The sequence below is a fragment of the Allobosea sp. genome, assembly GCF_035999205.1.
Taxonomy (GTDB): domain Bacteria; phylum Pseudomonadota; class Alphaproteobacteria; order Rhizobiales; family Beijerinckiaceae; genus Allobosea.
The window spans coordinates 1,297,172-1,389,165 of the sequence record NZ_DASYHA010000025.1; the positions used below are offsets into that span (position 1 = coordinate 1,297,172).

The 91,994-nt window shown below is 65.8% G+C and carries 80 protein-coding genes, 1 tRNA gene and 3 pseudogenes (1 of these 84 cut by a window edge); 47 read left to right on the forward strand and 37 right to left on the reverse strand.

Annotated features, from left to right (window positions below; genetic code table 11):
• The 3 genes in view from VGN82_RS21480 to VGN82_RS21490 are tightly spaced (each overlapping or abutting the next) and all read left to right on the forward strand, a layout consistent with a single transcriptional unit that may run on beyond the window.
• A protein-coding gene (locus VGN82_RS21480; RefSeq protein WP_327529078.1) for an iron ABC transporter substrate-binding protein crosses the window boundary here: on the forward strand, positions 1-409 show its 3' portion. 623 nt of this gene lie to the left of the window's left edge; the window shows 409 of its 1,032 coding nt (coding positions 624-1,032); the start codon falls outside the window, past its left edge; its stop codon occupies positions 407-409.
• The gene (locus tag VGN82_RS21485; RefSeq protein ID WP_414644359.1) at positions 406-1,428 is read left to right on the forward strand and encodes a FecCD family ABC transporter permease; all 1,023 of its coding nucleotides are present in this window, start codon (positions 406-408) and stop codon (positions 1,426-1,428) included. The genes VGN82_RS21480 and VGN82_RS21485 overlap by 4 nt, the downstream gene beginning before the upstream one ends.
• Complete coding sequence (locus tag VGN82_RS21490; protein ID WP_327529080.1) at positions 1,425-2,189, forward strand: ABC transporter ATP-binding protein; 765 nt, start codon at positions 1,425-1,427, stop codon at positions 2,187-2,189. Before VGN82_RS21485 ends, VGN82_RS21490 begins: the two co-directional genes overlap by 4 nt.
• A gap of 6 nt (positions 2,190-2,195) precedes the next feature.
• On the opposite strand, the gene VGN82_RS21495 is transcribed toward VGN82_RS21490, so the two are convergent.
• The 10 genes from VGN82_RS21495 to VGN82_RS21540 form a co-directional block, all read right to left on the reverse strand.
• The gene (locus tag VGN82_RS21495; protein ID WP_327529081.1) at positions 2,196-2,717 is read right to left on the reverse strand and encodes a hypothetical protein; all 522 of its coding nucleotides are present in this window, start codon (positions 2,715-2,717) and stop codon (positions 2,196-2,198) included.
• A gap of 11 nt (positions 2,718-2,728) precedes the next feature.
• The gene (locus VGN82_RS21500; protein ID WP_327529082.1) at positions 2,729-3,658 is read right to left on the reverse strand and encodes a nucleoside hydrolase; all 930 of its coding nucleotides are present in this window, start codon (positions 3,656-3,658) and stop codon (positions 2,729-2,731) included.
• Between the two features lie 2 nt (positions 3,659-3,660).
• On the reverse strand, positions 3,661-4,425 hold the full coding sequence (locus VGN82_RS21505) for an ATP-binding cassette domain-containing protein (RefSeq protein ID WP_327529083.1): 765 nt from the start codon (positions 4,423-4,425) through the stop codon (positions 3,661-3,663).
• Positions 4,426-4,588: 163 nt separating this feature from the next.
• Positions 4,589-5,533, reverse strand: coding sequence for a sugar ABC transporter substrate-binding protein (locus VGN82_RS21510; protein ID WP_327529084.1), 945 nt, complete (start codon positions 5,531-5,533; stop codon positions 4,589-4,591).
• A 37-nt stretch (positions 5,534-5,570) separates the two neighbouring features.
• Positions 5,571-6,527: an ABC transporter permease gene (locus tag VGN82_RS21515; protein ID WP_327529085.1), complete on the reverse strand. Its 957-nt coding sequence runs from the start codon at positions 6,525-6,527 to the stop codon at positions 5,571-5,573.
• A 218-nt stretch (positions 6,528-6,745) separates the two neighbouring features.
• Entirely contained in the window at positions 6,746-8,278 is a 1,533-nt protein-coding gene (locus VGN82_RS21520) for a xylulokinase (protein WP_327529086.1), read from the reverse strand.
• 142 nt (positions 8,279-8,420) lie between these two features.
• A complete protein-coding gene (locus VGN82_RS21525; RefSeq protein ID WP_327529087.1) occupies positions 8,421-9,431 on the reverse strand; it encodes a Gfo/Idh/MocA family protein in 1,011 nt (336 codons plus the stop codon).
• A gap of 12 nt (positions 9,432-9,443) precedes the next feature.
• Positions 9,444-10,469, reverse strand: coding sequence for a Gfo/Idh/MocA family protein (locus tag VGN82_RS21530; RefSeq protein WP_327529088.1), 1,026 nt, complete (start codon positions 10,467-10,469; stop codon positions 9,444-9,446).
• Between the two features lie 10 nt (positions 10,470-10,479).
• Complete coding sequence (locus VGN82_RS21535) at positions 10,480-11,661, reverse strand: extracellular solute-binding protein (RefSeq protein WP_327529089.1); 1,182 nt, start codon at positions 11,659-11,661, stop codon at positions 10,480-10,482.
• Positions 11,662-11,810: 149 nt separating this feature from the next.
• Entirely contained in the window at positions 11,811-12,995 is a 1,185-nt protein-coding gene (locus tag VGN82_RS21540) for an ROK family protein (RefSeq protein WP_327529090.1), read from the reverse strand.
• Positions 12,996-13,117: 122 nt separating this feature from the next.
• Here VGN82_RS21540 and VGN82_RS21545 point away from each other — a divergent pair, with 122 nt between their 5' ends.
• Genes VGN82_RS21545 through VGN82_RS21555 form a run of 3 tightly spaced genes read left to right on the forward strand, consistent with a single transcriptional unit; the run spans position 13,118 to position 16,179 of the window.
• On the forward strand, positions 13,118-13,861 hold the full coding sequence (locus VGN82_RS21545) for a glucosamine-6-phosphate deaminase (RefSeq protein WP_327529091.1): 744 nt from the start codon (positions 13,118-13,120) through the stop codon (positions 13,859-13,861).
• A 14-nt stretch (positions 13,862-13,875) separates the two neighbouring features.
• Positions 13,876-14,928 carry an N-acetylglucosamine-6-phosphate deacetylase gene (locus VGN82_RS21550; RefSeq protein ID WP_327529092.1) on the forward strand — a complete coding sequence of 351 codons (1,053 nt, stop codon included), beginning with the start codon at positions 13,876-13,878 and terminating at the stop codon, positions 14,926-14,928.
• Between the two features lie 39 nt (positions 14,929-14,967).
• Complete coding sequence (locus VGN82_RS21555; protein ID WP_327529093.1) at positions 14,968-16,179, forward strand: ABC transporter substrate-binding protein; 1,212 nt, start codon at positions 14,968-14,970, stop codon at positions 16,177-16,179.
• Between the two features lie 72 nt (positions 16,180-16,251).
• On the opposite strand, the gene VGN82_RS21560 is transcribed toward VGN82_RS21555, so the two are convergent.
• Positions 16,252-16,482 (reverse strand): DUF1674 domain-containing protein, encoded by a 231-nt coding sequence (locus VGN82_RS21560; protein ID WP_327529094.1) that lies wholly within the window; start codon positions 16,480-16,482, stop codon positions 16,252-16,254.
• Positions 16,483-16,598: 116 nt separating this feature from the next.
• Here VGN82_RS21560 and htpX point away from each other — a divergent pair, with 116 nt between their 5' ends.
• From htpX to VGN82_RS21590, 6 genes are all read left to right on the forward strand, one after another.
• Complete coding sequence (gene htpX / locus VGN82_RS21565; RefSeq protein WP_327529199.1) at positions 16,599-17,528, forward strand: zinc metalloprotease HtpX; 930 nt, start codon at positions 16,599-16,601, stop codon at positions 17,526-17,528.
• A gap of 4 nt (positions 17,529-17,532) precedes the next feature.
• On the forward strand, positions 17,533-18,906 hold the full coding sequence (locus VGN82_RS21570) for an RsmB/NOP family class I SAM-dependent RNA methyltransferase (RefSeq protein WP_327529095.1): 1,374 nt from the start codon (positions 17,533-17,535) through the stop codon (positions 18,904-18,906).
• A 90-nt stretch (positions 18,907-18,996) separates the two neighbouring features.
• The gene (locus tag VGN82_RS21575; RefSeq protein ID WP_327529096.1) at positions 18,997-20,712 is read left to right on the forward strand and encodes a heparinase II/III family protein; all 1,716 of its coding nucleotides are present in this window, start codon (positions 18,997-18,999) and stop codon (positions 20,710-20,712) included.
• A 103-nt stretch (positions 20,713-20,815) separates the two neighbouring features.
• A complete protein-coding gene (purH, locus tag VGN82_RS21580) occupies positions 20,816-22,408 on the forward strand; it encodes a bifunctional phosphoribosylaminoimidazolecarboxamide formyltransferase/IMP cyclohydrolase (RefSeq protein WP_327529097.1) in 1,593 nt (530 codons plus the stop codon).
• Between the two features lie 29 nt (positions 22,409-22,437).
• On the forward strand, positions 22,438-22,704 hold the full coding sequence (locus VGN82_RS21585) for a hypothetical protein (RefSeq protein WP_327529098.1): 267 nt from the start codon (positions 22,438-22,440) through the stop codon (positions 22,702-22,704).
• A gap of 4 nt (positions 22,705-22,708) precedes the next feature.
• Positions 22,709-23,176, forward strand: a complete 468-nt coding sequence (locus VGN82_RS21590; RefSeq protein ID WP_327529099.1) for a YbaK/EbsC family protein — start codon at positions 22,709-22,711, stop codon at positions 23,174-23,176.
• Positions 23,177-23,201: 25 nt separating this feature from the next.
• Here VGN82_RS21590 and VGN82_RS21595 read toward each other — a convergent pair whose 3' ends face one another.
• The 6 genes from VGN82_RS21595 to VGN82_RS21620 all read right to left on the reverse strand — a co-directional run bounded on the left by VGN82_RS21595 (position 23,202) and on the right by VGN82_RS21620 (position 29,074).
• A complete protein-coding gene (locus VGN82_RS21595) occupies positions 23,202-24,014 on the reverse strand; it encodes a DUF72 domain-containing protein (protein ID WP_327529100.1) in 813 nt (270 codons plus the stop codon).
• 127 nt (positions 24,015-24,141) lie between these two features.
• On the reverse strand, positions 24,142-24,816 hold the full coding sequence (locus tag VGN82_RS21600; RefSeq protein WP_327529101.1) for an RraA family protein: 675 nt from the start codon (positions 24,814-24,816) through the stop codon (positions 24,142-24,144).
• 72 nt (positions 24,817-24,888) lie between these two features.
• Positions 24,889-26,403 carry a tripartite tricarboxylate transporter permease gene (locus tag VGN82_RS21605; protein ID WP_327529102.1) on the reverse strand — a complete coding sequence of 505 codons (1,515 nt, stop codon included), beginning with the start codon at positions 26,401-26,403 and terminating at the stop codon, positions 24,889-24,891.
• A gap of 3 nt (positions 26,404-26,406) precedes the next feature.
• Positions 26,407-26,862: a tripartite tricarboxylate transporter TctB family protein gene (locus VGN82_RS21610; protein WP_327529103.1), complete on the reverse strand. Its 456-nt coding sequence runs from the start codon at positions 26,860-26,862 to the stop codon at positions 26,407-26,409.
• Between the two features lie 162 nt (positions 26,863-27,024).
• A complete protein-coding gene (locus VGN82_RS21615; RefSeq protein ID WP_327529104.1) occupies positions 27,025-27,993 on the reverse strand; it encodes a Bug family tripartite tricarboxylate transporter substrate binding protein in 969 nt (322 codons plus the stop codon).
• 79 nt (positions 27,994-28,072) lie between these two features.
• The gene (locus tag VGN82_RS21620; RefSeq protein ID WP_327529105.1) at positions 28,073-29,074 is read right to left on the reverse strand and encodes a hydroxyacid dehydrogenase; all 1,002 of its coding nucleotides are present in this window, start codon (positions 29,072-29,074) and stop codon (positions 28,073-28,075) included.
• 128 nt (positions 29,075-29,202) lie between these two features.
• Here VGN82_RS21620 and VGN82_RS21625 point away from each other — a divergent pair, with 128 nt between their 5' ends.
• The 7 genes from VGN82_RS21625 to VGN82_RS21655 all read left to right on the forward strand — a co-directional run bounded on the left by VGN82_RS21625 (position 29,203) and on the right by VGN82_RS21655 (position 37,972).
• Positions 29,203-30,093, forward strand: coding sequence for a LysR family transcriptional regulator (locus VGN82_RS21625; RefSeq protein ID WP_327529106.1), 891 nt, complete (start codon positions 29,203-29,205; stop codon positions 30,091-30,093).
• A 212-nt stretch (positions 30,094-30,305) separates the two neighbouring features.
• Positions 30,306-31,151, forward strand: a complete 846-nt coding sequence (locus VGN82_RS21630) for an arylamine N-acetyltransferase family protein (RefSeq protein WP_327529107.1) — start codon at positions 30,306-30,308, stop codon at positions 31,149-31,151.
• 173 nt (positions 31,152-31,324) lie between these two features.
• Positions 31,325-32,128 carry an LssY C-terminal domain-containing protein gene (locus tag VGN82_RS21635; protein WP_327529200.1) on the forward strand — a complete coding sequence of 268 codons (804 nt, stop codon included), beginning with the start codon at positions 31,325-31,327 and terminating at the stop codon, positions 32,126-32,128.
• A gap of 462 nt (positions 32,129-32,590) precedes the next feature.
• Complete coding sequence (locus tag VGN82_RS21640; protein ID WP_327529108.1) at positions 32,591-33,556, forward strand: NAD-dependent epimerase/dehydratase family protein; 966 nt, start codon at positions 32,591-32,593, stop codon at positions 33,554-33,556.
• On the forward strand, positions 33,556-35,658 hold the full coding sequence (locus tag VGN82_RS21645) for a glycosyltransferase family 2 protein (RefSeq protein ID WP_327529201.1): 2,103 nt from the start codon (positions 33,556-33,558) through the stop codon (positions 35,656-35,658). Before VGN82_RS21640 ends, VGN82_RS21645 begins: the two co-directional genes overlap by 1 nt.
• Before the next feature lie 113 nt (positions 35,659-35,771).
• Positions 35,772-37,262 (forward strand): DUF6212 domain-containing protein, encoded by a 1,491-nt coding sequence (locus VGN82_RS21650; RefSeq protein ID WP_327529109.1) that lies wholly within the window; start codon positions 35,772-35,774, stop codon positions 37,260-37,262.
• 113 nt (positions 37,263-37,375) lie between these two features.
• On the forward strand, positions 37,376-37,972 hold the full coding sequence (locus tag VGN82_RS21655; RefSeq protein ID WP_327529110.1) for an IMPACT family protein: 597 nt from the start codon (positions 37,376-37,378) through the stop codon (positions 37,970-37,972).
• Positions 37,973-38,017: 45 nt separating this feature from the next.
• On the opposite strand, the gene kce is transcribed toward VGN82_RS21655, so the two are convergent.
• The 5 genes from kce to VGN82_RS21680 form a co-directional block, all read right to left on the reverse strand.
• A complete protein-coding gene (gene kce, locus VGN82_RS21660) occupies positions 38,018-38,950 on the reverse strand; it encodes a 3,5-dioxohexanoate:acetyl-CoA acetone transferase (protein WP_327529111.1) in 933 nt (310 codons plus the stop codon).
• Positions 38,951-38,995: 45 nt separating this feature from the next.
• The gene (locus VGN82_RS21665) at positions 38,996-39,934 is read right to left on the reverse strand and encodes a 3-hydroxyacyl-CoA dehydrogenase (protein ID WP_327529112.1); all 939 of its coding nucleotides are present in this window, start codon (positions 39,932-39,934) and stop codon (positions 38,996-38,998) included.
• 34 nt (positions 39,935-39,968) lie between these two features.
• Complete coding sequence (locus VGN82_RS21670; RefSeq protein ID WP_327529113.1) at positions 39,969-42,494, reverse strand: branched-chain amino acid ABC transporter ATP-binding protein/permease; 2,526 nt, start codon at positions 42,492-42,494, stop codon at positions 39,969-39,971.
• Between the two features lie 7 nt (positions 42,495-42,501).
• Positions 42,502-43,377 (reverse strand): branched-chain amino acid ABC transporter permease, encoded by an 876-nt coding sequence (locus VGN82_RS21675; RefSeq protein WP_327529114.1) that lies wholly within the window; start codon positions 43,375-43,377, stop codon positions 42,502-42,504.
• Positions 43,378-43,546: 169 nt separating this feature from the next.
• The gene (locus tag VGN82_RS21680; RefSeq protein WP_327529115.1) at positions 43,547-44,809 is read right to left on the reverse strand and encodes an ABC transporter substrate-binding protein; all 1,263 of its coding nucleotides are present in this window, start codon (positions 44,807-44,809) and stop codon (positions 43,547-43,549) included.
• A 103-nt stretch (positions 44,810-44,912) separates the two neighbouring features.
• Here VGN82_RS21680 and VGN82_RS21685 point away from each other — a divergent pair, with 103 nt between their 5' ends.
• The 6 genes and pseudogenes from VGN82_RS21685 to VGN82_RS21710 form a co-directional block, all read left to right on the forward strand.
• Entirely contained in the window at positions 44,913-45,668 is a 756-nt protein-coding gene (locus VGN82_RS21685; RefSeq protein ID WP_327529116.1) for a GntR family transcriptional regulator, read from the forward strand.
• A 26-nt stretch (positions 45,669-45,694) separates the two neighbouring features.
• Positions 45,695-46,471 carry an SDR family oxidoreductase gene (locus VGN82_RS21690; RefSeq protein WP_327529117.1) on the forward strand — a complete coding sequence of 259 codons (777 nt, stop codon included), beginning with the start codon at positions 45,695-45,697 and terminating at the stop codon, positions 46,469-46,471.
• 558 nt (positions 46,472-47,029) lie between these two features.
• Positions 47,030-48,973, forward strand: coding sequence for a PrkA family serine protein kinase (locus VGN82_RS21695; protein ID WP_327529118.1), 1,944 nt, complete (start codon positions 47,030-47,032; stop codon positions 48,971-48,973).
• A 19-nt stretch (positions 48,974-48,992) separates the two neighbouring features.
• Positions 48,993-50,267 carry a YeaH/YhbH family protein gene (locus tag VGN82_RS21700; protein WP_327529119.1) on the forward strand — a complete coding sequence of 425 codons (1,275 nt, stop codon included), beginning with the start codon at positions 48,993-48,995 and terminating at the stop codon, positions 50,265-50,267.
• Positions 50,264-51,811 carry a SpoVR family protein gene (locus VGN82_RS21705; protein ID WP_327529120.1) on the forward strand — a complete coding sequence of 516 codons (1,548 nt, stop codon included), beginning with the start codon at positions 50,264-50,266 and terminating at the stop codon, positions 51,809-51,811. The genes VGN82_RS21700 and VGN82_RS21705 overlap by 4 nt, the downstream gene beginning before the upstream one ends.
• Positions 51,812-51,957: 146 nt before the next feature.
• Positions 51,958-52,215: pseudogene (locus VGN82_RS21710) on the forward strand (integrase core domain-containing protein); the annotation flags it as partial.
• A gap of 496 nt (positions 52,216-52,711) precedes the next feature.
• Here the strand turns inward: VGN82_RS21710 and VGN82_RS21715 are convergent.
• On the reverse strand, positions 52,712-53,173 hold the full coding sequence (locus VGN82_RS21715; RefSeq protein ID WP_327529121.1) for an Lrp/AsnC family transcriptional regulator: 462 nt from the start codon (positions 53,171-53,173) through the stop codon (positions 52,712-52,714).
• A 135-nt stretch (positions 53,174-53,308) separates the two neighbouring features.
• Here VGN82_RS21715 and putA point away from each other — a divergent pair, with 135 nt between their 5' ends.
• Complete coding sequence (putA, locus tag VGN82_RS21720) at positions 53,309-57,004, forward strand: trifunctional transcriptional regulator/proline dehydrogenase/L-glutamate gamma-semialdehyde dehydrogenase (protein ID WP_327529122.1); 3,696 nt, start codon at positions 53,309-53,311, stop codon at positions 57,002-57,004.
• Positions 57,005-57,055: 51 nt separating this feature from the next.
• Positions 57,056-57,877 carry a pyrroline-5-carboxylate reductase gene (proC, locus tag VGN82_RS21725; protein ID WP_327529123.1) on the forward strand — a complete coding sequence of 274 codons (822 nt, stop codon included), beginning with the start codon at positions 57,056-57,058 and terminating at the stop codon, positions 57,875-57,877.
• 155 nt (positions 57,878-58,032) lie between these two features.
• Here proC and VGN82_RS21730 read toward each other — a convergent pair whose 3' ends face one another.
• The 6 genes from VGN82_RS21730 to VGN82_RS21755 all read right to left on the reverse strand — a co-directional run bounded on the left by VGN82_RS21730 (position 58,033) and on the right by VGN82_RS21755 (position 64,348).
• The gene (locus tag VGN82_RS21730) at positions 58,033-58,758 is read right to left on the reverse strand and encodes an ABC transporter ATP-binding protein (protein ID WP_327529124.1); all 726 of its coding nucleotides are present in this window, start codon (positions 58,756-58,758) and stop codon (positions 58,033-58,035) included.
• Positions 58,755-59,522, reverse strand: a complete 768-nt coding sequence (locus tag VGN82_RS21735) for an ABC transporter ATP-binding protein (protein ID WP_327529125.1) — start codon at positions 59,520-59,522, stop codon at positions 58,755-58,757. Before VGN82_RS21735 ends, VGN82_RS21730 begins: the two co-directional genes overlap by 4 nt.
• Entirely contained in the window at positions 59,519-60,400 is an 882-nt protein-coding gene (locus tag VGN82_RS21740; protein WP_327529126.1) for a branched-chain amino acid ABC transporter permease, read from the reverse strand. The genes VGN82_RS21735 and VGN82_RS21740 overlap by 4 nt, the downstream gene beginning before the upstream one ends.
• Positions 60,393-61,286: a branched-chain amino acid ABC transporter permease gene (locus VGN82_RS21745; RefSeq protein ID WP_327529127.1), complete on the reverse strand. Its 894-nt coding sequence runs from the start codon at positions 61,284-61,286 to the stop codon at positions 60,393-60,395. The genes VGN82_RS21740 and VGN82_RS21745 overlap by 8 nt, the downstream gene beginning before the upstream one ends.
• Positions 61,287-61,354: 68 nt before the next feature.
• Positions 61,355-62,473, reverse strand: coding sequence for an ABC transporter substrate-binding protein (locus VGN82_RS21750; protein ID WP_327529128.1), 1,119 nt, complete (start codon positions 62,471-62,473; stop codon positions 61,355-61,357).
• A gap of 954 nt (positions 62,474-63,427) precedes the next feature.
• Positions 63,428-64,348 (reverse strand): IclR family transcriptional regulator, encoded by a 921-nt coding sequence (locus VGN82_RS21755; protein WP_327529129.1) that lies wholly within the window; start codon positions 64,346-64,348, stop codon positions 63,428-63,430.
• A 130-nt stretch (positions 64,349-64,478) separates the two neighbouring features.
• Between VGN82_RS21755 and VGN82_RS21760 the strand changes: the two genes are divergently transcribed.
• Genes VGN82_RS21760 through VGN82_RS21785 form a run of 6 tightly spaced genes read left to right on the forward strand, consistent with a single transcriptional unit; the run spans position 64,479 to position 70,777 of the window.
• Complete coding sequence (locus VGN82_RS21760) at positions 64,479-66,047, forward strand: ABC transporter substrate-binding protein (RefSeq protein ID WP_327529130.1); 1,569 nt, start codon at positions 64,479-64,481, stop codon at positions 66,045-66,047.
• An 11-nt stretch (positions 66,048-66,058) separates the two neighbouring features.
• Positions 66,059-67,006, forward strand: a complete 948-nt coding sequence (locus VGN82_RS21765) for an ABC transporter permease (protein WP_327529131.1) — start codon at positions 66,059-66,061, stop codon at positions 67,004-67,006.
• Complete coding sequence (locus tag VGN82_RS21770) at positions 66,993-67,850, forward strand: ABC transporter permease (RefSeq protein ID WP_327529132.1); 858 nt, start codon at positions 66,993-66,995, stop codon at positions 67,848-67,850. Before VGN82_RS21765 ends, VGN82_RS21770 begins: the two co-directional genes overlap by 14 nt.
• Positions 67,850-68,818, forward strand: coding sequence for an ABC transporter ATP-binding protein (locus VGN82_RS21775; protein ID WP_327529133.1), 969 nt, complete (start codon positions 67,850-67,852; stop codon positions 68,816-68,818). Before VGN82_RS21770 ends, VGN82_RS21775 begins: the two co-directional genes overlap by 1 nt.
• A 1-nt stretch (position 68,819) precedes the next feature.
• Positions 68,820-69,626, forward strand: coding sequence for an ATP-binding cassette domain-containing protein (locus VGN82_RS21780; protein WP_327529134.1), 807 nt, complete (start codon positions 68,820-68,822; stop codon positions 69,624-69,626).
• Positions 69,627-69,640: 14 nt separating this feature from the next.
• Positions 69,641-70,777, forward strand: coding sequence for an FAD-dependent monooxygenase (locus VGN82_RS21785; protein ID WP_327529135.1), 1,137 nt, complete (start codon positions 69,641-69,643; stop codon positions 70,775-70,777).
• Positions 70,778-70,961: 184 nt separating this feature from the next.
• Here the strand turns inward: VGN82_RS21785 and VGN82_RS21790 are convergent, their stop codons facing one another.
• Positions 70,962-71,579: a TetR/AcrR family transcriptional regulator gene (locus VGN82_RS21790; protein WP_327529136.1), complete on the reverse strand. Its 618-nt coding sequence runs from the start codon at positions 71,577-71,579 to the stop codon at positions 70,962-70,964.
• 103 nt (positions 71,580-71,682) lie between these two features.
• On the opposite strand from VGN82_RS21790, the gene VGN82_RS21795 reads away from it, so the two are divergent.
• From VGN82_RS21795 to VGN82_RS21830, 8 genes are all read left to right on the forward strand, one after another.
• Complete coding sequence (locus VGN82_RS21795) at positions 71,683-72,375, forward strand: PspA/IM30 family protein (RefSeq protein ID WP_327529137.1); 693 nt, start codon at positions 71,683-71,685, stop codon at positions 72,373-72,375.
• A 34-nt stretch (positions 72,376-72,409) separates the two neighbouring features.
• A complete protein-coding gene (locus VGN82_RS21800) occupies positions 72,410-72,688 on the forward strand; it encodes a YiaA/YiaB family inner membrane protein (protein ID WP_327529138.1) in 279 nt (92 codons plus the stop codon).
• A 132-nt stretch (positions 72,689-72,820) separates the two neighbouring features.
• On the forward strand, positions 72,821-76,219 hold the full coding sequence (locus VGN82_RS21805; RefSeq protein ID WP_327529139.1) for an acyl-[ACP]--phospholipid O-acyltransferase: 3,399 nt from the start codon (positions 72,821-72,823) through the stop codon (positions 76,217-76,219).
• 4 nt (positions 76,220-76,223) lie between these two features.
• Positions 76,224-77,186, forward strand: a complete 963-nt coding sequence (locus VGN82_RS21810) for a hypothetical protein (protein ID WP_327529140.1) — start codon at positions 76,224-76,226, stop codon at positions 77,184-77,186.
• Entirely contained in the window at positions 77,183-78,064 is an 882-nt protein-coding gene (locus VGN82_RS21815; protein WP_327529141.1) for a ThiF family adenylyltransferase, read from the forward strand. The genes VGN82_RS21810 and VGN82_RS21815 overlap by 4 nt, the downstream gene beginning before the upstream one ends.
• Positions 78,061-79,263: a hypothetical protein gene (locus tag VGN82_RS21820; RefSeq protein WP_327529142.1), complete on the forward strand. Its 1,203-nt coding sequence runs from the start codon at positions 78,061-78,063 to the stop codon at positions 79,261-79,263. Before VGN82_RS21815 ends, VGN82_RS21820 begins: the two co-directional genes overlap by 4 nt.
• Entirely contained in the window at positions 79,260-80,375 is a 1,116-nt protein-coding gene (locus VGN82_RS21825) for a GNAT family N-acetyltransferase (RefSeq protein WP_327529143.1), read from the forward strand. The genes VGN82_RS21820 and VGN82_RS21825 overlap by 4 nt, the downstream gene beginning before the upstream one ends.
• A gap of 2 nt (positions 80,376-80,377) precedes the next feature.
• Positions 80,378-81,361 (forward strand): hypothetical protein, encoded by a 984-nt coding sequence (locus VGN82_RS21830; RefSeq protein ID WP_327529144.1) that lies wholly within the window; start codon positions 80,378-80,380, stop codon positions 81,359-81,361.
• A gap of 216 nt (positions 81,362-81,577) precedes the next feature.
• Here VGN82_RS21830 and VGN82_RS21835 read toward each other — a convergent pair whose 3' ends face one another.
• Genes VGN82_RS21835 through VGN82_RS21850 form a run of 4 tightly spaced genes read right to left on the reverse strand, consistent with a single transcriptional unit; the run spans position 81,578 to position 85,131 of the window.
• Positions 81,578-82,267: a GntR family transcriptional regulator gene (locus VGN82_RS21835; protein ID WP_327529145.1), complete on the reverse strand. Its 690-nt coding sequence runs from the start codon at positions 82,265-82,267 to the stop codon at positions 81,578-81,580.
• A gap of 32 nt (positions 82,268-82,299) precedes the next feature.
• Complete coding sequence (locus VGN82_RS21840) at positions 82,300-83,130, reverse strand: ABC transporter permease (protein ID WP_327529146.1); 831 nt, start codon at positions 83,128-83,130, stop codon at positions 82,300-82,302.
• A 10-nt stretch (positions 83,131-83,140) separates the two neighbouring features.
• A complete protein-coding gene (locus VGN82_RS21845) occupies positions 83,141-84,010 on the reverse strand; it encodes an ABC transporter ATP-binding protein (RefSeq protein ID WP_327529147.1) in 870 nt (289 codons plus the stop codon).
• Between the two features lie 29 nt (positions 84,011-84,039).
• On the reverse strand, positions 84,040-85,131 hold the full coding sequence (locus VGN82_RS21850; RefSeq protein WP_327529148.1) for an ABC transporter substrate-binding protein: 1,092 nt from the start codon (positions 85,129-85,131) through the stop codon (positions 84,040-84,042).
• 213 nt (positions 85,132-85,344) lie between these two features.
• Here VGN82_RS21850 and VGN82_RS21855 point away from each other — a divergent pair, with 213 nt between their 5' ends.
• Genes VGN82_RS21855 through VGN82_RS21870 form a run of 4 tightly spaced genes read left to right on the forward strand, consistent with a single transcriptional unit; the run spans position 85,345 to position 89,491 of the window.
• Positions 85,345-86,502, forward strand: a complete 1,158-nt coding sequence (locus tag VGN82_RS21855; protein ID WP_327529202.1) for a pyridoxal phosphate-dependent aminotransferase — start codon at positions 85,345-85,347, stop codon at positions 86,500-86,502.
• Positions 86,503-86,548: 46 nt separating this feature from the next.
• Positions 86,549-87,331: an SDR family oxidoreductase gene (locus VGN82_RS21860; protein WP_327529149.1), complete on the forward strand. Its 783-nt coding sequence runs from the start codon at positions 86,549-86,551 to the stop codon at positions 87,329-87,331.
• A 10-nt stretch (positions 87,332-87,341) separates the two neighbouring features.
• Positions 87,342-88,223, forward strand: coding sequence for an alpha/beta fold hydrolase (locus VGN82_RS21865; protein ID WP_327529150.1), 882 nt, complete (start codon positions 87,342-87,344; stop codon positions 88,221-88,223).
• Between the two features lie 2 nt (positions 88,224-88,225).
• Positions 88,226-89,491, forward strand: coding sequence for a M20 family metallo-hydrolase (locus tag VGN82_RS21870; RefSeq protein ID WP_327529151.1), 1,266 nt, complete (start codon positions 88,226-88,228; stop codon positions 89,489-89,491).
• A gap of 408 nt (positions 89,492-89,899) precedes the next feature.
• Here VGN82_RS21870 and VGN82_RS21875 read toward each other — a convergent pair whose 3' ends face one another.
• On the reverse strand, positions 89,900-90,358 hold the full coding sequence (locus tag VGN82_RS21875; protein ID WP_327529203.1) for an ester cyclase: 459 nt from the start codon (positions 90,356-90,358) through the stop codon (positions 89,900-89,902).
• A gap of 4 nt (positions 90,359-90,362) precedes the next feature.
• Between VGN82_RS21875 and VGN82_RS21880 the strand changes: the two are divergent.
• A pseudogene (locus tag VGN82_RS21880) lies at positions 90,363-90,456 on the forward strand (ATP-binding protein); the annotation flags it as partial.
• A gap of 38 nt (positions 90,457-90,494) precedes the next feature.
• On the opposite strand, the pseudogene VGN82_RS21885 reads toward VGN82_RS21880, so the two are convergent.
• Positions 90,495-91,553 (reverse strand): annotated as a pseudogene (locus VGN82_RS21885) (IS3 family transposase).
• Between VGN82_RS21885 and VGN82_RS21890 the strand changes: the two are divergent.
• Positions 91,519-91,842 carry a hypothetical protein gene (locus tag VGN82_RS21890; RefSeq protein WP_327529152.1) on the forward strand — a complete coding sequence of 108 codons (324 nt, stop codon included), beginning with the start codon at positions 91,519-91,521 and terminating at the stop codon, positions 91,840-91,842. The pseudogene VGN82_RS21885 and the gene VGN82_RS21890 sit on opposite strands and share 35 nt — an antisense overlap.
• Positions 91,843-91,870: 28 nt before the next feature.
• Here VGN82_RS21890 and VGN82_RS21895 read toward each other — a convergent pair.
• Positions 91,871-91,947, reverse strand: a tRNA-Met gene (locus tag VGN82_RS21895).
• Between the last annotated feature and the right edge of the window lie 47 nt (positions 91,948-91,994).

The following is a 91,994-nucleotide window of genomic DNA, read 5'->3' on the forward strand; positions in this document are numbered from 1 at the left end:
CTCGATCAATGTCGAGACCCTCTCCTTCCTCGGCGCCCGCAACGTCGCCGACCAACCGGGCAGCGGACTGGCGCAGGTCTCGCTCGAACAGGTCCTCGCCTGGAATCCGGAGGTGATCGTCACGATCGACCTCGCTTTCTCCGACGCGGTGCGCAGCGACCCTGCCTGGGCCGATGTCAGGGCCGTAAAGGCCGGCCGCGTCCATCTCTCGCCGAAGCTGCCCTTCGGCTGGGTCGATTTTCCGCCCTCCGTCAACCGGATGATCGGTCTCTGGTGGCTGGCGAAGCTGCTCTATCCCGAGGCCTTCCCGGAGGATATCCGCCCGCTCGCTCGCGATTTCCACACGCTGTTCTATCAGGTGACACCGAGCGAGGCGCAGCTCGACCGCGTCCTCTCAGGGCGGAACTGACCGCGGTGCGCCGCTCTGCAATCGGCGGCAACGCCATAGCGCTCTCCCTGCTCGCCTGCGCGGTCCTGCTGGCCTTCGGGCTCGGACGCTTTCCGGTCGGGCCGGGCGATCTCGGGCGGCTACTCTGGTCCGGCCTGAGCGGCCAGCCTTCGGGCCTGCCGTCACAGATCGAGACGGTGATCTGGAACATCCGCGGTCCGCGCGTACTGGCCGCCCTGCTCTGCGGCGCGGCACTCGCCGTGGCCGGTACCGCGTTCCAGGGTCTGTTCCGCAATCCGCTCGTCTCTCCCGATATCCTGGGCGCCTCATCAGGTGCAGCGCTTGGCGCGGTGCTCGGCATCTATCTCTCGCTCGGGCTGTTCGCGATCCAGCTCTCCGCCTTCCTCGGCGGGCTCGTGGCGGTCGGCGCGGTCTATGCGGTGGGGTCGACGATCAGGCGCGGCGATCCCGTTCTGGTGCTGGTTCTCACCGGCGTCGTCGTCGGCTCGCTGCTCGGCGCTGGCATCGGCCTAGTGAAATACTGGGCCGACCCCTACAACCAGCTCCCCGCCATGACGTTCTGGCTGCTCGGCAGCCTCGCCGGCACATCTAAGGCCGATCTCCTGCCACTGCTCGGGCCGGTGCTGCTCGGTTCGGCTGCACTGGTTGCGCTCCGCTGGCGCATGAATGCGATGTCGCTGCCGGAGGAGGAAGCGCAAGCGCTCGGCCTGCGCACCGGCCCCTTGCGTCTTGCCATCGTCGTTGCTGCAACGTTGGTGACGGCGGCGAGCGTCGCGGCAGCCGGCATCATCGGCTGGGTCGGCCTGGTCGTGCCACATCTGGCCCGCTTCCTCGTCGGACCGGACTTCGGCAGGCTCGTGCCGACCGCCGCCGTCCTCGGCGGCGGCTATCTCCTCGTCATCGACACGCTGGCGCGCACGGCGGGGCCCGTCGAGACGCCGCTCGGCATCCTCACCGCCGTGATCGGGACGCCCTTTTTCATCTGGCTGCTGGCCTCGTCGCGCGGAGGCTGGTCGTGAGCCTGTCCGCCGCCGACCTTGCCTATGGCTATCGCGAGCGCCTCATCGGCCGCGATATCGCGTTGTCGCTCGCGCGCGGCGAGGTGCTGGCGCTGCTCGGCCCGAATGGCAGCGGCAAGACCACCTTGCTGAAGACCCTGCTCGGGCTCCTGCCGGCGCGCGGCGGGTCGCTCACCCTCGACGAGAGGCCGCTTTCCGCGCTGTCACCGCCCGAACGGGCCCGCGCGCTCGGCTATGTGCCGCAGGCCCATGCCGGCACCTTCGCCTTCACGGTGCTCTCGGTCGTGCTGATGGGCCGCAGCGCGCATGGCGGGCTGTTCGCCGCACCCTCCAGACGCGACCATGCGGTGGCGCATGCCATGCTGGAGCGGCTCGGCATCGACCGCCTGGCGCAGCGCCCCTACACGCTGATCTCCGGCGGCGAGCGCCAGCTCGCCCTGATCGCACGCGCGCTGGCGCAGGAGCCGGCCTATGTCATCCTCGACGAGCCGACCGCGAGCCTCGACTTCGGCAACCAAGGCCGCGTCATGAGCGAGATCCGGCGGCTGGCTGCGGAAGGGCTCGGCGTGCTCTTCACCACCCACGATCCCAATCAGGCCCTGCGCCATGCCGACCGTGTGATGATGATCCGCGACGGGCAGGCGCTGGCAAGCGGACCTGCGAGTACGTTGCTGACGCCGGAACGGCTCGAGCAGCTCTATCGCGTGCCGATCGAGACGGTGCGCGGCGATGATGGCCGGGTCGCGTTCTTGCCTGGCTAGGCCCGTTTACCGACAGAAATCGGCGCAGCCGGTTTCCCAGAACGGCGCATCGCTGCGCAGGGCCGGCATCGAAGGGCGCGGCTTGCGGCCCGGCAGATCGGCCGGCGTCGGCGCAACCAACTCCCACCAGCCATGGGCGCATTGCGAGCGGAAGGCCATCTGCTCGGCGATCGACGTGCCCTCGCGGGACAACGCGGCGTCGAGCGCCTCCGCACTCGCGGCGACGCGGGCATCATTCGCGTCGCTGGGCGCGTTCGCATAGTCGTGGAAGGCCTCGGTGAAGGCGTCCATCTCGCGCGCGATATGCGGCCAGTCGGAGCGGCCGAGATTCCAGGCATCCATCCATTCGCGGACGACAGTCTCGACCGCCTCTGCCTTCGGCTTGTCCTTCACCTTGCGCGCCGTGGTCAGCATGTGGCGCATCAGCTCGGCGCGGGCATGGAGGCGGCGGGCCTCGATCGCAGCCTCGCGCATGCGGGCGATGGCCTCTGCCGCCTCCTGCTGCAGCGCATCGACGAAATGGGACATGGCAGTCTCCGTCAGGGCAGGGTCGCGAGGCGCGCGATCATGTGCTCGAACAGCTCATGCGCCTCGACCGTCGCGACGACGTGGGCGTTGGGCTCGCGCTTGAGGCGACCATTCCAGTCGATGGTGGTGCGGCCGCGCAAAGGGCCGTCGCCGGTCTCGACCGCGACGAAGCAGTCGCGCCCGGAAAACAGCTCGGGCCAGAGCAGGAAAGCAATGACGCAGGGGTCGTGCATCGGATGGCCGGCGGTGCCGAGCCCGCCCGGGCGCGGCCGCGTCAGCATGCCGTGGATCGCCTTGCCGGCCGCATTGCCGAGCGCGCCGATGCGCTCGATCTGCTCATGGCTGGCGATCGCCTGCAATGTTACGCTAAGCCCGAACATCACGATCGGGCGGCCTGCGCCGAAGACGACGGCTGCGGCATGCGGATCGACGTGCATGTTGAACTCGGCGGCCGGCGTCATGTTGCCGAGCCCGATCGCCCCGCCCATCATCACGATGCGCCTGATCTTCGGCAGGATGTCCGGCGCCAGGCGAAAAGCCAGCGCGAGATTGGTCAGCGGCCCGAGCGGACAGAGCGTGATGCCATCCGCCCGCGCGGCGCGGCAGATCGCGATGATCGCCTCCACCGCATGGCCGGGCGCGGCCTCGCTCGCCGGCGGCGGCAGCCCGGCACCGGCAAGCCCGTCCGGCCCGCAAACGAATTCTGCCGTCTCCAGCGCGACGACCAGCGGTGCCTCCGCTCCTTGATAGACGGGGATGGAGGTCGCGCGGCCGAGATCGCGGATGCGCAGCGCATTCACCGTGGTCTGCGCCACCGGGACATTGCCGGGGACTGTGGTGACGGCGCGGAGATCCAGCTCATCCCTGCTGGCGAAGGCGAGCAGCAGCGCGACGGCGTCGTCTTGCCCGGGATCGGTATCGATGATGATCGGCTCAGCCATGCTCAGGCAGCCCTGGCGTTGCCGGCCATGATCATGTGCGCGATGTCGTCGGCCGTGAGATCGCCGAGCGGCCGGTCGACATATTTGCGGCCCGCTCCCATGATGACGACGCGATCGGCCAGCGCCACCACGTCGCGCATGTTATGGCTGATCAGGATCACCGTGCGCCCATCGGCCTTGAGCTTGCGGATCAGGTCGAGGACGAGCGCACTTTCCTTGACGCCGAGCGCCGCGGTCGGCTCGTCCATGATGATGATCTCGGCGTTCCAGCGCAGGGCCCGCGAGATCGCGACCGCTTGGCGCTGGCCGCCCGAAAGCCGTTCGACGGGGCGCGTCATGTCGGTGACGGCGGCCGAGAGCTGCGACAGATAGCGCTGCGATTCCTCGATCATCCGCTTCTTGTCGAGGATGCGCAGGAAGGGCAGCAGGCAGGGCTTCGTCAGCTCCGAGCCCATGAACACGTTCTGGGCGATCGAGAGTCGCGGCGCCAAAGCGAGGTCCTGGTAGATCGTCGCGACGCCGTGGTCGAGCGCATCATGCGGCGAGCCGAAGGAGACCGGCTTGCCGCGCATGCTGATCGCGCCGGCGCTCGGCTCCTCGGCGCCGGAGATCACCTTGATCAGACTCGATTTGCCGGCGCCGTTGTCACCGCAGATCGCCACGACCTCACCCGGGAAGATGTCGAGATCGACCTCGCGCACGGCAATGACGGGGCCGTAGCTCTTGCCGATGCCACGGAGAGAAAGCAGGGGTGTGAGTTCGGTCATGGACGGCTCGCCGGAGTGCTTGCGCTGCCATAGGGCTCCCCGTCATCCCGGCCGTAGCGCAGCGGAGCGCCGGGATCCATCGTAGAGTGCAACGCCCTTCGATGGATCCCGGATCGGCGCTGCTACGCAGCTTGTCCGGGATGACGGTGGAGCCGCACGAGGTTCACTTCTTCAGGAACTGCTGGACGTTGTTCTTGTCGACCAGCACGGCGTCCGTGAAGAGATAGGGGCCCGGCGTGATGCTCTCCTTCGGATTCTTCTCGACGACAATGGCCTGGACGGCATCCACCGCCTGCTTGCCCATCTCGTCGAAGGGGATCGCGACGGTGGCCATGAAGGTCGAGCTCGGGTCGGCGATGCGCTCGTAGCTCTCCTTACCGCCATCGACCGAGATCAGCGGAATCTGGCCCTTCTTCACGCCCTGCGCCTGCAGCAGGTCGTCGATGATATAGGCCTGGCCGTCGAACGAGGCCCAGATGCCGTTGATCTTGCCCTGGTTCTGCAGCAGCAGCGCCTGCATGCCGGCGCGGACATCGTCACGCCAGCTCTGGGTGCGCGCCATCGAGAACTTGCCGAGTTCCTTCACCGCCTGATTCTCGGCCAGCACCGCATCGAGGATGCGGCCGCGGATGCGCGAGGCGACGTTGAGGTCGAAACGGGCCGAAACGATATTGCCCTGATAGCCTAGCTGGCCGAGCAGATAGAGCGCTGCGTCCGCGCCGACCTTGTATTCGTTGGTCTGGATGTCGAACAGCGCGTGCGGGCTCGCGCCCGACTGCACGGTGATGACCGGGATCTTGGCATCCTTCGCCGCCTTGAACTGCGCGTCGGCCTCGACCGGCTTGCCCATGGCGATGATGATGGCGTCGACCTTCTTGGCGATCAGCGCATCGAACTGCTCGGCATGCTTGGGCAGTGCGCCTTCCGAATTCAGCAGCGTCACCCCCCAGCCCTTCGCCTTGGCGGCGGCGGCGGCGGCGTTGGCGACGCGGGCATGCGTCTCCGAGGAGAACTGGAAGCCGATGATCCCGACCTCGAAGGCCTGCGCCGACTGGCCAAGCGCGACCAGCGCAGCCGCCGCGACCAGGATTTTCCTGAACCCGAACATGGTGATGTCTCCCCTCGTCTTTGATCGTTGCGGAACGTCAGACCTTGAACGCCGCCTTCTTCATCGCGCTGGCCGAGAAGGCCACCGAGCCGATGATGATGACGCCGAGAACGATGTCCTGGATGTAATAGGGCGCGCCGAGCAGCACCAAGCCGTTGCCGAGCACCTTGAGCACCAGCGCGGCAAAGACCGTGCCGGGAACATTGGGCTTGCCGGGCTCGAACATCGTCATGCCCAGCAGCACGGCCGCGATGGCATAGAGCAGGTAATCTCCGGCCATGTTCGGCGCGGCCGAGGACAGGTTGGCGGCAAGCAGCGCGGCCATCACGCCGGCGAAGACCCCCGCCAGCAGCAGACCGATGCGCTTCATCCTGGCTGTGGCGATGCCGGCGAGCCTCGCCGCTTCGTCGGCCTCACCGGTCGCAACCATATGCGCGCCGGTGCGGGTCCATTTCACCAGGCCCCAGGCGAACAGCGTCGCGCCTGCCATCCAAAGCACGAGATTGGGAATGCCGAAGGTGTAGCCGCGCGCCAGCCCGGTGAAGCCGACCGGCCAGCGGCCGACGAAGGCGACGCCTTGCGTGATCATGAAGGCGAAGCCCTTGGCGATCGCCGCCGTGCCGAGCGTCATGATCAGCGATGGGATGCGCAGCACGGTGACGCCGTAGCCGTTGAGCGAGCCGAGCACCCCACCCACCGCCAGCGCCGCGCCTACCGCCAATGCCGGCGGATACTGCGCATGCACCAGCCAGCCGCAGACGACCGCCGCAAGGCTCGCGACCTCCGCAATGGAAAGGTCGAGCTCCGCAACGGTGAAGGCGAGCGCAAAGCCGAGCGCCAGGATCGCGAGGAAGCTGGTGTCCTTCAGCACGTTGATGATGTTCATCGAACTGGCGAAGTTTGGCGCGAAGATCAGGAAGAAGACGATCAGCGCCAGCCCGGCGATCGCCGTGCCGTAACGCCCGATCACCTCGCGCGCATCGAAGCGAGCCATGCGCGTCAGGCCCCCTTCGCGATCGTCGAGATGCCGCGGGGAGCGAAGACCGCTCCGGGCAGAAGCAGGCAGGCGATCACGGCAACGGCATCCTCAGCTTCTCCCAAACATCCGGCGGCAAAGCCGCAACGCAGCATTGGCGTATCGACGATGTCCGACGCAACCGCATTCGCGAGGATCGCATGCCGTCCAAGCCGCCGAGCCATGCCACAGGCGCATCAAGAATGCTCCCCGGGGCAAGACACCGAGGGGACAAGGCCGTGAAGCGGCACCGGGTTTCGCCCGAGCGCTGCCAGGTCGGCCGAGATCGGCGCGAGCGCGGCTTCGCTGCGGCGGAAGAACCCGTAGAGCATGTCATAGGCCGCGCGCCGGGCCGGATCGGGCTCACAGCGGCGGGCCACGCTGACGAGTGCGTCCTGGGCCGCCTCCAGCGAAGCGAAGCGGCCGAGCCCGGTCCAGGCGATCATCGCAGCGCCGAGCAGACCGGGTTCCTTCACACTGCCGACGACGACCGGCCGCCCGCAGAGATCGGCCTTGATCTGCGCCCAGGCTGGATTGGCCGCGGCGCCGCCTCCGAAGCGGATCTCGCCGACAGGCGATCCGAGCGCGGCCTCCGCCCGCTCCAGCACGACACGATTGAGGCAGGCGACGCCTTCCAGCACCGCATAGGCCAGATCGGTCGGGCCATGCTGGCGGCTCAGGCCCAGGAAGGCACCGCGCAGGTTCGGGTTCCAGTAGGGCACGCGTTCGCCCTGCAGATAGGGCAGGAAGATCAGCGGCTGCGTATGGCGGCGGCCCGCGAGCAGTGCGTCGATCGTCTCGCCGACGCCGGCCTCGGCCTGGCCGAGCAGGGAGACCAGCCAGTTCGCCGTATCCGCGCCGTTCTGGCTCGGGCCGCCAAGATGCCAAAGCCCGCCCCAGTCGACGGTGATCAGGCCCTCGGCCTCCGCTTCGTCGTGGCCAAGAACGCCCAGGACCTCAGTCGTGCCGGAGATGTTGTAGGCGTATCCGGGCCGCAGGGCGCCGAGCCCGGCGACGGCCGTCCAGGTATCGTTGCAGGCGCAGAACACCGGCACCCCTGCGAGCCGCTCGAAGGGAGCCGGAAGCCCGGGCGCAACCGGGCCGACCGTCTCGCAGGGTCGCAGGATCGATGGGAGGATGTCGGCGGAAAGACCAAGCGCAGCGAGGGCCGCGCCGTCCGCGCCGGGCGCCGCAGATGCGATGAGCCGTGCCATCGAGACCGGATCGCTCGCCTGCCGACCGGTGAGCCGGAAGTTCAGATAGTCCTTCGGCTCGAGCACGCAGGCGAGATTGAGCAGATGCTCGCCTTCCTCCTCGGCCAGCCAGGCGAGGCGGGCCAGCGGATGGAAAGCATTGATGCGCCCGGCCTCGGGATGGCCGTCCAGCTTCGCCCGCAGGCGTCCGGCCGCGCCTTCCGAGCGCGCATCCTTCCAGGTCAGGGCCGGCCGGATTTCGTGCCCATCGCGGCCAAGCAAGACCTGGGTGCGGGTGACCCCGCAGATCGCGATGCCCTCGATCCCGGCAAAGACCTCGGGCGCATCCAGTGCGAGGCGCCCAGCCGCGTCCAAAAGCAGCGCCCACCAGGCCTCGGCCCAAACCTCCGAGCGATCGAGATGGTCATCGAGGACTGGGCCGGCGATGGCGTGTTCGGCCAGGATCCTGCCCTGATCGTCGACCAGTGCCGCACGAAAGCTGCTGCCCCCGAGATCGCAGGCGAGGACGACGCTCATCGCAACCCCGCGGGCGGGAATGCGCTCGGTGAAGCCGGAACGTGACGGCGGAAGGCTGATCTGAGGCGATTCACGAAGCGACTTTCAGGCGATGCCCCTTGGAGCCGCAAAAACCGCCTCGGTGTCAAGGATGTAGCGCCGCTCAGCCGCGGTGGCGCGCCGCCATCAGGATCTCGTCGATGAGACGCTGCGAGGCGAGCGCCTCCTCGCCCGTCACAACCGGGTCACGCCCCTGTTCGATCGCATCGAGGAAATCCGTGATCACGGCGCGATGGGCATCGTGCGGGAAGTCCATGATGTTCGCGCCGCTGCCGGTCGAGCCTTCCGCCTCGACGACCTCCTCCCGGCCATCGAGGAAGGCGAGACGCAACCGCCCACCGATCAGCGAGGCGAAACCCGTCGTCCCGGTGATCTCGATCCGCTCCGGATAGCCGGGATAGGCGGCCGTCGTCGCCACCAGGGTCGCGGGGGCAGCGTTTCCGGTCTCCAGCAAGGCGGAGACATAGTCCTCCGTCTCCATCTGGTGCAATGCCGTGGTGCGGACCTGCGCCGCGACAACACGCGACACGCCGACAAGCGAACGGAACAGGTCTAGCGAATGGACCGCCTGCGTCAGCAGCACGCCGCCGCCATCGCGGGCCAGCGTGCCGCGCCCCGCTTCGTCATAGTAGCTCTGCGGCCGCCACCAGGGCACGCTCAGGAACGCTGCCTCGATGCTGCCGAGTTCGCCGGCATCGAGAGCCGCCTTCAGCCGCAGGCTCGCCGGGCGGAAGCGATGCTGCAGCACCACGCCGAAGACCCGCCCTGTGCGCCGGGCGACATCGACCAGACGCCGCCCGCGCGCGCTGGTCAGTTCCAGCGGCTTCTCCACGAGCACATGCTTGCCCGCCTCGAGACAGCGGGCGGAGACGTCGAGATGGCTCGATGGCGGCGTCAGCACGATCATCGCATCGACCAATGGATCGGCTAGCACGGCGTCCAGATCGGTGGTCGTAGGGAACGGAAACTGCGCCGCGTAACGTTCGGCGCGATCCGCCGACCGGCTCACCGCCCAGCGAACATCGGCGCGACCAGCGAGATCGAGCAGGCTTTTCGAATGGGGCAGCGAAGCGGGTCCGAGCCCGATCACGGCGATGCCGAGCTTGCGTGTCATGATCGATGATCCCTAGGAATGGCCAGCAGGCGGCTTCGCCGGCAACCAGACCGCCCTGGCCTGCGCCTCCAGCGCGAGCCGACAGACGGTGAAGGTGTGGCGTTGTGGCGCTGCCGTCTGGCCGCGTGCGCCGATATCGGCGATCAGGTTGCGGAAATAGGTCAGCGGCTCGCGGGAAGCGTCGATGTGGCGCATTCCCGACTTGTCGACGAGGAAGACGTGGTCGGTTCCCGGCCGGCCGGCGACGTCGACATATTTGCGCAGCTCGATCGTGCCCTCGGTCCCGAGGATCGTGAGCCTGCCATCGCCCCAGGTCGAAAGCCCATCGGCGGTGAACCAGTCGACGCGGACATAGCCGCCAGCCCGGTCGCTGCGCAGCAGGATCTCGCCGAAATCCTGGAAGTCCGGCAGGTCGGCCTCGCCGAAATGCCCGATGCCGGAGGCGACGATCTCCGCCGTGTCGGAGCCGGTGAAATGCAGGAACTGGTCGATCTGGTGCGAGGCGATGTCGGTCAGGATGCCGCCATAGAAGGCCACATCGAAGAACCAGGGAGGCCGGATCACCCGGTTCAGCCGGTGTGGGCCGAGACCGACCGTCTGCACGACGCGACCGATCGCGCCGTCCGCGATCAGCTTCTGCGCCACGATCGTCGCCGGCACGACGAAGCGCTCGGAGAAGCAGACCGAAAAGATGCGCCCGGTTTCAGCGACCGCCGCCTCGACCGCTGCGAGCTGATCGAAGCTCGTCACACCTGGCTTGTCGACCATCACGTCCTTGCCCGCCCGCATCGCCCGGACGGCGAGCGCCGCGCGCTCGCTGGGGATGCCGGCGTAGACGATCAGCTCGATCGAGGGATCGTCGAGCAGACGCTGCGCCGCGACCGGGCGCAACTCGGGAAAGCGCTCGCGGAAGCCCGCGAGCACGCGCTCGTCGCTCGTCGCGGGGTCGAAGCCGGCGCATTCCGCGCCGGCCTCCAGCAGGCCTGCGACCATATGGTAGATGTGGCGATGGTCGAGGCCGATGGCAGCAAACCGCATCGAAGGCGCCCTATTTCGGCGCGTGGCCGACGCCGATCTCCTGGTCCCAGCGCCGGAACGCGGCAACCAGACGCTCCGGTGTCAGCGGCGGCTTGGTCGGCAGGGAAGCGATCAGCTCGTCATATTTCGGGCGACCATATTCGGCGAGCACGTCGCGGCTCTCCTGTGGCGCCATGGCGAGCGTGACGCCCTTCACGGCCGGGCCCGGATAGAAATAGCCCTTGTCATAGGTCCCGGCCTGCGCCTCCGGCTTCAGCATGTACGACATCAGCGCCAGAACCGCCTTGACCTTGTCGGCCGGCACGCCCTTGGGGATGCACATGAATTGCGTGTCGGGAATCCAGTGTGTGTTGGCTAGGACGAAGACCTCCGCCTCCTTCGGCACGATGCCGAGCACGCGCGGATTGATGTCCCAGCCGAGCGTCGAGACGATCACGTCGCGGGTGCCCTCGCCCAGCTCCTTCATCGTCGCAGCGGTGCCCGCGGGATAGTAGTCGACGCCGGTGCCGAGTTCCTTGAGATAAGCCCAGGTCTTGTCCCAACCCTTCATCGGGTCGGATGGGTCGGCATCGCCGAGGATGTAGGGCAGGCCCTGAAGCCAGGTCCAGCCGGGGCCGGAATTGACCGGCCTCGCATAGGTGAAGCGGTTCTTGTTCTGCTTGACATAAGCCAGCAGTTCCTCGGCCGTCTTCGGCACGGTCTTCAGGCGCGCCGGCACATATTCGAACAGCGGCCCCGACGGAGAATAGGCGACTGCCACGCCTTCGTTCTGGCCGAAGTTGCGCTGCATCATCAGCGCCTGCTCGTGATAGACGTCCTCGGCCTTGGGCAGGCTGGCGGTGTGCGACTTCCAGACATCGACCCAGAGGCCCTGCTGGATGCCGTCCGACATCGCGCCGGGGCCGGTCAAGACGAGATCGATATCGACGCGGTTGGCCTCCTGCTGCGCCTTGAGCTTGGCCGGGAGCTCCGGCGAGGGGGCGCGCGAGAAGTTCAGCCGCGAGATGATCTTCGGGTTTTCCTTGGCGAAGCGTTCGATCGCCGCCTGCGTCAACTGCAGGTTGCCGGCGACGTCGATGATGTTGAGCGCGACCGGAGCGGCGGGTGCGCTCTGTCCATAGGCCCGGCTCGCGGCAAGGGCCGTCAGGCCTGCCGCGCCGGCAACCACGTTGCGGCGTGTCAGATTGTTCATGTCGTCTCCCTGGGTCGAGACCTCTTCAAGCCTACGAAATGCAGGCTGCGGGCTCTTAACTGGCATACTAGTGCACCACGAAAGCGCACGTCCAGTGCACCGGGCGCGGGTCGCGCTCGACAATCACGAGGATCGTGGCCGGCTTGAACTCACTCCTGCTGTCGCAGAAGAGCCTCCGTGGCACGGCCAAGCAGCGGCGCTGCGGCGCCGTGGATCTCATGGAGCCGGCTGGCACGCACGCTCGCGAGCCGCGGCATGGCGATGCCATCCATCATGCCTTCCGCGCGCAGAAGTGCGCAGAAACGCTCCCATAGGCCGGCATTGGCGGTGAAGGGGCCGCTGACGGCGATACGGGTCGGAAAGAAGACGCGGCAGGCATTGGCCAGCGCGCGTGCCAGGAGCCGTGCGGCGTGTTCGATCTCAGGCAGATCGGCGAGATCCAGGCTGGCCAACTGCCGCGCCAGACGCGCCTCGTCCTCGGCCAGGTCCGGCCAGTGCGTCCGAAGTGCCGGCAGCAGCGACCAGAGCGCGGCTCCGGTCTCCAGGCATCCCGTATTGCCGCAGCCGCACCGCCTGTCAGCTAGAGCGGACAGGCGCCAATGTCCGATCTCGCCGAAGGATCCCGCCGGCGCGAAGGGGCGACCGTCGACGGCGTAGGACAGGCCGATCCCCCAGCCCCAGTGCAACAGGAGCGTGCCGCCTGCGAACTGATCCGGCTCGCGCACCGCCCGCGCCCTCAGCTCGGCGTCGAGGTTGCGGCAGATCTCCACTGGCCCGGCGATCGGCGCCAGCACGGACGCGACGTCGAGCGCGCGCATCCGCGGCCAGCGCGAGGCCAGCAACCATTGCCCGCGCGGCAGGTCGAGGAGCCCCGACAGCGAAACGGCCGTGCCGGCATGGCTCATGCCCTGCGGCATCGCCGCGAGCAGCTGTCGGGCGAGATCGGCCATAACCGCGGCGATCGCGTCATTGTCGGCCTCGCCGTCGATCGTCACCGCATGCTCGGCGACGAGATGACCGGAGAGATCGACCAGCGCACCCGAGAGCGACTGGCTCGAGACATGGATGACCGACGCCCCGACACGCCGGGTATTGGCGAAGAGCACTGCCGCCGGCCGACCGCGCCCGGCGGTCTCGCCCATGGTCTCCAGCAGCAGCCGGCGAGAAACGAGATCCGCGACGACGCGGGAGGTCGTCGTCGAACGCAGGCCGAGCTGGCGGCCGATATCGGCGCGGGAATGAGCGAGACCGCCGAGCACCAGCCGGTAGACCCGGGCACAATCGCGGTCATGGGCCGCAGCGAAGCCGTTGTCGTCGAAGCTTGCGAGGATCAAGAGCGGCGGCCTCTTATTCGGAACGCAAAGGTTCAAAAATAGCTGTTGCCTTTCCGAACAAGGCCCATAAGCTCTCAAGACGATATAAAAAACAACCACATAGGCAAAGGTTCAAAAATAGCATGGTCGATATCCGCATCGTGCCCGACAAGGTGACCCTCGGCGCCCAGGCGGCCGCGCTGGGCGCCCACGCGATCCGCGAGGCACAAGCCCGCTTCGGCCATGCCAACATCATCGTCGCCACCGGCGCGAGCCAGTTCGAGCTGCTCCAGAGCCTCGTCGCCGCCGAGGGCATCGACTGGACGCGGGTCACGGCGTTCCATCTCGACGAGTATGTCGGGCTCTCGGAGGAGCACCCAGCGAGCTTCCGGCGCTATTTGCGCCTGCGCTTCATGACACCGCTCGGCAACGCGCCGGAATTCGTGCCCGTCGACGGCGAGGGTGATCCGCAGGCCGAGACGCAGCGCCTGAACGCGCTGATCGCCGGCAAGCGCATCGATGTCTGCTTCGCCGGGATCGGCGAGAACTGCCACATCGCCTTCAACGACCCACCGGCCGATTTCGAGACCGAGCAGCCCTACATTGTGGTGACGCTCGACGAGGGGTGCCGTCGCCAGCAATTCGGCGAAGGCTGGTTCCCCTCCTTCGAGGCGGTGCCCGAGCAGGCGATCTCGATGAGCGTGCGCCAGATCCTGAAGAGCGAGCTGATCGTCCTCTCCGTTTCCGACACCCGCAAGGCGCAGGCGACGAAGGACGCGCTGGAAGGCCCGGTCAGCAACCTGCATCCCGCCTCGATCCTGCAGACGCACAAGAACACAGTGCTCTTCATCGATCCGCCGGCTGCTTCGCTCCTGAAGCGCGCCTGAGCAGGGAGCCCGTGATGCGCTCGGCAGGCCTCATCGATCTTCAGGTCAACGGCTTCGCCGGCATCGACTTCAATTCCGGGACGGTGACGCCGGACGAGATCGACCACGCGCTGGAGGCGATGCTCGCAACAGGCGTCACGCTCTGCCTGCCGACCATCATTACCGCCCATCAGCCCGAGCTCGATCAGCGTTTCCGGGCGCTCGACGCGGCGATCGCGGGAAGCCGGCTCGGCCCGCTGATGTGCCCGGGCTACCATCTCGAAGGGCCGTTCCTGAATCCGGCCGCGGGCTATGCCGGCTGCCATCCGCCGGAGGCCATGACTGCGGCCGATCCCGGCCTCGTCGAGCGCCTCGAAAGCCGGCTGACGCGGCCGATCCTGATGGTTACGCTAGCTCCCGAGGTGGCAGGCGCGCAGGCCCTCGCCAGGGTGCTGGCGAAGACCGGGCGCGTCGTCGCGATCGGCCATAGCGCGGCGGATTTCGACGAGGTGGCGGCTGCCGCCGACGCGGGCGCGACGCTCTCGACCCATCTCGGCAACGGCATGCCGCAGCAGCTCCACAAGCTCGTCAACCCGATCTTCGCCCAGCTCGCCGAGGACCGGCTCTGGGCGAGCTTCATCGCCGACGGCATCCACCTGCATCCGAAGGCCCTGCGCTCGCTGCTGCGGGCGAAAGGCTTCGAGCGATCCATTCTCGTCACTGACGCGGTTTCGGCGGCGGCCTCGAAGCCGGGCAGCTATCCCTTCGCCGGCATGAGCGTTGAGCTTCGCGACGATGGCTCCGTGCGCCAGCCCGGCGCGGCCAATCTCGCTGGCTCGGCGCTTTGCCTCGACCAGGCCGTCCGCAACCTCGTCGCCTGGGGCCTGGCCTCGCCGGCGGAGGCGGTTACCATGGCGTCCGATCATCCGCTCGCCGCGCTGCAACCCGCACTCAGCGCACGCGGCCTGAAGCTCGACCGGGGCGAGATCGACTGGTCCGACGACCTCGCCATCACCGGCGCCCGCCTCGACGCGATAGAGCGCCGCTTCGCCCACGCCGCCAGACAGGACGTCCCAACGACGACCTGAACCCTAGAACGCCTGAACCATAAACGGGGAGAACATCACATGAGCCGGAATCCGACAGAATTCGACCGCCGCACCGTCATTGATCGTCGCACCGTCCTGGGCGGCCTGACGGCCATGGCGACGGGAACGGGCGGCGCGCTCGCCGCCTCGCCGCCCCTGCCCTCCGCACCGGTCACGATCAGCGTCATCGATGTCGGCGGCGCGCTCGCGCTGATGCAGCGGGCCTTCGAGGATTATCGCGCCGCCAATCCCAAGCTGGTTTCGCGCATCGCCTTCGTGAAGGCCCCTGCCCCCGAGCTCGCCAGCAAGATCAAGGCGCAGCAGGAGGCCGGGCGTGCCGATCTCGACCTGGTCCTGACCGGAAGCGACGGGCTGGCGGCAGGCCTCGACCAGAAGCTCTGGCTCAAGATCCTGCCCGATTTCAACGACAAGTTCCCGAACATCGAGGCGAACTACGAGCCGGCCGCGCTCAACCTGCACAAGGTCCAGGGCGACGGCTTCGGCGTGGTGGTGAACTACTACCCGTCCGGACCGCTGCTCGAATACATGCCCGCCCGCGTCAAGCAAGTCCCGACCACGGCGGAGGAGCTGCTCGCCTGGGCCAAGGCCAATCCCAACAAGTTCATGTACGCCCGCCCGACCAATTCCGGCCCCGGCCGCACCTTCATGATGGGCCTGCCCTATATCCTCGGCGACAAGGATCCGCAGGACCCCGTCAATGGCTGGGACAAGACCTGGGCCTATCTCCAGGAGCTCGGCCAGTACATCGAGTACTATCCTGCCGGCACCGGCGCGACGATGAAGGAGTTCGGCGACGGCTCGCGCGACATCATCATCTCGACCACCGGCTGGGACATCAATCCGCGCGCGCTCGGCATCGTGCCGAAGGAAGCCAAGATCCAGACGCTGAAGGGCTTCCACTGGGTCTCGGACGCCTTCTTCATGTGCGTGCCGAAGGGCATCCCGAACGACCGTCTCGCCGTCGTCCTCGACATGATGGCCTATGTGCTGACCCCCAAGGCGCAGGCCTATGCCTATGACGAGGGCTATCTCTATCCCGGCCCGGCCGTGAAGAACGTACCTCTCTCGCTGGCACCCGAGGCAAGCCAAAAGGTCATCGCCGAATTCGGCCGGCCGGAATATGCCGATCTGATCGCGAACAATCCCATCGAGCTGCCGCTCAAGCCGGAGAAGATGGTCGTCGCCTTCCGCAAATGGGACGAGCTGGTTGGTTCGAAGCGGGCGAAGTAAGCGGGCAAGTCACACCCCTGTCATCCCGTGCGCGGGGTGACAGGGCGTTCGCGATGATCGACGGCACTGCCTCTAGAAGTCGCTGGCGATCCCCTTGACCTCCCAGTCGTCGTAGCGGACCGGATCGAGCCCGCCCCGGCCGTTGATCTCGCGCTCTCCGGTAAGGCCGGCAGCCTTCGCATCGAGCGCCGCACGCCGAGCCTCCGCTTCGGCCAAAGCCCGCTCTGCTGCAGGGGGGAGCTTGCGGACAGGAGCCGCGACAGGCTCCGGCGCCGCATTCTTCGCCTCGGACTGCTGGCTCATCGACTGTCTCTCTCTTGCAGGATCGGCATCGCCTTCACCACATAAGGCGCAAATCAGGGTTCGGGGAGAGGCATGTCGCCGCGATCCGGGCCAGCGCTCACCGAAGGGGGAAGATGATGAACTACGTCCGCACCGGCATGCTGATGGCCGGCCTCACCGCGCTGTTCGGCGCGGTCGGTTACCTCCTCGGCGGCGGCGGCGGCATGTTGATGGCGCTCGGCTTCGCCGCCGTCACCAATCTCTTCAGCTACTGGAACTCCGACAGGCTGGCGCTCGCCGCCCACAATGCCCACGAGGTCGACGAGCGCAGCGCGCCTGAACTCTACGGCATGGTGCGCGACCTCGCGGCGCGCGCGAACATGCCGATGCCGCGCGTCTACCTGATCGACGAGGACCAGCCCAACGCCTTCGCCACCGGCCGCAACCCGCAAAACGCGGCCGTCGCGGCGACCACCGGCATCCTGCGCACGCTGAGCTATGAGGAGCTTGCCGGCGTGATGGCGCACGAACTTGCCCACATCAAGAACCACGACACGCTGACGATGACGATCACGGCCACCATGGCGGGCGCGATCTCTTCGCTGGTGACCTTCGGCATGATGTTCGGCTCGCGCGACAACCGGCCGAACTTCATTGTCCAGATCCTGCTCTCGGTGCTCGCGCCAATGGCTGCGATGGTCATCCAGATGGCGATCTCGCGCTCACGCGAATACGAGGCCGACAAGCTCGGCGGCGAAATCTGCGGCAACCCGGTCTGGCTCGCCGATGCGCTCGCCAAGATCGCCGGCGGCGTCGCACATACGCCGAACGAGACGGCGGAGGCGAAGCCTGCTACGGCGCACATGTTCATCATCAATCCCCTGACTGGCGGCGGCATGGATTCCCTCTTCTCGACACACCCCGACACCGGCAATCGCATCGCGGCCCTGATGGAGCAGGCCCGGGCCATGGGCATCGGCCCCAATGCGGGTGGCTTCATGAGCCAGGCCTCGCAAAGCCCCTGGGGCGGTACAGGCTCGGGCCATCAGCCTGGGCCGTGGGGCTGATCCGGTGGCGAAGGGAAGCAGGCCGGACGCGCGCAGCCAAGCGCGACCAGACGACTCCGACGCGAGCGATGCCGCTTCGGCTCCGGGGCTGCCGGCGCGCAGGCTCGCGGCGGCCGTCATCGACGAGGTGCTGCGAGCGAAGCTCGCGCTCGACGACACGCATGATCGGCTGGCCCCGGCTTTCGGGCTCGACGCAGCCGACAATGCGCTCGCCCGTGCCATCACGATCACCGCCTTCCGGCGCCTCGGCACGATCCAGGACGCGATCAATGCAAGGCTCGAGCGCGGCAGCCCGCGCAACTCGGGCCCCTTCGAGCCGATCATGGTCGCCGCCGCAGCGCAGATCCTCTTCCTCGACGTGCCCGACCATGCCGCGGTCGACCTCGCCATTCGGCATCTGCACGAAGACGCCCGCTCCTCGCGCTATGTCGCGCTCGGCAATGCGCTGCTGCGGCGCCTCGCCCGCGAGCGCGAGGCCATTCTGGCGGAAGCCGTCGACCCCTTTCTCGACACGCCCGAATGGCTCGCCGAGAGCTGGATGGAGAGCTATGGCGAGGAGACGGCCGCCGCCATCGCTGAAAGCCATCGCGACGAGCCGCCACTCGACATTTCCGTGAAGGACGATGCCGCGGGCTGGGCGGCGAAGCTGGACGGCGTCCTGCTGCCGACCGGCTCGGTTCGCCTGCGCGAGCGGCAGGCCATCACCGGCCTGCCCGGCTTCGACGATGGCGCCTGGTGGGTCCAGGACGCCGCGGCAGCGCTGCCCGTGCGCCTGCTCGCACCGAAGCTCGGCGAGCGCATCGCCGATCTTTGCGCCGCGCCGGGCGGCAAGACGGCCCAGCTTGCCGCGCTCGGCGCTGAGGTCACGGCTGTCGATCGCTCGGGTCCGCGCCTGCGCCGCCTCAGGGCCAATCTCGAGAGGCTCGGCCTCTCCGCCGAGATCATCACGAAGGATGCAAGCCTCTGGGAGGCCGAGCCCTTCGACGCCGTGCTGCTCGACGCCCCCTGCAGCGCCACCGGCACGATCCGGCGCCACCCCGACGTGGCCTGGACCAAGAGTGCAGAGGATCGCGACAAGCTGGTCGCTCTCCAGGCGCGCCTGCTCGAGGCGGCGGCACGGCTGACGCGACCCGGCGGCAGGCTGGTCTATTGCACCTGCTCGCTCGAACCTCAGGAGGGCGAGGCGCAAATCGAGGCCTTTCTGGCAGGCCATCCCGACTTCGCCCGAAAGCCGATCGAGCCGGCCGAGATTGGGGGCCTTGCCGAAGCGATCGACGACAAAGGCGACCTGCGCACCCTGCCCCATCAGCTCCGCAACGAGACGCCCCGCCTCTCGGGATGGAGCGGATTTTACGCAAGCCGCCTGATCAGGCTATGACGATGTGGGGATTCGCATCGGCGGACGGCACCAGGCGTAATGGGTACGGGGCGTATCGGGGCATTGAACGGGTGGTCTGAGCGCAGGGGGTTGGCGCGGGCCGCGATCGGACGGGCGGCCCGGCGGACCCGTGGCCAGATCGTCGGAGTCGCGCGCAAGCTCTGGCCGTTCGGCCGCGCCACGGCGACGCGCCTGCTGTTCGCCCCGCACGATCTGCGCACCTCCGACCCGACGACCGCCGGCGATATCTATGCCGGCTACTACGCCTTCGCCGGGCGGACGCTGCGCACCCATGGCGAATCCCCTTTCGACTGCGAGCCGCCGAGCGAAGCCTGGGCCGAGGCGCTGTACGGCTTCGGCTGGCTGCGCCACATGCACGCCGCCGATACGGCGATCGCCCGCGCCAATGCCCGCGCCCTGGTCGATGACTTCATCACGAGAAAGCGCGACCGCACGGAGATCGCCCGCCGGCCGGCGGTCGCGGCCCGGCGGCTGATCTCCTTCCTGTCGAACTCGCCGCTGCTGCTGGAAGGCGCCGACCATGTCTTCTACGAGCGCTTCGTGCGCCATGTCTCGCGGCTCGCCGACCGGCTGAACCTCGCTCTCGCCGGCGCAGTCGAGGGAGCCGCGCGGCTTAACTGCCTGATCGCGGTCGCCTTCGCCGCGATCTGCCTCGATGGCCAGGATGGGCGAAGGCGGCGGCTGGAGTTCCTGCTTTCCGACGAACTCGACCATCAGATCCTGCCCGATGGCGGCCATCTCAGCCGCAATCCGCGTCTGCTGATCGAGTTCCTGCTCGACCTGCTGCCGCTGCGCGAGACCTTCATGGCGCGCGGCATCGAGCCGCCGCGCGGCGTGCTGATGGCGATCGAGCGGATGATGCCGCATCTGCGGCTGTTCCGGCATGGCGACGGCGCGCTCGCCCTCTTCAACGGCATGGGCACGACCCCGCCCGACCTGATGGCGACGCTGGCCGCCTATGACGATGCGCGCGCGCGGCCGATCGAGCAGGCCATCTATTCGGGCTACAGCCGGCTGTCAGGCGAGCGCAGCGTCGCCGTGATCGAAGCCGGACCGCCCCCGCACGGCGCCCAGTCGGTCGAGGCGCATGCGGGCTGCCTCTCCTTCGAGTTCTCCAGCGGCGCCCAGAGGATCGTCGTCAATTGCGGCACCAGCCGCTACGGCTCGGACGAATTGCGGCTCGCGGCCCGCAGCACGGCGGCGCATTCGACGGTGACGCTCGACGACCGCTCGAGCGCCACCTTCGGCCTCGTGCTCGGCGAGATTCGGATCGTCGCGGGCCCGGCTGATGTCCGTGTCGCCCGGCAGGATGGGGAGACCGGGCAGGAATGGGTCGGCAGCCATGACGGCTACCGCCGTGGCCTCGGCGCCGTGCATACGCGCCGACTGCTGCTCGCGCGCGACGGAGCCACGCTGTCGGGAGAAGACGAGATCACGCTGACGGACAAGCCCGCCGATCTGCCGGCCATCGCCCGCTTCCATCTGCATCCGTCCGTGAAGCCGAGCCTGATCCGGGAAGGGCAAGGCGTCATGCTGGCCATGCCCAATGGCGAGGTCTGGGCCTTCGAGGCTTCGGGCCTGACGGTCTCGATCGAGGAAAGCATTTTCCTCGCCGCAGCCGATGGTCGGCGGCGCAGCGAGCAGCTCAGCGTCGCTTTCGACGCCGCCGCCACCCCACGCATCACCTGGCGCTTCAACCGCGTCGGCGCGGCCGCTCCCGCAACAGGGCGCTTTAGGCCGCCGCCCGAGCCAGGGATTCCGCCGGAGCCGCCACAGGGCGCATGATCCGTCGGCGCATGAGACGCCTGCATCCTGGAACTTTGCTTTGCGTGGCGCAGCGTGATAGCTCGCCCCAACCGCCTGCCTCACAGATCCTGGAATTATCCCGATGCCGACAGAGCTTCGCCGCGTCGAACGCGCCCTCCTTTCCGTTTCCGACAAGACCGGACTGATTGACTTCGCGCGCGCGCTGAACCGGCTGGGCATCGCCCTTATCTCGACGGGCGGCACAGCCAAGGCGATCGCCGAGGCCGGCCTGCCGGTGACCGACGTTTCCGATCTCACCGGCTTCCCGGAGATGATGGACGGGCGCGTCAAGACGCTGCATCCGAAGGTCCATGGCGGGCTGCTCGCCATCCGCTCGCATCCCGAGCATCAGGCCTCGATGCTCGGCCACGGCATCGCCCCGATCGACCTGCTCGTGGTGAACCTCTACCCGTTCGAGGCCACGGTCGCCGCCGGCAAGCCCTATGACGACTGCATCGAGAACATCGACATCGGCGGACCGGCGATGATCCGCGCCGCCGCGAAGAACCATCAGGACGTCGCGGTGGTGGTCGATGCCGACGATTATGCGGCCGTGCTCAGCGATCTGACGGCACAGAAGGGCGCGACCACGCTGACGCTGCGCCGAAAGCTCGCCCAGAAGGCCTATGCCCGCACCGCGGCCTATGACGCGGCGATCTCGAACTGGTTCGCCAACGAGCTCGGCGACACCGCGCCGTCCTATCGCGCGCTCGGCGGCAGCCTTGCCGAGACGATGCGCTATGGCGAAAACCCGCATCAATGGGCCGCCTTCTACCGCACGCCCGGCAGCCGTCCCGGCGTCTCGACCGCGCGTCAGGTCCAGGGCAAGCAGCTCTCCTACAACAACATCAACGACACCGACGCCGCCTTCGAATGCGTCGCCGAGTTCGATCCGGCCGCATCGGCCGCCTGCGTGATCGTCAAGCACGCCAACCCCTGCGGCGTCGCCAGCGGAACCTCGCTGCTCGATGCCTATGAGCGCGCCTTGGCCTGCGATCCGGTCTCGGCCTTCGGCGGGATCGTCGCACTCAACCGCAAGCTGGATGGCGAGGCCGCGAAGAAGATCGTCGAGATCTTCACCGAGGTGATCATCGCGCCGGACGCAGACGAGGAAGCGATCGCCCTGATCGCCGCCAAGAAGAACCTGCGCCTGCTCCTCACCGGCGGCCTGCCGGATGTGCGCGCGCCCGGGCTGTCGCTGCGCACGGTCTCCGGCGGCTTCCTCGCCCAGGCCCGCGACAATGCCGTCGTCGACGACATGGAGCTCAAGGTCGTGACCAAGCGCCAGCCGAGCGAGCAGGAACTCGCCGATCTGCGTTTCGCCTTCCGCGTCGCCAAGCATGTCAAGTCGAACGCCATCGTCTACGTCAAGGACGGCGCCACCGTCGGCATCGGCGCCGGCCAGATGAGCCGCGTCGATTCCTCGCGCATCGCCGCCTGGAAGGCCGGCGAAGCGGCCAAGGCAGCCGGCCTGCCGGAGACCCTCGCGAAGGGTTCGGTCGTGGCCTCCGATGCCTTCTTCCCCTTCGCCGACGGGCTGCTCGCAGCCGCCGAGGCCGGTGCCACGGCCGTGATCCAGCCCGGCGGATCGATGCGCGATGACGAGGTCATCAAGGCCGCCGACGAAGCCGGCCTCGCCATGGTCTTCACCGGCCATCGCCATTTCCGGCACTAAAGGATCTTCGGACGGAGAACGGAGACGGCATGCATACGGTGAAGATCATTGCAGCCGGCTTCGCCTTGCTCGGAGCGCTGCATTTCCTGGCGCGGCGGCTGAAGCTCGGCGGAGGCGACCCGACGGGCTTTTCCGTCAAGCTCTTCCTGCCGCTCTGGCTGGTCGCCTCGCTCGTCAATCTCTGGGTCGGCGTCAGCCGGGCGGGCTATACGGTGCTGCAGGAGATGCCATTCTTCTCGCTCGTCTTCGGCCTGCCGGCGGCCTTCGCGATCCTGCTCTTCATCAAGTTCCGGTAGGACGATGAGCCTCGAATCCGTTCGCGCCTTCTTCGCAGAGCGCGCCCCTGAGATCGCGATCATCGAAACGCCCGAGAGCAGCGCGACAGTGGTCCTCGCCGCCGCCGCCCACGGCGTCGAACCGGCACGCATCGCCAAGACGCTGTCGCTGCGGATCGGGGAGCGCGTCGTGCTCGTGGTTGCGCGTGGCGATGCCAGGCTCGACAATCGCAAGGTCAAGACCGTGCTCGGCGGCAAGCCACGCATGCTCGATGCCGAGGAGGTCGTCGCCCTGACCGGCCATCCTGTCGGCGGTGTCTGCCCCTTCGGGCTCGCCACGCCCTTGCAGGTCTACTGCGACATCTCGCTCAAAGCCTTTGACGAGGTCGTTCCGGCCGCCGGCTCGACGCAGAGCGCAGTGCGCATAGCGCCCGACCGCATGGCTGCGCTGACATCCGCCGAATGGGTCGATGTCTGCCAGGATCCTGTCTGATCAGGACCCGCCCTGACGCGCGCGGTCAGGGCTCGTCCGCAAGCCGCTGCGTCAAAGCCATGGCCGCGTGCGGATTGCGGACCTTGTCGCCGCTGATAACATAGAGAAAGACGTCGCGCGGAACGCTGTCCTTGGCGGCAGGTCCGGCCGTCTCGAGCCCGGCTGGCACCTCGCCCTTCGCCCAGCTCCGCGCCCGCACCACCCATTGGTCGAGATCGGCGTCGGAATAGCCGTTCGGTTCGGCCTCGCGCGTGCCCATGATCCGGGCGTAGACGAAGGGTGCCGTCACGTCGGCGATCTGCGTGTATTCGGAATCGACGGCGGTGATCACGGCGACGCCATATTCCCGCAGCAGGGCAATGAATTCCGGCGTGCGAAAGCTGTCATGGCGGACCTCGACGGCGTGGCGCAGCGTGATCCCGTCCTGCGATTTCGGCAGCAGCTTCAGGAAGGCCTCGAAATCGGCGGGATCGAATTTCTTGGTGGCCATGAACTGCCAGTTGATCGGCCCTAGCTTGTCTTTGAGCTCCGTCAGGCCGCCGGTGATGAACTTCTCGATCGAGGGCGCGGCCTCGGCCAAGACGCGGCGATTGGTGATGTAGCGCGAGCCCTTCAGCGAGAAGACGAAATCGTCGGGCGTCTCGGCTCGCCACTTGGCGAAGCTCTCGGGCTTCTGGGAACCGTAATAGGTGCCGTTGATCTCGATCGAACCCATGCGTTCGGCGGCATATTCGAGCTCGCGCTTCTGCGACAGACCGTTCGGGTAGAAGGTCCCGCGCCAGGGCTCGAAGACCCAGCCGCCGATGCCGACCCTGACCGTGCCTCGTGTTGCCGCCATCTGGGCTCTCCTGCATTCCGCGCGGCGATGGCGAATTCACCAAACTCTGCGCCGCATGCTGCTGACCTTAGCAGTCCGCGCAGGCCGGCTGAACTCGCCAGCGACAAAGCGTGTCAGGAGCGTTCCATCAGGCCTCGATGGCGCAGCCCAGGCGCGCGAGCGCGGCGTCGACCCAGCTCCGGTCGTCCTTGCCCTGTTCAATGGCCAGCATCTTCTTCTCTTCCGCCGCGTGCTTCGCCTGGGCGGCCTTATAGATCGCCTCGGCCTGCTCGTAGGGAACGCAGAGGACGCCGTCATCGTCACCGATGACGAGATCGCCCGGCTCGACCACCATGCCGTCGATCGCGATGGGCACATTGATCTCGCCCGGCCCGTCCTTGTAGGGCCCGCGATGGCTGATGCCGGCCGCATAAATCGGCAGATCGTTCTCGCGGATCCAGGCGGAGTCGCGCACCGCGCCGTGGAGCACGATGCCGGCGATGCCGCGCTTGCGGGCATGGGAGATCATGAGCTCGCCGATCAGCGAGTTGGTGAGATCGCCGCCGCCATCGACCACGACCACGTCACCGGGGGCTGCGAGGTCGAGCGCCTTGTGGAGCATCAGATTGTCGCCCGGGCGTGTCTTCACGGTGAGCGCGGGCCCGGCCATGACGCCGCCGCGATGCAGCGGCCGGAGCGAAGCGCCACCGGCCGTCATGCGCGACATCGAATCGCTGATATTGGCGACCGGGAGCGTGCGGAAGCGTTCGACAAGGCTGGCCTCGACCTGGCGGCGGCGCTTGAGGATGCGAAATCCGATCATGGGATGTCCTTGGCTGTTCGAAGATCTGGGCTGTTCGATATTCGGGAGATTGTGAGCCGGCGGCACGGCCGTTCAGGTCGCGCTGGCCTCCTCCTGGTCGACGCGGGCCTTGCCGCGGCGGATGGCCGGCAGGGCCATGCTGACGAGGAGCAGCAGCGCGATGGTCAGGAAAGCCAGGCTGATCGGGCTCTTCACGAAGATCGAGAGATCGCCCTCCGACAGGAGCAGCGCCCGGCGAATGTTCTCCTCCATCATCGGGCCCAGCACATAGCCCAGCACCAGCGGCGCAGGCGGGCATTTCAGCTTGGCCAGCACATAGCCGAGCACGCCGATTGCCGCGCAGAGATAGACGTCGATCGCGCTGTTGTTGAGGCTGTAGTTGCCGAGGGCGCAGAACATCACGATCGCCGGGAACAGCCAGCGATAGGGGATGCTGAGCAGCCGCACCCAGAGGCCGACGAGCGGCAGATTCAGCGCGACGAGCAAGGCGTTGCCGATGAACATGCTGGCGATGACGCCCCAGAACAATTCGGGGTTGCGGGTCATCACCGAAGGGCCGGGCTGGACGCCGTTCATGATCAGCGCGCCGAGGATCAGCGCCATGGTCGCGCTGCCGGGAATGCCCAGCGTCAGGGTCGGGATGAAGGCGGTCTGCGCCGCGGCGTTGTTGGCGGCCTCGGGCGCGGCGACGCCCTCGATCGCGCCCTGGCCAAAGCGGGACGGGTCCTTCGCCAGCTTCTTCTCGAGCATGTAGGAGGAGAAGGAGGAGATCGACGGGCCAGTGCCGGGCAGGATGCCGAAGAAGGAGCCGATCGCGGTGCCACGCAGCGTCGGCAGGAACGAGGCCTTGAGATCGCTCCAGCTTGGCATCAGGCCGCCGACATTCCTGGTGAAGACCTCACGCGCCTCCTTCTGCTCGAGATTGGTGACGACCTCGGAGATCGCGAAGATGCCGACGGCGAGCACGGTGAAGCCGATACCGTCGGCCAGTTCTGGCAGGCCGAAGGTGTAGCGCTCCACGCCCGAGTTCACGTCGGTACCGACAAGCCCGATCAATAGGCCGACCACGACCATGGCGAGCGCCTTGATCATGTCGCCATGGCTCAGCACCGAAGCGGCGACGAGGCCGAGCACCATCAGGGCGAAGTAGTCCTCGGCGCCGAAGCGCAGCGCCCAGCCGGCGAGCGGGACGCCGAGCGCGACGATCAGCAGCGTGCCGATGCAGCCGGCAACGAAGGAGGAGAGCGCGGCGATTGCGAGCGCGGCGCCGGCCCGGCCGCGGCGCGCCATCTGGTAGCCGTCCAGGCAAGTCACGGCGGAGGAGGTCTCGCCGGGCAGGTTGACGAGGATCGCGGTGGTCGAGCCGCCGTATTGCGCGCCGTAATAGATGCCGGAAAGCATGATGACGGCGGAGACCGGCGGAAGCCCGAAGGTCACCGGCAGCAGCATCGAGATCGTCACCAGCGGGCCAACGCCCGGCAGCACGCCGATCAGCGTGCCGAGCAGCACGCCGAGGAAGCAGTAGGCGAGGTTCTGCAGCGACAGCGCGACGCCGAAACCCAGCATGAATTGGTCGAGGATCTCCATGGCTCAGAAGTTCCACGCGAAGAGGCTGTAGGGCAGCTTCAGCCCCCAGACGAAGACGGCGGCGGCGAAGACCGACATCACCGCGGTCAGGGCGAGCACCTCGAGCGCCTTGAATTCGTGGCCAGCGCGGGCCGAGACGAAGAACAGGGCGGCGAGCGCCGGCACGAGACCCAGCCGCTCGATCAGGAAGCCGAAGAGCACGAGCGAGGCGCTCAGCAGGACGAGCGGCAGCCAGGCCCATCCGCCCTCGACGGGCATGCAATCGCGCAGCCCCCTGACGAAGGTGATGATGCCGAAGCCGATCAGGACGAGACTGAGGATGCGCGGGAAATAGCCCGGTCCCATGTCGATCGTGGTGCCGAACTTGTAGCCGAGCGCGAAGACAAAGCCGAGCGCGCCCAGCCCCATGAACAGCAGGCCGGCAAGGGCGTCCTGGTTCTTGAAGATGCTGGTTCTCATGGTGGATGTCCAAAACGATGTCGCTCGACGCAGTATGGCTGCGCCCGGGAACGACGTCTCAGGATGGATGGGTTGCTCCGTGAGGGCACCGGCGGCGACAGGCCGAGGAGCCTCGGGATGCCGGAGCCATGCTGCCTCGGCATCCCGGCATCCGTCGCTGGCTCAGTCGGCGACCTTCACATCGGCCGTCTTGATGACCTGCGTCCATTTCGGCACGTCGGACTTGATCAGCGCGCCGAACTCCTCGCTGCTGCCGCCGAGCGCCTCGGCGCCGGCCGAGCGCAGCTTGGCCTGGGTATCGGGCTGCTTCAGCACCTTGTTGAGCTCGGTATTGATGCGCGCGACGATCGGCGCGGGCACGCCTGCCGGCGCTGCCAGACCCCACCAGGTCACGGCTTCGGAGTTCTTGAGACCCTTCTCCTCGAAGGTCGGGACATCCGGCAGGTCGGCATCGCGCTTGGTCGCGAAGACCGCGATCGGGCGCAGCACGCCTTCCTTGATCTGCACCATCGCGGAGGGGACCGAGGAGATGTAGATCTCGACGCGTCCGCCGAGCAGGTCCGGCAGAGCTTGGGCCGCGCCCTTGTAGGGGACGTGCCGGAACTTGACGCCCGCGATCTGCTGGATGAGTTCGCCGGCCAGATGCGAGCTCGTCCCGACGCCCGGCGAGGCGAAGGTTAGCTTGCCGTCCTTGGCCCTAGCGGCGGCGAGCAGGTCTTCGACCGTCTTGATCGGCGAATCCTTGGCGACGACGAGCACCTGCGGAGCCGAAGCGACAAGGCCGATCGGCGCGAAATCCTTGATCGGGTCGTAATTGGCCTTGCCGAGGATCGGGTTGATCACAAGGTTGGCGTTCTGGGCGAGGACGATGGTGTAGCCGTCCGGGGCTGCCTTGCCGGCGAGACTCAGGCCAACGCTGCCGCCGCTGCCCGGCTTGTTGTCGGCCACCAGGGTCCAGCCGGTGGCCTCGCCGAGCTTCTGAGCCACGACGCGCGCAACGACGTCGGTTCCACCGCCCGGCGGGAACGGCACGACGAGGCGGATCGGCTTCTCCGGATATTGCTGGGCCGACGCCATAGTTGCCAACCCAGTCAGGGCCAATGCCGCCAGCGCCTTGTAGACAAACCTCATGGTATTCCTCCCGTTTGCTTGTTGTCGTCCGGTATCGTCCGGATCTTCAGATTTCTGCCGAGCGTTTTGGTTCAGCGCTCTAGGCGGCGAGTTCCGCCAGCTTTGCAAGGCTGCCCGCATCCGGCTTCTCGCCGTCGAGCACCGCGATGACATGTCGGGCGGCGATCTCCGCCATCGACTTGGCCGATCCCGCGGTCACACCGGCGATATGCGGTGTCCCGATCAGGTTGGGCAGGGTCCAGAGCGGACTGTCCTTGGCCGGCGGCTCGACCGCGAAGCTGTCGAGCGCGGCCCCGGCGATCCGGCCGTCCTGCAAGGCGGCGCACAGGGCCGCCTCGTTGATGAGGGCTCCGCGCGCCGTGTTGACGACGAATGAGGTCGGCTTCATCAGGCCGAAGCGGCGCGCATCCAAGAGGTCGCGCGTGGCGTTGGTCAGCGGGCAATGCAGGCTGACGATGTCGGCCTCGGCGATTAGGTCGTCGAGTTCGCGTTCGCACTCCGCGCCGAACCGGGCGATCGCCTCGCGGGCATGGGGGTCATGCAGGACGACCGGCATGCCGAGCCCCTGCGCCATCCGGGCGACATGCTGGCCGATGGAGCCGAAGCCGATCAGGCCGATCACCGTGCCGGCGATGTCACGCCCGATGAAGCTCGGCTTCGGCCATCCGCCGGCCTTCACGGCGCCGTCGAGGCGCGGGATTTCCTTCAGCAGCGTCAGCGCCAGCGCGATGGTGTGCTCGGCGACGGCGCGCGAATTCGAACCCATGGCGCGGATCACTGGGATGTCTCGCGCGGCGGCGGCGCGCAGGTCGATATTGTCGACGCCGACGCCGTGCTTGGCGATGACGCGCAGGCGGGGCGAGGCCGCGATGATCGCCTCGTCCACCCTCCCCTGTCGGACGATCAGTGCATCGACCTGCAGTTCGGCGGCGCGCTGCGCCACCTGCTCGCTCGGCGCATAGGCCGGCGAGAAGAAGACATCGACGTCATGGGCGTTGAGGAGATGGATGGCGGTCTCAGCCAGCCGGTCATGCGTAACGAGCACGCGCCTGCCACGAGTGGCGGCCTTGGAATTGGTCATCGGTGCGTTTCCTTGCGGCTGCTTCGCATCCCGCTTCGCAGCGGGTCCGGCGCCTTTCGGGAACACTATTGACCAGTCGCTCGTCACCCGTATGCTGAAATAATGGCATATATCAATGATCTTTTGTCATGAAACATCCGATCGACGGCATCGAGGCGTTCATCCAGATCGCGGAGCTCGGGAGCTTCAACAAGGCGGCTGAAAAGCTGCACGTCACGCAGACCGGCCTGACGCGGCGCATCCAGCGGCTCGAGGCTCATGTCGGGCTGAAGCTGATCGACCGGACGACGCGCACCGTCGCGCTGACGAGCATCGGTCGCGAGTTCCTGCCGGAGGCTCGGCGGATGGTGGATGCCGTCGACCGCTCGTTCGAGCGGCTGAAGACGATGTCACGGTTCTCGACCGGTGACATCACGATCGCTTCTGTCCCGTCGCTGATGTATGGGCGCCTGCCGCGCATCCTGCGGAGTTATGCAACGCGGCACCCCAACAACCGCGTCGAGATCCTCGACCGGACCAGCACCCTCGTGATCGAGGCGGTTCGGCGGCGCCAGGCCGAGTTCGGCCTGCATGTCCAGCCTCCGAACCAGCAGGATCTGCACAACGAGGTCCTCGTCCGCGACCCCTTCGTCGTCTATTGCCGGAACGACCACCCGCTGGCGGGGCGCGAGACCATTGCCTGGGCCGATCTCGGCGGCCACGACCTGATCACGCTCGGCGGAAGCAGCGGCAACCGGCTTCTGATGGAGGCGCAGCTGTCGCGCTCCGGCATCGAGGTCAAGACCAAGTTCGTGGTCGAGTATTTCTCCAGCGCGATCGGGCTCGCTTCCGAAGGGCTGGGCATCGCCATCCTGGTGGCTTCGCTCGTCGAGAACCTCCGCCCCGACCTAGCCCAGATCCCGCTGGTCGACCCGATCGTCGATCGGCCGGTCTCGCTCATCCGGCGGCGCGGCGAAACGCTGACCCCGGCCGCCCAGGCGCTCTACAACCTGATCGTGCGCGAGTTCGGTCCGCTCTGACGAGCGCAGCGCGTCCTAGAGATCACGACGCGTTGGCGCCGCAGCTGCGGATGTCTATCAAGCGGCCCACCACTCGGCCTCCAGTGCGGTGCTACCGCACGCTACTTCGCTGTCGTCTGACCGAAAATTTGCACGGCTGAATGAACCGGTGCGCCGTCTCGAAGCACTACATCGAGAACCTCGACAGCGGTCCAGCGAACGGAAACCGAAATATGAATCGCGTGCCTCCGAATGCCTCCGGAATGACGCTCACAGCCGACCAATTGAAAGCCTATCTCGCAAGGATCGGGATCGACCGGCCCGCTTACCTCGACCTTTCCAGTCTGGCGCAGCTTCACCGCGCCCATCTCATGACCTTCACCTGGGAGGCGCTGGATGCCTTCATGGGGTGGCCATCCTCGATCACGCCGGCATCCGCCTTCGCGAAAATGGTCGAAGGCCGGCGCGGCGGCTGGTGCTACGAGATGAACGGCCTGTTCGGCGCGGCGCTCGATGCGCTCGGCTTCCGGGTGACCCGGCTGTGCGGCGGCGTCAATCGTGAAATGCTGGGCGACGTCGCCATCGGCAACCACCTGACCCTGCGTGTCGATCTCGACCGCCCCTACCTCGCCGAGGTCGGCGTGGCCGATGCGATCGTCGAACCCGTGCCGCTCGCCGTTGGGCCGGTCCACCAGCGCGGCTTCGACTTTTCGATCGTTCCGGCGGAGGGAGGCTGGCTGCGCTTCAACAATCACGCCCAGGGAATCGCTCGCAGTTTCGATTTCCGGGCCGACCACAGCGACGAGGTCGCGATGGGCGCCGCGCATGGGTGGCTCATGCGGGATCCGGGCTCGCCGTTCACCAACGCGCTGGCGGTCCTGCGCCATCATGCCGATGGCTATGTCGCCCTGCAGAACGACCGCCTGCGCCGTGTTGCGGCGGGCCATGTTCGCGAAGAGCTGATTACGAGCGCGGACCATCTCGCGGATACGTTCGAAACGGTTTTCGACCTGTCCGTTCCCCGCCCCGAACGCGTTTGGGAGAAGGTCCAGGCGATCAGCCGCGACAAAGCGGCTTGATGAGCCCGATCCAGGTTGTTCGAGAGGGCTCGCAGCGCGGGTGCCAAAGGCGCAGGGCGTGCACCGAAGGCCAGTAGACGGCGCGTTTTGCAGAGGAGTAGCCTGCTCGGGCAGCGGGTTCCGCCAATGCGGCCGTGCAGGATGCTGTGATTGCACTCGAACCGGTTTCAGGCATGGGACGGATCGCGATCAGGGGGCGGTGGTGGATCGCCTTGGCGGGCGTGCTCCTAGGCTATCTGCTGCTTGCCTATCTCATACTGCCCCTGCTGTGGCGTCACCATGAACGTGAGCCCGGCCTCGCCACCCTGCCGATGGTGACACGCACCTCGAGCGGCATCCCGGGCGACGCGCTCAACGTCGGCTTGGTCGGCAGCAAGGATGATGCCCTGCGCGCGATGCATGCGGCGGGCTGGTATCCTGCCGACCCGATTACATTGCGGACGAGCATCGAGATCGTCGGCAGCGTGGTGTTCGACCGGCCCTATCATGATGCCCCGGTCAGCCCCCTCTACTACGAGGGCAAGAAAGAACAGCTCGCCTTCGAGAAGCCAGCGGGCACCAGCGCGGACCGCCGACACCACGTCCGATTCTGGATGGTCCTCGAGAAGGGAAGCGATGCGCGGCCGGTCTGGCTCGGTTCGATCACGTTTGATCGGGGCGTCGGCCTCAGCCGGGATACCGGCCAGGTGACGCACCACATCGCGCCCGACATCGACGCAGAGCGTGACTTGCTGATGGCGGACCTGGGCAAGGCCGGCATGGTCCAGACCTTCTTCCAGATTTCCGGAGTGGGCCCAACCCTGTTCGGCCGGAATGGCGAAGGGGATCCCTACTACACCGATGGCGAGATCCATATCGCCACATTGGTGGTTGGTGGCATCCGACGTGCCGAGCCGCCCGTGAGCATGCCAGCGCCTCCGCTGATAGCCCTGAAGGATCAGGTCTGGCACGGCGTCAGCGGTGCCTTCGCAGACTGATCGCGGCCCTCAGTTGTGCATACGGCTGCCGGATCGAGGAATCCGGCTCCGATCCACCTGAGGCCGTGGCCCAACCTGATCGCTTAGGCTGCGCTGCACTACGCGCGGACATCGGGAGGCCGCGGCAGGACGACAGCCTTCCGACAGCCTCATTGAGCCAGAGGCCGGGTGCGCGAGACCGCCGCCGCCAAGGAGCGGTGGTTCGTTCTCAGGCGGCTGTACCGTGGCACTGCCAGCAGCGCATTGCGCCATTATAGCGCACCAATCAACCCGCAAACGACCAATCGCATAACGTATTACTCTATTCAGAGTCCGACAATTATGGATATAATTCACATCAAGGACGATATTTCGATGATTTTGATCCGTATATGTTTCTGTTTTCGAAATATAAAGATCAAATTTTCGAATTAAATCTATCGAATATTGCCGATCAAGAACTTGGCAGATCAGGAAGTGGACATGTCGACCGCCGACCCTCCGCGATTTGACGGCGTCCGCTGCCTGATCATGGGCGGCGGCGGCTTTCTCGGTGTCCATCTGGCCAACGCCCTGGCCGATCAAGGCGCCGTGGTCCGGGCGTTCGGGCGGACACCGGCCGATCCGCGGGAGTTGAGCGACCGGGTCCAGTGGAAAAACGGACGGTTCGAGGACCCTGTGGCCGTCGCCGAAGCCGTGCGCGGGCAAGAGATCGTCTTCCATCTCCTGAGCAGCTCGGTGCCGGGAAGCCCCGGCCAGCGCCCGGCCTTCGATCTCGAAACGAATGTGCTCGGCACGTTGCGCTTCCTCGACATCTGCAACGACGCGGCCGTCAGAAAGATCGTATTCGCCTCGTCCGGCGGCACGGTCTACGGTCAAGCCGACAGCCATCCGATCCCGGAAACCGCACCGACCTATCCGATATCGGCCTATGGCGTCGGCAAGCTGGCGATCGAGAAGTATCTCAGCCTGTATCACCACCTCTACGGGCTCGAATATCTCGCCTTGCGCATCGCCAACGCCTATGGCCCGGGGCAATCCATCCTGAAGCGCCAGGGCGTCGTTGCGGCAATGCTCGACCGCGCCCTTGCCGGCAAGCCGCTCGAAATCTGGGGCGACGGAGAGGTTGTGCGTGACTTCGTTCACATCGACGACGTGATCTCGGCCTTTCTCTGGGCCGTGACCTATGACGGCCCGCACCGCGTCATGAATGTGGGATCGGGCGTCGGGCTCAGCATCAACCAGGTTGCGAGCGATATCGAAGCCATCGCCGGTACGGCCGAGCTGGCGAGGACTTATCGTGCCGGCCGGGCCGCCGACGTGCCGATCAACATCCTCGATATCTCGCTGGTCACCCGGGAGACACCGTGGCGGCCCAGGCGCGGCTGGCTCGACGGCCTGCAAGGCACCGCCCGATGGATGACTGCTAGGAGGCACGCGTCGCTTTGATGCGCCCCATTCACGAACCGCAGGAACAGGGCGCCGACAGCTGGACGGGGACGGACATTCGCGCCGCCATCCTCATTCCCGCCTATGGCCAGCCCTGGCTGACCGCCGAGGCGCTTCGATCGGCGCTGGCTCAGGTCACCGACTTCGCCTACGCCATCATTGTCGTGAACGACGGTTGCCCTCATCCGGAAACGGCCGAGGTCTGCCAGACATTTGCTGCGTCCCACCCGGGTCAAATCTTCCATCTCCACAAGCGCAATGGCGGCTTGAGCGCCGCGCGGAACACCGGGATCGAGTTCGCGCTGGCGGCCTTCCCGGATCTGGAAGCCGTTTACTTCCTCGATTGCGACAACCGCATTGGCCCGCATCTCCTGCAGCGGCTTCTGACGGCTCTGCGCAATGCCGATGCGAATGTCGGCTGGGCCTATCCGGACGTCGACAAATTCGGGTTCGCCGAATTCGCCGACACCTCGGGACCGTACTCTCCGCTGGAGCATCTCTTCCGAAATTTCTGCGAGGCAGGCAGCATGGTGTCACGGCGCATGCTCGATGCGTCGATCCGCTTCGACACCGGGATGCGCCAGGGCGTCGAGGATTGGGAGTTCTGGCTGCATGGCCTGGAGCATGGCTTTCGCGGTGTCCACGTGGCCGATGCGGGCTTTGCCTATCGTCGCCGCGGCGAAAGCATGCTGGTCGCGGCCGAGCGGGATTTCGTCCCGATCCTGCGCTACATCCGCAGCCGTCATCCGCGCCTGTTCAATCTCCGCAACGTCCTGGCGTTCGAGGCGGAGGCGCGGTCGCGCTATGCCGTCTATCACCCGGACACTGGCCTGGTTCGGTGCTTCACCGAGCTCAACGACGTCGAGATCCTGACGCGCGACGCCTATATCCGCCGCCTGCTGCGGGCGCAGCTGCGCCCGGCATTCGGCCATTGCCCCGGCCAGCTTATCATCATGAGCAGCGCAGTGTTCGACGCGCTTGTCCCGCAATCGCTGCTGGCGGGCGTGTTGTGGACGCTGGAGTGCGGGCTCACGCGATCGACGTTCGTGGCGTGTTCGCTGCAGGAGCGGTCGCACGCTGACCACCTTCTCGCCTGGACTGCAGCCACGATCGCCCAGGAGCCGACGGACATAGTCCGCCTGCCAGCGGCCGCCATCCATCTTCTGGCAGTTGAGGCGTCGTTCGTCGCCGAGCAGGCAGCATTCCGCAAGCTGGACCTGCACGCCCTGCCCCGACAGCATGGCAAGTACCATCAGGCGATCGAACTCGATCTGGCGGTGGCCGGAGCGCCGATCGGGCCCGAGCCCATCGCCGAGGCCTTTGCGGGACTGTGCCGGGACATCGCCGCGACAGGAGACGAAGCCAACCTGGCCACTTGGAAGTCGGCGGCGCCGAACCGATACCGGCTCCAGACGGCGCTGCCGCGCGACGTCTATCCGGAACTCTTCGATCTGAACTCGGCGTTCGCCTGCGGATCCACCGAAGCACGCCCCCGTGCCGTCCTGGTCCTCGCATCGGCGACGCCCGAGAGCGTCGCAATCGCCGCAAGGCTGGCGCGGGTCTTCGCCGATGAGGGCTGGGAGGTCGATCTCGTGACGCTGAAGAAGGATCTCGCGCTGGCGCCCGAGCACGCGCGCTGCTTCTCGCAGATCGTCGTGTTGCCGCTACCGCAGCTGCTGAGCCGCGTCTGGGCGCGCTCCTATCAGGGGACGAAGATGCCCTGCTTCGACCCGCCGGACATGAACGATGCCGTCGCCACATTGGCCGGCTACCACCGAGCCGTTTCGGTGGATGGCGGGGTCTCGCACACGGTGATGGGCGCTTTGCGCCGCTTGAAAGTGGAGACATGGGCATTGCTTGGGTACTGCGAAAGTGATCAGGCGGCGAGCGAGGCGGTGAACGCATGCTCAGCCTTCGAGCAGGCCTATGCCAGCATCGTCGTCGGCAATGCCGAAACCCTGCGCCTGTGCCGAGCATTTGGCATGCCCGACGCAAAGATGCGCTGCTGGCCTGATCACGGCACCCACCAGGAATTCGAAGAACTGGGGATCAAGCCGATCATTGCAGGCCCATCGACATCGACCACCAGGCAGGCCGTCTGATGATCGTTCAAGCGACAGGCCATGCGTTGCCGCAGCTCTATTCCGCAGAGCCCAAGATCATAGCAGTGACGTCCCCGGGGAAACAGGATGCGATCGCACCTCCGGATGCGGCCATGCGCTGGTATGATTGCGAGCTGATTGGCCCCGACCACTTCGTCCTGAAAGAGGCGGGGGATGCTGCGGACGCGTTGCCGTCGACCTTTCGCCCTCTGGAGGTGCCACCGACGAACGTGTGGGTCCTTTGGGCTCCCGATCCAGTCCATGAGCGCTCCCTGCGCGTCTTGCAGGCGTGGTGGTCGAGCATGGGAGGATCGGAGACGCCGGTCCCGATCGTCGTGGGAAGCAGGGCGGACCTCGACGCAGCCATACTCGAGCGATCCTTGCGCGAGATGCGCAAATCGCAGCACAGCAACCAGCTGTTGATGCGGGATCTGGCGGCGCTGCGGGAAAGTTGGGCCCATCATGTCCGGATCCCACCTGAAGTCGAGGAGCTTCTCGCCACGTTGCGAATGGGGCTACCGCACCTGATCTTCGACAGTCCCACTCCCTGCGATGATGTCGAAATTCCCGGATGCCCCACAGGGCCAGAGGTCGCCGGCACGGAACCGTGCCTGACCCAGCGCTTGCCCGGCTCGGCGCGAGGATGGCTCGGGGTCGATCTTCACGTCGCCGATCCCGGCCGGGGTCCCGGCTCGTTGCATGCGCGGCTTGAGGCCTCCGATCTGGGGGCCGTTCTGGCGCAGTGGCGCGTCCCGTTCGACGCCCTCTGCAGTGGCTGGCTCCCCTTGCGCCTCCGCAGCGCGTCGTCACGGACCTCCCGCTCCCTGACGCTCAAGGTCTGGGTGACAGGCGGCGAGGTGGCACCTCGCCTTTCCAGCAGCCCGACCGGTCTCCTGCACGAGTACCGGTTCGAGCCCCAGCGGCCGGCTCAGCTGGATGGCCGGGCCACCGCCGGCATGCTTGCGATCAAGCTGTGGGGCGGCTTGCCGGGACTCCGCTATTTCGAAGCCGAGGATGCGGTCCAGCCGTCACAGGCCGCGGCGGCCACCGTCTCCGTTCCGGACCTGACCGTCGCCAAGGTCTATCTCACCCGAGAGCAGTCGGCTGCTTACCCGGTGTTCGGGTACATGGGGAGCGGCAACGTTCTCCTGCGACCTCTGAAGACCACGCCATCTGCGGCCGTCATCAGACTGCCAGCCACTCCCGGCCTGACCGAGATTTCCTGCGAAGCCCTGATCGACGACAGGCGCTGCCAGACGCCGAATCTCGGTGCCCGGCTGGTGGTCACGCCGTGCGGGATCGGTCCGGACGATGCCGAAAGCGGCAGCAATGTTCTCGCGGCAACCGAATGGACCGAGTTGAGCGAGCCGCTCGTGCCGTCTCGGTTGATTGCCCGATTGGCGTTGCCACGGAACCAGCCGGTCGACCTGCACCTGTTCACGCGCTTACCCGAGCCGGGTCCAATCCCGCCGCACGCCCGCGTGGTGTTCGGTCGCTTCGAAGTGGAGATCCATGCTGCCGCGGCATGGAGCATGGCAGCCGTACTGGCGGTCGCAGATGACGGGGCGGATCGGCAGTTGGTTATGGCAGCAGCTGAAAGCTGATCGCGATTGTCCAAGACGGGTGCGGCAGCATGACGGGCCAATCCCGGCCGCACCCAGGTGAAGATCTGTGATTAGCACTGGCCCAGGCCGCTCCTGAGTCGATAGATGGGCGCATGGAAACGCGCTTTACGCTCGCTGGGCCTTTTTCATTCCGCCAGGACATCAAGAAGAGCAGCTTCGTTGCGACGGCCGCTCCCGTCGCCGATGAGGCCGCCGCCAGAGAGTTCATCGCCGCGCAGTCCGACCGGGCGGCCAATCACAATTGCTGGGCTTGGCGTTGCGGGCCGAGCTACCGGTTCAACGATGACGGTGAACCGAGCGGCACCGCTGGAAAGCCGATCCTTGCGGCCATCGACGGACAGGCGCTCGACGGCGTCGCCGTCATCGTGACGCGCTGGTTCGGCGGAGTCCTGCTGGGCAGTGGCGGGTTGGTGCGTGCATATGGCGGCACGGCGGCCCAATGCCTGCGCGGGGCCGAGAAGATTGCCCTGATCGAGACGACCTTGGCGATGATCACTTGTGCATTCGGTGATCTGGCGCGCGTTCAGGCGCGGCTGGGCGATCAGCCAGGGGTGCAGCTGCGCGATCAAGCGTTCACGGACACCGGCGCAGTGCTGTCGGTGTCCGTTCCGAAGGCGGAGTTCGATCTGGTGACCCAGTTGGTGACGGACGTGACCAGCGGGCGCGCCGTGATCCGCTGGGACGAATAGTGGCCCGATTTTTCGCCGGCTGCGCCTGCCTTGCGTGGCAGACGCTCAGAACGCGACCTTGTCGGCGCCCTTGAGCTGCAGCACCTCGCGGGCATCGTCCGGCGTCGCCACTTCGAGGCCGAGCCCCTCGATGATCATGCGCGCGGCCCTGACCTGATCGGCATTGGACTTGGCGAACTGCCCCGGCCCCAGCCAAAGCGAGTCCTCCAGCCCGACGCGCAGATTGCCGCCCATCGAGACCGCCATGGCGGCGATCGGCAGCTGGTGCCGGCCGGCGCCCAGCACCGACCACTGGTACTGGTCGCCGAACAGGCGGTCGGCGGTGCGCTTCATATGGATGACGTCCTCCGGATGCGGGCCGATGCCGCCGAGGATGCCGAAGACCGACTGGACGAAGAAGGGCGGCTTTACCAGCCCGCGATCGACGAAGTGCGCCAGCGTGTAGAGATGGCCGCTGTCGTAGCACTCGATCTCGAAGCGCGTGTTGTTCTCGGCGCAAGTCGTCAGGATGTTCTCGATGTCCTGGAAGGTGTTCTTGAAGATCCGGTCCTTCGAGCCCTCGAGATAGGGCCGCTCCCAGTCGTGCTTGAAATCCTTGAACCGGGCCAGCATCGGGTAGAGCCCGAAATTCATCGAGCCCATGTTGAGCGAGGCGACCTCAGGCTTGAAATGCGCGCAGGGTTGAAGCCGCTCCTCCACGCCCATGGTGGGCGCGCCGCCAGTGGTGATGTTGATGACGCAGTTGGAGCGCTGCTTGATCACCTTCAGGAAGGGCTCGAAGGCTTCGGGCGACTGGTCGGGCTGGCCGGTCTTCGGGTTGCGGGCGTGGACATGGACCAGAGCCGCACCGGCTTCCGCCGCGCCGACCGCAGCGTCGATGATCTCGTCCGGCGTCACCGGCAGATGCGGCGACATCGACGGCGTGTGGATCGCGCCGGTGACCGCGCAGGTGATGATGACTTTGCGGTTTTTCGCCATGGCGTCTCGTCCTTTCAGCCTGATCTCAATTGGGGGTGACGGGCGTCACTCCGGCTTGCGTGCCGAACCGCGCTTATGTGCCTGCAGCGCGGCCAGCCTCGTGTCGCGCCACTCGCTCAGATGCTTGACGCGCTCGGCCGATTGCGTGCCCGGCCATTCGCTCATCACGGTCGCGACCGTCTCCGGGCCGAACGGGTCGATGCCATCGGACTCCGGCTGCATGCGCGCGAGCGAGGCGCCGTAGCGCGCACAGTAATCCGGGATGCCACCCGGAGCGTTGAGTTCGATCGTCTCGAACGGCCCCATGAAGGACCAGCGCAGGCCGAGCCCGTCGCGGATAGTCTTGTCGACATCCTCGGCGCTGGCAACGCCCTCGCCGACAAGCCGGAACGCCTCCGCCAGCAATACAGCCTGCAGGCGGTTCAGCACGAAGCCGGGCTTCTCCTTGCGCAGCGTGATCGGCACCTGGCCGGCCTGCTCGTAGATCACCTTGGCTCGTTCGACGATCGCCGGATCGGTCCAGGGCGCGGGCGCGAGTTCGACGATCGGCACGAGATGCGGCGGGTTGACCGGATGCGCGACGAGGCAGCGCGCCCGCCCTTTCAGGCCCTCGCTGAACACCGAGGCCATGATGAAGGAGGTCGAGGACGCCAGGATGGTGGAGGCGGGCGCGAACGCGTCCATCTCGGCGAACAGTTTCTGCTTGGCCTCGATCGTCTCCGGCCCATTTTCCTGGACGAGGTCGGCTCCCTGCAACGCATCGGCCAGCCCCGCGGCGACGCGGATACGAGCAAGCGAGCCCTTCGGGTCGGCGACCAGGCCGTGCCCGGCGAGCTCCTCGAGATTGGTGGCGATATGCGCCCGCGCCGCCTTGGCTGCTCCCGGTGCGACGTCATGCAGCGCAACCTCGAAGCCATGGCTGGCGAAGACGGTGGCCCAGGCGCGGCCGATCAGGCCCGAACCGACGATGGCGATCTTGGTCATGGGGTATCCTTGATGAGGCGCTTTACGTCGGGGATCACAGCCACAGCACCTGCCGCCGGAGCGCGAGGTCCTGGCTCAATGCACGCGACGGGCCGGTATGGACGACGCTGCCGCGTTCCAGCACGACGGTCCGGTCGGACAGGGCCAGCGCCAGGTCGAGATGGTGGTCGACGATCACGATCGCGATCTCCTGCCGCAGTTTGTCAAAGGCCTCGAACAACTCCTCGACGACGGCTGGGGCGAGACCCTCGAAGGGCTCGTCGAGCAGCAGCACCCGCGTGTCGCCGGACAACGCGCGCGCCACCGCCACCATCTGCTGCTCGCCGCCGGAGAGATAGTCCGCCGGGGAATGCCAGCGCTGCTTGATGCGCGGGAAGAACGAGAAGATCTTCTCGTCCTCCCAGCGCGTGCCGTTGCCGGTCAGGCGCTTGAGCCGGCCGAGCTCCATGTTGTCCTTGACGCTCATCCCGGCGAAGAGGCCGCGGCCCTGCGGCACATAGGCGATGCCCGCGCGCGCGATGGCGGCCGGCGCCCGGCCGGCGATGTCGGCTCCGGCCAAGGTGATGCTGCCCGAGGCCGGCGGCGCGATGCCGGTGATCGTCTTGAGCAGCGTCGACTTGCCGGCACCGTTGCGGCCGAGCAGCGCGACGATCTCGTTCTCATGCACGTCGAAGGAGACCTGCCGGAGGATGTGGCTCTTGCCGTAGAAGGTATCGACCTTGTCGAGACCGAGCAGCACGCCATGGCGCGCCGCACTCTGGCGCGGCTTCTCGGCCAGCGCATGCGCGCCGGAGCCGATATAGACCTCCTGCACGCGCGGCGAGGAGCGCGCATCCTCCACCGTGCCGTCCACCAGCACGGAGCCCTCATTCATCACCGTGACATGGTCGGCGATGGCGAAGACGCGGTCGATGTCGTGCTCGACGAGCAGTACCGGCAGGTCGGTGGAGATCGACTTGATCAGGTTGCCGACGCGCTCGCGCTCGGCCGCCGCCAAGCCGGCCAGGGGTTCGTCGAGCAGTAGCACGCGCGGCTTGGTCGCGAGCGCCAGCGACATGTCGAGCAGGCGCTGGCCGCCATAGCTGAGCGAACCGGCTTCGGCGGCCTCGATGCCGCGCAGGCCCATCGTCTCGATCACGGTCTTCGTTTGCGAGTTGACCTCTGACAGAGCGTCCGCCGAACGCCAGAATCCGAAGCGCTCATCGGCGCGCGCCTGCACCGCGAGGCGAACGTTCTCCTCGACCGAGAGCGTCGGGAACAGGTTGGTGATCTGGAAGGCGCGGCCGATGCCGGCCTGGGTGATCGCCTCCGGCGAGAGCCCGCCGATCTGGCGTTGGCGCAGGCGCACCTCGCCACGATCCGGCGCGAACATGCCCGAGATCAGGTTGAAGGCGGTGGTCTTGCCCGCGCCGTTGGGGCCGATCAGCGCATGCAGCCGGCGATCGGCCATGGCGAGGTCGACGCCCTCGACCGCCTTGATGCCGCCGAAGCTCTTGGCGAGCCCGGTCGCGGTCAAGATCGTCCCGTCGCCGGCATCGGCCGGCTTCATGAAGTCAGGCAAGGTCACCGTGCCGGCCTTGCGCTCGGACATCGCGGCATCGCCGACGGCCTTCTTGCGGAAGGGGCGGAGCAGCCTTTCGCCGACTCCCACGAGCCCATCCGGAGAGAACACGATGAATGAGACGAAGAGCAGCCCGAACCAGAACAGCCAGTTCGGCGTCACGCTGGAGAGGTAGTCGCGGAAGATGACGAAGAAGAGCGCGCCCAGCGCCGGCCCGAGGAAGGAGCGCATGCCGCCGATGACGACCATCGCCAGCAATTCGCCGGAGAAGGCGACCGAGATCGGCTCGGCCGAGGTCATCCTGTTGTTGAACAGCAGGAGCGTGCCGGCCAGCCCCGTCAGCGCCGCCGATAGTGTGAACGCGATCAGCTTGTAGCGATTGGTGGCGTAGCCGAGGAAGCGGGCGCGTTGCTCGTTCTCGCGGATCGCGACCAGGACAGTTCCGACCGGCGAGCGATGGAAACGCCAGAGCCCGTAGACCACGGCCATGCCGAGGATGGCGACGAGAACGTAGAAGCGCGAGGCCTGCTCGAAATCGATACCGAGGAAGAGCGGGCGCTTGATGCCGCCGAGCCCATCCTCGCCTCCGGTTACTGCCGTCCAGCGGAAGGCGACGGAATAGGTCATGGCGGCGAGCGCCAGCGTCAGCAGCGAGAAATAGACGCCGCGACGGCGTAGGATCAGCGCGCCGAAGGCGAAGGCGATCAGCCCCACGAAGGCGACGCCGAGCACGATCGGCAGGACGAACTGCCCGGGCATCAGATTGCGCTGGAGCAGGCCGGCGGCATAGGCGGCGAGCCCGAACCAGGCGCCATGGCCGAAGGAAACCAACCCCGTCGTGCCGACGAGGACGTTCAGGGCCATGCAGGCGATGGCGAAGACGACCACCTCCGTGGCAGAGGTCGTGCCGAGCCCGATCGCCTGCATCAGGAAGGGGAGCCCGACGAGGCCCGCGGCGGCGATGAGGAGAGGCGCGAGGTCGCGCTGGCTTTGCGTCATCGCGGCCTCACTCAAAGCGCTGGATGCGTTCGCCGAACAGGCCACGTGGCCGGAACAGCAGGACGAGGAGCATCATCAGGTAGATCACGGCGGTCGACCATTGCGTGTAGCCGAGCCCGATGGTGATGCCCTTGACGAGGCCGACCATCAGCGCCGCCACCACGACGCCCCAGAAGGAGCCGAGCCCGCCGATGACGACGACCACGAAAGCCGGCGTGATGATCTCCTGCCCCATGGCGGGATGGATCGAATAGATCGGCGCAAGCAGCACGCCGGCGAGCCCCGCGAGCCCGATGCCGATGCCCGCCACCGCGACCATGTAGGGCTGCAGGGAGATTCCGAGCGCGCCGACCATGTCGGGGTTCTGCACGCCTGCCCGCACGACGCGGCCGAAGGCCGTGCGCTGGAGCAGGAACCAGAGGCCTAGCACGCAGGCGGCGGCGATCAGCAGCAGCATCGCCCGGTAGCGCGAATAGATGAAGTCGCCGATGAAGATCTGGCCGCGGAGTTCCGGCGGGATCGAGAACGAAAGCGGCGGCGCGCCGAAGATCATGCGGAGAGTCTGCTCTGCGACCATGGCGAGGCCGAAGGTCAGGAGCAGCGAGAGGATCGGGTCGGAGCGGTAGAAGCGCTGGAACAGCCCACGCTCGACGACGATGCCGATGAGCGCGACAAGCACGGGCGAGGCGACCATTGCGCCGCCGAAGCCGATATGGGGCGCAAGCACGATCGTGAGGTAGGCACCGATCGCATAGAAGGCGCCGTGCGCCAGGTTGACGATGCCGCCCAGCGAAAAGATCAGCGACAGCCCGAGCGCGATCAGGAGGTAATAGACCCCGTCGAGCAGCCCGTTCAGCACCTGCTGGATGAAGAGAGTGAGCAAGGTTTGGCTTTCTCGGAATGCGAAGCGAGGAACCGCGCCGTCATCCTGGGCGCCCGAAGGGCGACCTGGGATCCATCACAGAGCGTCGGCGTCCTCCGATGGATCCCGGATCTACGCGGCTTCGCCGCTTGTCCAGGATGACGTCGCGGATGTGGGAAGAGACGTCCCGTCAGCTCATCTTGCAGACGGCTTCGTCGCCGCTGGTTGCGATGACCTCCATGTTCTCGTCCGGGCCGGGCACCGGCGGGGAGGAGGTGAACAGATCCCACTGGTTCTTCACCTGCGCGGCGGGCAGCGCGGTGATCGTGTACATCTCGCTGATCAGCTGGTGGTCGGAGGCGCGGAAATAGCCCTGGCGGGGCTTCATCACGTCGAACTTCGCGCCCTTTTCCCAGTGCTCGAGAATCTTGGGCGTGTCCGTGCTCTTCAGCTCGTTCATCGACTGCGCCATGATCTTCACGGCGATGTAGTCGCCCCAGGCCTGGTTCTCCGGCGGCTTGCCGTACTTCTTGGTGAAGGCCGCGACGAAGGCCTTGGTCGAGGGTGTGTCGATGAGATGATGCCAGACGGAAGGCCAGGTTCCGCCGAAATTGTCCTTGCCGGCGGCCCAGGCGAGCGCCGTGTCGAAGCCGAAGCCGGCGACGGGGAAAGTCAGGCCGAACTCCGAATACTGCTTCAGGAAGTTGGTGATCTGGTTGCCGGCGAGGTTCGAGATCACGAGGTCCGGCTTGGCGGCGCGGATCTCGAGCAGCAGCGCGGAGAAGTCTGTCGCGTCGGTGGGCACAAGCTTGTCGGCAGCGAACTGGCCTCCATTGCTCTCCATGAAGCGCTTCGCGACCCTGAGCAGGTCATGGCCGAAGGCGTAGTCGGCGGTCAGCGAGAACCACTTCTTGCCCTTCACAAGCCCCTGCGCCATCAGCGAGCGGCCGCAGCTCTTCACATACATCGAGTTCTGGTGCTCGACATGGAACATGTAGCGGTTGCAGCTCTCGCCGCGCAGCGCATCCGAATTGGCGCCGGTGTTGACGAAGAGCGTCTTGGTCCGGCCGGCGACCTGCGCGATGGTCAGCGCCGAGGCCGACGAGATCTCGCCGATGATGCAGGCGACCTTGTCGCGCTCGATCATGCGCTCGGCCTTGGTCGAGGCGGTCTGCGGATTGACCGAGTCCTCCTTCAGCGCCTCGAGCTTGCGGCCATTGACGCCGCCGGCCGCGTTGATCTCCTCGACAGCCAGGTCGACGGCCATCACGCCATACTCGCCGAGCGGGCCGAGGAAGCCGGTACGCGGCGTGAGATGGCCGAAGCGGATCGCGTCCGGCGTCTGCGCCAGGATGATCGAAGGGCTCGCGATGAGCCCGGTCGCCGCGCCGGCACCGAGCCCGGCCAGCGCCTGGCGGCGCGAAAGACGGCTCGTCTTCAACTGGTCTGACATTGGCGTTCCTCCCAGAACGATTGCCCCGATTTTCGGGTCGGCTCTTTGGTCAGCGGTCTGATGCCGCTTGTCGTGATCTGTGATCACAGTTAGGTTGGCAGACATGATTGCCCCTGTCCAGCCCTTGGGCGCCGACCTCGAGAATGCTTCCGCAGCGCCGGAACATGATGTCTCGGCGCTCGACGAGATCGGTGCCCTGCAGCGCGAAACGCTCGGTGAGCGCGTCACCGGAGAATTGCGCGCGCTGCTGGTGGCGGGCCGGCTCGCGCCGGGCGAGAAGCTGTCGTTGCGGCGCGTGGCCGAGGCGCTCGGGGTCTCCATGATGCCGGTGCGCGAGGCCGTCAGCCGGCTGGCGGCAGACCGGGCGCTGGAGGTGCTGCCGGGCCGGGCGGTGCGGGTCCCCGTACTCTCGTTGGCGCAGTTCCGCGAGCTCACGCGGCTGCGTCTCGTCGTCGAAGGTTTTGCCGCCGAGGAAGCAGCGCGCCGGGCGACGCCCGACGATGTCGCGCGGATCGAGGTCTTTGATGCGGCCTTCCGCAAGGCGGCCAGCGCCGATCCGCCGGACAGCGCCGGCGCCGTCTCGGCCAATCGGGACCTGCATTTCGCGCTCTACGAGGCGGCCGGGATGCCGAGCCTGATCGAGATGATCGAGCGGCTATGGCTCAAGGCGGGGCCGATCCTCAACATCGACATGCGCGACGAGCCACGTCGCCTCAAGGGTGGAAGCGCCATGCAGGCGCATGCGCGACTGCTGGAGGCGCTGCGAAGGCAGGACCCTGCCGCCGCGCGTGCGGCGCTGGAAGACGACATCGCGGCTGCTGCTGCGCATATTGAGGAAACGGGCCAGCTCAGCGCCTGAAAGCAATCTGGACGGGAGACGCAAGGATGGATTTGCAGATCAAGGGCCTGCGCGTGCTGGTGACGGCCGGCGCCAACGGCATCGGCCGCGCGACGGCGCGTGCCTTCGCGGCAGAAGGGGCGAAGGTCCATATCTGCGACGTCGACCATGCAGCGCTCGCGGAGATGGCAAAGAGCGACCCCGGGATGACGCAGTCGGTCTGCGACGTGTCGGACCGCGCAGCTGTCGGCCGGCTTTTTGAGGAGGCGCTGGCGGCACTCGGCGGCCTCGATTGCCTGGTCAACAATGCCGGCATCGCGGGCCCGACCGGCCGCGTCGACGAGATCGACCCCGCCGACTGGGATTCCTGCGTCGCGATCGACCTGACCGGACAGTTCAACTGCACCAGGCTCGCCGTGGAGCACCTGAAGCAGTCGCAGAATGCCTCGATCGTCAATCTCTCCAGCCAGGCCGGCAAGCACGGCTTTCCGCTGCGCTCGCCCTATGCGGCTGCGAAATGGGGCGTGATCGGCTTCACCAAGGCACTCTCGGCGGAGCTCGGCGAATTCGGCATCCGCGCCAATGCGATCTGCCCCGGCCTTGTCGAGGGGCCGCGGATCCAGAGCGTCATCGCCAACAAGGCGCGCAGCTTCAACGTCTCGCATGAGGAGATGACGCAGCGGCTCTTCGCCGGCGTCTCGATCAAGCAGTTCGTCGATCCGGCCGACATCGCCAAGCAGATCGTCTTCCTGGCCTCGCCCTTCGCCAAGACGATCTCGGGCCAGGAGATTTCGGTCTGCGGCGATACCCGGATGCTGGCCTGATCGGATCAGGCCAGCAATAGCCGTCACCGGGCATTCCGCAAGGAACGGCTGACGAAAGCTGCCGCTTCCCAAAGCACCTGCCGAGGCGCTTTGCTCAAGCTGCCGGCGATCGGAACCACGGATCTACGCCTCAATGATCCGCGCTGTCGGCCAGAGCGATGGGCCGGCGACGCCGGCCCACGGGCAACCGAGTTCCGCCCCAATCCAAGCAACCCATCAAAGCAAACCTGTCGCCGTGCCAGAAAGGCACCGGCCAAAGCAGCGGCGTTGGCTGCGCAGGGGTGGTTCGCTGCCCGTGACCGGGAGCCGTATTCACCGCGCATGGCGGCCTGGCGAAGTTGTCGATGCCGGATGGAGTTCGGCACAATTTATGTGCAGGTGCGTCGCACAAAGCAGGGGGCGCCCATTTTTCCATGTTGCGACTTCCGCGCTTGAGCGCATCCTATCAATTAATAGCAGATGCTGATTCGCCGTGATGTACGCCGTGCTTCGATGTCGGGCGTTGCGGATACTCTAATGCCTGCGTCGAGCCTCGGCATAACCAGATGCAGAGGGCTCATGTACAACGACTCTTTGTTCAACGCCTTCGTCCGCTCCTATGAGGCGCGACGCGAAACGGACATGCCGATTGCGGATTACTTGGAAGCCTGCCGAGGTAGTCCAATGCTATACGCTAACGCAGCGGAACGCCTGTTGGCGGCCATCGGCGAACCTCAGATGATCGACACGGCCAAGGATGCTCGCCTTGGCCGCATTTTTTTGAACCGGACGATCCGGACCTATCCCGCTTTCGCCGGCTTCTACGGCATGGAGGAGACGATCGAGCGCATCGTCTCGTTCTTCCGCCACGCCGCCCAGGGTTTGGAAGAGCGCAAGCAGATCCTCTATCTGCTCGGGCCGGTCGGCGGCGGCAAGTCGTCTCTCGCGGAACGACTGAAGTCGCTGATGGAAGCCCATCCGATCTATGTCCTGAAGGCGGGTGACGAGATCAGCCCGATCTTCGAAAGCCCCCTGAATCTGTTCGATCCCGTCACAATGGGTCCCATCCTCGAGCAGCGCTACGGCATCCCGCAGCGGCGGCTGACGGGCCTGATGAGCCCCTGGTGCCTGAAGCGGCTCGAAATGTTCGGCGGCGACATCTCACGCTTCCAGGTCGTGAAGATCCAGCCTTCGCGCCTGCGCCAGATCGCCATTGCCAAGACCGAACCGGGTGACGAGAACAACCAGGACATCTCCTCGCTCGTCGGCAAGGTCGATATCCGCAAGCTGGAGAATTTCTCCCAGAACGATCCTGACGCGTACAGCTACTCTGGCGGCCTCAATCGCGCCAACCAGGGCATCCTCGAATTCGTCGAGATGTTCAAGGCACCGATCAAGATGCTGCACCCGCTCCTGACGGCGACGCAGGAAGGCAACTACATCGGTACGGAGAACATTGGCGCGATACCGTTTTCGGGCATCGTCCTCGCTCATTCCAACGAAGCCGAGTGGCAAAGCTTCAAGAGTAATATGAACAACGAGGCCTTCATCGACCGCATTTGCGTGATCAAGGTGCCCTACTGCCTGAGGGCCACCGAAGAGCAGAAGATCTACGAAAAGCTGATCGAGGGCTCAGCGCTCAGCGAAGCCGCCTGCGCGCCTGCCACACTGACCATGCTCGCGCGCTTCTCAGTCCTTTCGCGGCTGCGCAACCACGAGAACTCGACGCTCTACGCGAAGATGCGCGCCTATGACGGGGAAAGCCTCAGGGAGACGGACCCCAAGGCCCGCAGCGTCCAAGAGTACCGCGACGCGGCAGGCATGGACGAGGGCATGGACGGCATCTCGACCCGCTTCGCGTTCAAGGTGCTGGCGGCGACCTTCAACCACGACACGATCGAGCTGGGCGCCGATCCGGTTCACCTCATGTACGTGCTGGAGCAGGCCATTCGCCGCGAGCAGCTCTCCGACGAGATCGAGAAGCGCTATCTCGAGTTCATCAAGGCCGAGCTCGCCCCGCGCTATGCCGAGTTCATCGGCCATGAGATCCAGAAGGCCTATCTCGAATCCTACTCCGACTACGGTCAGAACCTGTTCGACCGCTATGTCGATTATGCCGATGCCTGGATCGAGGACCAGGATTTCAAGGATCCGGACACCGGCCAGCTCCTCGACCGCGAACTGCTCAACCAGGAGCTGACCAAGATCGAGAAGCCGGCGGGGATCGCCAACCCGAAGGATTTCCGCAACGAGATCGTCAAGTTCAGCCTGCGCTCGCGGGCGGCCAATGGCGGCAGGAACCCGTCCTGGACAGGGTACGAGAAGATCCGCGAGGTCATCGAGAAGCGGATGTTCTCGCAGGTCGAGGATCTGCTGCCGGTCATCTCGTTCGGCTCGAAGAAGGATGGCGATAGCGAGAAGAAGCACGGTGAGTTCGTCTCGCGCATGGTCGAACGTGGCTATACCGAGCGCCAGGTCCGGCGCCTGATCGAGTGGTACATGCGTGTGAAGCAGGCAGGCTGAGTCAGGCTCGGGAGCAGTCATGAACATCGTCGACCGGCGCCTGAATCCACGTGGCAAGGCCCTCGAGAATCGTCAGAGGTTCCTGCGGCGAGCCAAAGGCGTCGTGCAGCAAGCGGTGAAGCAGTCCCTGGAAGGCCGCAATATCCGCGATGTTCTCGAGGGCGGGGAGGTCAGCCTCCCGGTCGACGGCATGGAGGAACCGAGCCTCCGAAGGGGCCCGGGAGGCGTGCGCGACCATGTGTTGCCGGGAAACAGGAGCTTCGTCGAAGGCGATGTGCTGCAACGTCCGAATGGCGGGGGCGGCGGCAGACCGGACAAGGCGGGCGAGGGTTACGGCGAGGACGCATTCCGCTTCGTCCTGACCCGCGACGAGTTCCTCAATGTCTTCCTCGACGACCTCGAGCTTCCCGACCTAGCGAAGCGGCGGCTCACCGAGACGGAGCAGGACAACCCCGCTCGCGCCGGCTACTCGGTTTCGGGATCGCCCGCCAATCTCGCGATCAACCGCACCACGCGGCTCGCGCTGATGCGAAGAATCGCTCTCGGCCGTCCGCGCACCGAGGTAATCGCGCAGTTGGATGCCGAAATCGCCGCGTGCGAAGACGATGCGCTCCGCCTGGCGCTCGAAGCGAAGAAGAAGGCGCTCGAGGCAAAGGTGCGGCGCATTCCCTACATCGATCCCGTCGATGTCCGCTATCGCCGCTTCGAGAACGAGCCGAAGCCGGTCGCTCAGGCGGTGATGTTCTGCCTGATGGACGTGTCCGGCTCGATGACGGAGCACATGAAGGACCTCGCCAAGCGGTTCTACATGCTGCTCTATATTTTCCTCTCGCAGCGCTATCGCCATGTCGAGCTCGTCTTCATCCGCCACACGGACCGGGCTGAGGAAGTGGATGAGGATACGTTCTTCCACAGCCCCGCGACCGGCGGGACGCTGGTGTCGAGCGCGCTGGAAGCGATGCGGGACATCGTCGCGAAGCGATACCCCCCGGAGGACTGGAACATCTACGCGGCCCAGGCTTCGGACGGCGACAATTCCTATTCAGACGAAGCCGCAACCGGGCGATTGCTGAAGGAGGCGATCCTGCCGGTCAGCCAGTATTTCGCTTATCTCGAGGTTGGCGAAGGCGACCGGGAGTCTTCGTTCCGCTCCGCCATGTGGACGCTCTACGAACGGCTGCGCTCGGAGGGCGCGCCGCTGTCGATCCGCAAGGTGAGTCATCGCAGCGAGATCTTCCCCGTCTTCCGCGAGCTGTTCCACCGCAGCCAGGGACATGAAAGGGCCGCATCATGACGGCTGTCTCGATGGAACGCCTCTTCGATGGGGCGGACTGGAACTTCACCACGCTCCAGCGGATCCACGACGCCTGCGAGGAGATCGCACTCTCCGAGCTCGGCCTCGACGTCTATCCGAACCAGATCGAGGTCATCACAGCCGAGCAGATGCTTGATGCCTATTCGTCCACCGGCATGCCGCTCTTCTACAAGCATTGGTCATTCGGCAAGCATTTCGCCCATCACGAGGCGTTCTACCGCAAGGGACTGAAGGATCTGGCCTATGAGATCGTCATCAACAGTTCGCCCTGCGTCTCCTACCTTATGGAGGAGAATACCGCGACGATGCAGACGCTGGTGATCGCCCATGCTGCCTTTGGCCATAACCATTTTTTCAAGAACAACTACCTCTTCAAGACATGGACCGACGCTGAGGGCATCCTCGACTACCTCGACTTCGCCAAGGGCTATATCGCGCGCTGCGAGGAGCGCTACGGCCAGGTCGCCGTGGAAAGGACGCTGGATGCAGCGCATGCGCTGATGTCCCATGGGGTTCATCGGCATCCCGGAAAGAGCAAACTCGACCTGCGCCAAGAGGAGAGGCGCGAGCGGGAGCGTCGCGCGCATGAGGAACAGATATTCAACGATCTGTGGCGCACCGTGCCGACGGGGCCCAGCAAGAGCGCCTCGGACGCGAGCGTCGAGCTGCGGCGCGCCGCTCTGGGACTGCCGCAGGATAATCTTCTGTATTTCCTCGAGAAATCAGCGCCCCGGCTGCATCCCTGGCAGCGCGAGATCCTGCGCATCGTCCGCCGGATCGCGCAGTATTTCCATCCACAGCGACAGACCAAGGTCATGAACGAGGGAACGGCCACATATGTCCACTACCGGATCATGACGCGCCTGCATGAGCTCGGGGCCATCAGCGACGGCAACTTCCTCGAGTTCCTCAAATCGCATTCGAACGTCGTGTTCCAGCCGGCCTTTGACGATCCGAGGTTCCCGGGCTTCAATCCCTATGCGCTCGGATTCGAGATGATGCAGGACCTCGAGCGGATCGTCACCGCCCCGGAAGATGAGGATCGGGAGTGGTTCCCCGGCATCGCCGGCCGCGGCGATGTGATGGGCGTCCTGCGCGACATCTGGGCCAATTACCGCGATGAGAGCTTCATCAGCCAGTTCCTCAGCCCGCACCTGATGCGGAAGATGCGGATGTTCCATCTCCACGACGACCCCGCGCAGACCGAGGGCATGATGGTCTCGGCGATCCACGACGAGCGCGGCTACCGTCGTATCCGCCGGCAGCTCAGCCGCGAATATGATGTCAGCTGGACCGATCCCAATATAGAGATCGTCGATGTCGACCTCGCCGGTGACCGGCGTCTGATCCTGCGCCACAGCGTCGCGAATGGTTGCCTGCTCCAGGACAAGCCCGTCGCGCAGGTGCTTCAGCATGTCGCCGAGCTGTGGAGCTATGATGTGCAGCTTCGGGAGGTGGACACGTCTGGCACGGTTCTCAAGGAGCATGTGGCCAGCCCCCGCGCAATAACTCGTGCAGCTTGAAGCACACTGCGCGCCGAGTTCTCGAGGGCATAGTCGTCTGATACCGAGGTTCGAGCGAGCTGCGGCCCGATCACAAGGCAACTGACCTGAGACCCTGCTCTTCCTCTAGATTTGAGTAGAGTCCGTCACTCAAGGAGACGGGCGATGCGCCCCTCGCGGTTTCGGGCCTGCGCGTTGCTCGCGAACTGGATCACGTCATCCGCATGCGCGGCCGACCGGACACGATCGTGTCCGACAAGGGTACCGAGTTCACCTCGATGGCGATCCTGCGCTGGTCCCAGCAGACCGGCGTCGCGTGGCACTACATCGCCCCCGGCAAGCCGACACAGAACGCCTTCGTGGAGAGCTTCAACGGACGCTTGCGGAACGAGTGCCTCAACGACACGTTGTTCTCGGCGCTCGCATAGGCCCGCAGCGCCATCGCCTCATGGAAAAGAAGACTACAGCCGAGCCCCTTCGGCAGATCGATCCACGCTGAGTCGAACGGTACGGCAGGCGGCTGCCGGAATCTTCGCCTCTACAGCAGCGTTCAGCAGCCGTGCACCGTCGAGGTGCACGCGAGACCAGCCTCGCGCGCTATCGCGGCGATTTCCTCGATCCTGCTCAGAGGCCAAATCGCCGCACACCAAGGCTCGACGTCTGCTTGACGACGGGCTGGGAGCGCGGAGCATAGCGGCTTTCGGGCCAAATGGCCCCGCGGAGCTGGTTTACGCTAAACATGCCGCGCGCTCCATCGAGAGGATGGGTCACCGCCCAGCTAGGGCGCCCGGCCCGCCGGCCTCGAAATCCATGATATGGAAAGAGCGATTCGAGTATCCATATCCCATAGAAATAGAAACATAACTATAAGGCAGACGGTGCCATCACTCGCAATATTATATAATAATACCGCATTATTACTTATAGAATGTTATTAGATTCCTTTATTGCTTCCATAACGACATTTGTTGATGTGCTGGCGACAAAAGGCAATGTAGACAATTTATCGCCGAGTACCTGCCTATACTTACGTATGTCGCGAGTCCTTACTTTTAATAGGTAGTCAAAACGTCCTGCTATCATGTGGCATTCTTCGATTTCCTTTATTTTCTTGACGCCTTCATTGAACTCCTCCAATGCCGGTTCGCGCGTGTCGGTCAGCTTCACTTCGACGAAGACGATGTGCTCCAGGCCCATTTTGGACGGGTTGATGACCGCCTTGAAGCCGTCAATGTAGCCCTCAGACACCAACCGCTTCAGTCGCAGCTGGCAGGGAGTTTTGGACAACCCGACGCGAGCCGAAAGGTCCGTAATCGACATCCGCCCATCGTCGGAAAGGGCGTCCAGGATCTTGCGATCGAATTGATCTATTTCACCATGCATTCGGAGAATGTGGATCGTTCTGGCTACGATATCAATCTGAATCGGTCGTAGTGAGTTAAAAATCCTCAAAATGAAGTGCAGCCTCCCGGCCCGGATCCGGTAAGATGGACGCGGTTTTCAACCGGGGAGGCCAAGGTGGCCGCAATCGTCAGCATCGCCGATCATCAAAACAGCGCGCCGTTCGAGGCCTTTGCGCCGCCGATCCGACCGCAGAGCGATTTGCGGCGCGCCATCACCGCAGCCTATCGCCGCTCGGAGCCGGAATGCCTGCCGCCCTTGCTGGCAGCCGCCCGGCTGCCCCAGCCGATGAAGCAGGAGGTGGCGCGAACGGCGCGCAAGCTGATCGAGGCGCTTCGGGCAAAGCACAAGGGAACGGGTGTCGAAGGACTCGTGCAGGAATACTCGCTCTCCAGCCAGGAGGGCGTCGCCCTCATGTGCCTGGCTGAGGCGCTGCTGCGCATTCCTGACACCGCGACGCGCGATGCGCTGATCCGCGACAAGATCGCCGACGGTGACTGGAAATCCCATATCGGCGGTGGTCGCTCGCTCTTCGTGAACGCCGCGACCTGGGGGCTCGTCGTGACCGGCAAGCTCACCTCCACCGTCAATGATCGCAGCCTCGCCGCCGCGTTGACGCGCCTCATCGCCCGCGCCGGCGAGCCGGTGATCCGGCGCGGCGTCGACATGGCGATGCGGATGATGGGCGAGCAGTTCGTCACCGGCGAGACGATCGACGAGGCGCTGAAGCGAGCGCGGCCGCTGGAGGCGCGCGGGTTCCGCTATTCCTACGACATGCTCGGCGAAGCGGCGACGACCGCCGCCGACGCACAGCGCTATTATCGTGACTACGAGAACGCGATCCATGCCATCGGGAAGGCCTCGAACAGGCGCGGCATCTATGAGGGGCCGGGGATTTCGATCAAACTCTCGGCCCTGCATCCCCGCTACAGCCGCGCCCAGGTGGGTCGTGTCATGGCCGAGCTGCTGCCGAGCGTGCGCGCACTGGCGTTGCTCGCCAAGTCCTATGATATCGGCCTCAACATCGACGCCGAGGAAGCCGATCGACTGGAGCTGTCGCTCGACCTGCTCGAGGCACTCAGCTTCGATGAGGGGCTCAAGGGCTGGAACGGTCTCGGCTTCGTGGTCCAGGGCTATGGCAAGCGCTGCCCCTTCGTTCTCGACTGGATCATCGATCTCGCCCGCCGCTCGGGCCGGCGCATGATGGTCCGCCTCGTCAAGGGCGCCTATTGGGACGCCGAGATCAAGCGCGCCCAGCTCGACGGCCTGTCGGATTTCCCGGTCTACACCCGCAAAGTCCACACCGACGTCGCCTATGTCGCCTGCGCCCGCAAGCTGCTGGCGGCGCCTGACGCGGTCTTCCCGCAATTCGCCACGCACAATGCACAGACGCTGGCCGCGATCTACCATCTCGCCGGGCCGGATTTTGTTGTTGGCAAATACGAGTTCCAGTGCCTGCACGGCATGGGCGAGCCGCTCTATGACGAGGTGGTCGGCGAGGACAATCTCGACCGGCCCTGCCGCATCTATGCGCCGGTCGGCACTCATGAGACGTTGCTGGCCTATCTGGTCCGGCGCCTGCTCGAGAACGGCGCGAACTCATCCTTTGTCAATCGCATCTCCGATCCGAAGGTGACCATCGACGCTCTCGTCGCCGATCCGGTCGATGTCGTCGAAGCGATGCCTGTGATCGGCATGCCGCATGACCAGATCGCGCTGCCAGACGACCTCTACGGCGCCGATCGCGCCAATTCGAAAGGCATCGACCTCTCGAACGAGGCTGCGCTCGCCGAACTGTCCGGCCGTCTCGCCGGGACCGTGGGTGTGGCCTGGCACGCGATGCCGCTTCTCGCCGACGGCTCGACGGCCGGTACGACTCGGCCGATCCTGAACCCCGCCGACCATGGCGACGTCGTCGGCCAGGTGACCGAGCTCGCCGCCGAGGATGCGGACAAGGTCGCGCGCCTCGCCGCGGAAGGCGGCAAGGCCTGGGCTGCCGTCCCGCCGGCCGAGCGTGCCGCCTGCCTGGACCGCGCGGCCGACCTCATGCAGGCTCGCATCGAGACGTTGATGGGAATCGCGATGCGCGAGGCCGGGAAATCGGCCGCCAACGCGGTCGGCGAGGTGCGCGAGGCCATCGACTTCCTGCGCTACTATGCCGATCAGGCGCGCAAGACGCTCGGACCCTCGCATGCGCCGCTCGGACCGATCGTCTGCATCAGCCCCTGGAACTTCCCGCTCGCGATCTTCACCGGCCAGGTAGCGGCGGCACTCGTCGCCGGAAATGCCGTCATGGCAAAGCCTGCCGGCGTCACGCCAATCATCGCCCATGAGAGCGTGAAGATCTTGCACGAGGCCGGCGTGCCGCGCGGCGCGCTGCAGTTCGTGCCCGGAAGCGGGCGCCTCGGCGCGGCGCTCGTCGCTGCGCCGGAGACGGCCGGCGTGATGTTCACCGGCTCGACCGAAGTCGCCCGCGGCATCCAGGCCCAGCTGGCCGAGCGCCTCTCAGCGGAAGGCAAGCCAATCCCGCTGATCGCGGAGACCGGCGGCCAAAACGGCATGATCGTCGATTCCTCGGCGCTCGCCGAACAGGTTGTCGGCGACGTCATCGCGTCGGCCTTCGACAGCGCCGGCCAGCGCTGCTCGGCGTTGCGCGTGCTTTGCCTGCAGCAGGACATCGCCGACCGCACCCTGCACATGCTGCAGGGCGCGCTCAAGGAGCTGAGCATCGGCCGCACCGACCAGCTCAGCGTCGATGTCGGCCCCGTAATCAGTGATGGGGCGAAGCGCGAGATCGACGACCATGTCGAGCGGATGCGCGGCCTCGGCCGCCAAGTCGAGCAGCTGCCACTGCCGGAGAGCGCGACCAAGGGCACGTTCGTGCCGCCGACCATCGTCGAGCTGAACAGCCTCTCGGATCTGAAGCGCGAGGTGTTCGGCCCCGTCCTTCACGTCATCCGCTATCGCCGCGAGGATCTCGACGGGCTGATCGACGACATCAACGGTTCCGGCTACGGCCTGACTTTCGGCCTGCATACGCGCCTGGACGAGACGATCGCCCATGTCACCGGCCGCATCAAGGCGGGCAATCTCTACGTCAATCGCAACATCATCGGTGCGGTCGTAGGCGTGCAGCCCTTCGGCGGGCGTGGCCTTTCCGGCACCGGGCCGAAGGCCGGCGGGCCGCTCTATATCGGCCGCCTGGTTCGAAAGGCCCCGATACCGCCGCAGCACAGTTCGGTCCATACCGATCCGGCCCTGCTCGAATATGCCGCCTGGCTTTCCGGCAAGGGGCTGAAGGCCGAGGCGGGGGCCGCGCGCGACATCGCCAGCCATTCAGCGCTCGGTCTCGATGTGGAGCTGGCCGGGCCGGTCGGAGAGCGCAATCTCTACGCGCTGCATCCCCGCGGCCGCATCCTGCTCGCCCCGGTGACGGAAGCCGGTCTGCATCGCCAGGTCGCGGCGGCGTTGGCTACGGGCAACCAGCTCGTCATCGATGCGGCCTCCGGATTGCAGGGCTCACTGTCTGGTCTCCCCGCGGCGGCGGCCGCGCGCGTAAGCTGGACCTCGAACTGGGAAGGCGACGGACCGTTCTCCGGGGCGCTTGTCGAGGGCGAGGCAGAGCGTGTGCTGGCGGTCAACCGGAGGATCGCCCAGTTGCCGGGGCCGCTGGTGCTCGTCCAGTCCGCGACGACCGCAGAGCTCGCTGCCGACCCGCATGCTTATTGCCTCAACTGGTTGCTCGAAGAGGTATCGACGTCGGTCAACACGGCGGCAGCGGGCGGGAATGCGAGCCTGATGACCATTGGATGAGATGTAACGTTCCATCCGGCTGCGGAGTTCATGAACGTCGGGAGGCGACGCATGCCTGACCTTATGCCGCGATCGCTCGTCCTGATCGGTGCGGGCAAGATGGGCGGCGCGATGCTGGAAGGCTGGCTGCGGATCGGCATCGATCCCGCCGGCATCAGCCTGATCGATCCCAAGCCTTCCGACGAGATCATCGAACTCGCCGGCGCGGAGGGGTTGCGGCTCAATCCCTCCGCCAAAGACATCGCACCGGCCGAAGTTCTGGTTCTCGCGACCAAGCCGCAAATGCTGGACACGGCGGCGGGGGCGGTGCAGGCCTTCATCCACTCCAACACGCTGCTGATCTCGATTCTGGCGGGCAAGACCCTCGGCGATCTCGCTGCGCGCCTGCCGAATGCGGGCGCGATCATCCGCGCGATGCCGAACCTCCCGGCCGCGGTCCAACGTGGCGTTACGGCAGCTGTCATGGGCAACGGGGTCAGCGCGGCGCAGCGCGCGGCGGCCGACAGGCTGCTCGCGAGCATCGGCAAGGTCGAATGGCTCGACGACGAGGCGCTGATCGACGCTGTGACCGCCGTGTCCGGCTCGGGGCCTGCCTATGTCTTCTATCTCGTCGAGTGCCTGGCAGCAGCCGGCGTCGAGGCGGGGCTGCCGGCGGACGCGGCCGAGCGGCTGGCACGGGCCACGGTGGAGGGAGCAGGAGAGATGCTGTTCCAGTCACCACTGGCGCCCGGCACGCTACGCCAGAACGTGACCTCACCCGGCGGCACGACCGCGGCTGCACTCGAGGTTCTGATGGCTGCAGACGGCATGCTGCCGCTGATGCACAAGGCGGTGGCTGCCGCGAAACGTCGCGCCGGCGAGCTTTCAGGCTAGCCAGCCGCGCCATGCCTCTTGCAGGCGGTCCGGGTGGAGCGACGGAGGTCGGGCGAGCCAGGGCCCTCGCGAATGCGTACAACACGCAGCAGAACCATCGAGCGGCAATGCAGGCACCGCGAGCGGACCGAGACGATACAGGATCGACGACGCCGTCACGCGGCGTCGACCTCTCCGCCCAGATAGAGCTTCCGCATGGCGGGATTGTTCAGCAGTTCCTTGGCGGGAGCGGTGAGCGCGACCTTCCCGAGTGCCAGAACATAAGCACGATCGGCCACGCCAAGCGCCTCGAAGGCATTCTGCTCGACCATGAGAATGCACAGATCGTGCTTATCGCGGACCTCGGCGATGGCATCGAACACCTCGTGCATCATCAACGGCGAGAGGCCTGCCGACGGCTCGTCGAGCAGCAAGATCTGCGGGCGAGGCATCAGGGCACGCACCAGCGACAGCACCTGCCGCTCGCCGCCGGAAAGCGCGGACGCCTTGCGGTTGAGTTTGTTGGCAAGGCCCGGATAGGCCGCCATCAACTCCTCGAAGCGCGCGGTCCGTTCGGATCGGGGTAGCATTGCCGCACCGAGGTTCAGGTTCTCCGCCACTGTGAGCGCGCCGAACACGTTGTCGGTCTGAGGCACATACCCCATCCGGTTATGGCGCACCTTGCGCTGTACCGGGATGCTGGTGGCGTCGGCGCCGTCGATCAGAACCTGTCCGGATCTTGGGATCACGAAGCCGGCGATGGCCTTGAGCAGGGTGGACTTGCCGCACCCGTTGGGGCCGAGAATCGTGACGATCTCACGCGCATGGGCATCGAGGCTGATACCATGCAGGATGTCCGCGCCGTCGCCATAGCCAGCCCGAAGGTCTTTTGCCTCGATCATGCGCTGAGCTTTCCCTTCTCCACGGCCTTGCCGAGATAGGCCTCCACGACGCGCGGGTCGTCCTCCAGCGCGCAGGGAGCGCAAGTGGCGATGATCTCGCCACGGTCGAGCACGACGCAACGGTGGCAGAGATCGCGAATGAACAGCATGTCATGCTCCACAACGAGCATCGCGATGCCCTGGGCGTTGTAGCGATGGAGGATGCGGACCATCTCGGCCCTGAGATTGGGGTGGACGCCCGCGGTCGGCTCGTCGAGGCACAAGATCTGCGGCCGACAGCGCAGCGCGGTCGCGACGGACAGCAGCTTCTTCTGCCCGCCCGAGAGCGACGAGGCAGGCTGATCGGCCACGGCCGACAGCGCGAACGCCTCGATCAGCGTCTCCACCTCGTCGTCGAAACGAAAGCGCTGCAGCGAGCCGGCGAGCGTTGCCGATGTGGCATCGCCGGCCTGGATCACCTCGCGCACCGTCAGCCGCCGCGGCATGGACGGAAGCTGAAACGTCCGCACCAGTCCTCTGCGGGCAATCCGGGAGGACTGCATGTTGGTGATTCCGACGCCATCGAGGGCGACAACGCCGCTATCGGCCGACAGAAAGCCCGAGACGATGTTAAGCACCGTGCTCTTGCCGGAGCCGTTGGGGCCGAGGAGGCCGAGGATCTCGCTGCGGCCGAGCGAGAAGGAGACATCGCTGAGCACCTGATGGGCGCCGAAGCGACGCGACAGGCCGCGCACGTCGAGCAATGAGGAGGATGACGCGGTCATGCTCTGCGCCCCACGCGCTCGGGTAACAGGCCCTGGGGCCGCACCAGCAGGAATATCAGGATGCCGCCGCCGACGAGCAGCAGCCGTGCCGCCGCGACGAAATCGGTGGGCAGCCCAAGGATGTCCTTCACGAACGGCACGAAGGCCATGGCGAACTGCATCAGCACGGCGCCCAGAACGACGCCGGCATTGTTCGCGATGCCGCCGACGATGATCATGGACCAGATCAGGAAGGTATCCGCGGATACCAGCTGATCCGGCCCCACGAATGTGAGATAATGCGCGTAGAGCACGCCCGAGGCGGCCGCGATGATCGATGAGATCACCATGACGCGGAGACGGATGCCGTCGACGTCATGGCCCAGGGCACGCGCCAGCTGGGGCTCCTCGCGCATCAGCTTCATCGCAAGGCCGAAGCGGCTGTCTGCGATCTTCTGGCAAAGCCAATAGGTGAGAACCAGGACCGCGCCAAAGAGTCCGAGGCGTCCGAGACCGTCCCACGGCTTCAGATCGGCGAAGAGCAGGGAAAGGCCGGAGATGCCCTGCGCCCCACCGGTCCATTTCTCATTGGTGACAGTGATGCGGATCACCTCGGCGATCGACAGGGTCGCGATACCCCAGTAGTCGGACGACAGTCGCTTGCCGAGGCGCGCGAGGAATGCCCCGAGCAGGATTGCCATCCCCAGTGCGGCCGCGACGCCACCCATCAGCGGCCAATGCAGGGCATGCGCCAAGGCGGCGCCATAGATGCCGCAGCCGAAGAGCGCAACGAGCCCGAAATTGACCAGACCGGTGAAACCAGCCTGCAGGTTCAGAGCGAGCGCCAGCATGCCGTAGATGCAGGCGATGGAGGCCACATGGATCAGAAAGTCAGACACGGCTCACCTCCGAGACGAACAGGCCGCGCGGTCGGAACAGCAGGAACAGCACAAGGATCACGAATGAGGCGACCGGCGCGTAGCTCGCGGGCAGGAACCAGACCGCTTCGCCCACGAGAAAGCCGAGATTCGTGTTGGTCACGACTGTTTCCGCCGCTGCGATCACGAGCGCTCCCACGATCGCGCCGAGCGCATTGCCCAGCCCGCCCAGGACGGCAGACGCGAAGACCGGCAGCAGCAGGTTGGTGCCCATATCGATGCTCACCGAGCCGCGCAGGGCCAAGGTGATGCCGCCGAGCGCCGCCAGCATCCCCGATACGAATACGACGATGTTCACGATCCGGCGGTTCTCGATGCCGGTCGCCGCCGCGAGAGCTGCGTTGGTCGCCACCGCGCGCATTTCGGTGCCAAGCCGCGTGCGGTGCAGCAACAGCGCGAATGCGGCAAGCGCGGCCGCCGAGACGCCGAGCGTCACGAGCTGCCATACGGTGAAGCGCACGCCGAGAAGGCGGAAAGGCGGCTCGACCGGCAACTGCAGGCGATACGCGATGGGGCCGTAGACCATGAGGAAGACGGCCATGAGCACCATCGAGAGGGCGAGCGAGCCGATGAGCGCAATCGCGCTGTCGGCTTTCAGCAGCCGCTCGAAGATCATGACGTTGAACATCAGGGCTAGGCCGCCGACCGCAAGGACCGCAACCGCGGCGGCCATGAAGAGCCCGAGCCCTGCGCTCTGCAGCGAGATGGCAAGGAATGCTCCCACGACCGCATACTGTACGATTGCGACGTTGGGGAAGCGGATCAGCGAATAGACGACGCTCAGCCCGACGGCGATCAGGGCGAGGTCGGCCGCCCGCAGGAGGGTGTCCGATAAGAACTGGATCATATGTGCTCTGTGCAGCAAGACGCCGAAAGCGAAACGCCGGCAGCATGCTGCCAGCGTTTCGCCTCGCATCATTCGTAGGCGACGAGCTTCTCGCCATCGACCTTCAGCTTCAGATAAGGCTGAGAGGTACGCTGGCGGTCGCTGTCGAACTTGATCTCGCCGGTAGCGCCCTGAAAGCCCGTCGCGCCAAGCTGGTCGATGGCCTTGAGCACTGCGGCGCGATCGGTCGATCCGGCCTTGTTGATCGCGTCTGCGGCGAACAGGACCGCGTCATGCGCGTAGCCGCCATAAGCCGACAGGAAGGTCTCCTTGAAGGTCGCCTCGTAGTCCTTCTTGTAGCTTTCACCGCCCGAGCCGAGATAACCGACATCCATGCCGATCAATCCCTTCTTGAACTGGGCCGGGGTGTCCTTGTTCATCATGGTGATGAGGACGGAATAGAACGGCTTGTCCTGCGGCAGGCCCAGTTCGTAGGCTTCCTGCATGATGAGCGCGCCCTCGGTACCATAGGCCGTGAAGACGTAGGCGTCGGGCTTTGCCGCTTCGATCTGCTGCAGCTCGCGGCGATAGCTCGGCTGTCCGAGCGTGTACATCACGGTCGTCAGGACCTTGCCGCCCTTGGCCTCGAAGTGCTTCTTGAACTCCTCCGCCACGCCCTGCCCGAACGCGTTGTTCATGGCGAGCACGGTGACGTTCTTCCAGCCATGCTTGATCACGTCGGCTGCCGCAAAATCGGTCGAGACGTTGTCGAGGCCGACCATCGAGTACGACGTCTTTCCGATCTTGCGGACCAGGCCAGAGGTCGACGCCGGATTGATGTGCGGCATCCCTTCCTGCACGAGGTACTGGCCGAGCGGAATGGTGATGCCCGAGGAATACTCGCCGATCACCAGAGGGACCTTGTCGACCGAGACCAGCTTCTTCGCGGCGTCGATCGCCGTCTGCGGCTTGCCGCCGGAATCCTCGACGATCACCTTCAGTGGCTTCCCGAGCACGCCACCGCGCGCATTCACGGCCTTGACCGCAAGCGCGATGCCACGGCGCTGATCCTCGCCGGTCGTGGCGCTGGCGCCCGACAGCGGGATCACGGCGCCGAGCGTCACCTCGTCAACAGCGAAGGCGGGCGTGAAATGCAGCATCGCAGAGAGCGTGGCTGCGCCGATCAACGGCAGAAGCTTTTTTTCCATGGTCCCCTCTTTTTCAGTTTAGAATTCAGCGCCGCAGTCTTGGTGAACTTGCTTACAGTCGTCCGGCTTCGCGCGGATTCTGACGATCCACGTGTAGACGCGCTCTTTTCGGCCCCATGACGGGCCGCTTATATTTTGCACGATTGAAAGTCACTTTTTAGGCAAGTGATTAATTCATGCGCAATTCAATAAGTCTGACGTTTCATCCAAGCGCGATCAAGATCTCGATGAAATTTAACTGACCGTACCATTGTGTATCAAAAAATATATACCAAAACCTGCACTAACTCAGCCAGATACACTAAATTTAATAACCAAATCAGGCAATATCCCTACTTTTGCGAAGATCTTAGGCAATTTTGATAGAGAGAGAGACGGCAACGCCCTATATAAACGGGCAGGCCTTCCGGGTTCAGACCCCCAAAAATTCCGGCTTGTCGTTGGGCCCGCTGCGTCATTGCGCCCACCACGGATTGGCGAAATCGAGCCGCGATCACGGTCGAACTCGGCGGTTCACCCCTCACGCAGAAGCGGGCGAACCGCAGATGCTGGACGCCAAACACAAGGGAGAGGCAGCGATGGCGGCTTATCAGGCCGATCATTCGCGGCGAGCGCAGCGCTCAATTTCGGTCGAGCCGGACCTTAGCGGATCCGCTTCCGCCGTGACTCGATGCGCGAATGCCGCGAGAGTTCAAAACACCGCGGTTCGCTGTCGCGGCAAAAGGATCATTCGCTTTCGAGGAGGCCCCTCGAGCGTGCCGGAGTGGGCTGTGCTCGCTGCCACTCGCAGAAACCTGATGCCTGGACCCTGCTCAGGCGCCCGCGCCGGCACCGTCAAGGTCCGTCCGCTTCGAGGTCTGCGAAAGCCCCGCCTCGCGATACGGAGCATGGCTCGGGGCGGCCGCGCCGGACCGGTCCTGAACGGCTTTACGCGAAATCTCTTCCGCAGCGGCGCTATCCAAAGTTCCGCAGATTGTCCGAGCAGGCCCTGGCCGCAGCCAGCATCGCCTCGACCAGCGCGGCTTCACGTTCCTTGTCGGGGCCATTCAGCTCGACTGTATTGACGCTTGCACTCGCGACCACCGCGCCCCTCGCGTCGACGATCGGAGCCGCAATCGACAGATCGCCTTGGAAATATTGGGATCGCGTGACGCAGTAGCCCTGGCTTCGAACGCGATCGAGTTCGGTTTCGAGCGCATCCCTGTCAACCAGACTCTGCGCGGTGTGCTGCGCGATCTCGGATCGCTCGATGAACGATCTCCTCTCGCTCGGAGGGAGATGCGAGATCATGACGCGCCCCGATGCCATGTAGATCGCCGGCAGCCTTGCGCCGACCCTGATGTTCACCGAGACGATTCGCTTGCTGGGCCAGCGTGCGACCAGAATGATGTCGGTTCCATCCAATTTCGCCAGATTGATCGTCTCGCCCGTCTGGTCATGCAGATCCTTGAGCTGCTGCTGTGTGCCGGCGATCATCGGATCCATGTCGAGATAGCTGAATCCGAATTCCAAGAGCCGGGGCGACAGGGCGTAGGCGCGCCCGCTGGCGTCCTTTGTCAGGTAGCCGAGGGCATGCAGCGTGTGGACGAAGCGCTGGGCCGAACTCTTGTCGAGATCAGCGCGCGCGGCGATCTCGACCTGCGTGAGCGACTGGCTCTCGCGGGTGAAGGCGCGCAACACCGAAAAGGCCTTCTCGACCGATTTGACGAACAGCGGGCTGTCAGACCTTGCCATGAGAGTTCCTAGCGCGCCCGGTAGCGAGGGACGATGTCGATGCAGATACCGATGCGTCTCGGGAGCGGCAACATACTCTTGAAATACACGATCGAGATCGCGGCCGATAATCCCGCATGCCAATCCGCTTGACAAGCGCATTCCGATCGCATGAATTGCATTGCAATTCAAAATCCGCGCATGCGAGCACCAGCCTCGTCATGACGGGTGAAAAACGGGGAAAGCTATGACGGCTTATCGATCGGAGCGGCTGAGCGTTGCGGCGCTTGCCATGTCGGCAACGCTGATGTCGGCGCAGGCGCAGGACATCCGTCTGGAAGGGCGCACGCCGGCTGCGGCGGGTCCGCTGGAGCGGGTGGTCTGGGCCCTGCCGGTCGAGCCCGCCTCGCTCGATCCGGCACAAGCCAACGAGTTCGTCATCGCACAAGTGCTCGCGAACGCCTGCGAAAGCCTGTTCGTGCTGGACCCCGATTTCAAGATTCAGAACTGGCTGGCGACTTCGGTTTCCCAGCCTGATCTGACGACCTACGTCTACGAAATTCGGAAAAACGCCACCTTCTGGGACGGTACGCCGGTCACGCCTCAGGACGTCGCCTTCAGCCTGGCGCGCCATATGGATCCGGCGACGAAATCACGCTGGGGGCGCTATTTTGCGAACGTCGAGGCGATCACGGTTGAGGGCGATCACGGCGTCAAGGTCCGGCTCAAGCAGCCGGACGTGATGTTTCATGCCGTAATGGCCACCTCTGCCGGCGCCGTGGTCAAGAAGGCCCATGCCGAGGCAGCCCAGAACGCGATCGGCACGCCACAGATCCTGCCGATGTGCAGCGGGCCGTTCAAGCTGGCCGCATGGAATATTGGATCCTCGATCCAGCTCGTCCGCAACGACAGTCACTGGAACGCAGCGCTCAAGCCCCTGAGTGCCCGCTTCGAATTCAAGTTCGTCACCGACACAGCAGCGCAGGTGAATGGCCTGCTGACCGGCGAATTGCAGGGCATGTATGGGCCGACCGGAAATGCGATCGCCGGACTCAAGAAGGCGGACGAGAAGGGCCTGCACTACGGGCGCAGCTTCTCGAACTACAATCTGATCCCGAACCAGCGTCCGACTGGTGCGCCTCTCGTCGTCTCGGACAAGATCCGCCAGGCGCTGTCGCTGGCGATCGACCGCGCGGCAGTGGCCAAGAGCGTCTTCGCCGGTGCGGCCTTGCCGACATTGTCGCCCGCACCGAGCGCCTCGCTGAGCTATGGCGGCGACGTGTTCCCGCAGGCGCTTGCCCGACTCGGTACGCCGAAGGTCGACCTAGAAGCCGCCAAGGCTCTCGTCGCGCAGGCCGGGCCGATCAGCCAGCCGATCGTGCTCGCCTATGGCGCGCGCTCCGACTACCAGCTGCTCGCCACGCTCATCCAGGATGCGGGCCGCAAGATCGGGGTTCCAATCGAGCTCAAATCGGTTCCTTACGGCCAATACGTCGCCGGCTTCTTCGATGCGAAGCTGCGTGACTACGACATGCTGATGATGACGAAAAACGTCAACATGACGGAGCCTCTGGACTTCTACTCCGTCTTCACGCCGTCCTTCGATGCGCTGAACTTCGGACGCTATCAGAACAAGGAGGTGATCGACGCCCTTGCCAAGGCGAGGGCTGAAACGGACCCCGCGGCGCGCGCACGGCTGATCGCTTCGGTTCAGGACATCATCGTCAGCGACAAAGCCTGGATCCCGCTCGTCGAGTTCACCAACACGGTCTACATGCACCGCGGCATCACCGGCGCGCCCGCGTCCTATGTTTTCCCCTACTACCCCTGGGCCACCGGGGTCGGGGCGGCCGCCAAGTAGACCTCACTCCAATGACACGGGCCATCGCCTTTCGGACGCTGTCGGTCGCATCGACGCTGCTGGTTTCGTCCTTCATCATTTTCGCGGCGATGCATTACTCGCCGGGTTCGTCCCTTGCGTTCATTCTGGGGGGTGGCGAGAACACCGCCACGCCCGAGCAGATCGCGCTGGTCGAGGCGCAGTTCGGCCTGAAGGATCCGTTGCTTCTGCGCTATTGGCACTGGATCAGCGGTGTCTTCACAGGCGATTGGGGGCGCTCCTATGCCCTTCGCGAGGATGTCTGGCGATTGCTCGGCTCGCGGCTTCCGACGACGCTGGGGCTGATCGGGCTGGCCTGCACGTTGAGCATCGCCTTCGGCGTCGCCGTCGGGGTGCTGGCTTCGATTGCCGGCCGCGCTGCCGGAATAGCCATCACGATCGTCACGACAATCGGCTTCGCCACACCGGGTTTCGTGGCGGCGATCATCCTCGTGTCGATATTCGCCGTGAAGCTTGGCTGGTTTCCCGCGCTCGGCTCGGGCGATGGCTTCGCCAATTCGCTCTGGCACCTTGTCCTGCCGTCGATCGCGCTCGGTCTGACGACATCCTGCGTGATCGCCCGGATCACCCGTGTCGCGATGGCGGCCGAGCTCGGCCGCGAGCATGTCCAGACGGCGATCATCCGCGGCGTGCCGAAGCATCTGATTCTTTGGCGTCACGTCCTACGTAATGCGCTGATCCCGATCGTCACGGTCTCCGGGATTTCGGCTGCCACCATGGTCGCTGGCACGGTGGTCATCGAATTCGCCTTCGGACTCCACGGCATCGGCACACTGCTGATCCAGGCGGTTCAGCAGAAGGACGTTCCGGTGGTCCAGGCGATCTCGATCGTGCTCGTGGGCGCCTATGTCCTCGTCAATTTCGTCGTCGACCTTCTCTATCTGCTGATCGATCCGAGAGTGCGTCTTGCAAACCGCTGAAGCCATCACCGGACCGGGCCGTCTCGCCCGCATCTTGGAGCAACTCGGTGTCGCCGGGACACTGGCCCTCCTGTTGATGGCAGGGGTCTGCCTGGTCGCGATCTTCGCGCCCTGGATTGCTCCTCACGATCCCCTGGAGGTCGACATCGCGAACGCCTTCGGTCCCCCGAGCGCGACCAACCTCCTGGGCACCGACACGCTCGGCCGCGATATCCTGTCGAGGCTGATCTGGGGCAGCCGCACCGCATTGCTTGGCCCGCTCGCCATCGTCGCCCTATCCGGCAGCCTGGCAGCGGTGATTGCCCTGACGGCCGCCTGGAAGCGCGGCTGGGTCGACATGGTCATCAGCCGCATCATCGACATTCAATTCGCCTTCCCGGCAATCCTGCTGGCGTTGCTGGTGGCGGCGGCGTTTTCGAGCGGCTTCTGGCCGGCGGTCGTCGCGCTGGCCCTGGCGTCAGTCCCCCATAAGGCCCGGCTTCTCCGCAGCGAGGCGCTGCGCGAACGCGCACAGCCCTATATCGAGGCGCTCGAAGTGCAGGGCATGTCGGGGCCGAGCATCACTGTCAGACATCTGTTCCCCGCTGTCTGGCCACTCTTCTCGACCCAGCTCATCCTGTCCTTCGGTTATGCGACGATCGAACTCGCAGCGATCTCCTTCATCGGACTCGGCATCCAGGCGCCCACGCCCGACTGGGGGCTGATGGTCGCGCAGGGACAGGCCACTCTCATCCAGGGCGAATTCCGCGAAGCGCTGAGTGCCGGCATCTGCATCGTGGCGGTCGTGACGGCGGTCACGATCATCGGCGACCGGCTGTCCCACAACCACGGCAGGTCGATCTAGTGCTCCTCGACATCAGGAACCTCGTTGTCGAACTGCCTGTCGGCAGGGAACTGCGACGCATCGTGGCCGATGTCTCGCTCGGCATTCGGGAAGGCGAGTCGCTCGCCCTCGTCGGCGAGTCCGGATCCGGCAAATCCATGACGACCAAGGCGATCACCCGGACCTTGCCCGACGGCGCGCAGGTCTCCGGCGAAGTTCTCTTCGATGGCAAGCTCGTCGGCGCGATGTCGAAGCGCGAGCTCGAAACCTATCGTCGCGAGCAGATCGGGCTGATCTATCAAGACCCACGGGCACACATCAATCCAGTCCGGCGGATCGAGGACTTCCTGCTCGAGGGGCTGCTCCTGTTCGATCGCCGGCCCCGGGCAGAGCTGCGCCGTGTGATCAGCGACCTGCTGGCGGAAGTCGGCATCGCGGACCCCGACAGGTGCCTGAAGAGCTATCCGCATCAGCTCTCCGGCGGCATGCTCCAGCGTGTCGCGATCGCCGCGGCGCTGTCTACCGAGCCACGCCTGCTGCTCGCCGACGAACCGACCACCGCGCTCGATGTGACGACCCAGGCCGAGGTCGCCCAGCTTCTCAAGCAGCTGCAGGCCAGGCGCGGACTGGCCGTGCTCTTCATCACGCATGATCTCGATCTCGCTGCGCAGATCTGCGACCGGACGGCCGTGATGTATGCCGGCCGTATCGTCGAGATGCAGCCGAGCCGCACGCTCTACGCCTCGCCGGCTCACCCCTATACGCGCGGGCTCTTGCAGTCCCGACCGAGCGTGGACCGGCGCTATGAGCGATTGCCCACATTACCGGGCAGTCCGACCCCGGCCTATGAAGCGCCGGCCGGCTGCCCGTTCGCGCCGCGCTGCGCGGATCGGATGCCCGTTTGCAGCACGTACGTCCCGCATTTGACCAGGCACGGCCTTGCCGAACTCGCCTGTCATCTCGGCGCCGGCGCGCCCGGAGGCAACTGAGATGCTCGACAGTTCATCGGCCGCTCCGCTCGTGGTTGCCGGATTACGCAAGACCTTCGCCATCGGTGGCGGGTTGCTGCAGCCGCGTCGCGAGATCGTGGCGGTCAACGGCGTCTCGTTCGAGGTCGCGGCCGGCCGGAACTTCGGCATCATCGGTGAATCCGGTTCGGGCAAGACGACCATCGCGCGCATCCTGCTCGGGCTGGAGAGCGCGACCTCCGGCGACGTGATGTTCTTTGGCGAGCGTTTTGCGCGCAGTCGCAGGGCAACCGAACGATTGGCGCACGCCCGGCGCATCCAGATGGTCTTTCAGGACCCCTACAGCTCTCTCGATCCGCGACAGACGATCGGTGACGGGCTGCGCGAGCTCCTGCGCCTCTACGACACCGAACATGTCGATCACGAATGCCAGCAGTTGCTCGACAAGGTCGGCATCAGCCGCGCGCTCGCAGCGGCTTTGCCGCGTCGCCTCTCGGGAGGCCAGCGCCAGCGCGTGGCGATCGCCCGCGCGCTGGCAGCCAAGCCCCGCTTCATCCTGCTCGATGAGGCCGTGGCGTCGCTCGATGTGTCGATCCAGGCGCAGATCCTGAACATGCTCGCGGACATCCAGAAGGATTCCTCAGTCCAGTACATCCTGATCTCGCACAATCTCGCTGTCGTACGCCAACTGACGGACGACTGCATCGTCATGCATCGGGGCGCCATCGTCGAGCGCGGAGCAACCGAAGACGTGCTTGCCAACCCGCAGCACGAATACACCGCGCAACTCCGCAACAGTATTCCAAACCCAGAGAAACCCCTTCAGTGATGGAAGCCAAAACTATGGCTGGCAAGACAAATTCAGTGAACAATGTGCTCATTGTCGGCGGCGGCGTTGGTGGGTTGACCCTGGCGATCGCGCTTCGCGCTGCCGGTATCGCCGTCGAGATCGTCGACATTCAACCCCATCCCTCGGGTTCGGGGATCGGGATCGGCCCAAGTGGCCTGCGGCTGCTCGATCGTTTCGGTCTGGCTGCGAAAATCGTCGCCGAAGGCACCTCGAGTAATTCGATCTTCTATGGCGACGCGGCCGGCCGGCCGATCGCAGACCTCGCCTATGTCGCGAAATCCGGAAACGGCCTGCCATCGAACGTGACCCTGACGCGAGCGGCGCTGTCGGCCGTTCTGCTCAAGGAGGCTCTCGCTGCCGGCGCCCTCCTGCGCGAAGGCATCACCGTCGAGCACATCGCCGAGACCGACGACCACGTCGTCGCGACGCTCTCCGACGGATCGACCCGCAATGTCGACATCGTCGTCGGGGCAGACGGGGCCTATTCCCGCGTCCGCGAACTGGTCTTCGACAAGGATCTGAAGCCCGTCTTTGCAGGCCAGGGCGTCTGGCGCTGGCTCGTCCCGAACGAGATCGACCTGCGGGAGGGCAAGACCCTCAAGGGCAGCCGAACCAAGCTGGGCCTGTTCCCATTGCCGGGCAATACGATCTACGCGTTCCTGATGCTCAATCTCGAGGAGAACGAGTGGATCGACGCCGCACGGACCACCGAGCTCGTCTCGGATTTCATGGCCGAGTATACGGATCCGCACGCCGTCGCCATTGCTAAGACCCTGGCGGAGGCGCAAACCGCCATCTACAGGCCGCTCGAGAAGCTGTTTGTCGCCGGAGACTGGTATCGCGGCCGGGCCGTGCTCATCGGCGATGCCGCCCACACCATGACTCCGCATCTCGCCAGCGGTGGAGTGATGGCGGTGGAAGATGCGATCGTACTGGCCGAGGAGCTGAGCAGCGCGCCGTCTCCGGATGCCGCACTGCGACAGTTCATGTCGCGACGTTATGAACGTGCCAAGTTCATTTTCGAAACGTCGATCGAGCTTTCGCGCCTGGAGCAGAGCAATCAGAGCGGCGCCCCGGACTACCAAAGCATTCGTGGCGAGGCGCTCAGGGTACTGGCTCAGCCGGTCTGATTTGACTTCCGCACGGTGACGCCGCCTTAGCAAACGAAGCGGCGTCACCGCGCTCACTCACGTAAACACCTTACGCTGAATGTCCGCTTCCGGGCAGTGTCTCAATGACTGCTTCTGGCGCAGCACCGCAGAGACCGCGCTCTGCCTCTGAGCCTATCAGAGCACGCGACCGCAGGCGCAGCTGCTACGCTTCCTGCTTCAATGCCTTGCCCAGGGCACGCACGATGGCCTCGATCTGGCCGTCGAGCTCGGCGGGAGGCACGGCAATGAGCTTCTCTTCGAGACCGAGCATGACGATGCCGTGGACGGCCGAGAACAGGGTGCGGCTCAGCAGCATCAGCTCCGGCTCGCTCGCCTGCGGCTGGAGCGCCCGCAGCGGCGCCAGGATGTAGCGAAACATCGTCATCTGCTCGCTGATCGCCCATTCCGGCACCACGGCACCCTCGGCCATGCGGTGCTCGAACAGGGTCCGCCACAGCTGCAGATTCTCGCGCGCGAAGGCGCAATAGGTCTTCGCGATCGCGACGAGCGTGTTGGTCGCGTCGCCGCTTGAAGTCGAGCAGCTGCCGTCCGTGGCCTGGGCGAGCGCACTGTCGAGCCGCGCCAATGTGCGCGAGCCGACGCGCAGCACGAGTTCGTCCATATCCGCGACAAGATTGTAGATCGCTCCGAGTGCACAGCCGACCTCGTTCGCGAGATCGCGCGCCTTGAGGCCGGAGAGACCCTTTTCGGCGATGGCGCCTTCCGCCGCCATGATCAGGGCCTCGCGTTGGCGTTCCCGCCGTTCCGTCGTCTTAACCATGCCGCGCCTCAAACGTGAACGTTGTTCAAAATAATGTTTGAACAACGTTCAGCAATGTGTCATCCCTATGTCCGTGAACAACGTTCATAGCGGAGGACCAGCCATGTTCAAGATGTTTGTGACCCTCTTTCGCGGCGGCGTCGCCGAAGCGGGCGAAGCGATCGCCGACCGCAACGCGCTGCTGATCCTCGATCAGCAGGTGCGGGACGCGACCGCCGCCTTCGATCGTGCCAAGAAGTCGCTTGCGGTGGCGATCGCCCAGGACCAGCAGGAAACGGTCCGCCTCGATGCGACCAGGGCGCGCATCGCCGAACTCGAGCAGCGGGTCGCTGCCGCGCTTGGCGCCGGCGACGACGTCCTGGCGCGCGAGGGGGCCGAGGCGATCGCGACGCTGGAAGCCGATCGCGATTCCGCCAGCGCCGCCCAGGCCCTGTTTGCCGCGGAGATCCTGCGGCTGCGGCGCCACGTCGCCCAGGCTCAGGCGCGGATCGCCGAGCTCGATCGCGGCCGTCGCTTGGCGCGTGCTTCGGAAGCCGTCCGGGATATGCGGCGTGGCCGGACAGAGGAGGCAAGGCCGCATGAGGCGACGCTCGCCGAGGCCGAGCAGACACTTAAGCGCCTGCGGGAACGGCAGACGCAAGCCGATGCCGCCGATCTGGCACTCGAGGAGCTCGACGGTGCGGCGACGGCCTCGGTCACCGAGAAGCTCGCCGCTCGCGGCTATGGCCCGCGCCTGAAGCCGACCGCCGACGACGTGCTCGCCCGCCTGCGCGGCAAGTCCGCTCAGAGCGTCTGATCGCTCCCATCCCCCAGACAGACGGAGATCATCGATGAACCAGAATTCTCAGCCCCACAGCAGCGCTTGGGTCAGCTTCACCTATGCATCCTTCCTCGCCGCCGCCGTCATGGTCGGAGCCGGCATCCTGTTCCTGCCGCTCGACTGGTGGGCCAAGGGCTATCTCGGCATGGGCGTCGTCATGCTCGTCCAATCCTGCGTGACCATGACCAAGACGGTGCGAGACATGCACGAGGCCTCGCGGCTGGTGAACCGCATCGAGGATGCCCGCACGGAGCGCCTGCTCATGGATGTCGGCAAGCCAACGCTCTGAACGTCGCGATCGCGCAAGATTCCGGCTCCCCGGTAAGCGCGACTTAACCGAGAAACAGCATCGCCACTCGCGTGAAACGTTTGCTTTCCCATGGCGATGCAACTCTCCCTCGAACCCGATCGCGAGCCTGCCATGACCGATACCTTGATGCTGAAGCGGCGCTTCGCGCCGTTGTTCTGGGCGCAGTTCTTTTCCGCCTTCAACGATAACTTCCTCAAGAACGCACTCGTCTTCATCATCCTCTACAAGCTTGCCGGCTCGCATGGCGAAGCGCTGGTGACGCTGGCCGGCGGCATCTTCATCGCGCCCTTCTTCCTGCTGTCCGGCCTCGGCGGCGAGATGGCCGACCGTTTCGACAAGGCATTGATCGCGCGCCGCCTGAAGCTGGCCGAGATCGGCGCGGCAGGCATCGCGGTCCTCGGCTTCTCGTTGCAATCCGTGCCGGTGCTCTTCGTGGCGCTGGCGGCCTTCGGCATTATCGCGGCGCTGTTCGGGCCGATCAAATACGGCATCCTGCCCGACCATCTGAAGCGCGAGGAACTGCCGGCCGCGAACGCGTTGATCGAAGGGGCGACCTTCATCGCGATCCTTCTCGGCACCGTCGCGGGTGGCCTGACGGCCAGGGAGGGCGGCAATGTCGCATCGCTCAGCGCACTGATCCTGGTCTTCGCCGTTCTGTGCTGGGTCGCGACTCTGTTCATCCCGAAGACGGCCGCTGCCGCGCCGGATCTCCGGATCGACGCGAATATCATCCGCTCCACCGGCAGTCTGCTCAAGGACCTCTGGGCCGATGTCCGGCTCTGGCGCACCGGCGTCATGGTCAGCCTGTTCTGGCTGATCGGCGCGGTGGTGATGTCGCTCCTGCCCTCGCTGGTGAAGAACGGCATGGGCGGCACCGAGATCGTCGTCAGCGTTTATCTCGGCCTCTTCGCGATCGCCATCGCGGTCGGTTCCGGCATCGGTTCCTTCCTGTCGAGCGGCCGCATCGTGCTGTTGCCCGTGCCGGTCGCCTGCGTGGTGATGGGCCTGTTCGCGCTCGATCTCGGTTGGGCGATCTCCGGCGTAGTGGCACATCAGCCGGCCCGCGACATCGCCGGCTTCTTCGCCGATGGTCTCGCCTGGCGCGTCGGCGTCGACCTCGCCGGCCTCGCCATCGCCGGCGGCATCTTCATCGTGCCGTCCTTCGCCGCGACGCAGGCCTGGGCCCCGGCGCAGAAGCGGGCCCGCATCATTGCCGCCGTCAACGTGCTATCCGCCGCCTTCATGGTCGCCGGCGCCGTCTTCATCGCCTTGCTGCAGGCTGCCGGCCTCACGTTGTCGCAGCTCTTCCTCATTATCGGGACGGGCACGCTCGCCGCCTCAGTCTGGATCTTCAGGACGCTGCCGACCAATCCGCTGCGTGATTTCCTGTCGATTTTGCTGCGCGCCTTCTACCGGCTCGAGATCACCGGCAAGGAGAATATCGCCAAGGCCGGCCCCAACGCGATCATCGCCCTGAACCATGTCAGCTTCCTCGATGCGGCGCTCGCCCTCTCGATGCTCGACAAGGATCCGGTCTTCGCCATCGACCACGGCATCGCCCAGCGCTGGTGGGTGAAACCCTTCCTGAAGCTGACGCGCGCCATGCCGCTCGACCCGACGCGTCCCCTGGCGACGCGCTCGCTGATCAACGCGGTGAAATCGGGCGAGAGCCTGATCATCTTCCCGGAAGGGCGGCTCACCGTCACCGGCAGCCTGATGAAGGTCTATGACGGCGCCGCCATGATCGCCGAGAAATCGGGGGCGATGGTCGTGCCGGTCCGGATCGAGGGGCTGGAGGCGACCGTGTTCTCGCGCCTCACCCGCGAACAGGTGCGCCGCCGCTGGTTCCCGAAGGTGCGCGTGACGGTTCTGGAACCGGTCGCGCTGTCCGTTCCCGAAGAGCTGAAGGGGAAGGCACGTCGCCAGGCCGCGGGAACCGCGCTCTATCAGATCATGTCCGATCTGATCTTCAGGACGACCGATATCGACCGCAGCGTCTTCGAGGCCGTCGCCGAGGCAGCGCAGGTCCATGGCAAGGGTCGCGTCGCGGTCGAGGACCCGATCACGGGCTCGCTGACCTATAAGCGCCTGCTGATCGGCGCCGAGGTGCTCGGCCGCAAGCTCAGCTCCCTCGCCAGGCCCGGCGAGGCGGTGGGCGTGATGCTGCCCAATGCCAATGGCGCGGCGGTGACGCTGCTCGGCCTGATCTCGGCGGCGCGGGTGCCGGCGATGATCAACTTCACGGCGGGTGCGACCAACATCCTCGCCGCCTGCAAGGCGGCTGAAATCAGGACCATCGTGACCTCGCGCGCCTTCGTCGAAAAGGGCCGGATGGGACCGCTGGTCGAGGCCCTGCAGGCGAACGTCTCGATCGTCTATCTCGAGGATGTCCGCGCCGATGTCTCGGGCCTCGACAAGCTCAAGGCGTTCTGGCGCCATGGCCGGCCGATCGTCCCCGCGAAGGGGCCGGACCGGGCCGCGATCCTGTTCACCTCGGGCTCGGAAGGCACGCCCAAAGGTGTCGTTCTGTCCCATTCGAACATGCTGGCCAATGCGGCGCAGGCCGCAGCGCGCATCGATTTCGGCCGCCGTGACAAGGTCTTCAATGTCCTGCCGGTCTTCCACTCCTTCGGGCTGACGGTTGGCCTCGTGTTGCCGTTGGTGTCGGGCGTGCCGGTCTATCTCTATCCCTCGCCGCTGCATTATCGGCTGGTGCCGGAGCTGGTCTACGGCTCAAACGCGACCATCCTGTTCGGCACGGACACCTTCCTCTCCGGCTATGCGCGGGCGGCCCACCCCTACGACTTGCGCTCGCTCCGCTACGTCCTGGCTGGCGCCGAGCCGGTCAAGGAGAGCACGCGCCGGACCTACATGGAGAAGTTCGGTCTGCGCATCCTCGAAGGCTACGGCGTCACGGAGACGGCGCCGGTGCTGGCGATCAACACGCCGATGTTCAATCGCTTCGGCTCGGTCGGGCGGATCATGCCCGGCATGGAAGCCAGGCTCGAACAGGTTCCCGGCGTCGATGAGGGCGGTCGCCTGCATGTGCGCGGCCCCAACATCATGATGGGCTATCTGCGTGCCGAAAACCCCGGCGTGCTGGAGCCGCCGACCGATGGCTGGCACGACACCGGCGATATCGTCACCATCGACAAGGACGGCTTCGTCGCGATCAAGGGGCGTGCCAAGCGCTTTGCCAAGATCGCTGGTGAAATGGTCTCCCTCGCCGCGATCGAGACGTTCGCCGCTGAGCTCTGGCCCGATGCGCTCTCGGCCGTCGCCAGCGTCCCCGATGCGCGCAAGGGCGAGCGCCTGGTGCTGGTGACGGCCCAGCGTGGCGCGACCCGGGCGGCGTTCCAGGCCCATGCCAAGAGCAAGGGTGCCTCCGAGCTGATGGTCCCGGCCGAAATCCTGGTCGTGCCGGCGGTGCCCGTGCTCGGTTCGGGCAAGCTCGACTTCGCTGGCGTCACGCGCCTCGTGCGGGAACGCTCGCCCACTCTGGCGGCCTGATGCCATGCTGCGCTTCTGGCTTACGGCGCTGGCGAGGCCGGCGCTCGATCTGACGCTGACCACCCATCCGGGGCTGGTGACGCGGATCATCGAGCGCCCCGGCGCGACGCTCGACGATGCGGGGCTGGCGGCGCTCGTCGAGCAGTTGCGCAGCGTCGCCTCCCGAACCCTCGCCGAAGGCGCCCTCACCTACGGCGTCTTCTCCGGCGAGCGCGAACGGCTCTCCCGGACGATCGTGACCCTGATCACCGAGAAGGAGAGCGGCCGACCGATCGCCTTCAACGCTCTGGCGCAGATGCGCGTCTCGCTGAACGGGGACGCCCAGGAGGTCACCCATCTCGGCCTCGTCATGGTCGATCCCGACGCGCGCGGCCGCGGCCTGTCCGGCGTGCTCTATGGGCTCACCGTGCTCGTGCTGTTCATCCGGGGCGGCCTGCGCCCCCGCTGGATTTCCAATGTGACGCAGGTGCCCGGCGTCGTCGGCATGGTCTGCCAGACCTTCTCCGACATCTATCCGTCGCCGGATCCTGGCTCCCGGCAGAGCTTCACGCATCTCTCCCTGGCCCGGCAGATCATGCGCGACCACCGCCATGTCTTCGGCGTCGGCCCGGAGGCCGGTTTCGACGAGGTGCGTTCGGTGATCACCGACGCCTATACCGGCGGCTCCGACGACCTAAAGAAGAGCTTCACCGAGGCGACGCAGCATCGCGAGCCTCGCTACAACGAGTTCTGCGCGGCCGAGCTCGATTACGGGCGGGGCGACGACGTGCTCCAGATCGGCCGGATGGATCTGGCTGCCGCGCGCCGCTACCTGCTTGGTCAGGTGCCACGCACCTCCTTGCCCGGTCTGGCTGGCGCCTCCGCCTTCCTGATGCTCCAGCGGATCGTGCTTCCGGTGTTCTACTGGCTCGATGACAGCCGCCGCTACGGCCTGCTGCGCCCGCGCCCGTCGAGGCAGAGATCATGACCGAGCCCTTCGCCTACGAGACCTTCACCACCCGCAACATCGGCTTCGTCTCCCCGCAGGAGCAGGAGCGCCTTCGCGCGGCGAGCATCTTCGTCTGCGGCGTCGGCGGCATGGGCGGGGCGGCGTTCATGGCACTGGTACGGGCCGGGATCGGCCATTTCATCATCGCCGACATCGACCGCTTCGAGACCTCCAACCTGAATCGCCAGGTCTTCGCCAACGCCGACACCCTGGGGCGGGGCAAGGCCGAGGCGGCGGCCGAAGCGGCGCGCCGGATCAACCCCGAAATCGCGATCGAGGTGCTGGGCGCCGAGTGGATCGAGCAACTGCCCGCCATCGCGGCGCGCTGCATCGTCCTGGTCAACGGCATGGACGACGTTGCCGCCGGGGTGCAGCTCTATCGCGACGCCAAGCGCGCGCGGGCTACCGTCATCGATGCCTATATGTCGCCCCTGCCCTCGGTGATCGTGGTCAAGCCGGACGACCCGCGCCCCGAAGAACGGCTCGGTTTTCCGACGCTCGGCAAGGACTGGCGCGCGATCGACGAGGCGGACCGGCGTGCCGCCATGCTCCGCGAGGTCGAGCATGTCATGCTGCATTCGAGTTCGCGACATCATGTCGATCTCGCCATCGCCGCAGAGGTTGCCGCCGGTCGGCGCAGCCGGATGTCGTTCGCGCCGATGGTAATCACGACGGGCATGATGATGGCCTATGAGGCGATCGCGCTCGTCCTCGGCAGGGGGAGCGGCACGGATTGCCGCGGCTGGTTCTTCAACCCGCACAAGCCCGCCGTAGAGCGGCCCTGGCCGGCGCCGATCGCCGCCCTGCTGCGCCCCTTCGTCAGGGCCGCTCTGGCGCGCATGATGGGCCCGTCATGACCTCGATCCTGGTCGCTGATTCCGTCGTCAATGCCTGCGGGACCCTCGGGCTCGGCGTCGCGATGCTCAGCCTTCGCCGGCGCGACTCGCGCGGCGCCCTGACGCAACGCTTCCAATGGGCGCTGGGCCTCGTGATGGCCCTATTCGTGTTGCGCGGCCTCGCCTGGTGGTCGGGCAGCCCCGGCCTCGAACGTCTTGCGCTGGCCTGTGCCGCGGCGATTCCGCTCGGCGTCCTCGCCGTCACCGAAGGGGCGCTGCGCCGCCATGCCCCGCGTCCCGTCAAGCTTGCGGTCCTGATCGGCTCGGGCGTGCTGGTGCCCGGAAGCCTGCTCGGCCTCTCCGATCTGACGCGCCTCTACGATCTCGGTCTGGCGGGCCTTCAGATCGCGACGCTGCTCACCTGCTGTCTGCTGCTGGCGCGGCGCGACAAGGCCTCGCTGACGAAGGCTGAGAACGCCGGCGTCGATCGTCTGTGGCTCTGCATCGTGCTGGTGCTACCGTTCCTGCTGACGGACTTCCGCGAGCTGCTGCCCGACATGCCGGTGCGGCTGGGCGGCCTCGGCGTGCTCGTCGCGGTCGGCGTCGTGCTGATCCAGAGCGGCGGCGACCGCACGCGTCGCCAGGGCTTCGCCCTGCTGGCCTTGCGCAGCGCCATCGCCATGCTCCTGGGCGCCGTGCTGGCACTGGCGAACGGGGCGGGCGCCGCCGAAACCACACGGCTCTGTGCGATCCTGCTCTCCGGCTTCCTCGCCGCCGGCCTGATGGTCGATGCGCTGCGAGGGCTGTTCGAGGCGCACTCGCCCGGCGTCCTGGCATCGATCGCCCAGTCGCGCGGGCAGGATCGCGCCGCGCTGATCGCCGATCTCGCCGCCCACCCGGTCTTTGAGAGCGCCAGGCATCTGCGCGAATCCGATCTGGCGGAGTTCGATCCCGAGATCTTGCGCCCCGCCCTGCGCGACATCCAGGTGCTGCGTGCTGCGCAGCAGCCCTGGCATTGGCCGCCAAACGATCCGGTGGCGGAACGGCTCAGCGCGCTGATGGCGACGCATTCGGCGAGCCACATGCTGGTCGTCTCGACCGAGCCGCTCGAGCTGCTCTTGCTCACGATCCCCGTCGTCTCGGCCGATCCCGCGACCGAAACCGCTCTCGTGCTGGTCCGCCGCATGTTGGCGACCGCCCCTCAGGATCAGCCCGCATGATCGAGATCGTCAGCAACGACCGCCGGAAGGCCTTCGCGGTTACCGGCCATGTCTACGGCCCCAGCAGCCGCTATGTGCCGCCGATGTGGGCCGATTTCGACCGCATGCTCGACCCCGCCCGCAACCCGCTGGTCAAGGACGGCCATGGCCGGTTCGAACTGTTCGTCGCGCTTCGCGACGGCGTCCCGGTCGGACGCATCGTCGCCGCCGTGCATGATGCGTCCAACGCCCGACACGGCACCCGCCGGGCCCAGTTCGGCTATTTCGACTGCGGCGACGATCCCGAGGTTGCGGCAGCCTTGCTCGGCGCCGCCGAGGCCTGGGCGCGCTCGCGGGGCATGTCGGAGATCGCCGGCAATTTCAATCTGACGGCCATGCAGCAGATCGGCGTCATGACCGGAGGCTTCGAGCACGCGCCCTATACCGACATGGTCTGGACGCCGCCACATCTCGTGAGGTTGCTGGAAACCAACGGCTATGCCCGCAGCTTCCCGATGACGACCTTCGAAATCGCGCTCGCCGATATCGATCCGGCGCTGCTGCTCGGCCCGAAGCAGCGTGAGATCCTGGCCGACCCCGAGTATCGCTGGATGCCGATCGATCGGCGCCATTTCGAGGCCCGGCTCGAGGACTCGCGGTTGATCCTGAATGACGGCTTCGACGGCAATCCGATGTTCGTGCCGCCCACCCAGGCCGAGTACCGCTTCCAGGCCGGTGACATGATGTGGGTGATCGACAAGCGGATCTCGACGGTCGTCCACCACAACGGCGAGCCGATCGGGGCGATCATCGCCATCCCCGATCTCAACCCCCTCGTGAAAGCGGTCGGCGGGCGGCTCGGGCCCAGCCTGCCGCTCCGCTTCCTCTGGCATCGCTGGACCAACCGGAGGGCGGTGATCGTCTACCAGTCGGTCGGCCGTGCCGCCCATAACCGCGGCATCAACGGCGCGATGCTGTTCAAGGTGGCGAGCGCGCTCAAGGCTGCCGGCTACACGACGCTCGGCGGCACCTGGATCGCCGACTCCAACGGACCCAGCCTGCGGCAGGCCGAGAAGGCGGGCGCCAAGCCATTGCACCGTCTCCACCTGTTCTCAAAACCGCTGGCCTCCTGAGGATGGCGATGCTCGACCGCCAGCTGCTCGAAGACCTGATCGCGGAAGCCCGGCTTGCGCCCAGCGTCCACAACATCCAGCCGACACGATGGCGCCGCGACGGAGACGCATTGCTCGTTCTGGCCGACGCGGCGTGTCGTCTGCCGGTGGCCGATCCGCTCGGCCACGATGTCATGCTCTCGCATGGCGCAGCGATCGAGGGCCTGAGCCTTGCGCTCGGGCGTCGCGGCCTACGGATCGCGCAGGTCGATAAGGCGACCGAGGAGCAGGGCGACATCGTCGCACGGCTCGTGCTGGCGCGCGGCGGAGAGCCGGATCCGCTCTCTGCCGCAGTCTTTGATCGGGCGAGCTGGCGCGGTCCGTTTCGTCGCGGCGAACCGGACCTACCACAGCGCCTCGCTGATCTGGCTGAAGCCGCCGGCGATCTCATCGTCATCCACGACAAGGCGATCGTCGCGGAGGTCGCCGACCTCGCCGATCGTGCGGCGTTCCACTTTCTCTGCGACGATGCCCATCGCGGCGAGCTGCTGCATTGGATGCGGCTCAGCCGCAGTGATCCCCGTTACGGGCGCGACGGCCTCGACGCCGAGGCGCTCGCGCTTGGTCGGCTCGAGGCCGCCGCCGCGTCGCTGGTTCTCGGACCGCTCTTTCCCATGCTGCGCCGGCTCGGGCTCGCAGCTCCCTTGACGAGCGAGCGCGGGAAGCTGGTTTCCGGAGGCTTCGCCCTGTTCCACCGTCCATCCGGCGAAGATCCATTGGAGACGGGGCGGGCATTCTATCGCGATTGGCTGACGATGGAGAGGCTGGGATTGGCCGCCTGCCCGGTGTCGGTTCTGGTCGATTTCTCCCCTAGCAACCGTGAGCTTGTCAGGCGCTGCGCCCTCCCACCGGATCGTCGGCTCGTGAACGTGTTTCGAGTGGGGAAACCGACACGACGCCCCATCGCACGACATGCGCGTATCGATGTCGGCGAACTGATTGTCTGAAGCACTTTCGCCTGGGAACGATGAGCAGGAAAGGGACGCGGCTGCGGCAAACGCCCAAGCGCGGTAAGCCAACCAGATCAACGTGAGATCAAATCCGGAACCTAGTCGTGGGTGCTCCCGAGCCACGCATGTCCGCCTCGGGGCAGGAAAGCAACGTCGGGAACGAGTACGGATGGCATTGGCCGGATAGCTGCTTCAATGCGAACCACGATGAGCTTAGGCGGTATCCGCCAGCAGCCCCTGATTGTCGGAGGAGTGCAGGAAGTGCAGAAGGTCCGACAACCCCTCGCCAAGCAGGGTGACGTGAGAGCGCATCATCTGCGCGGCCTGTTGGCCGTCCCCGCGCAGGATTGCATCGAGCACGCGTTCATGCTCGGGGATCGAGGAATGCATGCGCCCGGGCTGATAGGTCGTGGCGCGTCTGTACGGCGAGATCTTCAGCGTAAGCCGGCGCAGCTCATCCTGAAGTATCCGGTTGTGGCTAGCTGCCGCCACGAGCTCGTGGAAGACAAGGTTGGCGCTGTAGAATGCTTCGGCATCCTCGGCCGCAGCGGCTTCAGCGCAGGCAATATGTGCGGCCTGCAGGCGCTCGCGCTGCATCGGGTTGATGCGGCGCGCGGCCTGGGCCGAGGCCAGCGCCTCGAGTTCGGCGGCGACGCTGAAGGCATCAAGCAGATCGGCGAGAGACATCTGCGCGACCTGCAAGCCCTGCCGGCCACGCGAAACCACGAGCCCGCTTGCGGCCAGGCGCTGCAGCGCCTCGCGGACCGGCGTACGGGACATGCCGAACTGTTCGGCGAGCTGACGCTCGTCGAGCCGGTCACCCGGCCTGCGGGCGCCGTTGAGGATTTCCTCCTCGAGGCGATGCACGACACCGGCCGAGAGTGACTCGGGCTCGTCGGACACTGTCGATCCGTTCACTCGCGCCATTGCGCGCCTCACCGACTTTCCGCGGAGTAGAACCTGTTGGCGATCGATTCCGCCAGTGCGACCAGCCCATAGAGGAGCAAGCCGCAGATGCAAAGCACCACGATGGCGGCCATCGACACCTCCGTATCGGCGCGCGCCGTGGCGAAGATGATCAAATAGCCGAGCCCAGCCTGTGCCGTGATGAACTCACCGATGATGACGCCGATGATCGCGAGCGTGATCGCGATCTTCATGCCGCTGAAGATGTGCGGTAGTGCCATCGGAAAGCGAACATGGGTGAAAACCTGCCATTCCGTCGCAGTCAGCGAGCGGCACAGTCTGAGCATGCCCCGGTCGACGCTCAAAAGCCCCGCTGCGGTCGCGATGACCACCGGGAAGAAGGCGATGAACACCGAAAACGCGATTCGCGACTGCGAGCCGACGCCGAGCCAAATGATGAAGAGAGGTGCCAGCGCGATCTTGGGAATGAGCTGGAAGAAGATCAGGTTCGGATAGAGCGCCTCGCGCGCCACCGTCGAATAGGTGATGAGGATCGCGATTGCGACGCCGAGCAGCAGCGCGAGCAGGAAGCCGGCCGCTGATTCCAACGTCGTCGGCACCGCATGCATCAACAGGATGTCGTAGCGGGCGACGATGTAGCGGGCGATCGAGACCGGCGACGGCAGGATCACCGACGGGATCTGCGAGACCGTGACATAGAGCTGCCAGGCTCCGAGCACGAGGAGCGCCAGCCCAAGCGGCAGCAGGATGCTGCTGAGGCCAGCGCCTTCGCGGAACCGACTGGCGCCGGAAGCCGGCAGCGTGGCACCTGTCTCGGTACCGATTGTGGCTTTTGCCATGCTCGCGATCTCACTCGATGTTGCTTGCGCCGGCGCCGGCGAGCTTGCTGGACCCCTGGCTGGCAACGGGCTGTCCGTGGCCATGGGCCGCCTCGATGGTGAGGCGCAGCTCGCGGCAGATTTCGGCGAACTCCGGGGTCTCCTCGATCTCGAACCGGCGCGGGCGCGGGAACGGCATCGTCTTGTCGAGGATGATCGTCGAGGGCCGCCCGCCCATGACGACGACTCGATCGGAGAGAAAGGCGGCCTCCCGGATCGAATGCGTCACGAAGATCACGGTCTTGCGATAGGTCTCCAGGATCTCGGAGAGCGCGACGTTCATCTGGTCGCGCGTGATGGCGTCGAGTGCGCTGAAGGGCTCGTCCATCAGCAGGATCTCGGGATCGTGGATCAGAGCCCGGCAGATGGCGACGCGCTGGCGCATGCCGCCTGAGAGTTCACTGGGCTTCTTGTGCTCGAAGCCGGCGAGGCCGACCATCTTGAGCAGCTCATGGGCGCGCTCGCGATAGGCCTCGATCGGCAGTTTGAGGATGCGGACGGGGAACAGCACGTTCTCCAACGCGCTCTTCCAGGGCAGCAGCGTCGCATCCTGGAAGATGATGCCGATGTCGCGCCGCGGCGCCGCGACCGTCGCGCCTGCCAGCATGATGGAGCCCGCCGTCGGGCGCTCTAGCCCGGCGATCATCATCAGCAGGGTCGATTTCCCGCAGCCCGACGGACCGAGCAGCGAGACAAACTCGCCGCGAGCCACGTCGACCGACGCGGAGGCAACCGCCTGGATCGGCGCCTGCCGCGTGAAATAGGTCTTCTGCACGCCGGCCACCGAGACAAGAGGTGTCCCGGCCAGTCCGACATCTGCGTTAGGTGCCAAGCTCAGCATCAAATCATCGCCCCGCGCACAGTCCCGGTTCACGAGCCGACATATTTGCGGAAGGGCGCCGCAGCCTTCTCGGCGGTCGCCAGGTCCGCGGCCGACAGCTTGAGCTTCCCGACGAAGTCATTGGTGAACAGAGCACCGACGTCGGGGCGCACCGCGCCTTCGCCTGCCGCGTATTTCACGACCAGATCGGCCATGGTCGACACCTTGGCAGGGTCAGCCCAGCCGAAGCCATTCTGCTTCACCTCGGGGACGAGGTTGGTCAGGTTCGTAAGACCCAGCCCGATGCGGGCGTATTCCTTGCCGGTCGACGAGATGGCGACCTCGCTATTGGCCTTCAGGAAGATGTCGACCGCTTCGTCGAAGTTGGTCATCGTGAACTGGATCGCCTCCATCGCACCCTGGACGAAGGCCTCGCAGAGCCCCCTGTCCTGCTGCAGGCGCGCCGGCTGGGTCGTCAGAGACTGGCCGTAGAACTCGATCCCGACCGCTGAGAACAGCAGGAAGCGGACATCCGTGCCGAGCGGGGCGAGCGAGGGGACGGTGCTGGTGGCGAAGGCCGAGACGGCATCGACCTGCTTTTCGACCAGCGTGCGCTCGCGAACCTTGCCATCGACCTGGAGGATCTCGACCTTCTTCAAGTCGAAGCCCGCCTTCTCGGCATAAAGCGGCATGAACGGATACTCGCCGGAGGTGACGCTGGCGCCGAGCTTCTTGCCTTCGAGATCCTTCGGCGAGCGGATCGGCGAGCCAGCGAGCACACCGACGCCCATCAGCGCGTCATAGTTGATCTGGCCGATGCAGGTGATCGGCAGTTTCTTCGCGGCCTGGACGATCACGGTTGGCGTCGCCGCCATGCCGAAATCGAAGGTACCGGCACTGACCGCCTGCGCCGCGGCGCCGGAGCCGGAACCGCGCGCGACGGAAACATCGAGGCCGTGGCGCTTCCAGAAGCCCTTGTCGCGGGCGACATAGGCGAAGAGGTTCGGTCCTTCCGGGATCCAGGAAGTCGTGAAGGAAACCTTCCTTGTGCCCTGCGCGATGGCAGGCATGGCGAACGCGCCCGTCGTTGCCGCCGCTGCGGCGGCCAGACCTTTCAGGGCAATGCGACGTGAGATCGGCATCCGGTATCTCCCCTCTTGTTCATTAAAGGGCCAGCTCCCGCCAGCGCCAGCCCAACCTTCTCCGCGTTCCCCGGCGAACGCAAGTTGGATTATGCCAGAATGTTCATTTTGCATACTTATTTGTCAACTATCCATATTTTGAGCTATCGTGCATACGAATTTTGTGCAATCAACCGTCTATAAAATGCCAGACCGGCATTTCATTATACCAAAATCGCGAAGCAGCACGGAGCCGTCATGAAGCCCTTCGAGGTTCGGAACGCCCATTTCGATCGACTGGTGAGCACGCCTGGTCTGCGCTGGATGGGTCAGAACACCAATCATGCGAATCCGCATCCGGCCGTTCTGGCGGCGATGGAGAAATGCATCCGAGACGAGGAGTTCCACATCTACGCACCTCCGGCCGGCCTCGAGGCGCTGCGCAGCGGCATCCTCGCCGATCTGGGGCTGACGGGATTGAGCGCGCTCGTCTCGGACGGCGCCGTCGCCTCGCTTTACCATATCTGCCACAGCCTGCTCGGGCCGGGTGACGAGTTCATCACCACCGATCCAACGTGGAACTGGCCGATGGCCTTCGCGCGAGCCGTGGGCGCGACGGTGACGCAGATTCCGATCTATGGCGAGGAGCTCGGCTACCGCCTCGCACCTGAGCGGCTGAGGGCGGCGATCACGCCGAAGACGAAGGTCATCTACATCGTCGACCCGAACAATCCTCTCGGCTCCGCCTGCACGCCCGAGGAAATCGACGGCATCGTCGCCGCCGCGCGCGAGGCCGGCGCCTACCTGATCCACGATTGCACCTACCGGCACTTCGCCTATCAGCACACGCTGGCCGCGACGCGCTATCCGGAGCGGACGCTGACCATCTACAGCTTCTCGAAATGGCTCGGGCTGGCCGGGCTCCGCGTCGGGGCGGTCGTCGCCCATCCCGACATCGTGGAGAAGCTCTCGGCCGCCCCGCCGAACAATCTCGGATCGAGCATTCTGTCGCAGCGCGCAGCGCTGGCGGGGCTTTCGATCAAGGATGAATGGTTTCCGGGCGTGCTCTCCCAGCAGCGCGCCAACCAGAAGCTGATCAAGGATGCCGCGGACCGCATTCCCGGCCTCAGCATGCCGGTCTTCCCCTCGAACGGGAACTTCGTCGTGCTCGAATGCCAGAGGGCCGGCGTCCGGCCCGAGGCGCTCGTCGCCGCCTATCAGCAGCACGACATCATGATCCGGCAGGGCGCCTACCACACCCCGAATTTCGGCGACCGCTTCATCAAGATCAGCACCACCGTACCGACCGCCTGGGTCGAGGAGTTCGTCGCACTGCTGCCGAGCATGATCGAGCAGGCGCGAGGCCAAAACGAAGCCGTGAAGTTGTTCTGAGCCGGCCGCCGCGCCGCTGCATTCGCATCTGAGGAGACAATCGACCATGGATCTCAAGCTCAAGGGCAAGACGGTGCTGATCACCGGCGCGTCGCAGGGTATCGGCGAGGGGCTGGCCCGTGCCTTTGCCGAGGAGGGCTGCAACCTCCACATCGTCGCCCGTTCGGGCGACCGGCTGAACGCGCTCAAGAGCGAGCTCGAGGCGGAGCATGGCGTCGCCGTGACAGCTCATGCCCTCGACCTGACTGAACCCCGCGCGATCGAGCAGCTCGTCACTGCGGCCGGGGACGTCGACATCCTCGTCAACAACGCCGGGGTCGTCCCCAGCGGCAGCCTCTGGGATGTCGACGAAGCCAAATGGCGCGCCGGATGGGAGCTCAAGGTCTTCGGCTACATCAATCTCACCCGCGCGATCTATCCCCGCATGAAGGCGAATGGCGGCGGCGTCATCATCAACAACATCGGCAATGGTGGCGAGGTGTTCGATCCGGCCTATGTCGCCGGCACGACCGGCAATGCCAGCCTGATGGCCTTCACCCGCGCGATGGGCGGCCATTCGCTCGACGACAACATCCGCGTCGTCGGCGTCAATCCCGGCCCGGTCGATACCGACCGCATTTACAACATGCTCAAGAAGCGTGCGGCCGACTGGCTGGGCGATGCAGGCCGCTACGAGGAGCTGCAGCAGCGCTACCCGCTGAAGCGCCCGGCCCATGTCCATGAGATCACGGACTTGATCGTGTTCCTGGCCTCGTTCCGCTCCGGCTACACCTCGGGCTCGATCTTCACCGTCGATGGCGGCATCACCTCCCGCCGTTCCGTGATCTGAGGAGCGCGCGATGCCTTTCGCCACGACCAGCGACGACGTAAAGCTCTTCTATGAGGAGGCCGGCAGCGGCACGCCGATCATCTTCGTCCACGAGTTCGGCGGCAGCCATTGGAGCTGGGAGCCGCAACTCAACTTCTTCGCCCGGCGCCACCGCTGCATCACCTTCGCTGCCCGCGGCTATCCGCCCTCCGAGATCCCACCCGGTACCGAGAGCTACTCGCAGGCCCGCGCGGCCGACGACATCATCGACGTCTTGAGCGCGGCCGGCATCGAGAAGGCCCATGTCGTCGGCCTCTCCATGGGCGGCTTCGCCGCCCTCCACGCGGCGCTGCGCCATCCCGGCCGGGTGCTCTCCGTCGTCGCGGCCGGCGCTGGCTACGGCGCGGAGAAGGCCCACGAGGACTACTTCAAGGGCATCTCCGAGCAGGTCGCCCGGAATTTCCAGGAGCATGGAGCGAAGGATTTCGCGCCGATCTATGCCGAGGGCGCCTCGCGCGTGCAGTTCCAGGACAAGGACCCGCGCGGGTGGGCGCTCTTCGCCGAACGATTGGGACAGCACGACTCACTCGGCGCCGCGAACACCATGCGCGGCGTGCAGATGCACCGGCCCTCGCTCTACGATCTCGAAGCACAGTTCCGCGCCATGCAGGCGCCGCTCCTGGTCATGACCGGCGACGAGGACGATCACTGCATCCAGCCCGGCCTCTATCTTAAGAGGGTTGTACCGCGTTGCGGCCTCGCGATCTTCCCGAAATCCGGCCACACGCTGAACCTGGAGGAGCCGGAACTGTTCAACCGCCTGCTGGCCGAGTTCATCGCTCAGGTCGAGGCCGGTCGCTGGGGACGGCGCGATCCTCGCGCCAATCCCGCGCAGATCATGCGGACGGACTGAGCATGGCCTCGGCAAAGCCCCTCTCGGCCTACATCGACGGAGAGCGCCTCTGGGCCCGCCATCTGGCGCTGGCCGCGTTCGGCGCCCGTCCCGATGGCGGCGTCGACCGCCCGACGCTCTCGGCAGAGGAGGCGAAAACACGCGCGCAAATCATCGCCTGGGGCCGCATGATCGGTCTCAAGCCCTTTACCGACAGGGCAGCGAATCTGTTCCTGCGCCTTGAAGGGCAGGATCCGAGCCTGCCCCCCGTCGTCGCCGGATCCCATATCGATTCCCAGCCTACCGGCGGGCGCTTCGACGGCGTGTTCGGCGTTCTCGCGGCCTTGGAGACGGCGCAGGCGATCATGGCGCGGGGCGAGCGGCCCCTGCGCCCGGTCGAGATCGTTGCCTGGACGAATGAGGAAGGCTCGCGCTTCGCGCCGGGCATGACAGGCTCCGATCTCTTCACCGGTACCAAGGAACTGGCTCAGGTACTGGCGATCCGTGATGCCGACGGCGTCAGCGTCGAGCAGGCCGTCGCCGCAATTCTCGCCGGCGAGGAAGACGTGCCGCTCCGGCCGTTTCGCCTGCCGATCCATGCCTATGTCGAACCGCATATCGAGCAGGCCTCCGTGCTGGAGCGGGCAGGCATTCCGATCGGGGTCGTCACCGGCATCCAGGGCACGCGGCGCTATCGCATTCGCGTCCGCGGAGAGGCCGCCCATGCCGGCACGGCCCTGCGCAAGGACCGCCGAGACGCGCTGATGACAGCCGCGCGCATGATCTGCGCCATGGACGAGGCAGCGCGGGAGCCAGCGGACACGCTCCTGACCGTCGGCATGCTGCAGGTGACGCCCAACGCGCCCTCGGTCGTGCCGGCCGAAGCCTTCTTCTCCGTGGACCTGCGCCATCCCGACAACGCCGTCGTGGACCGGGTCGACGGCGAGGTTCGCCGGATCGTCGAGGAGATGAAGGGCCCTTGTGCGGTCGAACTGCGGGAGATCCAGCACTCTCCATCGCTCGACTTTGCGCCCGACATCCGCAGCACCATCACCAAGGCGGCGGCAACGCTCGGCATCCCGGCGATGGAGGTCTATTCAGCCGCTGGGCACGATGCCCGCCAGCTCCATTACGTCTGCCCGGCCGGGATGATCTTCGTGCCATGTCGCGGTGGGATCTCGCACAACCCGGACGAATGGGCCGAGCCGGAGCATCTGACCGCCGGAGCCCGCGTACTTGCCGACACGGTCTGGGTGCTGGCCAACCAGAAAGGCGGTTCGCCTGTGTAAAGGGGGCGCAGGCGCAAGCTCCGCCGGTACTTCCATTCAGGGTGCAGGCGCATCCCGCGTTGTCACGGTCATGCGAACAGGCCGACGAAGTTCACCAACAGCCATTGCGAGATGGCGAACCGCTCGTTGCTTGGCCATCGCGTTCTCGACTGGCTGGATCAGTGGTTCGGCCTGCCGGGTCGAATGTCCATGGCCGACCGCTTCCATCGAGCCACCGAGCGACACTCGATGTTTGCTTTCGGGACCAGCACCGATGTCGGCTCCCGGCGCATGTCTCGCGGGCGATCGCCGGGCGCTTGTCCCTTCCGAGACCGAGGGAACGTCCGCGACGGAGCAAGTCAGCGCGGTTCGCCGAATGGTTTGCGCGAGCAACCGCAATCAGACAACAATTTGCACAGCGATGAGATCCTAAGCTCCGATCTGCCGCATCAGTCCAAACATATCCATCAGGATGCGCGTCTCCTTGATGCGCCCGTCCTCAAGACGGTCAATCACCATCCCCCAAACCGAGACCTGTTTGCCGGAGGCCGGCGCACCAAAGAACTGTCCTTTTTGAGTTGCGGTCCATGTAAACCGCGTGAGCACCTTATCGGCCTCGCCAAGCTGTTCATCTATGGTCCAGTGCATGTCGGGAAATGCAACAAACAGCGCCCGAAGCACGTCCCTCAGACCTTCCAATCCTGGCCCTTGCCCCGGGAATGGCACCTGCTCGACGACGTTGCCAGCGACAAAGTCGCCAGCCGCATCGAGATTGCGTCCGTTGATCACCTCGTCGATGAAGCGGCGAATTACCAGCTTGGCATCATCCGGGCTCATGTTGGCCTCGCTTTTGGACTGCGAAAGACAGAATGTCAGCCGAACGAAGATCGTTGCCAAGATGACGACTGCGATGTTGGATCGGTTCGCGCATCACTGCGACATCATCGAGACCGGCAACGAATTGGCGCTTCAAGAACCGCGCCTGAACGCTCCTGAGATGACGTTGCCCCCTATTTGCCCTCGTTCATAACTGGACTCTGTGCTCGCTTTGGTGCGCTCTGGACCGGGTTGCAAAGTCGTTCGTAGCGAGGCCGCCGAGGCGCGTACGCGGCCGGCGGTTGTTGTAGTCCGTTCTCCATTCCTCGATCAGCCGGCGGGCGCTCAGCAGATTCCGGAACATGCGCTCGTTCACGCATTCGTCCCGAAAGCGGCCGTTCAGGTTCTCGACGAAGCCGTTCTGCATGGGATTGCCCGGCGCGACGTAGTGCCACTCGACCCGGCTGTCTTCCTGCCATTGCAGGATCGCGCGCGAGTTCAGTTCGGTGCCGCTGTCGCTGTCCACCATGAGTGGCCGGCCGCGAAGGACGATGAGCGCATTGAGTTCCCGGACGACGCGCTGGCCGGTTAGCGAGATGTCGACGACGAGCACCAGGCACTCTCGCGTAAAGTCGTCGACGAGCTGGTCCGCGACAGATTTGAGGCTCCAGGTCTGGTTCGGCCCCTGCGGCATGGTCATCGGCGCCCGTGTCCCGAGCGCGCGCTTGCGCCCGTCACGCCGGCGCACCGTCAGCCGCTGCTCCCTATAGAGCCGGAACAGCTTCTTGTGGTTCAGCGCGATGCCGCCCCGCCGCAGTAGGATGTGCAGGCGCCGGTAGACGAACCGCCGCCGCTGACCGGCAAGGGTCTTCACGCGCTCCCGGATCTCCACATCGTCTGATTGCCGCGAGGCATAGCGATCGGCCTTCGGGGCGAGCCCGATCAGATCGCGGGCCCGACGCTGCGAAGCTCTTCTCCTTGACCGCCCAGTCCACGAACGCATTCCGCGATCCGGGCCTCAGGAGTTTTTTCCGAGCGCCTCGCGCAGCGTCGCGACATCCAGCATCGATTCCGCCAGAAGCTTCTTGAGCTTGCGGTTCTCGTCATCAAACGCCTTCAGCCGACGTGCCACCATAGCGACTGCGCCAATTGCAAGAGGTACATCGCTGATCCTGTGCTTGCGGCAGGTATCCACCACCGCAACCCCGGCCTGGTGCTCCTTCAGCACCGCAATGATCTGCTCTTCGCTGAAGCGGCTCTTCTTCATCACCGGTTCCTTCGGACGGATGCCAATTCAAACCGAGGGCGCTTCGAGGGGCGACGGCAACCCCAATCTGGCAGGCCTGTACCGTCCGAAGGTCGAAGCGCTTAAGGGCGCTCTGGACAATGAGGAGGCACGCACCGACGCAGCGATCATCCGCACGCTGATTGTGGCGGTCGTGTTTCACCCTGCAGGCAGGAGCCACGAGATCGCGTTGATCGGGGAGGTCGCACGCATGATTGAGATCACGCTGGGCGCCAACGACAAAAAGCCGCCCTTGGAGGGGCGGCTTTGACTGCCAAAGATCGGGGTTTGGCTTGTTTTGGTTGCGGGGGCCAGATTTGAACTGACGACCTTCAGGTTATGAGCCTGACGAGCTACCGGGCTGCTCCACCCCGCGACAAGGGCTTGAACCGGTTTCCAGGCATTTTTGGGCCTGGTCTTGAG

Bases quoted from the DNA above. Each gene is read 5' to 3' on its own strand.
- VGN82_RS21780 (WP_327529134.1), top strand. From the start codon at position 68,820: ATGCTCGACAGTTCATCGGCCGCTCCGCTCGTGGTTGCCGGATTACGC.
- VGN82_RS21800 (WP_327529138.1), top strand. From the start codon at position 72,410: ATGAACCAGAATTCTCAGCCCCACAGCAGCGCTTGGGTCAGCTTCACC.
- VGN82_RS21765 (WP_327529131.1), top strand. From the start codon at position 66,059: ATGACACGGGCCATCGCCTTTCGGACGCTGTCGGTCGCATCGACGCTG.
- VGN82_RS21840 (WP_327529146.1), bottom strand. From the start codon at position 83,130: ATGGCAAAAGCCACAATCGGTACCGAGACAGGTGCCACGCTGCCGGCT.
- VGN82_RS21650 (WP_327529109.1), top strand. From the start codon at position 35,772: ATGCGCTGGTATGATTGCGAGCTGATTGGCCCCGACCACTTCGTCCTG.
- VGN82_RS21785 (WP_327529135.1), top strand. From the start codon at position 69,641: ATGGCTGGCAAGACAAATTCAGTGAACAATGTGCTCATTGTCGGCGGC.
- VGN82_RS21600 (WP_327529101.1), bottom strand. From the start codon at position 24,816: ATGATCGGATTTCGCATCCTCAAGCGCCGCCGCCAGGTCGAGGCCAGC.
- proC (WP_327529123.1), top strand. From the start codon at position 57,056: ATGCCTGACCTTATGCCGCGATCGCTCGTCCTGATCGGTGCGGGCAAG.
- VGN82_RS21645 (WP_327529201.1), top strand. From the start codon at position 33,556: ATGCGCCCCATTCACGAACCGCAGGAACAGGGCGCCGACAGCTGGACG.
- VGN82_RS21525 (WP_327529087.1), bottom strand. From the start codon at position 9,431: ATGACACGCAAGCTCGGCATCGCCGTGATCGGGCTCGGACCCGCTTCG.
- VGN82_RS21860 (WP_327529149.1), top strand. From the start codon at position 86,549: ATGGATCTCAAGCTCAAGGGCAAGACGGTGCTGATCACCGGCGCGTCG.
- VGN82_RS21680 (WP_327529115.1), bottom strand. From the start codon at position 44,809: ATGTCAGACCAGTTGAAGACGAGCCGTCTTTCGCGCCGCCAGGCGCTG.
- VGN82_RS21825 (WP_327529143.1), top strand. From the start codon at position 79,260: ATGATCGAGATCGTCAGCAACGACCGCCGGAAGGCCTTCGCGGTTACC.
- purH (WP_327529097.1), top strand. From the start codon at position 20,816: ATGCCGACAGAGCTTCGCCGCGTCGAACGCGCCCTCCTTTCCGTTTCC.
- VGN82_RS21560 (WP_327529094.1), bottom strand. From the start codon at position 16,482: ATGAGCCAGCAGTCCGAGGCGAAGAATGCGGCGCCGGAGCCTGTCGCG.
- VGN82_RS21495 (WP_327529081.1), bottom strand. From the start codon at position 2,717: ATGTCCCATTTCGTCGATGCGCTGCAGCAGGAGGCGGCAGAGGCCATC.
- VGN82_RS21555 (WP_327529093.1), top strand. From the start codon at position 14,968: ATGAGCCGGAATCCGACAGAATTCGACCGCCGCACCGTCATTGATCGT.
- VGN82_RS21520 (WP_327529086.1), bottom strand. From the start codon at position 8,278: ATGAGCGTCGTCCTCGCCTGCGATCTCGGGGGCAGCAGCTTTCGTGCG.
- VGN82_RS21870 (WP_327529151.1), top strand. From the start codon at position 88,226: ATGGCCTCGGCAAAGCCCCTCTCGGCCTACATCGACGGAGAGCGCCTC.
- VGN82_RS21505 (WP_327529083.1), bottom strand. From the start codon at position 4,425: ATGACCGAACTCACACCCCTGCTTTCTCTCCGTGGCATCGGCAAGAGC.
- VGN82_RS21630 (WP_327529107.1), top strand. From the start codon at position 30,306: ATGAATCGCGTGCCTCCGAATGCCTCCGGAATGACGCTCACAGCCGAC.
- htpX (WP_327529199.1), top strand. From the start codon at position 16,599: ATGAACTACGTCCGCACCGGCATGCTGATGGCCGGCCTCACCGCGCTG.
- VGN82_RS21790 (WP_327529136.1), bottom strand. From the start codon at position 71,579: ATGGTTAAGACGACGGAACGGCGGGAACGCCAACGCGAGGCCCTGATC.
- VGN82_RS21700 (WP_327529119.1), top strand. From the start codon at position 48,993: ATGAACATCGTCGACCGGCGCCTGAATCCACGTGGCAAGGCCCTCGAG.
- VGN82_RS21715 (WP_327529121.1), bottom strand. From the start codon at position 53,173: ATGCATGGTGAAATAGATCAATTCGATCGCAAGATCCTGGACGCCCTT.
- VGN82_RS21750 (WP_327529128.1), bottom strand. From the start codon at position 62,473: ATGGAAAAAAAGCTTCTGCCGTTGATCGGCGCAGCCACGCTCTCTGCG.
- VGN82_RS21730 (WP_327529124.1), bottom strand. From the start codon at position 58,758: ATGATCGAGGCAAAAGACCTTCGGGCTGGCTATGGCGACGGCGCGGAC.
- kce (WP_327529111.1), bottom strand. From the start codon at position 38,950: ATGGCGAAAAACCGCAAAGTCATCATCACCTGCGCGGTCACCGGCGCG.
- VGN82_RS21530 (WP_327529088.1), bottom strand. From the start codon at position 10,469: ATGCGGTTTGCTGCCATCGGCCTCGACCATCGCCACATCTACCATATG.
- VGN82_RS21545 (WP_327529091.1), top strand. From the start codon at position 13,118: ATGGTCGATATCCGCATCGTGCCCGACAAGGTGACCCTCGGCGCCCAG.
- VGN82_RS21850 (WP_327529148.1), bottom strand. From the start codon at position 85,131: ATGCCGATCTCACGTCGCATTGCCCTGAAAGGTCTGGCCGCCGCAGCG.
- VGN82_RS21640 (WP_327529108.1), top strand. From the start codon at position 32,591: ATGTCGACCGCCGACCCTCCGCGATTTGACGGCGTCCGCTGCCTGATC.
- VGN82_RS21820 (WP_327529142.1), top strand. From the start codon at position 78,061: ATGACCTCGATCCTGGTCGCTGATTCCGTCGTCAATGCCTGCGGGACC.
- VGN82_RS21655 (WP_327529110.1), top strand. From the start codon at position 37,376: ATGGAAACGCGCTTTACGCTCGCTGGGCCTTTTTCATTCCGCCAGGAC.
- VGN82_RS21685 (WP_327529116.1), top strand. From the start codon at position 44,913: ATGATTGCCCCTGTCCAGCCCTTGGGCGCCGACCTCGAGAATGCTTCC.
- VGN82_RS21625 (WP_327529106.1), top strand. From the start codon at position 29,203: ATGAAACATCCGATCGACGGCATCGAGGCGTTCATCCAGATCGCGGAG.
- VGN82_RS21585 (WP_327529098.1), top strand. From the start codon at position 22,438: ATGCATACGGTGAAGATCATTGCAGCCGGCTTCGCCTTGCTCGGAGCG.
- VGN82_RS21550 (WP_327529092.1), top strand. From the start codon at position 13,876: ATGCGCTCGGCAGGCCTCATCGATCTTCAGGTCAACGGCTTCGCCGGC.
- VGN82_RS21515 (WP_327529085.1), bottom strand. From the start codon at position 6,527: ATGGCTCGCTTCGATGCGCGCGAGGTGATCGGGCGTTACGGCACGGCG.
- VGN82_RS21830 (WP_327529144.1), top strand. From the start codon at position 80,378: ATGGCGATGCTCGACCGCCAGCTGCTCGAAGACCTGATCGCGGAAGCC.
- VGN82_RS21690 (WP_327529117.1), top strand. From the start codon at position 45,695: ATGGATTTGCAGATCAAGGGCCTGCGCGTGCTGGTGACGGCCGGCGCC.
- VGN82_RS21815 (WP_327529141.1), top strand. From the start codon at position 77,183: ATGACCGAGCCCTTCGCCTACGAGACCTTCACCACCCGCAACATCGGC.
- VGN82_RS21865 (WP_327529150.1), top strand. From the start codon at position 87,342: ATGCCTTTCGCCACGACCAGCGACGACGTAAAGCTCTTCTATGAGGAG.
- VGN82_RS21590 (WP_327529099.1), top strand. From the start codon at position 22,709: ATGAGCCTCGAATCCGTTCGCGCCTTCTTCGCAGAGCGCGCCCCTGAG.
- VGN82_RS21745 (WP_327529127.1), bottom strand. From the start codon at position 61,286: ATGATCCAGTTCTTATCGGACACCCTCCTGCGGGCGGCCGACCTCGCC.
- VGN82_RS21535 (WP_327529089.1), bottom strand. From the start codon at position 11,661: ATGAACAATCTGACACGCCGCAACGTGGTTGCCGGCGCGGCAGGCCTG.
- VGN82_RS21595 (WP_327529100.1), bottom strand. From the start codon at position 24,014: ATGGCGGCAACACGAGGCACGGTCAGGGTCGGCATCGGCGGCTGGGTC.
- VGN82_RS21845 (WP_327529147.1), bottom strand. From the start codon at position 84,010: ATGCTGAGCTTGGCACCTAACGCAGATGTCGGACTGGCCGGGACACCT.
- VGN82_RS21890 (WP_327529152.1), top strand. From the start codon at position 91,519: ATGATCTGCTCTTCGCTGAAGCGGCTCTTCTTCATCACCGGTTCCTTC.
- VGN82_RS21620 (WP_327529105.1), bottom strand. From the start codon at position 29,074: ATGACCAATTCCAAGGCCGCCACTCGTGGCAGGCGCGTGCTCGTTACG.
- VGN82_RS21735 (WP_327529125.1), bottom strand. From the start codon at position 59,522: ATGACCGCGTCATCCTCCTCATTGCTCGACGTGCGCGGCCTGTCGCGT.
- VGN82_RS21615 (WP_327529104.1), bottom strand. From the start codon at position 27,993: ATGAGGTTTGTCTACAAGGCGCTGGCGGCATTGGCCCTGACTGGGTTG.
- VGN82_RS21500 (WP_327529082.1), bottom strand. From the start codon at position 3,658: ATGGCTGAGCCGATCATCATCGATACCGATCCCGGGCAAGACGACGCC.
- VGN82_RS21635 (WP_327529200.1), top strand. From the start codon at position 31,325: ATGGGACGGATCGCGATCAGGGGGCGGTGGTGGATCGCCTTGGCGGGC.
- VGN82_RS21605 (WP_327529102.1), bottom strand. From the start codon at position 26,403: ATGGAGATCCTCGACCAATTCATGCTGGGTTTCGGCGTCGCGCTGTCG.
- VGN82_RS21665 (WP_327529112.1), bottom strand. From the start codon at position 39,934: ATGACCAAGATCGCCATCGTCGGTTCGGGCCTGATCGGCCGCGCCTGG.
- VGN82_RS21760 (WP_327529130.1), top strand. From the start codon at position 64,479: ATGTCGGCAACGCTGATGTCGGCGCAGGCGCAGGACATCCGTCTGGAA.
- VGN82_RS21805 (WP_327529139.1), top strand. From the start codon at position 72,821: ATGACCGATACCTTGATGCTGAAGCGGCGCTTCGCGCCGTTGTTCTGG.
- VGN82_RS21755 (WP_327529129.1), bottom strand. From the start codon at position 64,348: ATGCGCTTGTCAAGCGGATTGGCATGCGGGATTATCGGCCGCGATCTC.
- VGN82_RS21705 (WP_327529120.1), top strand. From the start codon at position 50,264: ATGACGGCTGTCTCGATGGAACGCCTCTTCGATGGGGCGGACTGGAAC.
- VGN82_RS21610 (WP_327529103.1), bottom strand. From the start codon at position 26,862: ATGAGAACCAGCATCTTCAAGAACCAGGACGCCCTTGCCGGCCTGCTG.
- VGN82_RS21670 (WP_327529113.1), bottom strand. From the start codon at position 42,494: ATGACGCAAAGCCAGCGCGACCTCGCGCCTCTCCTCATCGCCGCCGCG.
- VGN82_RS21695 (WP_327529118.1), top strand. From the start codon at position 47,030: ATGTACAACGACTCTTTGTTCAACGCCTTCGTCCGCTCCTATGAGGCG.
- VGN82_RS21795 (WP_327529137.1), top strand. From the start codon at position 71,683: ATGTTCAAGATGTTTGTGACCCTCTTTCGCGGCGGCGTCGCCGAAGCG.
- VGN82_RS21510 (WP_327529084.1), bottom strand. From the start codon at position 5,533: ATGTTCGGGTTCAGGAAAATCCTGGTCGCGGCGGCTGCGCTGGTCGCG.
- VGN82_RS21810 (WP_327529140.1), top strand. From the start codon at position 76,224: ATGCTGCGCTTCTGGCTTACGGCGCTGGCGAGGCCGGCGCTCGATCTG.